Source organism: Nocardia sp. NPDC050697 (assembly GCF_040654395.1).
GTDB lineage: Bacteria > Actinomycetota > Actinomycetes > Mycobacteriales > Mycobacteriaceae > Nocardia.
This window is the reverse complement of record NZ_JBFAHY010000002.1, coordinates 169,680-285,022: the sequence shown is the minus strand read 5'-3', so window position 1 is coordinate 285,022 and position 115,343 is coordinate 169,680. Positions and strand designations below refer to the sequence as shown.

At 71.8% G+C, this 115,343-nt stretch carries 100 protein-coding genes and 3 tRNA genes (2 of these 103 cut by a window edge); 46 read left to right on the top strand and 57 right to left on the bottom strand.

Annotated features, from left to right (window positions below; translation table 11 throughout):
* From AB0H71_RS08865 to AB0H71_RS08850, 4 genes are all read left to right on the top strand, one after another.
* Positions 1-612, top strand: partial view of a hypothetical protein gene (locus AB0H71_RS08865; protein ID WP_357016875.1) — the 3' portion only. The gene continues 39 nt to the left of window position 1, outside the view; the window shows 612 of its 651 coding nt (coding positions 40-651); the start codon falls outside the window, past its left edge; its stop codon occupies positions 610-612.
* Positions 613-656: 44 nt separating this feature from the next.
* Positions 657-1,892: an L-2-hydroxyglutarate oxidase gene (lhgO, locus tag AB0H71_RS08860; protein ID WP_357016872.1), complete on the top strand. Its 1,236-nt coding sequence runs from the start codon at positions 657-659 to the stop codon at positions 1,890-1,892.
* A gap of 86 nt (positions 1,893-1,978) precedes the next feature.
* Positions 1,979-2,479: an SRPBCC family protein gene (locus AB0H71_RS08855; RefSeq protein ID WP_357016870.1), complete on the top strand. Its 501-nt coding sequence runs from the start codon at positions 1,979-1,981 to the stop codon at positions 2,477-2,479.
* Positions 2,480-2,489: 10 nt separating this feature from the next.
* Positions 2,490-3,026: a ribonuclease H gene (locus AB0H71_RS08850; protein ID WP_357016867.1), complete on the top strand. Its 537-nt coding sequence runs from the start codon at positions 2,490-2,492 to the stop codon at positions 3,024-3,026.
* 76 nt (positions 3,027-3,102) lie between these two features.
* On the opposite strand, the gene AB0H71_RS08845 is transcribed toward AB0H71_RS08850, so the two are convergent.
* The 9 genes from AB0H71_RS08845 to AB0H71_RS08805 form a co-directional block, all read right to left on the bottom strand.
* Positions 3,103-3,810 carry a hypothetical protein gene (locus tag AB0H71_RS08845; protein WP_357016864.1) on the bottom strand — a complete coding sequence of 236 codons (708 nt, stop codon included), beginning with the start codon at positions 3,808-3,810 and terminating at the stop codon, positions 3,103-3,105.
* A gap of 70 nt (positions 3,811-3,880) precedes the next feature.
* Positions 3,881-5,047 (bottom strand): MlaD family protein, encoded by a 1,167-nt coding sequence (locus AB0H71_RS08840; protein ID WP_357016860.1) that lies wholly within the window; start codon positions 5,045-5,047, stop codon positions 3,881-3,883.
* The gene (locus AB0H71_RS08835; protein ID WP_357016857.1) at positions 5,044-6,132 is read right to left on the bottom strand and encodes an MCE family protein; all 1,089 of its coding nucleotides are present in this window, start codon (positions 6,130-6,132) and stop codon (positions 5,044-5,046) included. Before AB0H71_RS08835 ends, AB0H71_RS08840 begins: the two co-directional genes overlap by 4 nt.
* Before the next feature lie 8 nt (positions 6,133-6,140).
* Positions 6,141-7,247, bottom strand: coding sequence for an MCE family protein (locus AB0H71_RS08830; RefSeq protein ID WP_357016855.1), 1,107 nt, complete (start codon positions 7,245-7,247; stop codon positions 6,141-6,143).
* The gene (locus tag AB0H71_RS08825) at positions 7,244-8,239 is read right to left on the bottom strand and encodes an MCE family protein (protein WP_357018428.1); all 996 of its coding nucleotides are present in this window, start codon (positions 8,237-8,239) and stop codon (positions 7,244-7,246) included. Before AB0H71_RS08825 ends, AB0H71_RS08830 begins: the two co-directional genes overlap by 4 nt.
* Entirely contained in the window at positions 8,239-9,267 is a 1,029-nt protein-coding gene (locus AB0H71_RS08820; protein WP_357016852.1) for an MCE family protein, read from the bottom strand. The genes AB0H71_RS08825 and AB0H71_RS08820 overlap by 1 nt, the downstream gene beginning before the upstream one ends.
* A complete protein-coding gene (locus AB0H71_RS08815; protein WP_357016849.1) occupies positions 9,264-10,736 on the bottom strand; it encodes an MCE family protein in 1,473 nt (490 codons plus the stop codon). The genes AB0H71_RS08820 and AB0H71_RS08815 overlap by 4 nt, the downstream gene beginning before the upstream one ends.
* Positions 10,737-10,739: 3 nt before the next feature.
* Complete coding sequence (locus AB0H71_RS08810) at positions 10,740-11,603, bottom strand: ABC transporter permease (protein WP_357016847.1); 864 nt, start codon at positions 11,601-11,603, stop codon at positions 10,740-10,742.
* 4 nt (positions 11,604-11,607) lie between these two features.
* Positions 11,608-12,426, bottom strand: coding sequence for an ABC transporter permease (locus tag AB0H71_RS08805; protein ID WP_357018425.1), 819 nt, complete (start codon positions 12,424-12,426; stop codon positions 11,608-11,610).
* 529 nt (positions 12,427-12,955) lie between these two features.
* Here AB0H71_RS08805 and AB0H71_RS08800 point away from each other — a divergent pair.
* Positions 12,956-13,630, top strand: coding sequence for a S1 family peptidase (locus AB0H71_RS08800; protein ID WP_357016845.1), 675 nt, complete (start codon positions 12,956-12,958; stop codon positions 13,628-13,630).
* Between the two features lie 68 nt (positions 13,631-13,698).
* On the opposite strand, the gene AB0H71_RS08795 is transcribed toward AB0H71_RS08800, so the two are convergent.
* Positions 13,699-14,316 (bottom strand): hypothetical protein, encoded by a 618-nt coding sequence (locus AB0H71_RS08795; protein ID WP_357016842.1) that lies wholly within the window; start codon positions 14,314-14,316, stop codon positions 13,699-13,701.
* Positions 14,317-14,493: 177 nt separating this feature from the next.
* Here AB0H71_RS08795 and AB0H71_RS08790 point away from each other — a divergent pair, with 177 nt between their 5' ends.
* Positions 14,494-15,033 carry a DUF6764 family protein gene (locus tag AB0H71_RS08790; RefSeq protein WP_357016839.1) on the top strand — a complete coding sequence of 180 codons (540 nt, stop codon included), beginning with the start codon at positions 14,494-14,496 and terminating at the stop codon, positions 15,031-15,033.
* 344 nt (positions 15,034-15,377) lie between these two features.
* Positions 15,378-16,259, top strand: coding sequence for a L,D-transpeptidase (locus tag AB0H71_RS08785; RefSeq protein ID WP_357016836.1), 882 nt, complete (start codon positions 15,378-15,380; stop codon positions 16,257-16,259).
* Between the two features lie 61 nt (positions 16,260-16,320).
* Here AB0H71_RS08785 and AB0H71_RS08780 read toward each other — a convergent pair whose 3' ends face one another.
* From AB0H71_RS08780 to AB0H71_RS08770, 3 genes are all read right to left on the bottom strand, one after another.
* Complete coding sequence (locus tag AB0H71_RS08780; RefSeq protein ID WP_357016833.1) at positions 16,321-18,342, bottom strand: M13-type metalloendopeptidase; 2,022 nt, start codon at positions 18,340-18,342, stop codon at positions 16,321-16,323.
* A 40-nt stretch (positions 18,343-18,382) separates the two neighbouring features.
* Positions 18,383-18,865, bottom strand: a complete 483-nt coding sequence (locus tag AB0H71_RS08775; protein ID WP_357016831.1) for a DUF4190 domain-containing protein — start codon at positions 18,863-18,865, stop codon at positions 18,383-18,385.
* Between the two features lie 126 nt (positions 18,866-18,991).
* Complete coding sequence (locus AB0H71_RS08770) at positions 18,992-19,765, bottom strand: pirin family protein (RefSeq protein WP_357016828.1); 774 nt, start codon at positions 19,763-19,765, stop codon at positions 18,992-18,994.
* A gap of 244 nt (positions 19,766-20,009) precedes the next feature.
* On the opposite strand from AB0H71_RS08770, the gene AB0H71_RS08765 reads away from it, so the two are divergent.
* A complete protein-coding gene (locus tag AB0H71_RS08765) occupies positions 20,010-20,480 on the top strand; it encodes an NUDIX domain-containing protein (RefSeq protein ID WP_357016825.1) in 471 nt (156 codons plus the stop codon).
* A gap of 25 nt (positions 20,481-20,505) precedes the next feature.
* Positions 20,506-21,870 (top strand): hypothetical protein, encoded by a 1,365-nt coding sequence (locus tag AB0H71_RS08760; RefSeq protein ID WP_357018423.1) that lies wholly within the window; start codon positions 20,506-20,508, stop codon positions 21,868-21,870.
* A 7-nt stretch (positions 21,871-21,877) separates the two neighbouring features.
* On the opposite strand, the gene AB0H71_RS08755 is transcribed toward AB0H71_RS08760, so the two are convergent.
* Complete coding sequence (locus AB0H71_RS08755; protein WP_357016823.1) at positions 21,878-22,372, bottom strand: hypothetical protein; 495 nt, start codon at positions 22,370-22,372, stop codon at positions 21,878-21,880.
* A 135-nt stretch (positions 22,373-22,507) separates the two neighbouring features.
* On the opposite strand from AB0H71_RS08755, the gene AB0H71_RS08750 reads away from it, so the two are divergent.
* A complete protein-coding gene (locus AB0H71_RS08750; RefSeq protein ID WP_357016821.1) occupies positions 22,508-24,079 on the top strand; it encodes a DUF4185 domain-containing protein in 1,572 nt (523 codons plus the stop codon).
* Here AB0H71_RS08750 and AB0H71_RS08745 read toward each other — a convergent pair.
* Positions 24,048-25,628, bottom strand: a complete 1,581-nt coding sequence (locus AB0H71_RS08745; protein WP_357016819.1) for an urea amidolyase family protein — start codon at positions 25,626-25,628, stop codon at positions 24,048-24,050. The genes AB0H71_RS08750 and AB0H71_RS08745 overlap by 32 nt on opposite strands.
* Before the next feature lie 136 nt (positions 25,629-25,764).
* Between AB0H71_RS08745 and AB0H71_RS08740 the strand changes: the two genes are divergently transcribed.
* Positions 25,765-26,595: a hypothetical protein gene (locus tag AB0H71_RS08740; RefSeq protein ID WP_357016816.1), complete on the top strand. Its 831-nt coding sequence runs from the start codon at positions 25,765-25,767 to the stop codon at positions 26,593-26,595.
* Here the strand turns inward: AB0H71_RS08740 and AB0H71_RS08735 are convergent, their stop codons facing one another.
* Positions 26,596-28,068 (bottom strand): CCA tRNA nucleotidyltransferase, encoded by a 1,473-nt coding sequence (locus AB0H71_RS08735; protein WP_357016813.1) that lies wholly within the window; start codon positions 28,066-28,068, stop codon positions 26,596-26,598.
* Positions 28,069-28,163: 95 nt separating this feature from the next.
* Here AB0H71_RS08735 and AB0H71_RS08730 point away from each other — a divergent pair, with 95 nt between their 5' ends.
* The 8 genes from AB0H71_RS08730 (at position 28,164) to AB0H71_RS08695 (ending at position 40,770) form a co-directional block, all read left to right on the top strand.
* On the top strand, positions 28,164-28,700 hold the full coding sequence (locus AB0H71_RS08730) for an NUDIX hydrolase (protein ID WP_357016811.1): 537 nt from the start codon (positions 28,164-28,166) through the stop codon (positions 28,698-28,700).
* Positions 28,697-31,231, top strand: coding sequence for a DUF6049 family protein (locus AB0H71_RS08725; RefSeq protein ID WP_357016808.1), 2,535 nt, complete (start codon positions 28,697-28,699; stop codon positions 31,229-31,231). Before AB0H71_RS08730 ends, AB0H71_RS08725 begins: the two co-directional genes overlap by 4 nt.
* A gap of 682 nt (positions 31,232-31,913) precedes the next feature.
* Positions 31,914-36,116, top strand: a complete 4,203-nt coding sequence (locus tag AB0H71_RS08720) for a lipid II flippase MurJ (RefSeq protein WP_357016805.1) — start codon at positions 31,914-31,916, stop codon at positions 36,114-36,116.
* Between the two features lie 150 nt (positions 36,117-36,266).
* Entirely contained in the window at positions 36,267-36,869 is a 603-nt protein-coding gene (gene sigM, locus AB0H71_RS08715) for an RNA polymerase sigma factor SigM (protein ID WP_357016803.1), read from the top strand.
* A gap of 108 nt (positions 36,870-36,977) precedes the next feature.
* Entirely contained in the window at positions 36,978-37,958 is a 981-nt protein-coding gene (locus AB0H71_RS08710) for a hypothetical protein (RefSeq protein ID WP_357016800.1), read from the top strand.
* Between the two features lie 115 nt (positions 37,959-38,073).
* A complete protein-coding gene (gene trxB, locus AB0H71_RS08705) occupies positions 38,074-39,057 on the top strand; it encodes a thioredoxin-disulfide reductase (RefSeq protein WP_357016797.1) in 984 nt (327 codons plus the stop codon).
* A gap of 31 nt (positions 39,058-39,088) precedes the next feature.
* A complete protein-coding gene (trxA, locus tag AB0H71_RS08700) occupies positions 39,089-39,418 on the top strand; it encodes a thioredoxin (protein ID WP_357016794.1) in 330 nt (109 codons plus the stop codon).
* Positions 39,419-39,576: 158 nt separating this feature from the next.
* Complete coding sequence (locus AB0H71_RS08695) at positions 39,577-40,770, top strand: N-acetylmuramoyl-L-alanine amidase (RefSeq protein WP_357016792.1); 1,194 nt, start codon at positions 39,577-39,579, stop codon at positions 40,768-40,770.
* Positions 40,771-40,828: 58 nt separating this feature from the next.
* Here the strand turns inward: AB0H71_RS08695 and AB0H71_RS08690 are convergent, their stop codons facing one another.
* The 9 genes from AB0H71_RS08690 to rpmH all read right to left on the bottom strand — a co-directional run bounded on the left by AB0H71_RS08690 (position 40,829) and on the right by rpmH (position 49,072).
* On the bottom strand, positions 40,829-41,569 hold the full coding sequence (locus tag AB0H71_RS08690) for a GNAT family N-acetyltransferase (protein ID WP_357016790.1): 741 nt from the start codon (positions 41,567-41,569) through the stop codon (positions 40,829-40,831).
* Between the two features lie 196 nt (positions 41,570-41,765).
* Positions 41,766-42,770, bottom strand: coding sequence for a ParB/RepB/Spo0J family partition protein (locus AB0H71_RS08685; protein WP_357016787.1), 1,005 nt, complete (start codon positions 42,768-42,770; stop codon positions 41,766-41,768).
* A gap of 59 nt (positions 42,771-42,829) precedes the next feature.
* Positions 42,830-43,834 (bottom strand): AAA family ATPase, encoded by a 1,005-nt coding sequence (locus tag AB0H71_RS08680; protein WP_357016785.1) that lies wholly within the window; start codon positions 43,832-43,834, stop codon positions 42,830-42,832.
* Between the two features lie 1,765 nt (positions 43,835-45,599).
* Complete coding sequence (gene rsmG, locus AB0H71_RS08675; protein WP_357016782.1) at positions 45,600-46,334, bottom strand: 16S rRNA (guanine(527)-N(7))-methyltransferase RsmG; 735 nt, start codon at positions 46,332-46,334, stop codon at positions 45,600-45,602.
* 90 nt (positions 46,335-46,424) lie between these two features.
* Positions 46,425-46,976, bottom strand: a complete 552-nt coding sequence (locus tag AB0H71_RS08670) for a protein jag (RefSeq protein ID WP_357016779.1) — start codon at positions 46,974-46,976, stop codon at positions 46,425-46,427.
* Positions 46,977-47,048: 72 nt separating this feature from the next.
* On the bottom strand, positions 47,049-48,134 hold the full coding sequence (gene yidC / locus AB0H71_RS08665) for a membrane protein insertase YidC (RefSeq protein ID WP_357016776.1): 1,086 nt from the start codon (positions 48,132-48,134) through the stop codon (positions 47,049-47,051).
* Between the two features lie 54 nt (positions 48,135-48,188).
* The gene (gene yidD, locus AB0H71_RS08660; RefSeq protein WP_067648758.1) at positions 48,189-48,473 is read right to left on the bottom strand and encodes a membrane protein insertion efficiency factor YidD; all 285 of its coding nucleotides are present in this window, start codon (positions 48,471-48,473) and stop codon (positions 48,189-48,191) included.
* Positions 48,470-48,904 (bottom strand): ribonuclease P protein component, encoded by a 435-nt coding sequence (gene rnpA, locus AB0H71_RS08655; RefSeq protein ID WP_357016773.1) that lies wholly within the window; start codon positions 48,902-48,904, stop codon positions 48,470-48,472. Before rnpA ends, yidD begins: the two co-directional genes overlap by 4 nt.
* Before the next feature lie 24 nt (positions 48,905-48,928).
* A complete protein-coding gene (gene rpmH / locus AB0H71_RS08650; protein ID WP_005516618.1) occupies positions 48,929-49,072 on the bottom strand; it encodes a 50S ribosomal protein L34 in 144 nt (47 codons plus the stop codon).
* Positions 49,073-49,658: 586 nt separating this feature from the next.
* Between rpmH and dnaA the strand changes: the two genes are divergently transcribed.
* The 15 genes from dnaA to AB0H71_RS08575 all read left to right on the top strand — a co-directional run bounded on the left by dnaA (position 49,659) and on the right by AB0H71_RS08575 (position 67,576).
* On the top strand, positions 49,659-51,740 hold the full coding sequence (gene dnaA, locus AB0H71_RS08645) for a chromosomal replication initiator protein DnaA (protein ID WP_357016768.1): 2,082 nt from the start codon (positions 49,659-49,661) through the stop codon (positions 51,738-51,740).
* 760 nt (positions 51,741-52,500) lie between these two features.
* Positions 52,501-53,676 carry a DNA polymerase III subunit beta gene (dnaN, locus tag AB0H71_RS08640; protein WP_357016765.1) on the top strand — a complete coding sequence of 392 codons (1,176 nt, stop codon included), beginning with the start codon at positions 52,501-52,503 and terminating at the stop codon, positions 53,674-53,676.
* A gap of 47 nt (positions 53,677-53,723) precedes the next feature.
* On the top strand, positions 53,724-54,908 hold the full coding sequence (recF, locus tag AB0H71_RS08635) for a DNA replication/repair protein RecF (RefSeq protein ID WP_357016762.1): 1,185 nt from the start codon (positions 53,724-53,726) through the stop codon (positions 54,906-54,908).
* A gap of 288 nt (positions 54,909-55,196) precedes the next feature.
* Positions 55,197-55,790 carry a DUF721 family protein gene (locus tag AB0H71_RS08630; protein WP_357016759.1) on the top strand — a complete coding sequence of 198 codons (594 nt, stop codon included), beginning with the start codon at positions 55,197-55,199 and terminating at the stop codon, positions 55,788-55,790.
* Positions 55,791-55,887: 97 nt separating this feature from the next.
* Positions 55,888-56,784 carry an alpha/beta fold hydrolase gene (locus AB0H71_RS08625; RefSeq protein ID WP_357016756.1) on the top strand — a complete coding sequence of 299 codons (897 nt, stop codon included), beginning with the start codon at positions 55,888-55,890 and terminating at the stop codon, positions 56,782-56,784.
* Between the two features lie 300 nt (positions 56,785-57,084).
* Positions 57,085-59,127, top strand: a complete 2,043-nt coding sequence (gene gyrB / locus AB0H71_RS08620; RefSeq protein WP_357016753.1) for a DNA topoisomerase (ATP-hydrolyzing) subunit B — start codon at positions 57,085-57,087, stop codon at positions 59,125-59,127.
* 74 nt (positions 59,128-59,201) lie between these two features.
* A complete protein-coding gene (gene gyrA / locus AB0H71_RS08615; RefSeq protein ID WP_357016750.1) occupies positions 59,202-61,703 on the top strand; it encodes a DNA gyrase subunit A in 2,502 nt (833 codons plus the stop codon).
* Positions 61,704-61,743: 40 nt separating this feature from the next.
* Complete coding sequence (locus AB0H71_RS08610) at positions 61,744-62,919, top strand: DUF3566 domain-containing protein (protein WP_357016747.1); 1,176 nt, start codon at positions 61,744-61,746, stop codon at positions 62,917-62,919.
* A 98-nt stretch (positions 62,920-63,017) separates the two neighbouring features.
* A tRNA-Ile gene (locus AB0H71_RS08605) sits at positions 63,018-63,091 on the top strand.
* Positions 63,092-63,122: 31 nt separating this feature from the next.
* On the top strand, positions 63,123-63,230 hold the full coding sequence (locus tag AB0H71_RS08600) for a DLW-39 family protein (protein WP_357016744.1): 108 nt from the start codon (positions 63,123-63,125) through the stop codon (positions 63,228-63,230).
* 15 nt (positions 63,231-63,245) lie between these two features.
* Positions 63,246-63,318 (top strand) — tRNA-Ala (locus tag AB0H71_RS08595).
* 116 nt (positions 63,319-63,434) lie between these two features.
* Positions 63,435-64,022, top strand: coding sequence for a restriction endonuclease (locus AB0H71_RS08590; protein WP_357016741.1), 588 nt, complete (start codon positions 63,435-63,437; stop codon positions 64,020-64,022).
* A gap of 20 nt (positions 64,023-64,042) precedes the next feature.
* Positions 64,043-65,005 carry an acyl-CoA dehydrogenase family protein gene (locus AB0H71_RS08585; RefSeq protein ID WP_357016738.1) on the top strand — a complete coding sequence of 321 codons (963 nt, stop codon included), beginning with the start codon at positions 64,043-64,045 and terminating at the stop codon, positions 65,003-65,005.
* A 676-nt stretch (positions 65,006-65,681) separates the two neighbouring features.
* Positions 65,682-66,722, top strand: a complete 1,041-nt coding sequence (locus AB0H71_RS08580; protein WP_357016735.1) for an ATP-binding cassette domain-containing protein — start codon at positions 65,682-65,684, stop codon at positions 66,720-66,722.
* Entirely contained in the window at positions 66,719-67,576 is an 858-nt protein-coding gene (locus AB0H71_RS08575) for an ABC transporter permease (protein ID WP_357016732.1), read from the top strand. Before AB0H71_RS08580 ends, AB0H71_RS08575 begins: the two co-directional genes overlap by 4 nt.
* A gap of 31 nt (positions 67,577-67,607) precedes the next feature.
* On the opposite strand, the gene AB0H71_RS08570 is transcribed toward AB0H71_RS08575, so the two are convergent.
* On the bottom strand, positions 67,608-67,808 hold the full coding sequence (locus AB0H71_RS08570; protein ID WP_357016730.1) for a hypothetical protein: 201 nt from the start codon (positions 67,806-67,808) through the stop codon (positions 67,608-67,610).
* Positions 67,809-67,930: 122 nt separating this feature from the next.
* Between AB0H71_RS08570 and AB0H71_RS08565 the strand changes: the two genes are divergently transcribed.
* Positions 67,931-68,800 carry a rhomboid family intramembrane serine protease gene (locus AB0H71_RS08565; RefSeq protein ID WP_357016727.1) on the top strand — a complete coding sequence of 290 codons (870 nt, stop codon included), beginning with the start codon at positions 67,931-67,933 and terminating at the stop codon, positions 68,798-68,800.
* On the opposite strand, the gene AB0H71_RS08560 is transcribed toward AB0H71_RS08565, so the two are convergent.
* The gene (locus tag AB0H71_RS08560; RefSeq protein ID WP_357016724.1) at positions 68,801-69,259 is read right to left on the bottom strand and encodes a PH domain-containing protein; all 459 of its coding nucleotides are present in this window, start codon (positions 69,257-69,259) and stop codon (positions 68,801-68,803) included. It abuts the gene before it with no gap.
* Positions 69,260-69,350: 91 nt separating this feature from the next.
* Complete coding sequence (gene crgA / locus AB0H71_RS08555; protein WP_357016721.1) at positions 69,351-69,617, bottom strand: cell division protein CrgA; 267 nt, start codon at positions 69,615-69,617, stop codon at positions 69,351-69,353.
* Positions 69,618-69,737: 120 nt separating this feature from the next.
* Here crgA and AB0H71_RS08550 point away from each other — a divergent pair, with 120 nt between their 5' ends.
* Genes AB0H71_RS08550 through AB0H71_RS08540 form a run of 3 tightly spaced genes read left to right on the top strand, consistent with a single transcriptional unit; the run spans position 69,738 to position 71,550 of the window.
* Positions 69,738-70,382: an aminodeoxychorismate/anthranilate synthase component II gene (locus tag AB0H71_RS08550; protein ID WP_357016718.1), complete on the top strand. Its 645-nt coding sequence runs from the start codon at positions 69,738-69,740 to the stop codon at positions 70,380-70,382.
* Positions 70,379-71,098, top strand: a complete 720-nt coding sequence (locus tag AB0H71_RS08545) for a dihydrofolate reductase family protein (RefSeq protein WP_357016715.1) — start codon at positions 70,379-70,381, stop codon at positions 71,096-71,098. The genes AB0H71_RS08550 and AB0H71_RS08545 overlap by 4 nt, the downstream gene beginning before the upstream one ends.
* Positions 71,098-71,550 (top strand): deaminase, encoded by a 453-nt coding sequence (locus AB0H71_RS08540; RefSeq protein ID WP_357016712.1) that lies wholly within the window; start codon positions 71,098-71,100, stop codon positions 71,548-71,550. Before AB0H71_RS08545 ends, AB0H71_RS08540 begins: the two co-directional genes overlap by 1 nt.
* A 4-nt stretch (positions 71,551-71,554) precedes the next feature.
* Here AB0H71_RS08540 and pknB read toward each other — a convergent pair whose 3' ends face one another.
* The 7 genes from pknB to AB0H71_RS08505 all read right to left on the bottom strand — a co-directional run bounded on the left by pknB (position 71,555) and on the right by AB0H71_RS08505 (position 81,718).
* A complete protein-coding gene (pknB, locus tag AB0H71_RS08535; protein WP_357016709.1) occupies positions 71,555-73,462 on the bottom strand; it encodes a Stk1 family PASTA domain-containing Ser/Thr kinase in 1,908 nt (635 codons plus the stop codon).
* Positions 73,459-74,955: a protein kinase gene (locus tag AB0H71_RS08530; RefSeq protein WP_357016707.1), complete on the bottom strand. Its 1,497-nt coding sequence runs from the start codon at positions 74,953-74,955 to the stop codon at positions 73,459-73,461. Before AB0H71_RS08530 ends, pknB begins: the two co-directional genes overlap by 4 nt.
* Before the next feature lie 54 nt (positions 74,956-75,009).
* A complete protein-coding gene (locus tag AB0H71_RS08525; RefSeq protein WP_357016705.1) occupies positions 75,010-76,476 on the bottom strand; it encodes a penicillin-binding protein 2 in 1,467 nt (488 codons plus the stop codon).
* Positions 76,473-77,951, bottom strand: coding sequence for an FtsW/RodA/SpoVE family cell cycle protein (locus tag AB0H71_RS08520; RefSeq protein ID WP_357016702.1), 1,479 nt, complete (start codon positions 77,949-77,951; stop codon positions 76,473-76,475). Before AB0H71_RS08520 ends, AB0H71_RS08525 begins: the two co-directional genes overlap by 4 nt.
* Positions 77,951-79,426 carry a protein phosphatase 2C domain-containing protein gene (locus AB0H71_RS08515; RefSeq protein ID WP_357016700.1) on the bottom strand — a complete coding sequence of 492 codons (1,476 nt, stop codon included), beginning with the start codon at positions 79,424-79,426 and terminating at the stop codon, positions 77,951-77,953. Before AB0H71_RS08515 ends, AB0H71_RS08520 begins: the two co-directional genes overlap by 1 nt.
* Positions 79,423-79,890, bottom strand: coding sequence for an FHA domain-containing protein (locus tag AB0H71_RS08510; protein WP_067649353.1), 468 nt, complete (start codon positions 79,888-79,890; stop codon positions 79,423-79,425). The genes AB0H71_RS08515 and AB0H71_RS08510 overlap by 4 nt, the downstream gene beginning before the upstream one ends.
* A gap of 208 nt (positions 79,891-80,098) precedes the next feature.
* A complete protein-coding gene (locus AB0H71_RS08505; protein ID WP_357016698.1) occupies positions 80,099-81,718 on the bottom strand; it encodes a DUF3662 and FHA domain-containing protein in 1,620 nt (539 codons plus the stop codon).
* Positions 81,719-81,943: 225 nt separating this feature from the next.
* On the opposite strand from AB0H71_RS08505, the gene AB0H71_RS08500 reads away from it, so the two are divergent.
* A tRNA-Leu gene (locus AB0H71_RS08500) sits at positions 81,944-82,026 on the top strand.
* 52 nt (positions 82,027-82,078) lie between these two features.
* On the opposite strand, the gene AB0H71_RS08495 is transcribed toward AB0H71_RS08500, so the two are convergent.
* Together AB0H71_RS08495 and AB0H71_RS08490 are read right to left on the bottom strand one after the other, a co-directional pair.
* Positions 82,079-82,723, bottom strand: a complete 645-nt coding sequence (locus AB0H71_RS08495; RefSeq protein ID WP_357016695.1) for a methyltransferase domain-containing protein — start codon at positions 82,721-82,723, stop codon at positions 82,079-82,081.
* Positions 82,724-82,788: 65 nt separating this feature from the next.
* Positions 82,789-83,391: a WHG domain-containing protein gene (locus AB0H71_RS08490; protein WP_357016692.1), complete on the bottom strand. Its 603-nt coding sequence runs from the start codon at positions 83,389-83,391 to the stop codon at positions 82,789-82,791.
* An 83-nt stretch (positions 83,392-83,474) separates the two neighbouring features.
* Between AB0H71_RS08490 and AB0H71_RS08485 the strand changes: the two genes are divergently transcribed.
* Positions 83,475-85,637 (top strand): MMPL family transporter, encoded by a 2,163-nt coding sequence (locus tag AB0H71_RS08485; protein ID WP_357016689.1) that lies wholly within the window; start codon positions 83,475-83,477, stop codon positions 85,635-85,637.
* A 1,007-nt stretch (positions 85,638-86,644) separates the two neighbouring features.
* Here AB0H71_RS08485 and AB0H71_RS08480 read toward each other — a convergent pair.
* On the bottom strand, positions 86,645-87,613 hold the full coding sequence (locus AB0H71_RS08480; RefSeq protein WP_357016687.1) for a stage II sporulation protein M: 969 nt from the start codon (positions 87,611-87,613) through the stop codon (positions 86,645-86,647).
* Between the two features lie 44 nt (positions 87,614-87,657).
* Between AB0H71_RS08480 and AB0H71_RS08475 the strand changes: the two genes are divergently transcribed.
* On the top strand, positions 87,658-88,602 hold the full coding sequence (locus AB0H71_RS08475; RefSeq protein ID WP_357016684.1) for an RDD family protein: 945 nt from the start codon (positions 87,658-87,660) through the stop codon (positions 88,600-88,602).
* A 4-nt stretch (positions 88,603-88,606) separates the two neighbouring features.
* Here the strand turns inward: AB0H71_RS08475 and AB0H71_RS08470 are convergent, their stop codons facing one another.
* The 6 genes from AB0H71_RS08470 to AB0H71_RS08445 all read right to left on the bottom strand — a co-directional run bounded on the left by AB0H71_RS08470 (position 88,607) and on the right by AB0H71_RS08445 (position 96,175).
* Entirely contained in the window at positions 88,607-89,896 is a 1,290-nt protein-coding gene (locus AB0H71_RS08470) for a DUF58 domain-containing protein (RefSeq protein ID WP_357016682.1), read from the bottom strand.
* 3 nt (positions 89,897-89,899) lie between these two features.
* Positions 89,900-90,883, bottom strand: coding sequence for an AAA family ATPase (locus AB0H71_RS08465; protein WP_357016679.1), 984 nt, complete (start codon positions 90,881-90,883; stop codon positions 89,900-89,902).
* The gene (locus AB0H71_RS08460; protein WP_357016676.1) at positions 90,880-91,944 is read right to left on the bottom strand and encodes a DUF4129 domain-containing protein; all 1,065 of its coding nucleotides are present in this window, start codon (positions 91,942-91,944) and stop codon (positions 90,880-90,882) included. Before AB0H71_RS08460 ends, AB0H71_RS08465 begins: the two co-directional genes overlap by 4 nt.
* Positions 91,941-92,804 (bottom strand): hypothetical protein, encoded by an 864-nt coding sequence (locus tag AB0H71_RS08455; protein ID WP_357016673.1) that lies wholly within the window; start codon positions 92,802-92,804, stop codon positions 91,941-91,943. The genes AB0H71_RS08460 and AB0H71_RS08455 overlap by 4 nt, the downstream gene beginning before the upstream one ends.
* Positions 92,805-92,813: 9 nt before the next feature.
* A complete protein-coding gene (locus tag AB0H71_RS08450; protein ID WP_357016671.1) occupies positions 92,814-94,391 on the bottom strand; it encodes an adenylate/guanylate cyclase domain-containing protein in 1,578 nt (525 codons plus the stop codon).
* Positions 94,392-94,606: 215 nt separating this feature from the next.
* A complete protein-coding gene (locus tag AB0H71_RS08445; protein WP_357016668.1) occupies positions 94,607-96,175 on the bottom strand; it encodes a DUF4407 domain-containing protein in 1,569 nt (522 codons plus the stop codon).
* 866 nt (positions 96,176-97,041) lie between these two features.
* Between AB0H71_RS08445 and gltB the strand changes: the two genes are divergently transcribed.
* From gltB to AB0H71_RS08430, 3 genes are all read left to right on the top strand, one after another.
* Positions 97,042-101,694 carry a glutamate synthase large subunit gene (gene gltB, locus AB0H71_RS08440; protein ID WP_357016665.1) on the top strand — a complete coding sequence of 1,551 codons (4,653 nt, stop codon included), beginning with the start codon at positions 97,042-97,044 and terminating at the stop codon, positions 101,692-101,694.
* Entirely contained in the window at positions 101,687-103,156 is a 1,470-nt protein-coding gene (locus AB0H71_RS08435) for a glutamate synthase subunit beta (protein ID WP_357016663.1), read from the top strand. Before gltB ends, AB0H71_RS08435 begins: the two co-directional genes overlap by 8 nt.
* Before the next feature lie 340 nt (positions 103,157-103,496).
* Complete coding sequence (locus tag AB0H71_RS08430; protein WP_357016660.1) at positions 103,497-104,399, top strand: cutinase family protein; 903 nt, start codon at positions 103,497-103,499, stop codon at positions 104,397-104,399.
* Positions 104,400-104,462: 63 nt separating this feature from the next.
* Here AB0H71_RS08430 and AB0H71_RS08425 read toward each other — a convergent pair whose 3' ends face one another.
* The 5 genes from AB0H71_RS08425 to lysX form a co-directional block, all read right to left on the bottom strand.
* Positions 104,463-104,744 carry a hypothetical protein gene (locus tag AB0H71_RS08425; RefSeq protein WP_357016657.1) on the bottom strand — a complete coding sequence of 94 codons (282 nt, stop codon included), beginning with the start codon at positions 104,742-104,744 and terminating at the stop codon, positions 104,463-104,465.
* 110 nt (positions 104,745-104,854) lie between these two features.
* Positions 104,855-105,469 carry a histidine phosphatase family protein gene (locus AB0H71_RS08420; RefSeq protein ID WP_357016654.1) on the bottom strand — a complete coding sequence of 205 codons (615 nt, stop codon included), beginning with the start codon at positions 105,467-105,469 and terminating at the stop codon, positions 104,855-104,857.
* Positions 105,470-105,488: 19 nt separating this feature from the next.
* Positions 105,489-105,704, bottom strand: coding sequence for a hypothetical protein (locus AB0H71_RS08415; protein ID WP_357016652.1), 216 nt, complete (start codon positions 105,702-105,704; stop codon positions 105,489-105,491).
* Between the two features lie 155 nt (positions 105,705-105,859).
* Positions 105,860-106,675, bottom strand: coding sequence for a hypothetical protein (locus tag AB0H71_RS08410; protein WP_357016649.1), 816 nt, complete (start codon positions 106,673-106,675; stop codon positions 105,860-105,862).
* A 108-nt stretch (positions 106,676-106,783) separates the two neighbouring features.
* Positions 106,784-110,017 carry a bifunctional lysylphosphatidylglycerol synthetase/lysine--tRNA ligase LysX gene (lysX, locus tag AB0H71_RS08405; RefSeq protein WP_357018421.1) on the bottom strand — a complete coding sequence of 1,078 codons (3,234 nt, stop codon included), beginning with the start codon at positions 110,015-110,017 and terminating at the stop codon, positions 106,784-106,786.
* Positions 110,018-110,258: 241 nt separating this feature from the next.
* Between lysX and AB0H71_RS08400 the strand changes: the two genes are divergently transcribed.
* On the top strand, positions 110,259-110,480 hold the full coding sequence (locus AB0H71_RS08400; RefSeq protein ID WP_357016646.1) for an RNA-binding S4 domain-containing protein: 222 nt from the start codon (positions 110,259-110,261) through the stop codon (positions 110,478-110,480).
* Here the strand turns inward: AB0H71_RS08400 and rraA are convergent.
* Genes rraA through AB0H71_RS08360 form a run of 8 tightly spaced genes read right to left on the bottom strand, consistent with a single transcriptional unit; the run spans position 110,477 to position 115,150 of the window.
* A complete protein-coding gene (gene rraA / locus AB0H71_RS08395) occupies positions 110,477-110,971 on the bottom strand; it encodes a ribonuclease E activity regulator RraA (RefSeq protein WP_357016643.1) in 495 nt (164 codons plus the stop codon). The two genes, AB0H71_RS08400 and rraA, sit on opposite strands and share 4 nt — an antisense overlap.
* 18 nt (positions 110,972-110,989) lie before the next feature.
* Entirely contained in the window at positions 110,990-111,376 is a 387-nt protein-coding gene (locus AB0H71_RS08390; RefSeq protein WP_357016640.1) for a DUF5313 family protein, read from the bottom strand.
* Positions 111,373-111,831, bottom strand: coding sequence for an SRPBCC family protein (locus tag AB0H71_RS08385; protein WP_357016637.1), 459 nt, complete (start codon positions 111,829-111,831; stop codon positions 111,373-111,375). Before AB0H71_RS08385 ends, AB0H71_RS08390 begins: the two co-directional genes overlap by 4 nt.
* 17 nt (positions 111,832-111,848) lie before the next feature.
* The gene (locus AB0H71_RS08380) at positions 111,849-112,766 is read right to left on the bottom strand and encodes a CopD family protein (RefSeq protein WP_357016634.1); all 918 of its coding nucleotides are present in this window, start codon (positions 112,764-112,766) and stop codon (positions 111,849-111,851) included.
* Positions 112,763-113,284: a copper resistance CopC family protein gene (locus AB0H71_RS08375; RefSeq protein ID WP_357018418.1), complete on the bottom strand. Its 522-nt coding sequence runs from the start codon at positions 113,282-113,284 to the stop codon at positions 112,763-112,765. Before AB0H71_RS08375 ends, AB0H71_RS08380 begins: the two co-directional genes overlap by 4 nt.
* 5 nt (positions 113,285-113,289) lie before the next feature.
* The gene (locus AB0H71_RS08370; protein WP_357016631.1) at positions 113,290-113,946 is read right to left on the bottom strand and encodes a YcnI family protein; all 657 of its coding nucleotides are present in this window, start codon (positions 113,944-113,946) and stop codon (positions 113,290-113,292) included.
* A gap of 41 nt (positions 113,947-113,987) precedes the next feature.
* Complete coding sequence (locus tag AB0H71_RS08365) at positions 113,988-114,500, bottom strand: hypothetical protein (protein WP_357016629.1); 513 nt, start codon at positions 114,498-114,500, stop codon at positions 113,988-113,990.
* Positions 114,501-114,511: 11 nt separating this feature from the next.
* Positions 114,512-115,150 (bottom strand): DUF6474 family protein, encoded by a 639-nt coding sequence (locus tag AB0H71_RS08360; RefSeq protein WP_357016626.1) that lies wholly within the window; start codon positions 115,148-115,150, stop codon positions 114,512-114,514.
* 180 nt (positions 115,151-115,330) lie between these two features.
* On the opposite strand from AB0H71_RS08360, the gene AB0H71_RS08355 reads away from it, so the two are divergent.
* Positions 115,331-115,343: the 5' portion of a TM0106 family RecB-like putative nuclease gene (locus AB0H71_RS08355; protein ID WP_357018416.1), read on the top strand. It continues 1,601 nt past the right edge of the window; the window shows 13 of its 1,614 coding nt (coding positions 1-13); it begins with the start codon at positions 115,331-115,333; its stop codon lies off the right edge, out of view.

The window sequence follows — 115,343 nt, the reverse complement described above, 5'->3', positions numbered from 1 at the left end:
ATCCTGACCGTGACCCCGCGCCGCGGCATAGCCCGCAATACCGCCATCGTCCTCGCGGGCACCGCGAGCATCGCGCTCACCGCCGCGGCGGGCGCCTACGTCGTGAACAACCTGCCGGATCGGATCCCGGGCACCATCGCGGCCGTCCCGGCCGAGCCCGCGCCCGCCGCGGTGCAGCCGCACCGCCCCGCCGGCCCGAACCGGCCGTCCATCAGCTCCGCGCTCTTCGAGCGCAGGGAGGTCGCCGCGATCACCGGCACGGTGCAGGCCCGGCCGGAGAGCGTGGAGCCCGCCGCGGCGGTGCAGCCCGCGCCACGGCCGGAGCCGGCCGCGGCGCCGGAGCCCACCGTCGACCGCACCGTGCGGGTCGGCAATGCCTACCTGGACGCGCACGTGGGCGAGTCGGCGAGCGGCGGCGTCACGGTCACGGTGGACACCAATGCCACCTTCGCCGCGCTCACCGGCGGCTCGATCGATCCGCGCGCGGTGGCGACGCTCCGGACGGAGATCGGTACCGGCGGTTCGGTCACTGTGACGTTCAGCGATCCGACCCTCGGCGACCACGATCTGCGGCTGGAGCGCACCGAGGTCCCCGCCCGCGTCACCACCTGACCCCGGTGCGCCCGCGGCGCCCGGCATCTGCTGAGCTGGGAGCTATGACCGCCGCCCCCCGCCCCACCGCGTACGACTTCTGCGTGATCGGCGCGGGCATCGTCGGCGTGGCGACGGCGCACCGGATTCTGCGGCGGCATCCGGGCGCGACGCTGCTGCTGCTGGAGAAGGAGCGGGCGGCGGCCACCCACCAGACCGGGCACAACAGCGGCGTCGTGCACTCCGGCATCTACTACGAGCCGGGCAGCCTCAAGGCCGAGCTGTGCCGGCGCGGCGCGCGCTGGACCGTCGATTTCGCCCGCGCCAGGGGCATTTCGGTCGAGGTGTGCGGAAAGCTTCTGGTGGCAACGGATTCGGTGGAGCACGAGCGCATGCTGGCGCTGCACCGGCGATCGGCCGACAACGGGGTCGAGGTGGAGCGGATCGACGCCGCCGAGCTGGCCCGCCGGGAGCCCCGGATCCGCGGCGTCGGCGCGCTTTTCGTGCCGGGCACGGCCATCGTCGACTACCCGGCCATCGCCCGCGCGCTGCTCGCCGACGCCGTCGCGGCGGGCGCGGAGGTGGTGTACGACGCGGCGGTGACCGATATCGCCGAGACCGCGGAGCGGGTGACCGTCGCCGGGCCGGCCGGCGCCTGGACCGCGGCCCGGCTCGTGGTCTGCGGCGGGCTGCAGGCCGACCGGCTGGCGCGGATCGCGGGGCTGCCCGCGGACTTTCGCATCGTTCCGTTCCGCGGCGAGTACTACCGGCTGCCCGCCGAGCGCGCGAAGCTCGTGCGCACGCTGATCTACCCCGTCCCGGACCCGGCGCTGCCCTTCCTCGGCGTACACCTGAGCCCGACCATCCACGGCGAGCTCACCGTCGGCCCGAACGCGGTGCTCGGGCTGGCCAGGGAGAAGTACCGCAAGTGGTCGGTCGAGCCGCGCGACCTGCGCGCGGTGCTCGGCTACCGCGGCTTCCACCGGCTGGCCCGCGCGCACCTCCGCACCGGCGCGCGCGAGCTGCGCAATTCGATGTTCCGGCGCGGGTACCTCGCCGAGTGCAGGCGCTACTGCCCCGAGCTCGAACTCACCGATCTGCGGCCGCACCCGGCCGGGATCCGGGCGCAGGCGGTGCTGCCGGACGGCACCCTGGTGCACGACTTCCTGCTCGGCCGGACCGCCCGCTCGGTGCACGTCTTCAACGCGCCCTCACCGGCCGCGACCTCGGCCATGCCGATCGCCGAGCACATCGTGGACCAGCTCGACTCGCTCGGCTCGACCCCGGCCCGAGGGCGCTGACCAGCGAGAAAAGAGCCGACCGCCCAGTTCGTGATCTCTGGATTCCCCCGCGAATTCCTCGAATAAAGAGGACTGCTGTAGTACTTTTGACCGCAGCCGTGGATCAGGGAGGGCCTATGGGCCACATCAGGTATGCCAGTGACGTGGGAGCTCCGGTCGAGGTGGCGTTCACCTACGCCGACAACCATCGCTTCGTCCCGGACTGGATGTTCGGTGTGGCCGGGTTCGAACCGGCCGGGGAGCTCGATCGCGGCCGCGGGGCCGTGTTCAGCACGAGCGCCCGCTTCGGCCCCTGGCGCTCCAGGCTGGAGTGCGAGATCACCGACTACCGGCGCAACGTCGTTATCGGTTATACCCTGCGCGGCCGGCTCGCGGGCCGGCTCACGCTGCGTTTCGATCCGCTCGGCTACGGCCGGTCGGTGCTCACCTCGGAGGCGGATTACGCCACCCCCACCGGGCTGCTCGCCAGGCTGCTGGCCCGGCCCGTCGAATCCGCGGTCCGAGCGGCGCTCCGCCGCACCGAGGCCCAGCTGCGAAGGGAGATCGAGGAATTTCACGGAACAGATCTTGTCGGCCGGATTGCGTAGGGTGCCTGCCATGATCATCGTGAGCACCGACGGATCCTGCCTCCGCAATCCGGGCGGCGCGGTCGGCTGGGCCTGGGTGAACCACGCCGGTGGCTCGGCGAGCGGCGGCGCGCCGGCGGGCACGAATCAGCTGGCCGAGCTGCGCGCCATCCTGGAGGCGATCGTCGCGCACCCCGGCCCGGAGCCGCTGCTGCTGGAGAGCGATTCGCTCTACGCCATCAAGTGCGCCTCGGAGTGGATCTCCGCCTGGCGGGTGAACGGCTGGCGCACCGCCACCGGGGGCGCGGTGAAGAACGCGGAGCTGGTCAAGCAGATCGACCGGGCCATCTCCGGGCGGCCGGGGCCGGTGCGCTTCCGCTGGGTGCGCGGGCACGTCGGGAACTACTACAACGAGCAGGCCGACGCGCTGGCCGGGGAAGCGGCGCGGAAGGCGGCCGCCACGGCGGCCGTGGCGGACGCCGTGACCGCGGAGCTTCCCGCGGTCACGGCGGAGCCGGTCGCGGTGGTCCGGCCGGAGCGGCCCGTGCCGTCGCTGACCCTGTTCTGACGGCTCCCGGCCGAGAGTCAGCGGCCGGGGTGCAGATCGGCCGGGCCGATCACGCGTCGGCCCGGCCGATCCGGACTCAGCCGCCCGGGGTGGGCGCGGGGGCCGGGGCGGGCGTCGCGCCGCCGGGGGCGGGGGTGCCGGTGCCGCCGGGGAGACCACTGCCCGCACCGCGGAGCATGGGCGAGTCCAGCTTGCCGACCAGCCACTTGTCGCCGGACTTCTCCAGGTCGGCGATGACCACCACGTACTGCCGGTCCGGGGCGGGCTGGGTGAAGTTGGTGCGGTACTGGGTGAGCGTCACCAGCACCCGGGCGGTGGTGTCGTCGCCGGACTGCCAGCCGCACTGCACGTCGTCGGTCCAGGACTTGACCTGCGCCTGGGTCATGGCGTCGGTGAGCGCCTGCTGCGCGTCGGAGAACTCCTTCAGGAAGTCGCCGGTGGCGCCGGACTTCACGGTCTGGAAGTACTGGTCCAGGTTCTTCGAGTAGTCGTACTCGGAGACCGCGCGGCCGAACTCGCAGGCGGCGCTCTTCGACTCGGTGACGGCGTCCAGCTCGGCGCCGCGCTGATCGGCCTGGCGCCAGAACACCACGACAGCGGTCACCGCGGCGACCGCGAAGATGCCCGCGGTGAAGGCGGCGACCAGCGGCAGCTTGGACGGGCTCGCGTCCGCCGCCGGTTTCGCCGCGGCGGACTTGCCCGCGGCGTCACCCGTGCCCGCGGCATCGGGCTCCGCGCCGGTTCCGGCCTCGTCGGTGGTCTTGCCGGCGTCGTCGGTGCTCATCGATACAGTCCTGCGCTTTCCCGGCGCGGGCGCGCCGATATTCGGGTCGTACTGCCGCGAGTATGCCCGCTCAGCGCACGGGGGGGAGCGTGCGCTCGTTCGGATCGACTCCCGGCGGGATGTAGGCGCCGTTGTTCGGCACATCCGGCCGCGGCGCGTTGGCGGCGCCGCGGATCTGCTGGCCGGGCGGCGGGTTCACGCAGTAGTTCCAGCGCGGCAGGGTCTCGTCGACGACGATCTCCGGCTTCAGGTAATCCGACTGGTAGTAGCAGGTCGGCCGGGGCCAGATGTCGACGATGGTGTGGAATTCGCCGTCGTGCGCGGGCACGCCGAGCGCGTCCAGCCCGAGCGCGAGCGAGGGGAAGAGCGCGCTGAGCGCGGGGGTGCGCAGCTGCGCGCCGCGGGTGATCGCGACGAAGTTGGTCGCCAGCCCGGTGATCGGGTCGGTGGTGTCGCTGAGCACCGCGCCGAGGTCGCTGAAGTACTGCGGCGCCTGGTCGAGCAGCGCCTTGAGCTCGGCATCGGCATTGTTGAACTGGGTGAAGAGCTCGCCCGAGTTCGCGGTGAGCGTGGCCAGGTCCGGCTGCGCGTTCGCGGTGGTGGCCGCGATGGTCTGCAGGTTGGCGATCAGGTTGGTGGTCTGCGGCAGCAGCGAGTCCAGCCCGGCCGAGGCCAGGCTGAGCCCGTTGATCATGCCGCGCAGCTGGTCCGGGCCGCCGCTCAGCGCGATATCGAGCTCGCGCAGGATGACGCCGAACTTCTGCGGGTCCACCTGCGCGATGAGCGCGCTGGAGTTGTCCAGCACCTGCCACACCGGGGTGGGGGTCTTGATCTTCTCCGGGTCGAAGCGGATCTCCGCGCCGTCGGCCAGGTACGGGCCGGAGTCGGTGGCCGGGCGGAAGTCGATGTACTGCTCGCCCGCGCCGGAGAGCGCCTGCACCGAGATGCCGGTGTCCACCGGGATCCGGTACTCGCTGTCGATGGTCGCCGTCGCCGCGATCAGCTGGCCGCGGTCGGTGAGCGTGATGTCGTCGACCTTGCCGATCCGGAAGCCGCGCAGCGTGACGTCGTTGCCCGGCTGCAGCCCGCCGGAGCGGTCCAGGTAGACGGTCACGGTGTACTCGTCGCGCAGCGGGTTCACCCGCATGACGCCGACCGCGAGGTAGGTGGCGCCCGCGATCAGCACGAGCACCAGCCCGATCCCGGAGAGCACCAGTTTGTTCCGCAGCAGGTTCATCGCGGCGCTCCGTTCACCCGGCTCTGGACCACCTGCAGCACCTGGATGAAGCTGCCGACGAAGTCGTTCAGGTCGGTCTGGTCCGGCAGCTTGCTGTTCGGCGGGTCGGTGAGCAGCCCGATGTCCAGGTTGGAGACGGTGGCGAAGACGGCGAGGCTCTTGCCGCGGAAGCTGGCGTCCACCTTCGGCGCGATGAGGTGCAGCTGCTCCATCGCGGCGCCGAAATCGTCGCCGGTGGCGGCGAGCGCGTCCATCAGGTCGCGCAGGTTGTCCAGCAGCGAGGCCAGGTCGGCGCCGGAGGTGGTGGCGTAGTCGCCGAGCGCGGCGCTGGTCACCGCGATGCGCTGCAGCAGGTCGCCGAGCGCCCTGTTGTTCTCGGCGATGGCGCCGATCATCTGCGGCAGCGTATCCGCCACCTGGCCGAGCTCGGCCCGGCGCGATTCCAGCGTGGTGGAGAGCGTGCCGAACTCGCCGAGCACGCTGTCGATCCGCGCGCTGTTGTCGTTCAGGCTGCCGACCACGCCGGTCATCTCGGTGATCAGGTGGGCCAGCTGATCACCCCGGCCGCCGAAGATGGAGTCCAGCTCGGTGCCGAGCCGGGTCAGGCTGGCGATGCCGCCGCCGTTGAAGAGCATGGAGACCGAGACCAGCAGCTCCTCCACGGTGGCGCCGGCCGAGGTGGACTCCAGCGGCAGCGTGTCGCCGTCCTGCAGCGTCGGCGTTCCCGGCGGCGCGGACGGCTTGGAGACCGCCACGAAGACGTCGCCGAGCGGGGTGGCCTGGCGCAGCTCGGCGGTGGTGCCCTCGGGCAGCTCGATATCGGAGCGGATCTGCATGTCGACGAAGGCCTGGAAGTTCTTGGTCGAGATGTCGGAGACCACCCCGACGTCCGAGCCGCCGATCTTCACCTTGGCCTGGTCCGGCAGGTTCAGCGCGTTCTCGAAGACCGCGCGGATGGTGTAGGTGTCGCCGGAGGCGCCCGGCTTGGGCAGCGGCACGTTCTCCACCGAGATGCCGCAGCCGGTGAGCAGCGCCACCGTCGCGGCGGCGGTGATGGCCAGCGCCGTCCGGCGCACTCCGATCATGCGGCGCGTCATTTCGTCAGTCCGAGCAGTGCGGCGGTGAGCCCGTAGTCCGGGCCGAAGTCCTGCATGTTCCCGGTCCGGCAGCCGTCCGCGCGCATCTGGATGCGCTGGCAGAAGACGCTGATCACCTCGCCGGAGAGCGCGGTGCCGATCAGGCCGTGCAGCCGGATGAAGCCCTGCTCGCGGTTCATCGTCATGTCGATGTTCTGCAGCAGCATGGGCGCGACGTCGACCACCTCGACCAGCCCGGCGGCGTTGTCGCGCAGCTGCTGGGTCACGTTGGTGAGCCCGACCAGGCTGCCGTTCAGCTGGTCCTGGTACTGGGTGAAGACCCCGCTGGTATTGGCCAGGAAGTCCTGCAGCTGCTGCAGCGTGGCCTGCAGGCCGGGGGCCTGCTCGGCGAGCAGCCCGGTCATCTGGGTGACCTGGTTGCTGAAGTCCCGCACCGACTGGTCGTTCTGGGCCAGCATCGTGGTCAGCTCGTTGAGCTTGATGATGATGGTGGAGACGGCGTCCTTGTTGTTCACGCCGACGGCGAGCGCGCCGGAGAGCGCGTTCAGGGTGTCGCGCAGCTTCTCGCCCTGGCCGTCCAGCATGGGGTAGAGCACCCGGCCGGAGAGCGGGCCGAGCCCGTCCTGCCCCGGCTGCGGCTTCAGCGCGGCGGCGAACTGGTCGATGGTCTTGATCATCGTGTCCAGCTCGACCGGGGTCCTGGTGCGGGAGAGCGGCAGGTGGTCGCCGTCGGCCAGCTCGTCACCGCCGGTGTAGGGCGGGGTCAGCTCGATGTGCCGATCGGTGACGATGGACGGCGAGACCACCGCGGCGATCGCCTCGGCCGGGTACGTCGTGCCGGACTCCAGCGACATGTGCACCTCGACGAAGGTGCCGCGCGGAATGATCTTGTCCACCTTGCCGACATCGATGCCGAGCACCCGGATCGGGTTGCCCTCGTACATGCCGGCGATGTTCTCGAAGTCGGCGGTGATCTCGATGGTGTTGCCGATGGCGTTGTTCACCGAGCTCGGCAGCAGCGAGCAGCCGGCCAGCGCCAGCGCCGCGGCGCCGAGCACGGCGCCCCTGATCACCCGCCGGTCGACGCGGAACGGATTCCTCATCCCTCGCACCCCTCGATCGCCTGCGCGAAGCAGAGCCAGTTGTCCGGGAACAGCCACGGCAGCCCGACCTCCGCGTAGTTGCCGTTGCCCCACGCGTTGGTGAGGTAGCGGATCGACGGCGGCATGATGCTGAGCAGCCGGTCCAGGTTGTCCTTGTTCTTCTGCAGGCCGTCAGCCATCACGTTGAGCTGCTCGATGGTGGGGCCGAGCTGGTTATCGTTCTGCGCGCCGATCTCCTGCAGCTGCCTGGTCAGCGTGGCGACATTGTCCAGCAGCTGGCGCAGCAGCCCCTGCCGCTCCATCACCCGTGCGGCGATGGCCTCGCCCTGGGTGATCACCAGCAGCACGCTGTTGCGGTTGTCCGCCAGCAGCTGGGTGACCCGGTCCATGTCCTTGAGCAGCTGGTCGACGTCGGTCTTGCGGGAGTCGAGCACCTTGGCCAGCGCGCCGACGCTGTCCAGCGCCTGCACCACCAGCTGCGGCGAGTCGCCGAGCTGCTGGTTCACCAGGTTCAGCGATTCGGCCAGCTTGCCGGCGTCCAGCTCCTCGAACTTGGGCGTGCCGATCTGCACCACGTCGGCCAGGTTGTACGGGACCGCGGTGTTGGAGAGCGGGATCCGGTCGTCCGGCAGCCCGCTGCCGTCGCCCGGCTCGACATCCACGTAGCGGGCGCCGAGCAGGGTGGCCATCTTGATGGCGGCCCGCGCGTCCGGGCCGAACTCGACATCGCGGTTCACATTGGCGGTGATCACCACGTGGTCGCCGTCGAGCTCGGCCCCGGTGACGGTGCCGACCGCGACGCCCGCGACGTTCACCCTGTCGCCCACCCGGATGCCCGCGGCCTGCGCGAACTCCATCTCGAGCGAGCGCTCGCCGACGCCGAGCATCCGGAACGAGCTGGAGATGATCAGCATGAGCACGATGAACAGCGCGCCGAGGACGCCGAGCCAGAAGTAGCGGTTGCTCTGAAAGCGGGAGCGGAGTTTCGCGATCACGGCCTGCACACCGCCGAATGCCCGTTGCCGCCGATCTGCGAGAACAGCCCGCGCGGGAAGAGCACCCCGTACAGCGAGACGTCGAGGCCGCAGAGGTAGGCGTTGGCGTAGCTGCCCTCGGAGACGAAGCTGCCCGCGTTGGCGAGCACGCCGGGCAGGTCGACCGCGGCCTGGTCGAGGACCGGGCCGTTGGCGATCAGCAGGGTCAGCGCGGCGCTGGTGGAGTTCTGCGCCGCCGCCAGCTTGGGCTGGATGGTGCCGACCATGCCGACCAGCGCGTCGGCGGCGTCGGCGATCTGCACGGTGGACTGCTGCAGGCTCTGGCCCTGGTCGTACAGCCCGCCGATCAGTGCCCTGGTCTGGGTCACCAGCGTCTCCAATTCGTCACCTCGCTTGGCGAGCCCCGACATCACGCCGGAGAGGTTGGTGATCACGTCGGTCAGGATGACGTCCCGGCGCTGGAAGTCGGTGGCCAGCGCGGCCGCCTGGGTCACGAAGGCGCTCAGCGAGACCCCGTCGCCCTGCAGCGCCTGGATGAAGGTCTCCGAGAGCCGGTTCACCTGCTCCGGCTGCAACACCTGGAAGAGCGGCTGGAAGCCGTTGAGCAGCGCCGAGATGTCGAACGAGGGCTCGGTCAGCTCCAGCGGGATGGTGCCGTTGCTCTTCAGCGGACGCGCGCTCGGCGAGTCACCGGGGGCGAGCGCGATGTAGCGCTGGCCGATCAGGTTCTGGTAGCGGACCAGCGCCTTGGTGTCGTCGAAGATGGTCTGGTCGCGCTGCAGCACGAAGGTGACCCTGGCGTCGTTGTTGGTGTCCAGGTCGATCTTCTCGACCTTGCCCACCCGGACGCCCGCCATCCGCACGTCGTCGCCCTTCTTCAGCCCGAGCACGTCGGAGAAGGTGGCGGTGAACGTGTTGGTCTCGCCCTCGACGACCCGTGCCAGCGTGTTCCAGACCAGCACGGTGACGAGGATCGAGACGATGGCGAAGAGACTGAACCCGATGAGCGGCTTGCGGATGCTCATCGGCTGTCACCGCTGGTGGTCAACGTCATCCCCTTCGTAATCGAACCGAGCAGCAGGTACTCCGCCGCGGTGGGTTGCCTGCCGAGGTACCTGGTGATCGCGGCATCGCCGGTGTAGGCGATGGGCGCGGCCGGAGTGGCCGGCTCGGCGGGTGCGGCGGGGGCCGCCGGGGCCGGAGCCGGGGCGGGGCCGCCGAGCAGCGGGGGCAGCATGGGGAAGAGGCCCTCCAGCGGGGTTCCGGCGAACGGCACCGGCGCCGCGCCCGCGGCGGGCGCGGGGGCGGCCGGGGTGGTGATCCCGGGCAGCACCGGCATGCCGGGCAGCTGCACCAGCGCGGGCAGCCCGGCCGCGGCGTCCAGCCTGCGCGGCGAGAGCGACTCCGGCAGCGGCGGGATCTCGGCGACCGCGGGTGCGGTGAAGCAGCTCGGCCCGGCCAGGTCGCCGTAGCGCGGGCAGTCCGCGACGGTGTTCGGCTGGTAGGGCGTGAAGGTGATGCCCATGTTCCAGACCATCTGCTGCTGCGGACCCCAGTGGAACACGGTGTTCAGCTTCTGCATCGAGCGGTTCAGGTTCACGATCGCCTGGGTGACCGAGGCCGGGTCGGAGGCGAGCGAGCCGAACATGCTGCTCGTCCCCGCGGTGACCTGCTTGCCGACATCCGGGTTCTGCGCGAAGAGGTTGTTGACGGTGTCGAAGGTGCCGCTGGCGCCGGTGATCAGCGCGACCAGCTCCGACCTGCGGTCGGAGATGGTGGTCGCGGTCTGCACCGAGCTGCCGAGCACGGTCACCAGCTCCGGCGCCGACTCGTTCAGCGCCTGGAAGGAGTTGGAGAAGTCGGTCAGCATGACGCCGAGGTTCGGGATGGACTGGTCGACGGCGGTCAGCCAGCGGTCGACGCGCTCGACGGTGGAGCCGGGCATCCGGCCGCTGCCGTCCAGCGCCTGCGAGAGCGTGCCCATCACCCGGCCGAACTGCACCGGGTCGATCTCGTCCAGGATATTGCGGACGGTGGTCAGGGTGTCCTGCAGCGCGATCGTGCCCTTGCTGCGGTCCTCCTCGATCTGGTCGCCCTCGGACAGGTAGTCGTCGGAGGGGCCGTTGAAGACCAGCTCCACCGAGGTGACGGCGAAGAGGTTGGAGGGCACCACCCGCGCGGTGACATTCGCCGGGATGCCGCCCGCGAAGTCCGGGTTCAGCTCGATCTGCACCTTCTGCAGCTCGCCGCGGGCCGCGACCTCGACATCGGCGACGGTGCCGACCAGCACGCCGCGGAACTTCACGTCCGCCTCGGCGGGCAGCCCGTCACCGGTGGTGGTCAGGTTCGCGACCACGTTCACCTTCGAGACGAAGTAGCCCTGGTAGCGCGCCATCAGGAAGACCAGGAGCAGCGCGAAGACGACAAGCCCGCAGACGCCCGCGATCAGCATCTGCCGGACGGTGGGCCCGCGCCCACTGGGATCGATGATCATCGCCTACCCCGAGATCCGGATGCCGGGGTTGACGCCCCAGATGGCCAAGGTCATGAACAGATCGGCGAACACGACCACGATGATGCACATCTTGATCGCGCGGCCGGCCGCCACGCCGACGCCCTCGGGGCCGCCCGAGGCGAAGAAGCCGTAGTAGCACTGGATGAAGGTGGTGATCGCGACGAAGATGATCGCCTTGAGCAGCGAGTACAGCACATCCGTCGGGATCAGGAATTGGTAGAAGTAGTGCTGGTAGGTGCCGCTGGCGGTGCCGCCGATGAGCTGCACGGTGAAGGCGCAGGAGACGTAGGCCATGGCCAGGCCGAGGCAGTAGAGCGGGACGATCGCCAGGATGGCGGCGAAGATCCTGGTGCTCACCAGGTAGGGCAGCGGCCGGATGGCCACCGACTCCAGCGCGTCGATCTCCTCGGAGATCCGCATGGCGCCGAGCTGGGCGGTGAACCGGCAGCCCGCCTGCGCGGCGAAGGCCAGCGAGGCGAGCAGCGGGCCGAGCTCGCGGGTGGTGGCGAAGGCCGAGATGGCGCCGGTGATCGGGCTCAGCCCGAGCAGGTTCAGCGAGGTGTGGCCCTGGATGCCGACGGTCATGCCGCCGAACGCGCTCAGGATCAGCACGACGCCGATGGTGCCGCCGCCGACGACCAGGTTGCCGTTGCCCCAGGTGACGTCGGAGAGCAGCCGCCAGACCTCCTTGGGGTACTGGCGCAGCGCGAGCGGGATCGAGCCGAGCGCGCGCAGGAAGAAGAACACCTGGTGCCCGAGGCGGCCGAGCAGGTCGACCGGGGCCTTGGCGGTGCGCTTCAGTTGGTTCAGCGGCCGCAGCAGCGGCGGCACATATGTCGACGACACCGGCTCAGACCACCTGTGGGGGGAAGATTGCGTTGTAGATCTGCGTGATGATCAGGTTGACGCCGAAGAGCATGATCGCCGAGCTGACCACCGCGGAGTTCACGGAGTTCGCGACGCCGCCGGGGCCGCCGCGGGTGTTCAGCCCGGTGTCGCAGGCGATGATCGCCGCGAGCAGGCCGAAGATCGTGGACTTGACCAGGGCCACCAGCAGGTCGCGGGTGACCGCGAACGAGGAGAAGGTGCCGACGTAGCTGCCCGGCGTGCCGTCCTGGGCGAAGATATTGAAGATGTAGCCGGTCAGGAAGCCGACGAAGACCACGAAGCCGCAGAGCAGCAGGCTGACCAGCATGGCCGCGCCGAGCCGCGGCGCGACCAGGCGGCGCATCGGGTCGACGCCCATGACCTTCATGGCGTCGATCTCCTCGCGGATGGTGCGCGAGCCGAGGTCGGCGCAGATGGCCGAGCCGACCGCGCCCGCGATCATGATCGAGGTGACCAGCGGGGCGCCCTGCTGGATGATGCCGAGGCCGTTGGCCGCGCCGATGAACGACGTGGCGCCGACCTGCCCGGCGACCGCGCCGACCTGAATCGAGACGATCACGCCGATCGGAATGGCGACCAGCAGCGTGGGGGCCGCGGCGACATTGGCCATGAACGCACATTGCCGCACGAATTCCCCGAACGGGAATCGCCGGCGAAATATGGCGACGAACAACTCGGACACCGCGGCAATCCCCATGAGGATCTGCCTGCCGAAGGTCTCGAGCGATCGCTTGGGGTGATCTTCCCAGTACCCCTTGGTCCAATCGACCGCGCCACTCAGCCGCGACCCCGTGGGTGGACTCTTGGTCGACTGCACTGTCTAACCCCTTCTCGACGCCGGTTACCTGCCCCGACGACTTGCATCGCTCGGAGCACCTTACTACGGGGTAGCCCAGAACACAGCACACCCCTGTGATTGGCGTCATAGATACCGGTCACTGCGCGCGGCGAGCTATGAATCCCGACAACGCCTCGGACATTTTCCGACTTCCGGTATCCAACCAATAAGAACCTGTTTCAGAAAGACCCGCATGAGCGGGGGTTCGCGAGTGTACGAGTGTTATTTCTCGAATCGCTTTCATCGAAATTCGAATCAGGTCGCCGACGGCTCCGCGGTCACGCTTCGGCCACGAGCGGACCGGCGGGTTCCAGACTGTAATGCTTGTGTGCTATCACCGGATGGAAGAAACACGGCGTGGCGTCTGTCGAAATCGCAGGTCGTCCCGCGGATGCCGCACCCGGCCGCGATTACTGACACGATGTGCGCGAGCGATTGATATCGTGCGGGCTTTCGGCAGATCTGGAGGGACATGTTCAGCAAACTCGCCACGGTGGTACGCGCCGCCTGCACCGTCGCGCTGGGAGTGGCGCTGCTCGGCCCCGTCGCGGGCGCCGCGCAGGCGCAGCCCGGCGCGCCGGTGCTCGGCGGTGGCTCCGGCATCGTCATCGACGACGCCTTCGAGTGCACCCTCACCACCGTTGGCTTCGACGGCGCGGGCAGGCTGGTGGGGATCACCGCCGGCCACTGCGGCGATCCCGGCGCACAGGTGTACGCCGAAGCGGACCGCGGCGCCGGGGTGGTCGGCCGCTTCGTGCACTCCGACCCGCGCCTCGACTACGCCGTCATCCAGTTCGACCCGGGCCGCGTCACCCCGGTGAACCGTGTCGGCAATGTCACCATCGCGGGCATCGGCGGGCCGGCCGCGTTCCCGATGATCGTCTGCAAGGAGGGCCGCACCACCGGCAATACCTGCGGCATCTCCTGGGGCGATGTCTTCGCCACCAATATCGAGACCTGGTCGCAGATGTGCGTGGTGGAGGGCGACTCCGGCGCGCCGGTGGTGGTCGGCAACCAGCTGGTCGGGATGGTCAACGCCTACCTGGCCTTCGCCTGCTACGGCCCCGAGGTCGGCACCAATATGACGACGATCATGGACGACCTGAACGGCCGCAACAGCATCGGCTCCGGCTTCCGTCCCATCTGATCCCGCCCGCGAAAAAAGGAGCGGGTGGGCCGCATCGGCCCACCCGCTCCTTTTTGTTGTGCGTACCGCTACAGGTCCTGGACGCAGACCACGAAGCGGCGGTCCGAGTACTTGAAGCCGGAGCCGCTGCTGCAGGCGCTCACGTCGTCGGTGCCCTGCACGATATTGGTGACCTTGATGCCCTCGATGGCGGATTCGGTGCAGTCGATCCGCTTGGGGTCGTCGCCGCCGACGTCCATGCAGCCGCCGACCACCCAGTCGATGTCGAGGCAGAGCGCGCCGGTCTGCACGTTGTTGATGGTCTCGGCGTAGTAGTTGTCCCGGTCGCCGATGCACTCGCCGCTGGTCGGCGCCTTGCCGATGACCTTGTAGTTGGAGGCGCGGCTGCCGCAGGACGCCTTGGCGATGGTGGCGTCGTTGATGGTGCCGCCGAGCGTCACGCAGTCGCCGATCGAGGCCTCGAAGTCGACATCGCCGCCATTGTTGGCCTTCGACGGGGTCGGCTTGCCGCTGGACGGCTTGCCGGAGGGCTTCGGGGTGCTCGTGGTGGAGACGGCGTCCACGGTGCCGTTGCCGATCTCGGGCTGCGCCGTGCCGGTGACGGTGGAGCTACACCCGATGAGGGTCAGCGCGGCGACCGCGCCGAAGGTGGCCGTGAGCACACGGCGAACGACGAGACGAGACACGAAACAGTCCTCCCGAGCCTGTAACGCTCCGAACTCGTACCCCCGTATGAATCCGAAGTGGCATAGCGATGCTGGAAATATCAAGCAATGCTTACACCATCCCGGGGTAGCGCGTCGAGTGGACGGCTCGGGACAGCGGCTGCGTATGGTGGACCCGGGGGCGAAAGGGGACTCGACATGAAGCTGATCAGCGCGATCGTCTGCTCGGCCGCCGCGGTCGGCACCTCGCTCCTGCTTCCGGGCACCGCCTCCGCCGCGCGGGTCGACTGCGCCTCGGCGAACGGCGTCGATGTGACTCTGATCGAGGGGAAGGCGGGCTGCCGCGCCGCCTCGGACGCCTCCGGGCAGGCGCACGCCACCGGGCTGGACGGCGTCGGCTACGCGAGCGCGGCGACCGGCGCGCGGGCGCTCGGCATCGGCGCCGCGGGCGGCATCGGGGTGAGCGAGGGCAGCGCGGGCATTCCGATCGCGCTCGGCTATGGCAGCGACGCGATCGCGCGGACCACCATCACCCCGGAGGTCCCGCCGCGCTCGCTCGCGGTCACCGTCGCGCTGGACGGCTCGCGCGCGCTGGTGCGCACCGAGGCGGGCGAGGTCGTCTGCCTCGGCACCGCCGCGTTCGCCTGGGACGCGGCCACTGGCCGCGGCTGCGTGGCGACGCCGTTCGGGCGGTGGCTCAGCTCGGACGTGCCGTCCGGGCAGCCTGCCTCGGAGTGATTTAGCTCACCGAAAAGTTTGGGTAGCGGGCGATTCCAGATCGTCCGGCCCCGCCCCCTGCCCCACCTCCGACCGCTATGAGCGGCACCTTTTCCGGACCTACCAGTGGTCGCTCCTAGTCAGTGACCTGGCTCACCGTTCGGCTATGGAGCTATGACCCCGCGATAGAACTGGCCCCGACCCGGGGTAGCCCGGTAGGAATGACGCCAGGGTCGGGTCGTCATCAAGTGCGGGGTCGCGTCATCGGGCTCCGCGTCACCGAAGAATCTCATCCGCCGGCAGGCGTTTCGCGCACGCGCGCGCCGCGCCGGTGGGCGTGCAGAGATGGAATGGACGAGAAACCTATGCATGTCGCTCTGAGCAGCGGGACCGTGAGCCGCGTCCGGCGGGGCATCCTGCTGTCGGCGGCGATCGCGGCGGCCTCTGCCCTGATCGCCGCGCCCGCACCGGCGGAGCCGCTGCTCCCCGGGATCGACACCGGCTCCGCGAACGGCGCCGTGCTCCCGCCCGCGGAGCCGCAGGCGACCTTCGCGCCGCCGTCGATCAATATCGCGGACGGCGAGACCGTCGGCGTCGCGCAGCCGATCGTCATCACCTTCAAGGAGCCGATCGCCGATCGCGGCGCCGCCGAGCGGGCCATCAAGGTCACCGCGTCGACCGAGACGCCGGGGCACTTCTACTGGCGCTCGGACCAGCAGGTGCGCTGGCGGCCGAACGACTACTGGCCGGCCAATACCGACGTGACGGTGAAGGCGGGCGACACCACCAGCGCCTTCCGCATCGGCGACGCGGTGATCGCGACCGCCGACGACAACACCCACACCCTGACCGTCACCCGCAACGGCGAGGTGATCAGGGAGATGCCGACCTCCATGGGCAAGCCCAAGCACGAGACGCCGAACGGCATCTACTACGTGGGCGAGAAGCAGCGCAAGATGACCATGGATTCCTCCACCTACGGTGTGCCGGTCACCGACCCCGAGGGCTACAAGCTCGAGGTCGAGTACGCGACCCGGATCTCCAACAGCGGCATCTTCGTGCACGCGGCGCCGTGGTCGGTGGGGCAGCAGGGCCGGGCCAATGTGAGCCACGGCTGCCTGAACCTCAGCACCGAGGATGCCCAGTGGTTCTTCGACAACGCCACCAAGGGCGATCCCGTGGTGGTGGAGAACACCGACGGCGGCACCCTCTCCAGCGCCGACGGCCTCGGCGACTGGAACCCCTGATCCGCCCGTCCCCCTGCAGGCGAACGCCCCCGGTCTCCGCGACCGGGGGCGTTCGTCGTTCTCACCAGATCTGCACGCGCTCCGCGGGCTCCAGGTAGAGCCCGTCGCCGGGCCGCACCTCGAACGCCTCGTGGAAGCTGTCGATATTGCGGACCACCGCATTGCAGCGGAACTCCGGCGGGGAGTGCGGGTCGACCGCGAGCCTGCGGATCGCCTCCTCCGGCCGCGCCTTGGTGCGCCACACCTGGGCCCAGCCGTAGAAGACCCGCTGCAGCCCGGTGAGGCCGTCGAGCACCGGCGGCTCGGCGCCGTCCAGCGAGATCCGGTAGGCGGCCAGCGCGATCGAGAGCCCGCCGAGGTCGCCGATGTTCTCGCCGATGGTGAACTCGCCGTTCACCGTGTTCTCGTCCGGCAGCGCCTGCGGGGAGAGCACGTCGTACTGCGCGATCAGCGCCTTCGTCCTGGTGCCGAACTCGGCGCGGTCGGCATCGGTCCACCAGTCGACCAGGTTGCCGTCGCCGTCGTACTCCGCGCCCTGGTCGTCGAAGCCGTGCCCGATCTCGTGGCCGATCACCGCGCCGATGCCGCCGTAGTTGGCGGCGTCGTCGGCGTGCATGTCGAAGAACGGCGGCTGCAGGATGGCGGCCGGGAAGACGATCTCGTTCATGCCGGGGTTGTAGTAGGCATTCACCGTCTGCGGGGTCATGAACCACTCGCCGCGGTCCACCGGGCCGCCCAGCTTGCCGAGGTCGCGGTCGAACTCGGCGGCGTAGCCGCGGCGGTAGTTGCCGACCGGGTCGGCGGGGTCGATCACGATCGAGGAGTAGTCCCGCCAGCTGTCCGGGTAGCCGATCTTGGGGGTGAACTTCTCCAGCTTGGCCAGCGCGGCGGTCCTGGTCTCCGGGCTCATCCAGGGCAGCTCGGCGATATTGCGCCGGTACGCCTCCTGCAGGTTGCCGACCAGCCCCAGCATCCGGTCCTTGGCCTCCGGCGGGAAGTGCCTGGCCACGTAGAGCTTGCCGACCGCCTCGCCGAGCAGCTCCTGCACCAGCGCCACCCCGCGCTTCCAGCGCTCCCGGTTCTCGGTGGCGCCGGTCAGGGTGCGGCCGTAGAAGGCGAAGTTCTCGGCGACCAGCTCGTCGGTGAGGTAGGCGGCGCGGGCGCGCAGCACCTGCCAGGCGGCCCAGGCCTGCCAGTCCGCGAGCGGACGCTCGGCCCAGGCGGCGGCGAAGGCGCCGAGGTAGCCGGGCTGGCGCACCACGAGTTCGGCGAAGATCTCCGAGCCGGCGCGGCCGAGCCCGGCGGTGAGCGCATCGGTCCAGGCGGCCCAGTCGAAGCCGGGGTGCTCGGCGGCGAGCGCGGCGAGGGTGGTGGGGTTGTAGCTCGCCTTGGCGTCGCGGCGGCGCACCACATCCCAGTGGCCGGCGGCGAGGGTGCGCTCCAGCTCCAGGATGCGGGTGCCGATGCCGTCCAGCTCGGCGGGGAGCAGCGGGCGCACCCGCTCGTCGGCGGCGGCGACCGCGAAGATCCGGCCGATGTGCGCGACGTACTCCTCGCGAATGCTCGCGTACTCGTCGCCGCGGTAGTACGACTCGTCCGGGAGACCGATCCCGGACTGGGTCAGGTACACCAGGTAGCGGGAGGAGTCCTTGTCGTCGGTGTCGACGTAGACGCCGACCGCGCCGCGCACCCCGGTGCGCTGGAGCCGGCCGAGCAGCGCCGCGAAGCCGGAGCGATCGGCGACCGCGGCCACCGCGGCGAGTTCGTCGGCGATGGGCTGTGCCCCCGCCGCGGCGATCGCGGCCTCGTCCATGAAGCTGCGGTAGAGGTCGCCGATCCGGCGGGCGTCGCTGCCGGCGGGCGCCGCGGAGTCGGCGGCCTCCAGGATGATCGCCCTGACGTCCCGCTCGGCCTGGTCGTACAGGGTGCGGAAGGCGCCGTCGACGGCGCGGTCAGCGGGGATCTCGTACTCGGCCAGCCACTTGCCGTTGACGTGCGTGAACAGGTCGTCCTGCGCTCGCACGCCCTCGTCGAGGTAGCTGAGATCGATACCGGAAGGACGGGTGAGTTCATCGGAGGTCACGAATCCAGTATGCCGACGCACCCGCCCTTCCGGGGTGGGGTCAGTTGGTGGGGCCGGGGGTGACGGTGATGCTGAACCGGTCCTGGACGTTCTGGTTGAACTCGTCCTCGCACTGCTGCACCTTGGCCTGGTCGTTGCCGGCGCTGCTGACGCAGTCGACGAAGTCGGTGAAGCCGGCGTCCTCGAAGATGTTCCAGAAGAACAGCCCGATCACCACGCTGATCACGATGCCGGCCAGGCCGAGCAGCGCGCCGGCGACGGCCATGCCGCCGCCACCGGCGGTGCCGTTGCGCGCCTTGATCCCGGCGATCAGCCCGAAGATGATGGCGAAGACGCCGAAGAGGATGCCGCCGACCAGCGTCCAGCAGCTGAGCAGCGCGATGATGCCGAGGACCAGGGCGGTGATTGCGAGCCCCTTGCCCTTGGGCGACTCCTGCCAGTAGCCGGGCTGGCCGGGCTGGCCGGGCGGCGGGGGGTACTGCCCGGACGGCGGGTACTGGCCCGGGGGCGGGTAGTGCGACATGGCTGTCCTCTCGGTTCGGGTGCCGTGCGCCGGACCGGTGCGGTGCGGTAGGCGCTCGCCGAATGGATCGCACCGGTAGGGATGGGATGTTAATGATCCCAGGGAAAGATGTCCGATCAGCGACGTTCAGCCCGCGCCGAGTCGCGCGTGCATCTCCCAGATCAGCACCTCGGACGGGCGCAGCGCGGTGATCCGCTGGCCGCCGGTGCGGCTCGCGCGCACCGCGTCGCCCTCGTCCAGCGGGCCGGCGCCCTCCATCGTGACCTCGCCCCGCGCCACGAAGACGTGCAGGTAGAGCGGGTCCGGCAGCTGCACCGTTTGCTCCGGCGCCAGCCGCGCCACGTGCAGCGCGGCGTGCGAGCTGTTCAGCGCGATGGCGGCGTGCTCGCGGTGCCGCGGCATGCCGGAGGCCACCGTGATCAGCCCGCCCCGCGCGAGTTCGTCGTCGATCTCGCGCTGCTCGTAGCCGGGGGTCAGCCCCGGCTCGTCCGGCACCACCCACATCTGGACGAAGTGCACCGGCTCGTCGTGCGCGGTGAAGCGCGGGTCGGCGCGCCAGGAGTCGTTCTTCTCCGAGTGCAGGATGCCGGTGCCCGCGCTCATGCGCTGGGCCAGCCCCGGGTAGACGACGCCGCTGTGGCCGAGCGAGTCCTGATGCACCAGGCTGCCCTCCAGCACCCAGGTGACGATCTCCATGTCCCGGTGCGGGTGCGTCTCGAAACCCTGGCCGGGCGCCACCACGTCGTCGTTGTTCACCAGCAGCAGCCCGTGGTGGGTGTTCTCCGGGTCGTAGTGCGGGCCGAAGGAGAAGGAATGCTTGGAATCCAGCCAGGCGATCCGGGTCTTCATCCGATCGCCGGCCCGATGGATCTCGATGTGCGGTGTGGTGAGCGTGGACACCCGCCCTCCTCTCGGTCTTTCTTCAGGCTAGGAGCACCCGTGGTCGCGGTTCCCCGAATTCCTCGTGAAAAGTCCGGCGCCTCGGACTTTACGCGGACGACCACCACATGAACGGACCGTGACGAAGCGGGCGCGATTCGCCCGATGCCATCGGTATACGGCAAAGTGGACGAACCGGTGCGGGGGAACGGCTGGGCGGAGGGCGGGATGCCCAGCGGCACAACGTGAGCGGAGGTGGCGGGTAATGCGACCCGAAGTGCTCGAACGGCTGGAGCGCGAACTCCGGGATACCGCCGCGCGTGACGGAATTTCGGATTTCGTGGTCGGCGTGGCGGTGTTCCGCGAACACAAACTGCTGGTGGTCCGGCGGGTGCCCGGCGACTACCGGGGCGGTTTGTACGAGCTGCCCGGCGGCGGGGTGGAATCCGGCGAGACATTCGCGGAATCGGTAGCCAGGGAACTGCTGGAGGAATCCGGGCTGCGGCTGCGGCGGATCACCGAATACCTCGGCGCCACCGACTACGCGACCCGGCGCCGGGCCCGCGTGCGGAAATTCGGATTCCTGGTGGAGACCGAGCCGGGCGAGGTCGCGCTGGCGCCGGGCGAACACGACGACCATGCCTGGATCGACGCGGAATCGCTCTCCGGGCTGCCGATGGCGGCGGACGTGCGGGAGGCGGTGCGGGCCCTCGTCGAGGAGCCGCGGGCCTCGTGACCGGTAGCCTCGCCCCGTGACCGGTGTGCGGGGGCGATGGGATTCGGGTGCGGGCGCGGTCCGCGCGTACCCCGCCGCGCTGCGGCTGGCCCTGGTGCGGTTCGCCGCGCAGTTCGGCGACGGGGTGTTCCAGGCCGCGCTCTCCGGCGCCATTCTCTTCAACCCCGAGCGGGAGACCGATCCGGCGGCCATCGCGGCCGGGTTCGCGGTGCTGCTGCTGCCGTACTCGCTGATCGGGCCGTACGCGGGGGCGTTGCTCGACCGCTGGGATCGGCGCCGGGTGCTGCTCGGCGCGAGCCTGCTGCGGCTGCTGCTCATCGTCGCGGTGAGCCTGAGCCTGCTCGGCGGGGCCTCCTCCGAGCTGCTGCTGGTCGGTGCGCTCGCGGTGGTCGGGATCAGCCGGTTCGTCTCCGCCGGGGTCTCCGCGGCGCTGCCGCTGGTGCTGCCCGTGCGGCTGCTCGTGCCGACGAACTCGGTGCTGGCCACGGTGGCGTCCGGGTGCGCGGCGGGTGGGGCCGCGGTGGCGGTCACGGTCATCGGCATGGTCGGGGCGGGTGATACCGCGTCGGCCCTCGCGGTCGCGGTGGCCGGGAGTGGGCCGCTGCTCGGCGCGCTGCTGGTCGCGGGGTTCCCCCCGGGGCGGTTGGGGCCGGGCGTAGATCTCGATGCCGAAGTCGCGGGCGATTCCGGCCCGGCCGATTTCACGGCGACGGCGCGCGCGGTGGCGGCGGGGCTGCGCACCGGCGCGGTCGCGGTATGGCGCTCGGCGGAGGTCACCACCGCCATGTTCGGCATCGGCGCGCACCGCGTCGTCTTCGGGATCAATACCCTGGTCATGGTGCTGGTACTGCGCCGCCCGGACTCGGCGGAGGCGGGCGTCGGCTCCGGGCTGCTCGGTTTCGGGGTGGCGATCGGCGTGACCGCCGCCGGCATGCTGCTGGCCGCCGTGCTGACCCCGCTCCTGATTCCCCGGCTCGGCCGCCCGCGCACGGTACTGGCCGGGCTGGTGCTGGCGACCGTGGTGCAGCTGACCCTGGTGACGCCGATCGCGGTCGCCGAAGCGGGCCCCGCCGCGCAGCGCGCCCAGTACCTGCTGCTGGCCGGCGCCTTCCTGCTCGGGCTGGCCGGGCAGACCATCAAGCTCACCGGCGACGCCACCATGCAGCTGGATATCGACGACACGCACCGCGGCCAGGTCTTCGCCCTGCAGGACACCGTCTTCAACATCACCTTCGTACTGGCGCTGGCCGCGACCGCCGCCGTGGTGCCCGCCGACGGGCGCTCGCTCCCGGTGGTGCTGGCGGGCGCCGGCTGCTACCTGGCCGGGATCACCGCCGTCCTGCTCACCGGCCGCCGGGCCCGCGCCGAGGTGCGGGTGCCCTGCGGGTAGGCGCGTCTCAGCGCAGCGCCGGAAGCGAGCTCCTGACCCCGGGAAGCGGCGGTGGCACCGGCCACGCGGTACCCGGCTGCGGCGTGATGACATCGGTCGGCGCAGGCCACGCGATATCCGGCGGTGGCGCGGGAACGCCCGGCTTCGCGGGCCACGCGACATCCGGCCGCGCTGCCCCCGCACCGGGCTCGACTCGGACCGTCCACCCGAGCGGCTCCACCGCCGCATCCTCCGGCACCCCGGTGACCTGGTGATTCCAGGTGCCGAGGGCGGTGGGGTCGGTGTAGAAGTGGTCGAGCACGCCGTCGTCGGTGAGATCGAGCGCGGCCAGCTCGGCGACCCCGTCCCGATCGGCATCCCACAGCGCGTCGTCGAGCAGCCCGTCCCCGTCGAAATCCAGCCGCACCGCGTCGAGCGTACCGCCGAGCGACAGGTCGGCGGGGCTCGACCAGCCGTGCGGCACACCGTCGCCGGTTCCGAAGAGGTACTCGATCTCGCTCATAACGGCTTGGACGCGGCACGCCGGACGCCGGTTCCGGGTAGGTTGTGGCCTGCTCGGCCGTTCCCCGTGCTCGACTTCCCCCTCGACGACAGGAGAGCTACCCAGATGGGTCGTGCCGGAAAGCGCGTACCGCTGATGTCCGCGCTGGTGCTGGCCGGGACCTTCGGCATGCCGAACGCGCAGGCCGCGCCGCACCCGTGGGCGCCGCCGCCGGTGAACAGCTGCGGTGAGACCGGCTTCGACCCGCTGCTCCGCGCCCCCGACCCGAACGCGCCGCCCGCGCCGCCGATCCAGATCCCGGAGACCATCGAGATCCCGGTTGTCTGGCCGGAGCTCACCCCGGTCCCGCTGCCCGACCCGCCGCAGAACGACACCCGCGTCGACCAGCCACCGCTGCCCGCCGACCCGTGCCACAACCCGTGCCCCGACGTCCGCGATTCGGTGCACCCGGAGGAGCCGTCCACCGGCACCGACCCCGACCCGCACCCCGGCGCCGCGCCGCAGCAGAAGCCGGACTCCGGCTCCGGCAGCGCCGGTTCCAGCGGCAGTGGCTCGAGCGAGCCGATCAAGCTGCCCCGGGTGGTGATCAAGCCGGAGATCGAGCCCATCCCGATCCCGGTGCCGGGCGGCCGAGGCCCCGAGCCGCAGCCCGCCCCGCCGCCGGTGGTGAACCCGGTCGAGCCGGGCCCGGTCGCCGCCCCGGTGGCCGCGCGCTCGGTGGCGGAGGTCGGGGTGGTGCGGCAGGTGACCGGCCCCGGCTCCGAGAACCGCACCGATATGCGCTGGTCGGTGGATGGCACCGACCTCGGCTTCGTCTACGAGAGCAGGCCCGGCGAGGTGGCCGTGGTCTTCGGCGACACCTTCGGCGAGGGTTGGGGGCCGGGCGGCGTCGGCACGGTGGACGAGGACTGGCGCAGCAATGTGCTCGGCTTCAGCACCGACCGCGACCTGGCCGACGGCATGACCATCGACACCATGGTGCAGGACAGCCCGTGCCACGCCGCCGAGGTGCTCGGCAGCCGCAAGATCAAGAACTGGGAGACCACCACCATCCCGACCTCCGGCTTCGCGCTCGGCGACCGGCAGTACCTGAGCTACATGTCGGTGAACCGGTGGAGCCGGATCCCCGGGCTCTGGTGGACCAACCACGGCGGGCTCGCCTGGTCCGACGACGGCGGCCGCACCTGGACCAAGGATCAGCACGCGAAGTGGGAGAACCTCTTCGGGCTCGGCCGATTCCAGGTGGCGGCGATGGTGCCGCACGACGACTACGTCTACCTGTTCGGCACGCCCAACGGCCGGATCGGCGTGGCCGGGCTGGCCCGGGTGGCGAAGGCGGACGTGCGGAACAAGTCCGCATACCAGTACTGGGTGAACGGCAGCTGGGCCTCGGCCGCGGAGAACGCGGCGACGCCGCTCTTCCTCGGCGTGGCCAGCGAGCTCTCGGTGCGCTACGACGCGGCCTCCGGCCAGTGGCAGATGACCTACCTGGACAGCATGCGCGGCGCCATCGTGCTGCGCACCGCCAAGGAGCCGCAGGGCGTCTGGAGCGATCCGGTGCCGCTGGTCTTCACCGCCGATTACCCGAAGGCCTACGGCGGCTTCATCCACCCGTGGTCCACCGGAACCGACCTCTACTTCCTGCTCTCGGCCTGGGACAGCTACAACGTCTACCTCATGCACGCCCGGCTGAACGAGCCGCGCTGAGCGGGCGGAAGCGGAGGGCCGTGCCGGGGCGCAGTTGCGCGACGGTACCGAGGTCGGCGGCGGCCACCACGCCGATCACCGGGTAGCCGCCGGTCACCGGGTGGTCGGCGAGCATGATCACCGGCTCGCCGCCGGGCGGCACCTGGATGGCGCCGAGCGGGAGCCCCTCGGTGGGCAGCTCGGCGGTGATCGCGCGCTCCAGCGCCGGGCCGCGGCTGCGCTCCAGCCGCACCCCGACCCGGTCGACATCGCTGGTCACCCGCCACTCGCCGGCGAAGAGCGCGGCCGGGTCGGCGAACCAGGTGTCCCGCGGCCCGGGCCGCACCCGCACCGGAACCGGCGCCGCCGGCAGCGGCGGCACCGGGGCCTGATCCACGATCGGCCAGGCCGCAGGCGGCGGCCCGATCGGGAGCTCGTCGCCCGCCGCCACCGGTCGCGGCCCGAGCCCGGCGAGCGTGTCCCGGCTGCGCGAGCCGAGCACCGCGGGCACCTCGATCCCGCCGCGCACCGCGACGTACCCGCGCAACCCCACCGCGGTGGCGCCGAGCGCGAGCACCGACCCGGCCGCCAGCGCGAGCACGCTCGCGTGCCCGACCGGCACCCCGTCCACGGTCGCGGGCAGCGGCGCCCCGGTCACCGCGACGGTGATCCGGCGGCGGGCGCGGAGGACCAGCCCGCCGACGAGCACCTCCAGCGCGGCCGCGGTCTCCGGATTCCCGACCAGCCGATTGGCCAGCGCGAGCGCCGCCGGGTCGGCCGCGCCGGAGCGCCCGACCCCGGAATCGGTCCACCCCGGACGGCCGAGATCCTGCACCGTGACCGCCGGGCCGACCCGTTCGACCAGGACAGCGGGGTCGCTCACCGCGGCGGTCGCGGGTCGCTCCGCACCCGCAACGCGCGTTGCGCCCCGGGTTGAGACAAAGCGAACCGTGGTGCCGGGGTGGATGAGCGCGGGCGGCTCGCGGCGCAGATCCCACAACGCCAGGTCGGTACTTCCGATGAGCTGCCAGCCGCCGGGCGTGGCGCGGGGGTAGACGGCGCTGTACCCGCCCGCCAGCGCCACCGACCCGGCCGGGATGGCGGTGCGCGGGCGGTCCCGGCGCGGAACGGCGAGCCGGCCGTCCGGCGCGCGCAGGTACCCGAACCCCGGCGCGAACCCGACGAAGGCGCACTGCCAGAGCACCCCGGTGTGCGCGGCGATCACCTCGGCGGTGGTCAGCTCGAGCTGCGCGGCGACGGCGTCCAGATCGGCGCCGTCGTAGCGCACCGGCACCTCGAGCGGCTCGGCGGAGCCGGCGGTTTCACGGGAAACATGGGCGCCCGGTTCGGCGGCGATCCGGGTGAGCGCGTCGGCGACCCGCTCCAGCGCCGCGGCGGAGCGCACCAGTACCAGCACGGTCTCGGCGGCGGGCACGAGCTCGAGTACCCCCGGCACCGCGCGGGCGGTCAGGTGCTCGGCAAGGGCGATGGGGTCGGCGCCGGGCGCGAGCGTGAGCAGCAGCGCGGTCTCGCCCGCCGGGCGGATGTCGAAGGCCGGATCCCGGTTCATGGCGCTCCTCCTCGATGGCAGGCAGGGAGTGTCCAGGATCGCAGCCGCGCCGCCGCCGCCGCGCGGAATCGGACATGTGCCCGAAGCCACTGCGGTATACCCCCGTTCACGCTCCCCGGCTACGCTCGGATCGGTCATGGCCACTTTCGATCCGAGATCCTGGTCGGCGCTTCCGCTCTGGTCGCCGCTGCGCGCCATGGACGTGGGCAAGAAGCTCCTCGACCAGTCCTGGGCCACCCAGTGGGTCGCGGCGACCACGGCCTGGGTGGACCCGGTCGCCGACTTCGGCGCGGGCACCGTCACCGCGCTCATGCCCGACGTGCTGATGACGCTCCTCAGCGAGGGCATCCTGAGCCGCTTCGGCGGCCGCGCCATCGACGCCACCGTGCTCGGCCACGAGCTGCACGCCACCCTCGAGGTGCTCAAGGTGCGCCGGATGGGTGCGCACTTCCAGACCAAGACCGTGCTCGCCGGGTTGCGCTGGGACGGCCACCCGATCGAGACCGTCACCGTGATCGCGCACGGCGTCCGGCTGGTCCCCGGCGTGCCGACCCGGCTGCGCGCCGCCCGGGTGGACGTGGACGGCACCGTGCGCACCGCCGCGCTGCTGGAATGGCTCGGCACCAGGCAGCTGGAGTGGACGCTGGCGGCCGAGCCGGACGGCCGGATCCGGGCCACGCACCGGCGCCGCCGGATCACCGCCTGGGTGGACGCCGAGATCCGCGAGGGCGCGCTCACCATCGACGTGCACAAAGCCCGCTGGTCCGGGATCCCGGTACCGCGCCGGATGCTCGGCACCACCACGGTGCCGCTGGCCGAGCTGCCCTTCGACGCCCGCGTGGTCTACGGCACCCGCGAGGGCGAGCTGGTGCGCTTCCGGGCCGAGGTGCCCGCGGTGAGCGCCTCGTTCGACCTGGCGGAGATGCGCTCGGCCATCGTCACCGGAACGGCGCTGATCCTCTTCTGATCAGCCGTTCCGCCCCTTCCACCAGGCGACCAGCGCGGCCTCGGCCTCGTCCCGGTCCAGCGGCCCGCGGTCGAGCCGCAGCTCCTTGAGGAAGCGCCATGCCTTGCCGACGTCGGGGCCGGGGGCGAGGCCGAGCAGCTCCATGATGGCGTTGCCGTCCAGGTCCGGCCGGACCTTGGCCAGGTCCTCCTGCTGCTGCAGCGCGGCGATCCGCGACTCCAGCTCGTCGTAGGTGGCCTGCAGCGCGGCCGCCCTGCGTTTGTTCCTGGTGGTGCAGTCGGCGCGGACCAGCTTGTGCAGCCGGGGCAGCAGGTCGTCGGCGTCGGTGACGTAGCGCCGCACCGCGGAGTCGGTCCACTGCCCCTTGCCGTACCCGTGGAAGCGCAGGTGCAGGTAGACCAGGCGCGCGACCTCCTCGGTGAACTGCTTGGGGTACTTGAGCGCCTTCATCCGCCTGCGCACCAGCTTGGCGCCGACCACCTCGTGGTGGTGGAAGCTGACGCCGCCGCCCGGCTCGTTGCGTTTGGTCTCCGGCTTGCCGATGTCGTGCAGCAGCGCGGCCCAGCGCAGCACCGGGTCCGGGTCGCCCTCCTCCAGGTCGACGGCCTGGCGCAGCACGGTGAGCGAGTGCCAGTAGACGTCCTTGTGCTGGTGGTGCTCGTCGATCTCCAGCTTCATGGCAGGCACCTCGGGCAGCACGTGGTCGGCCAGCCCGGTCTCGCACAGGATGTCGATGCCGTCGATCGGGTGCGCGCCGCAGATCAGCTTGTCCAGCTCGGTGCGGACCCGCTCGGCGGTGATCCGGTCGATCTCGCCCGCCATGGCGATCATGGCGGCGCGCACCCGCGGCGCCACCGCGAAGCCGAGCTGGGAGACGAAGCGCGCGGCGCGCAGCATGCGCAGCGGATCGTCGTCGAAGGAGTCCTCCGGGGCGGCCGGGGTATCGAGCACGCCGGCGAGCAGCGCGGCCATGCCGTCCAGCGGGTCCTCGAACTCCATCGAGCCGTCGCCCGCGATCCGCACCGCCATGGCGTTCACCGTGAAGTCGCGGCGCACCAGGTCGCCCTCCAGCGTGGTACCGAAGGTGACCTCGGGGTTGCGCGAGACCCGGTCGTAGCTGTCGCTGCGGAAGGTGGTGATCTCCAGCTGCTGGTCGCCCTTGGCGGCGCTCACGGTGCCGAAGGCGAGCCCGCCGGTGTCCCACAGGTGGTCGGCCCAGCCGCGCAGCAGCTCCTGCACCCGCTCCGGGCGGGCGTCGGTGGTGAAGTCCAGATCGGTGCCGAGCCTGCCGAGCACCGCGTCCCGCACACTGCCGCCGACCAGGTAGAGCCGGTGCCCGCCGGCGGCGAAGAGCTCGCCGAGCGGGGTCAGCACCGGGCTGAGCCCGCCGAGCGTCACGGCGGCGGCGGCGAGCAGCCTGGTTCGGCGTTCCGGGTCGGCTGCGGCCGGGCTGTCGGACTTCGGAGAAACCACGAGTCAGCAGCTTACCGAGCAGGGTCGAGGGGATTTTTCCGCGCGCACCCCCGCCGTCACGCGGCGACCGGCGCGGCGCACAGTAGGATTACCGGGTGTCTCAGGCCGATCGCGCGAACAGCAGACGCCGCCAACCGCGGCGCCGCGGTTCGGCCGCCGACGGGTCGCGGCCCCGGCTGCGTACCGTCCGGGAGACCTCGGCGGGTGGCCTCGTCGTTGCCGGGCTGGACGGCCCCGCCGAGCAGCGCAGCGCCGCCCTCATCGGCCGCACCGACCGGCGCGGGCGGCTGCTCTGGTCGCTGCCGAAGGGACACATCGAAGAGGGGGAGACCGCCGAACAGACCGCGATCCGCGAGGTCGCCGAGGAAACCGGCATCAACGGACTCGTGGTGGCCGAACTCGGGAACATCGACTACTGGTTCGTGACCGAGGGCAGGCGGGTACACAAGACCGTGCATCATTTCCTGTTGCGTTCGGTCGGCGGCGAGCTGTCCGACGCCGACGTCGAGGTCACCCAGGTCGCCTGGGTGCCGCTGACCGAACTGAACTCCCGGCTCGCCTACGCCGACGAACGGCGGCTCGCCGAGGTGGCCAACCGGCTGATCGACCGGATGGAGACCGGTAAGCGATGACACGCGGGCTGTTCCGGATCGCCGCGGCGATCCTGACCATCCTCGGTTCGATTCTGGTGGTGGCCCCGCTGACGGGTCAGGCAGCGGCCCAGCCCAGCGTCGCGGGCGATGCCGACCAGCAGATCGGGGTGCCGAAGTTCCTCAAGCTCTCGCTGGATTCGGTGACCCCGACCGCGGTCACCACCGCCAGCGACCCGGTGGTCACCGTGACCGGGACCGTCACCAATATCGGCGACCGGGTGGTCGACGACGTCAGCGTCCGGATCCAGCGCGCGCCCGCCGTCACCGAGCCGGGCGGGGTGCGCAGCAGCCTGCGCCTGGACCAGGTGAACTACGAGTTCGCCGGGCCGTTCCAGGACGTCGCCGAGCGGCTCAGCCCCGGGCAGCGCAAGCAGTTCATCCTGACCGTCGCGGTCCGCGGCGGCACCGACAGCTCCGAGGGCGCGCTGGAGATCACCGAGCCCGGTGTCTACCCGCTGCTGCTCAACGTGAACGGCGAGCCCGCCTACGGCACCCAGGCCCGGCTGGACGACGCCCGCTTCCTGCTCCCGGTGCTCGGCGTCCCGCCCGCGGGCGGGAGCGAGCCCGCGGTGCCTGCCGCCCCGGCACCGCCGGTCGCCACCACCGTGCTCTGGCCGCTCGCCGACCGCCCGCGCTGGGTGCCGACCGAGCCCGCCGAGGACCGCGGCCAGGTGCTGCTCACCGACGACGAGCTCGCCGCCTCGCTCGGCAAGGGCGGCCGGCTGGACCAGCTGCTCGGCGCGCTGGAGAACGAGATCGGCGTCGACGGCGCCAGGAACCGGCCGCTGGCCAGGAGCATCTGCCTCGCCATCGACCCCGACCTGCTGCTCACCGCCGCCGCCATGACCGACGGCTACCGGGTGCTGGCCAGCCCCTCCGACCCGGACGGCCAGACCAGGGACGGCAGCGGCGCCGCGCAGGCGCGGGCCTGGCTGGACCGGCTGCGCGTGGTCGCCGCCGCGAACTGCACCGTCGCGCTGCCCTTCGCGCAGGCCGACCTCACCGCGCTGGCCGCCGTGCACGACCCGGCGCTCACCGCGCGGGCGGTGAGCGAGCCCGCCGACATCGTCGACCGGATCCTCGGCGTGCGCTCGCTGCGCGGGGTCGGCATCCCCGACTCCGGCAGCATCGACCCGAGCGCGGGCGGGCTGCTCCGGGACCAGAACATCCGCACCGCCGTGCTCGCCGAGACCGCCGTCGCCGAGCAGGGCTCGGCGGGCGCGGGCGGCGCCGACGACCTCACCCAGGGCCCCGCGGGCGCCGAGCCGACGCCCGCCGAGCCCGCGCGCCCCGAGGTGGTCCGGATGCCGGACATCGTGCCCGCCGCCCCGGTCGCCGCGCTGGCCGAGACCCCGGCGGGGGAGGGCCCCGGCGCCAGGCCGGACCCGTCGCTGCACGCCGTCACCTACGACATCTGGTCCGCCACCGCGCTCGCCGCCGTCGGCTCCAACCCGCCGACCCCGTCCTTCACCCCGGCCCGGGTGCGCTACGACGTCACCAACGACTCCAGGACCGCCCGGCTGCAGGACGCGCTCGGCGCGCTCACCTGGACCGCGCTCAACCCGCGGCCGGACCGGCCGCGCGCGCAGCTGCTCGTCCCGCCGCAGCAGTGGGGCGCCAACCGGGAGGAGGCCATCACCCTGCTCCGCCAGGTGGACGCGCTGCTCACCGGCGGCATGGCCACCGCGCGCCCGCTGCCCGAGCTGCTCGCCCAGCCCGCCGACCCGCGGCCGTACGAGCCGGACCACCTGGCGCGCGCCGTCGCCGACGGGGTCCCGGAGCGCTTCGTCGCGCCGATCCGCGACCAGGGCGCCCGGATCACCGCGCTCTCCCGCGCGCTGGTCGAGGTGCCGGAGCTGGAGCTCACCCCCACCGAGTACGTGACCCCGCTGCGCGACGACCTGATCCGCGCGCTCACCCTCTCCGACCGGCGCGCGGGCGGCACCGCCCAGCCCGACGTCTACGCCCAGCGCAGGCTGGACCGCACCGGAAGCACCATGGACCGGATCTACGGCTCGGTCACCGTGCTCCCCCCCGGCGGCGTCTACACCCTCGCCTCCGAGCAGAGCCCGCTGCTGCTGGTGGCGCGGAACGAGCTGCCGGTGGCGATCCGGGTCAAGTTCCGGATCGAGGCGCCGCCGGACGCCTCCATCGACGACACCGGTGAGCAGATTCTGCCGCCGAACGGCACCCGCTCCTTCCAGATCCCGACCGAGGTGAACGACAGCCGCAATCTCGTCATCCCGATCTCGCTCACCACTCCCGACGGTGTCGCACTGGGTAACGCGACCTCGGTGTCGGTGCGGTCGAACGCCTACGGCCAGGCGCTGGCGATCATCACCGCGTGCGCGGCGACGCTGCTCCTGCTGCTGGCCGGACGCCGCCTCTGGCACCGGTTCCGGGGCAGGCCGGACCCGGCCGACGAAGCCTTCGATCCGGAGGTGCAGCGCCAGGTGAGCCGGTACCGGAGGTTCCTCGCCCGGGCTGTCCGCCGCCGGGAGCCGCGGTGAGGGACAATCACGGTGCGCGAGTAGTACAGCAGGAGGCAGGATGAGCGACGAACATCCGACCGCTCATCGGCCCCACCCGGAGGACGAGCCGGACGGCGCGCGCATCCGCCGCGCCCCGAGCGCGCCCTGGGAACGTCAGCTGCACCGCCCTCGGGTGGATCCGGAAGGGGGAGCGGGGATGCCCGAGGGTGCCACCGAGCGGTTCGGTGACGATCCGCCGCCGCAGGTTCCGCAGGTCAGCAGGGGTGAGCCCGGGTTGCGCGGGCCCGACGGGGCGCGTCGCGTTCCGCCTGCGGGGCGCAATGGCGGCGCGCCGCCGCCGCGCCCAGTCGGCCCCGCCCCCAGCGGTGCGATGGGGCGGCAGGCGCCGCCGTCCGGGGGGATGCCGCAGGCGCGGCCGTCCGGGGCGCCGCCGGTACCGCCCGGCGCGCGCTCGCGGCCCGATGCGCCGCCGTCCGGGGGGATGCCGAGGCAGGCGCCGCCGCCCGGACCCTCTCCCCAGGGAGCCCGGCCCGGCGCAGGTCGGCAGGCACCGCCCTCCGGGGCTGTACCGCGGCAGCGTCCGCCCGGCCCAGGGCCCGCAGACCGGCACGTTCCGCCGCCGAACTACGGCGAGCGACCAGCGGCGCCGCCGCGCGGCGAGCGCCCCCCTCGGCCCGCACCGCCGCTCGACGAGCGCGGCATGCCGCAGGGCCGCCCGCCCGCGCCGCGCGGTGAGCCGATGGCCCCCGCCCCTGGTGACCGCCACGTACCGCACGGCCGGCCGGTCGCTCCGCCGCGTGCGGAGCCGCAGCCTCCGCGCGGCATCCAGCCTCCGCGCGACGCCCGCCCCCTCTCGCACGGCGAGCCGATCCCCGGCGAACAACGCCGCGCGGCCCCCCCGCGCCGCCCCGGCGCCCAGCCTCCCTCCGGCGGCCTTCCCCGCCAGCCCGCGCACCCCGGCCAGCAGCGCTACCCCGCCGAACCGGGCCAGGACCGCAGGCACGCGCACGAGGCGCCCGCGCACCGCCCGGCCCCGCAGCGCATCCCGGCGGCCGAGCCCAAGCACGCCCGCCCGGCCGAGCCAGCGACCTCGCACTACGCGCAGTCCGCCAGGGCGGGCACCGCGCTCGCCGCCGAGCCGGAGCGCCCGGAGTCCAAGGAGAGCGCGAACGCCCGCCTGCTCCGCGACTCCGGCTCCATCGCCATCGCAACCCTGATCAGCCGGATCACCGGCTTCGGCAAGCAGCTGCTGCTGCTCGCGGTGCTCGGCCCCGCCGTGGCCAGCTCGTTCGTCTCCGCGAACCTGATCCCGAACATGATCGCCGAGCTGGTGCTCGGCGCCGTGCTCACCGCCATCGTGGTCCCCACCCTGATCCGCGCGGAGCAGGAGGACGACGACTACGGCGCCGCCTTCGTCCGCCGCCTGGTCACCGCGGCGTTCACGGTGCTCGCCGTCGCCGCGCTGCTCGCCACCGCCTCCGCCCCGATCCTGGCGACGCACGTCTTCGTCTCCTCCGACGGCAAGGTGAACACCGAGCTCACCACCGCGCTCACCTTCCTGCTGGTCCCGGCGATCCTCTTCTACGGCATGTCGGCCCTGCTCACCGCGATCCTGAACACCAGGCAGGCCTTCCGCCCCGGCGCCTGGGCGCCGGTGCTGAACAACGTGGTCGTGCTGGTCATGCTCGGCGCCTACGCGCTCACCCCCGGCGAGATCAGCCTGAACCCGGTCAGCATGGGCGATTCCAAGCTGCTCGTCCTCGGCCTCGGCGTGACCACCGGCGTCTTCGTGCAGGCCGCCAGCCTGCTGCCCGCCATTCGCAGGCACGGCATCGACCTGCGCCCGCTGTGGGGGATCGACGCCCGGCTCAAGCAGTTCGGCCGGATGGGCATCGCGATCATCCTGTACGTGCTGATCAGCCAGATCGGGCTGATCGTCGCGAACAACATCTCCTCGCACGCCGACGAGGCGGGGCCGGCGATCTACTCCAATGCCTGGCTGCTGCTGCAGCTCCCGTACGGCGTCCTCGGCGTCACCCTGCTCACCGCGATCATGCCGCGGCTGAGCCGCAATGCCGCCGCCGACGACACCCCCGCCGTGGTCGACGACCTCTCGGTCGCCACCCGGCTCACCATGATCGCGCTGGTCCCGGTGGTGGTCTTCCTGACCCTGGCCGGCCCGCAGGTCGGCCAGGCGCTCTTCGGCTACGCGCGCTTCGCCGAGGACGCCGAGCGGCTCGGCCAGGCGGTCAGCTGGTCGGCGTTCGCGCTGATCCCGTACTCCATGGTGCTGATCCACCTGCGCGTCTTCTACGCCCGCGAGCAGGCCTGGACGCCGACCTGGATCGTCCTCGGCATCACCGCGGTGAAGATCCTCTTCTCCGCGCTCGCCCCGGTGCTCTCCAGCGACAGCTCGCACGTGGTGATCATGCTCGGCGCGGCCAACGGCCTCGGCTACACCGCGGGCGCGATCATCGGCGGCTACCTGCTGCACCGCAGCCTCGGCGATCTGCGGATGGCGAATGTCGGGCGCACGGTCTCCCGGGTGGTGCTGGCCGCCATCGCGGGCGGCGCGGTGATGCTGATCGTGGACCGGGTGCTCGGGCTCGGCAAGCTCTCCGAGTCGTTCGGCGGCCCCGGCTCGCTGATCCGGGTGGCGATCCTGGCGGTCGTCATGTTCGGCGTCGCCTTCGGGCTGATGCGGCTGGCGGGCATCCCGGAGATCGTGGCGATCACCGTCGCCGTCTCGCGCCGCCTCGGCATCACCCCGCCCGCCCCCGATCTGGACCTCGACGCGCCCGCCGCCGAGGAGGCGACCCGGGTGCTGCAACGCCGCGACCAGTACGAGTACCCGCGGTTCGACCCCTACGGGGACTCCACGCAGACCATGGTGCTTCCGGTCATCCGGCCGGACGCCGTTGGCCGTACCGGTTCGGGGCACTTCCCGTACCCTGTTCGGCAGAGAAGCACAAGTGGCGACGACGAGACTTCGACGTATCCGGCCGAAGGAGGACCGAGGGTGAGCGACGACGCGGTGGGCGGCGTCCCGGCCGACGATTCCCCAGGGAACCGGCCCGCCGGGCTCTCCACCGAGCATCGGCCCGCGGAGCAGCCGCCCCAGCCGGAGCCGGGCGGGCGGGTGCCGCCGCAGGCCCCGGCGCCGCAGGGCGCTCCGGTCACGCCGGACGCCCAGGCGACGGTCCGGATCGGCCCCGGCGACCTCCCGCCGGAGGCGGCCGTTCCGCCCGGCGCGCAGCCCGACACCGGCTCCGCGCACGCCCACCCGCCGCGCGACCCCATGTACGACACCGGCATGCTGCCGATCCCGCCGGTCGGCGGCGAGCAGGGCCCCGGCCGCCGGATCCCGCGCGGCCCCAAGCTGATTCCCGGCGCCTCGGTCGCCGGCGGCCGGTACCGGCTGCTCGCCGACTGCGGCGGCTCGCGCGGGCTCAAGTTCTGGCAGGCGCTCGACATCAAGCTGGACCGCGAGGTCGCGCTGACCTTCGTCGACGCCGATCAGAAGTCCGGCGACAACGCCGGGCAGGACGGCCCGCAGGCCATCCTCTCCCGCACGCTGCGGCTCGGCCGGATCAACTCGCCCGGCCTGGCCAGGGTGCTCGACGTGGTGCGCGGCTCCTCCGGCGGCATCGTGGTCGCCGAGTGGACCCCGGGCCGCTCGCTGCGCGAGATGGCCGAGACCGTGCCGTCGCCGATCGGCGCCGCGCGCGCCATCCGGGTGCTCGCCTCGGCCGCCGAGCTGGCGCACCGCGGCGGCGGCGCGCTCTCCATCGACCACCCGGACCGAGTGCGGATCAGCGCCTCCGGCGACGCGGTGCTCGCCTTCCCCGGCACGCTCAGCGATGCCGACGCCCAGGGTGACGTGCGCGGCCTCGGCGCCATGCTCTACGCCCTGATCCTGGCCCGCTGGCCGATCCGCTCCGGCGGGCTGAGCGGACAGGCCGCCACCGTCGGCGGGCTCCGGCTCGCCGACTTCGGCCAGGACGGCACCCCCGTCGAGCCGCGCCAGGTGCGGCCCGAGGTGCCCTTCGAGATCTCCGCGGTCGCGGTGCGCTCGCTGGAGTCGAACAAGGGCGTGCGCACCGCCGCCACCGTCCAGCACGTGCTGGAGCAGGCCTCGGTCGTCGACCAGAAGACCGATTTCATCCCGGTGCTGCGGCTCGGCCAGCGGCAGCAGCCGCCGGTCGAGGAGTCGCTCGCCGATCCCGAGCTGCTCGCCGCCGAGCGGGAGCGCTCGCAGCGCATGCTCTGGATCATGGTCGGGCTGGGCATCCTGGCCGCGCTGGTGGTCGGCATCGTGATCTGGTGGATGGTCAGCTTTTTCGCCGGCGGCGAGCCATCCGAGCCGCTCGACCAGTCCAACAATATCGGCCTGACCAGCGAGACCTCCGCCCCGCCTGCCGCGCCGATCGGCCCGGCCGAGCCCGCCGCGAACACCGGCGGCGGGGCGCCGGTGCCGGCCACCGCGGTCGGCGTCTTCTCCCCGGAGGGCACCCCGGACGGCACCGGCAACGCCGACGCCGTGATCGACCGCGACCCGGCCAGCACCTGGCGCACCGACCAGTACTTCCAGCAGTTCCCCGCGCTCAAGAAGGGCGTCGGGCTGCTGGCCACGCTGCCCACCCCGGCGCGGCTCAGCTCGGTCGCCATCGAGTCGCCGAGCGCGGGCACCACGGTGGAGATCCGCACCTCGCCCACCGATTCGCCGACGCTGGACCAGACCCAGCTGATCGGCTCGGCCCGGCTGGAGAACGGCGTCACCGACATTCCGGTGCGCACCGACCAGGCCGCCCGCTACGTCCTGGTCTGGATCACCGGCCTCGGCAATGACGGCGGCCGCTTCCAGACCGCCATCGGCGAGCTCCGCTTCGACGCCACACCCTGAAAATCCCTGCGTAACAGGGGTTGCCCGGCCCATACGGTCCGGTTGCTCCCGAATCGTCACCGACGCTATGATCGCTGCGCGCTCTCGGCAGGGGAGCTGGTGCCGGCGACCGCGCCCGCACCGCAGGGAGCGCTGTCCAAGGGGTTGGCATTGTCGTCCGAAGTGAACCGCGGGGGGAAGTCGCGGCCGTTCGAGCCCGGTGCGCCGAGCGATATCGAGCTGCTGCGCGCACACGTCGCCGGTCAGCAGCACGCCTTCGCCGAGCTGCTGCGCAGGCACCGCGATCATCTCTGGCAGACCGCCATGCGCATCGCCTACACCAGGGAGGACGCGGCCGATTCGCTGCAAGATGCGCTGCTGAACGCGCACCGCACCGCCGGCTCCTTCCGCGGCGATTCCGAGGTGCGCAGCTGGATGCACACCATCGTGGTGAACGCCTGCCTCGACCGCATCCGGCGGAACAAGACCAGGCGGGCGATCTCGCTCTCGCCGGAGACCATGCCGGACCCGGCGGATCCCCGGAATGGAATCGCCGAATTGGAAGTTTCGTTGATGCTCGGGCGGGCACTGTTCACCTTGCCGCCGGATCAGCGCGCGGCCGTGGTCGCGGTGGACCTGGAGGGGCTCAGCGTCGCCGAGACGGCGGTGCTGCTCGGGGTCGCCGAGGGCACCGTCAAGAGCCGGTGTGCCCGTGCCCGGCTCCGGCTGCGGGAGCAGCTGGAGGATCTCCGTGACCCGGGGAACCGGACGTAGTGGCGGTGCGTCATTAATAGTGACGGACCACAGCGCGATGAACACGACGACCGCCCCCGTCGCGAAGGGGACCTGAGTGCCATGTCGGATGAGAACAGCGGAGGTGCGATGGTGACCCGTTCGGTCCCGCAGCCTCCGTTCTCGGCGGACATCCTGGCCGATCTGCACGCGGGGAACCTCGAGCCGGAGGTCAGGGAGCAGCTGCTGAGCGCCGTCGATCGCGATCCCGACGCGCTGCGCGTGCTCCGCTCGCTGGACGAGGTGCGCACCCGGATTCGCGCCCTCGGCGCGGAGGAGCGGGTGCTGCACGCCATGCCCGCCGATATCGCCGCCCGGCTGGAGCGGTTCGTCACCGATCTCGACGGGGTCGAGCCGACCGAGCAGGTCGAGCATCGTGCCGTTCCCGGCGTGACCGGCATCCGTGCCCCGGGCGGAGCGCTGCCGCCGCCGGTCGGCTCCGGCGTTGTCGGGGCGCAGCTCGACCCCGATCCGGGCGACGTCCAGGCGACGACCAGGTTCGGTCCCGCCACCAGCGGCGTCGAGGCGACAACCGGACCCGGCACCGGCGATGTCGAGGCGACAACCAGGCTCGGCCCCGCTACCGGCGATGTCGGGGCGACAGCCGAGCCCGGCATTCCCCCCGCGGCAGGCGCCGTGGTTCCGCTGGCGCCCCGGCGCAGGCGCCCCACCTATCTGCTTCCCGCCGCCGCGGCGGCGCTCGTTGTCCTCGCTATCGCAGCGGGACTCGCGGCATTCCTGCGCACCGGAACCGAGCCCGGCACCCCGACCGCGCAACCGCCGACCGCGCTGAACGTCGGCGACCAGCTCACCTCGGCGGCGGCGCTCGGCGTCATGGGCCGCAACGACGTCACCGGCGCGCTCGGCAGCGCCGCCGCCCTGCAGCGCTGCGTCGCCGCCAACGGCCTGGAACGGCCGGTGCTCGGCTCCACCGACGTGGTCTTCCGCGGCGGCCCGGCGGTGCTGGTCCTGCTCGCGGGCCCGCGCTCGCCCGGCGTCACCGCGCTGGTGGTCGGCACCGGCTGCACCACCGGCGATCCGCAGCAGCTCACCCGCACCGATATCGGGTGATCGCCCGCACAGCCCGCGATTTCGCCCCCGAGCGGCCCGCACCACACCGGGAATTCCACCCGATACCCTGGTGTTGACCGAGACGTCCGACGTCCCACTCCTTCGGAAGGGCACCATGAGCACGCCTGTTCGCGACCTGATCATCGTCGGCTCCGGCCCCGCCGGGTACACCGCCGCCGTGTACGCCGCGCGCGCCGAGCTCGAGCCGCTGCTGTTCGAGGGCACCCAGTTCGGCGGTGCGCTCATGACCACCACCGAGGTGGAGAACTTCCCCGGCTTCCGCGCGGGCATCATGGGCCCCGACCTCATGGACGAGATGCGCGAGCAGGCCAAGCGCTTCGGCACCGAGATCCGCACCGAGGACGTCGACGCCATCGACCTCTCCGGTCCGATCAAGACTGTCACCGTCGGCGACGAGACCTACCGCGCCTACGCGATCATTCTCGCCATGGGCTCGGCCGCCCGCTACCTCGGCGTCCCCGGCGAGGAGAAGCTGCTCGGCCGCGGCGTCAGCGCCTGCGCCACCTGTGACGGCTTCTTCTTCAAGGGCCAGGAGATCGTGGTGGTCGGCGGCGGCGACTCGGCGATGGAGGAGGCGATCTTCCTGACCAAGTTCGCCACCACGGTCACCATCGTGCACCGGCGCGAGGAGTTCCGCGCCTCCCGCATCATGCTGGAGCGCGCCAAGGCCAACGAGAAGATCAAGTTCGTGCTGAACACCGAGGTCGTGCAGGTCAACGGCGATTCCGCGGTGACCGGGCTGACCCTGCGGGACACCAGGACCGGCGAGACCTCCGAGCTCGCCGCCACCGGGCTGTTCGTCGCCATCGGCCACGACCCGCGCAGCGAGCTGGTGCGCGACCAGGTCGAGCTCGACGCCGACGGCTACGTCCAGGTGCAGCACCCGACCACCGCCACGAACATCCCCGGGGTCTTCGCCGTCGGCGACCTCGTGGACCACATCTACCGCCAGGCGATCACCGCCGCGGGCACCGGGTGCCGCGCCGCGATCGACGCCGAGCGGTGGCTGGGCGAGCAGGGCGACATCACGTCGAACACGCTCGACCACGCCGGTTCCCCGGTGACCCCGGTGTCCTGACGGACCCCGTTCCAGCACAAGGAGATACCCCGTGTCCGACAAGAAGACGGTGACCGTCACCGACGCCTCGTTCGCCGACGATGTCCTGCTCAGCGAGAAGCCCGTACTCGTCGACTTCTGGGCCGACTGGTGCGGCCCGTGCAAGATGGTCGCCCCCGTCCTGGAGGAGATCGCGGGCTCGCACGCCGACAAGCTCACCATCGCCAAGCTGGACGCGGACGCCAACCCCGAGACCATGCGCGAATACGGGGTGCTCTCGCTGCCGACCATGATGCTGTTCTCCGGCGGCAAGCCGGTGAAGAGCATCGTCGGGGCCAAGGGCAAGGCCGCGCTGCTGCGCGAACTCGACGGCGTCATCTGACGCCGGGAAGCGCCGACTCGCCGTAGGATGCCTGGGACCCGCGATTGCGGGGTTATGGCCGAGGTCTGAGACAATCGACCGACGTTCGCCTCGGGCGCGGGTTCATCCCGTCGCACGAGTGGGTACCCGGGTTCAACGGAAGGAAAGGGCCCTCACGCATGCACCGACTTCGTCACGGCGACGGCGGTCCGGCGGTCGCGGAAGTCCGGAGCACCCTGGCGAGTCTGGGTTTCCTGAACTCTCATGCGGGCGCGGATCAGAACGACCCGCCGGAGTACTGGAAAGACGTCGAGGCCGCCTTCGACCACCCGCTCGACTCCGCGGTGCGCGCCTTCCAGCAGCACCGCGGGCTACTGGTGGACGGCATCGTCGGCCCGGCGACCTACCGGGCGCTCAAGGAAGCCTCCTACCGGCTCGGCGCCCGCACCCTCATCTACCAGCTCTCCGCCCCGCTGTACGGCGACGATGTGGCCACGCTGCAGCGCCGGCTGCAGGATCTCGGCTTCTACGTGCACCGGGTGGACGGCTACTTCGGCCCGCACACGCACGAGGGGCTCACCGCCTTCCAGCGCGAGATCGGGCTCGCCGCCGACGGCATCTGCGGCCCCGACACCCTCCGCTCGCTGGAGCTGCTCGGCGCCCGCGTGACCGGCGGCAATCCGCACCGGATCGCCGAGGAGGAGGTCGTGCACCGGGCCGGGCCGCAGCTCACCGGCAAGCGCATCGTGATCGACCCGGGCCTCGGTGGCCCCGATCGCGGGCATCCGGTGCCGACCGAGTACGGCGACGTCTACGAGTCCGAGGTGCTCTGGGATCTGGCCAGCAGGCTGGAGGGCCGGATGGCCGCCACCGGCATGGAGACCTTCCTCTCCCGCCCCTGGAACGCCAACCCCAGCGATGCCGAGCGCGCCGAGACCTCCAATGCCTTCGACGCCGACCTCATGATCTCGCTGCGCTGTGCCACCAACCCGAGCCCGTCGGCGAACGGCGTGGCCGGCTTCTACTTCGGCAATTCGCACGGCTCGGTCTCGATGATCGGCCAGGTGCTGGCCGGCTACATCCAGCGCGAGGTGGTGGCGCGGACCTCGCTGCAGGACTGCCGCACGCACCCGCGCACCTGGGACCTGCTCCGGCTCACCAAGATGCCGACGGTCCAGGTGGATATCGGCTACCTGACCAACGAATACGACGCCTCCGTGCTCACCACGCCCCGCATGCGCGACGTGATCGCCGAGGCCATCCTGGTCTCGGTCAAGCGGCTGTACCTGCTCGGCCAGGACGATCAGCCCACCGGCACCTACACCTTCGCCGAGCTGCTCGCCGAGGAGCTGGCCGCGGCCGACCGGATGTAGCCTCAGGGCAGCAGTGGCCCCGTCCGATTCCGGGCGGGGCCACTGTCGTCTCCGGGGTTCAGCAGGGGGCGCCGACGCGGGCGGGCGGGGTCATCGAGGCGGCCGCGAGCAGCTGGTCCAGCGCGCGCTCGACATCCTCCTTCCAGCCGTGGTCGGAGTCGATCTCCAGCCGCAGCCGGGGGAAGCGGTGGTGCGGCGCCACCACCTCGAAGCCGGCGTCCTCCAGGATGCCTGCCTCGATCATGCAGGTCTCCGGCGAGCACGGGCCGATGGCGGCGCTGGCGCTCGGCGCGGCGCCGAGGGAGGGGCTGTCGATGCGCTCCAGCAGCCGCATGGACCCCGCGGTGCGATCGCCGAGCAGGGTGGCCGGGGGAGCGGAGCGGATGCCGAAGGCCTCCAGGGCGCGGACGCCGCGGCGCACCAGATCGGCCACCACGGCCTGGATCAGCTGGTGGGTGATGTCCCGGTCCGCGTAGAGGGCTTCGGCCCGCAGGGTGGTCAGCAGGACGGCGTCCGGGCTCACCGGCGAGGTGGGGAAGAGTCCGGCGCGCGGAACCGCGTTCGGCGGCGAGTAGAGCGCGCACCCGGCACCCTGCCCGTCCACCTCGGCGATCTGGCCGCAGGAGCCCCACTCCAGCATGACCGTGGAGAGCCAGGCCTCCTTCTCGAAGACCGGGTCGCTGAATTCCCGGGAGTCCTCGGCCACCGCGGGATCGATCTCCCAGAAGACGCACCGCCGTGCGTGGGTGGGCAACTTGTCGAGCTCCCCGAGGGTGAGTGCTGTGACGCTGGTCGACACCGCTCTGCTCAGCCTCCAGCTGTCCGATTCGTCTACGCTCACTGGTCTCGCTCGCAAGAATAGGCGATCCGTCGAAATCCGAAACCCTTCGGGGGCGAAGCCGCTTTCGCAGTCGGATTTCCGGCACTGTCACAGTGACGTTTCAAGCCTGGCCTCTCGGTCATCGGCTGACAGCGCCGAAAATCCACATATGGGGTCACCCGCCGAGCTGCTGCTGCTCCATCATTCCGACGATGCGTTCCAGGTCCTCGACCGAGCCGAACTCGACCACGATCTTGCCCTTGCGCTTACCCATGCTCACGACCACCCGGGTGTCGAACGACTCGGAGAGCCGCTCGGCCACGGTCTGCAGGCCGGGCATGTGGATCGGCTTGCGCCGCACCGGCGCGGGCTTGATCACCGAGTCGTCGCGGTTGGCGAGGGTGACGGCCTCCTCGGTGGCCCGCACCGAGAGCCCCTCGGCGACGATCCGGGCGGCCAGCACCTCCTGCGCGTCGGCGCCGGCATCCAGCCCGAGCAGGGCACGGGCGTGCCCCGCGGAGAGCACCCCCGCCGCGACCCGGCGCTGCACCGCGATCGGCAGCTTCAGCAGCCGGATCATATTGGTGATCACCGGACGGGAGCGGCCGAGCTTGCTCGCCAGCTCCTCGTGCGTGACCCCGAACTCCTCCAGCAGCTGCTGGTAGGCAGCCGCCTCTTCGAGCGGGTTGAGCTGCACCCGATGAATGTTCTCCAGCAGCGCGTCGCGCAGCATGGAGTCGTCGGCGGTCTCCCGGACGATGGCCGGGATGGCGGTGAGCCCGGCCTCCTGGCTGGCCCGCCACCGCCGCTCGCCCATGACGAGCTGGTAGCGGTCGACGCCCGGCTGCACCCGGCGGACCACGATCGGCTGCATGAGCCCGAACTCGCGAATGGAGTGCACCAGCTCCGCGAGCGCGTCCTCTTCGAAGTACGTGCGCGGCTGCTTGGGGTTCGGCTCGATCTGCTCCGGCGGGATCTCGCGGTAGACCGCGCCGCCGGTATCGACCAGGCCGGTGAGATTGGGGAGTTCGGTGGCGCCGATCGGCACCGCACGGGGGAGGGGAGTGGGCGCCGGAGCGGGGTCGCTCAGCGCGGTGCCGTTACCGGGTGGGCCGACCGGGCCCGTCGGAATCAACGCGGCCAGTCCGCGTCCCAATCCGCCCTTCTTCGCCTGCGTCATCGGCCTACCGATCCCTTCCTTGTTCGCCACCGGCCCGTGTTCTCAATCGTCGCAGGCGGTCAGGCACTGGCGGCGTCGTCGCGCTGCGCCACGCCGCGAGCGGCGATTTCCCGGCCCGCGTCGAGGTAACTCATGGCGCCCCGGGAACCGGGATCGTAATCGAGCACCGTCATGCCGTAGCCGGGCGCCTCGGAGACCTTCACGCTGCGCGGAATCACCGAGCGCAGCACCACGTCGCCGAAGTGCGCGCGCACCTCCTCGGCCACCTGGTCGGCCAGCTTGGTCCGGCCGTCGTACATGGTGAGGATGACGGTGGAGACGTGCAGCTCGGGGTTGAGGTGCGACTGCACCAGCCCGATATTGCGAATGAGCTGCCCGACGCCCTCCAGCGCGTAGTACTCGCACTGGATCGGGATCAGCACCTCCTTCGCCGCCACCATCGCATTGACGGTGAGCAGCCCGAGCGAGGGCGGGCAGTCGATCATGACGTAATCGATGTTGTAGCCCGCGAGATTGGCCTCCTGAATGGCGGCCTTCAGCCGGCCCTCCCTGGCGACCATGGAGACGAGCTCGATCTCCGCACCGGCCAGATCGATGGTGGCCGGGATGCAGAGCAGCCGCTCACTGTGCGGGCTGACCTTGATCGCCTCCTGCACCGTGGTCTCCCCGATGAGGAGCTCGTAGCTGGAGGGCACGCCGGAGTAATGATCGATCCCGAGGGCGGTGCTGGCATTGCCCTGCGGATCGAGGTCGATCACCAGCACGGTCATTCCCTGGTGCGCCAGCGCGGCCGCCAGGTTCACCGCCGTGGTGGTCTTGCCAACGCCGCCCTTCTGGTTGGCGATCGTCATGATGCGCTGCTCACGCGGCTTCGGCACGGTCACACCTCCTGGATGAAGCACTTGACTGGCCCGATGCGCTTCCACGGCGATCGGGGTCTCGCTCGCGGAGATGTGCCCGAAGGGCGTGTTCCCGAACGACTCCGCATCGAAGCTGCTGGAGTCCAGCATCCCCGGAACTCTCGACGTGGTTTCCCGTGAAACATTCGCCGGCCCGCTCGACATAACTGCTCCTAACCCGAGAACTCACGACCCCGCACACCGGCACGCACGCGCACGGAGTCGGATCGTTCACAGCCGTGTCGGGGGATCGAGATGCGTTGATCGGATACGCGAGATCCGAAGGTCCGAGCGGAGCTCTGTGCCTCCGCTGTGACACCCACATCCCTTCGTGGCAACTACGCTCACGCCGACGGTGACTACTTTGCCAGCAGTGCGGGCGGAACGAAAGCTGAATCGCGGCGGGGCGTGGACGACACGCGGAATGTGCGTTGTTTCCCGTGAAACAGCGGGCGTTTTTCGTAGTTCCGGTTGGTTCGGGGTGGTTGTTGGGGGAGTGGGGTCGGGTCGTGTTTCCCGTGAAACAGTGCGCGGTCGCGGCTCGCCGCTGGCGAGTCGGGGAGAACGTGGATCTGTGAAGCCGGTTCTGCCGCTCGCGGATCAGCTTCCAGCGCGACAGCAGCCGGGTGTGGCGGTGGTAGAGCCGCGCCGCGGCGCCGCCGATGTCGGCGCGCGATCCGGGAGAGCGGGACAGGTTCGGGATTCATCGAGTCCGGGTCTGTCGGCCGTTGCCCGCCTGGACAAGGCGCAGGCCTAGCGCGAGCGCGGCGACGGTCCACTCGCTGCTGCCCGTCCACTGCACCGGCGGTCGTTGACGGGCTGGGTCGAGGCGGCGGGCTGACGCTCGAGTCGGGAGCAGTTGCGGCGTCGTCGCACGGGGCGGCGTGGACAGACGCCGCGGGGGCGCGCCCACATCACCCTCTCCTGCGCGACGCGCACCCGGCTGCTCGATGTTGCCGACGCAGAATGTTCGCGCTACCAAAGCGACGTCGGTCCCATCCCGAGCGACCACACTCAAACCTCCGCTGACCCGGCGTGCTCGCCATGGTCTGATCGCGATCCGTGCGCCCTGCGCCTCGGCGGCCGCGAGTTTCAGTTACGGCGTTCATCACGCGTGACACGTGCTTCACTGCTCCATCGCTGGCGAGGTCACTGCGGAGCGCGAACCGCGCGCTGGCGGCCGCGATGCTGACCGGGGTGACCGACCTTCCCACCGCATCGCCTGCGGGAGGCCGCACGTCCCGACGCCGGCCAGCGCGGCGTGGGTCCGCCTGATACCGGAGCGAGGCGGTGAGTCCTGGCTGGCCATGGCGGCACTCGAATGGCGGCGCTGGGCATCCCCTGCCTTCTGTGCGCGGTCGCGGTGATTCACGTGAAACATCGCCGCCGGATGAGCGCGGCCACGGAACTAGCCACACGGCGGCATGCTGCCTACCGGCGATCAGTCCTCACCATTGGTGATCGCCTCGCCCGATACCAAGATCCCTACGCATCGAGGGCGGCTGCACTGAAGTCTCGGCCCGGCGGCGCGAACGTCGGTCTCGTGCGCCTCGTCGCGGGAGGCACCCCTCCTTGCCTCTACGACAGGCACACTCGCGCGACCACAGTCACCGCTGCTCGACGAGGGGAGTCGATGTCGGGCTTCGCCGCTACGTGCCGCAGCCAACTCACCACTGAAGCGTCTGGAGCTTTTCCTCGAAGTCACCGTGTTTCACGGGAAACATGTCTGGCGCGGAAGAAGCAGCGCGTCCTGCCTCACGCCTACGCAGATCGAACGTTCGAGTCGAGGCGACTTCTCAGCCGCACAATCCTTGACCTCACCAACTCGTCGCGCTCAGCAGCGGGAGTCCCCAGCGGCCCGAGACGAACCAGACCGACGCGCTGCGGTCGACAACCCACGACCGCTCCGTTCCACGTGAAACCCCAACCCCTACTTCCCCCGCACCCCACCCTTCCGCCCCTTCACCGCACGCCGCAACGCAGCCCGCTCGGAGCGGGGGAGCAGCTCCGCCGACACCACCAACGTCGGAACCTCCAGCACTTCACCCCCGCACTCCAGCACCGCAACACCCCCGGCCCCGGCACGGGCGAGATCGTGCGCATCCCGCTCGACCTCTTCCCGCGCACTGCTCCCCTTGAGCGCGAGCATCCGCCCGTGATCCCGAAGCAGCGGCATCGACCACTGCGCGAGCTTGCCGAGCGGGGCGACGGCGCGGGAGGTGACGACGTCCGCCCCGCCGACCTCCTTCAGCACCCCGTCCTGCTCGGCCCGTCCCCGGACGACGGTCACCGGCAACTCCGCCTCCTCGAGGAACTCGCTGAGGAAAACGGTCCGCCGAAGCAGCGGCTCGACGAGCGAGATACGGAGGTCCGGCCGCGCGATGGCGAGCGGGATCCCGGGCAGCCCGGCGCCGCTCCCGACATCGACGACGGTCGACCCCGCCTCGATCAGCTCGCCGAGCACGGCGCAGTTGAGAATGTGCCGATCCCACAGCCGGGGCACCTCCCGCGGCCCGATGAGCCCGCGCTCGACACCGGACGAGGCGAGCGCGGCGTGGTACCGCACCGCGAGCGGCAGCCGGTCGCCGAAGATCACCGCGGCGGCCGGCGGCGGCTCGACGAGGCTCGGCTCGACGGCACCGAGGTCAGGTTCCACGTGAAACATCCTTCCGAGACAGGAGGGGTCCGGAGACGGCGAGGGCCTCCAGTCCGGAGACCAGAGGCCCTATCCAATCATCCGCCGCGGCGGAGTGCGTCACGCAGGGACGACCACCACGTGCCGGTTCGGCTCGACGCCCTCGCTCTCGCTCGCGACGCCATCCACCGACGCCACCGCGTCGTGCACGATCTTGCGCTCGAACGGGGTCATCGGGACGAGCGGCTCGGGGGCGCCGCTGGCGAGCACCCGCTGCGCCGCGGCCTCGCCGAGCGCACTCAGCTCGGTGCGACGCTTGGCCCGCCAGCCCGCGACGTCGAGCATGAGCCGGCTGCGCTCGCCGGTCGCCTGCTGGACCGCGAGCCGGGTCAGCTCCTGCAGCGCGTCGAGCACCTCGCCATTACGGCCGACGAGCTTGGCGAGATCGTTGCCGCCGTCGATGCTCACCACGGCGCGGTCGCCCTCGACATCGAGATCGATGTCACCGTCGAAATCGAGTACGTCGAGCAGCTGCTCGAGGTAATCGCCGGCGATCTCGCCCTCTTCGATGAGCGCCTCTTCGGCGTCGGTCTCGACCTCGTCGGTCTCCGGATCGGCGTTCACAGTCGTCGTCGCCACGGTGGCGTCCCCTCCGTCGATCTCAGCAGTCATGTGATTTTCCTTCATCTGTTCTCCGCGGGAAACGGTTCGCCTCGCCCCGTCACCCGCGACAACGGACAGCGGTCAGCGCCTGCGCTTCTGATTGGCGCGGCCGCGGTTGGCCGGGCGCTTCTGCCCGCCGGGACGCTTCTGGCCGGAGCTCTTCCCGGCCGCCTTCGCGGCCGGCTTGGCACTGGGCTCCGAGCCGTTGGTGCTCGCGGGCTCCTCGGTGTCGGCCGCGGCCTGCTGCGGCTTCTTCCTGGTGTCCACCGGCTTGGCGCCGGGCTTCGGCGCGTTCTGCGACCGCTGGTCCAGCTTCGCCTGCTTCTTGGCCAGCTCCTCCTGCTCCATGCGGCCGAAGACGAGGTGCTGCTGCCCGTAGGTCCAGATGTTGTTGGAGACCCAGTAGAGCAGGATGGCGATCGGCAGGAACGGGCCGCCGACGAGCACGCCGAGCGGGAAGACCCAGAGCGCGAGCTTGTTCATGATCGCGGCCTGCGGGTTGGCCGCGGCCTCCGGCGTCTGCCTGGCGACCGAGGCCCGCGCGTTGAAGTGGGTCGCGATGCTGGCGATGATCATGAGCGGGATGGCGACCAGCGCGATGCTCAGCTTGCTCGGCACCCCGCCCCAGTCGGCGAAGGCCTGCAGCTCGGAGGCGGGCGCGGTGATGAACGCGGAGATCGGCGCGCCGAAGATGCGAGCGCTCAGGAAGGACTGCACGTCGGTGGCGCTGAAGACGTAGTTCGGGGTGTGCGCGTTGTCGTAGGCGCTCATGCCGAGCTGGCCGATGCCGTGGCCGGTGCGGTTGAAGGAGCGGAGCACATGGAACAGCCCGAGGAAGACCGGCACCTGGGCCAGGATCGGCAGGCAACCCATGAGCGGGTTGAAGCCGTTCTCCTTCTGCAGCTTCTGCATCTCGGTCGCCATCTTCTGGCGGTCGTTCTTGTACTTCTTCTGCAGCTCCTTGATCTGGGGCTGCAGCTCCTGCATCTGCTTGGTGGTCCGCACCTGGCGCACGAAGGGCTTGTACAGCACCAGCCGCAGCGTGAAGACGAGGAACACCACCGCCAGCGCCCAGCTGGCACCGTTGTCCGCGCCGAACACGAACCCGAATACTCGGTGCCAGAACCACAGAATCCAGGACACCGGATAGTAGATGAAATCGAGCACGGTTCTGTGTACTCCCGTCGTTACGTCTCGCCGATCACCGCGGGCGGCGATCCTTTACCAAGCCTTCGGCCCCGCCGCGTCCGCGGTGCGGCGCGCGCCTCGTTTCCGTTCCGGAACGGGGTCCCACCCACCAGGGTGCCAGGGCGCACATTTCACCAAGCGCACGACCGTCAGCAACAGCCCGATCACCAGCCCCCGCGTGCGCAGCGCGGTGACCGCGTACTCGCTGCAGGTGGGGGTGAATCGGCAGATCGGCATGCGGGTGGGGGACACGTAGGTCCGATACAGCTCGATCAGGAAGATGAGCGCGTTCGCGGGCAGCCGCGCGATGCGCGTCACGACGGGCTGCCCGCCCGCTCGGTGAGCCCGAGCTTGCGCAGCGCCGTGCGGAGTTGCCGGAGCAGGTCGTCCGAGCCGGCCGCCGCCGAGCCGGGGAGCGCCCGGATCACGATGTCGATCTCCGCGGGCAGCTCGGCCTGCACCTGGGCGCACAGATGACGCAGGCGGCGGGCCACGCGGTGACGAATCACCGCGGAGCCCACCGCCTTGCTGACGATCAGGCCGAAGCGCGGCCCGCCGATGCGGACCGCCGGTTCGGCCGGTAGAGCCGGTACCTGCTCGCTCCCGGTGGCTGCGGACGTGCCGGAGCCCTGGTCGTACCCGTGCGTGAACGCGTGCACGACCAGATCTCGTCTCCCGATTCGCTGGCCGCGGCGCACCGCCCGGGAGAAATCGGCACGATGATGCAACCGATACGGCTCAGGCAACACCCGAGCGTCCGAGAGCGATCGGGATCAGGCAGTCAGTTCGGCGCGGCCCTTGCGGCGACGCGCCGAGACGATGGCGCGACCCGCACGGGTGCGCATCCGGAGGCGGAAGCCGTGCACCCGCGCCCGACGACGGTTGTTCGGCTGGAACGTCCGCTTGCCCTTGGCCACGGTTGAACACTCCTCGAGTCGGTGGGCACCCCGCGGCGCCCGAAGCTTGTCGGTGGAACATCCGTCCGGCCTCGCGGCGCGGATCGGTCCCGGCGCACAGTCGGTCGATCACGACCGATTCCGGTCAGCACAGGACCACCCATCACACCGGGGGATGACTGTATGAGGGTACTGAGACCGTTCGACCAGGTCAAACTCGCCCCCCGGGTTGCGCGCACCCCCTCCCTTCCGCGGGTCCGGCCCACCGGCTATCGTGAGTTCGTCCACATCCCCTGACGCTCGTGCCCCGCCCGCCGGACCGCAGTTGCTCATCGGTAGCCACAGAAGTGCAGGTCCAGGCCCCGCAGCGGCGCTCACCGGGGCTTTTGCCTTCATCCCCAGGGTTCTCCACATCTGTGGATAGATTGTGTGGAAAGTCCAGCCGAGTGGCATATTCGTAGAGCCGACGGTGCCACGCCGTGGCCCGAATGGGGGATTCGGGCAGCTTCGAGCCGGCTGCGGATGTATGCGGGATCACGGGTGCGCACCCGCTCGCCGCGCCTTCCGGCCGTCCGCTCCACTCGACCGATTCCGGGGAGGCAATTGCATGGACGACGAGCAGAATGTGCTGGCCACCGTCTGGCCCGAGGTGGTCGCCGAGCTCACCGCCGGTTCGCCGGACGGTGCCATCGCGGCGGTCTCCCGAGCTCAGCAGGCCTGGCTCAAGCTCGTCAAGCCGCTGACGGTGGCGCAGGGTTTCGCGCTGCTCTCGGTGCCCTCCTCGCTCGCCCAGGAGGCGATCGAGCGCGACCTGCGCGAGCCCATCCTGCGGTCGCTCGGCCGCAGGCTCGGGCCGCAGGTGGAGGGGCTCGGGGTGCGGATCGCGGCGCCCGCGCCCGGTGCCGCGGAACGCTCGGGCACCGGGGCGCGGCACGCCAGGATGACTTCGCGCCCCGAGGGTGAGCACGCCCGCACCGGTTACGGCAGGTACGAGCCGGCCGAGCCCGCCGAGCCGGCGCCGCGCGAGGAGTACCGCGGCGAGCCCGGCTACCAGGGCGGCGCCCGCTTCGCCGAGCCCGGCTACCCGGAGGAGAACGAGTACGCCGGCGACACCGCCTACCGCACCCGCCCCGGCGGCGGCTACGGCTACGCCGGCGAGCCGGAGGCGCCCGCCCGCTACCCCGGCTACGGCGACCGCGGCGGCTTCGGCAGGCAGCCCGAGGACGAGCCCGCCGAGCGCAGGCCGTTCCCCGGCGCCGACGACGCCGGGTACGAGGACGGCGGGTACGAGGACACCCCCCGCTACGCCGAACCCCGCTACCCCGAGCCGCCCCGGTTCGCCGAGAGCGACGCGCCGCGCGGGTACGACGGCGAGCGGCCGCGGCCCTACCCCGACGGCGAGCGCCGCGGCCGCGACGGCGCCGAGACCCCCTTCCGGGAGCCGGGAGCCGAGCGCAGGGACGGCGCGCGGGCGGGTCAGGACACGCTGTTCGGCGCCGACCTCCCCGGCCGCGGCTGGAGCCGGGACGACGACGAGGACGGCCCGGCCGCACCGCAGCCGGAGCCGGCCGCCGCGCCGGACGACGAGCCGGTGGTCCCGGTGCGCAATGCCTGGCCGACGTATTTCGCCAAGAGCCAGGAGAACGCGGCGCCGCCCTCCTCGGCCAGCCTGAACGCCAAGTACACCTTCGAGACCTTCGTCATCGGCGCGTCGAACCGCTTCGCGCACGCCGCGGCGGTGGCGATCGCCGAGGCGCCCGCCCGCGCCTACAACCCGCTCTTCGTCTGGGGCGCCTCCGGCCTCGGCAAGACCCACCTGCTGCACGCGGCCGGGCACTACGCGCAGCGGCTCTTCCCCGGCATGCGGGTGAAGTACGTCTCCACCGAGGAGTTCACCAACGACTTCATCAACAGCCTGCGTGACGACCGCAAGGTCGCCTTCAAGCGGCGCTACCGGGAGACCGACATCCTGCTCGTCGACGACATCCAGTTCATCGAGGGCAAGGAGGGCATCCAGGAGGAGTTCTTCCACACCTTCAATACGCTGCACAACGCGAACAAGCAGATCGTGGTCTCCTCGGACCGGCCGCCCAAGCAGCTGGCCACCCTGGAGGAGCGGCTGCGCACCCGCTTCGAGTGGGGGCTGATCACCGATGTGCAGCCGCCGGAGCTGGAGACCCGGATCGCCATCCTGCGCAAGAAGGCGCGGATGGACCGGCTCGATGTCCCGCACGACGTGCTGGAGCTGATCGCGAGCCGGGTCGAGCGCAATATCCGGGAGCTGGAGGGCGCGCTGATCCGGGTCACCGCCTTCGCTTCGCTGAACGGCCAGCCGCTGGAGATCTCGCTGGCCGAGGTGGTGCTGCGCGACCTCATGCCGGACACCACCGCGCTGGAGATCAACGCGGCGACGATCATGGCGGTCACCGCGGAGTACTTCAACACCACCATGGAGGAGCTCACCGGGCCGGGGAAGGCGCGGCCGCTCGCGCAGGCCAGGCAGATCGCCATGTACCTCTGCCGGGAGCTCACCGACCTCTCGCTGCCGAAGATCGGCCAGGCCTTCGGCCGCGACCACACCACGGTGATGTACGCGGAGAAGAAGGTGCGCAAGGAGATGACCGAGCGGCGCCGGGTGTACGACCAGGTGCAAGAACTCACAGCCCGAATCAAGCAGCGCTCGCGCTGATCCTTTACTAACACCTGTGCACTGCCCCTGACCAGGGGCAGTGCATTTTTTGTGCCTGTGGATTCCTCGAGGAATCCACAGGGATTCCTCGAGGAAACTCGGGGTTGTCCACCGATTGCTCCACAGGCTCGGCGCGGGGCCTCGGGAGCACTGTGCACAGGTGGGGAATCCACAGTTTCCACAGGCGATTTCACCCCCAGGCACTGAGCTGGGCAGATGCCGGTCAAGGCCCTGTGGATTCCTCGAGGAGTTCATGTGGACTCCTCGAGGAATCCCGAGGTAGTCCACGGATTCCTGCACAGGTGTGCACAACTGGGGTTTCATGGTGGAACAACCGGTGGATGACTCGAGGATGGATGGTGGACAACTTTCGGCCATCCACAGCCGACCCCCGTTCATCCTCGAGACACTCACCGTCCATCCCCATGGCACCACGCCGTCCCACCTGCGGAATCGCCTCGAGTCCACAGATTCCACAGGACCTACTACTGCTTCAGTTCTCTTCTAAGAGAGATCTCTTTTGAAACAGGCTGTGTGGAAAACGGTGCGACGACCTCGCGGCCGGAGCGCGACGGGGAGCAGGGAGCCGGAGGCGGGGTTCGGGCGATAGGCGTTCGACCGCGCGAGTACGGTTTGATGTCGGTCGCGTGTGCCAGACTGCGTGGGCAGCGATCGGGTCGCCCCGCCGAGCGCGCAGCCGCGGGTTCGCCGCACGCAGATCGACGGAACTGGACGCCAACGGGAGAGGACGGGTCGGGCGATGGAGCTTTCCGGCATGAAGTTTCGGGTCGCCCGCGAGGACTTCGCCGACTCCGTGGCCTGGGTGGCGCGCAGCCTGCCCTCCCGGCCGCCGGTGCCGGTGCTCGGCGGTGTGCTGCTCGTCGCCGACGAGGACGGGCTCACCGTCTCCGGCTTCGACTACGAGGTCTCCGCGCAGATGCGGGTGGCCGCCGAGGTCGCGGGGCCGGGCCGGGTACTGGTCTCGGGGCGGCTGCTCGCGGATATCACCAAGTCGCTGTCGAACAAGCCGGTCGACGTCTCGCTGGACGGCACCCGGGTGCTGATCGCCTGCGGCAGCGCCAAGTTCTCGCTGCCGACCATGCCGGTGGAGGATTATCCCCAGCTGCCCGAGGTGCCGCAGCAGACCGGTTCGGTGGGGGTGGACGTGTTCGGCGCCGCCGTCGGCCAGGTGGCCGTCGCCGCGGGCCGGGACGACACCCTGCCCATGCTCACCGGCATCCGGGTGGAGATCGAGGGCGAGAAGGTGGTCCTGGCCGCCACCGACCGCTTCCGGCTCGCCGTGCGGCACCTGGAGTGGCAGCCGGCCCGCCCGGACGTGCAGACGGCGGTGCTGATCCCCGCGCGCACGCTCTCCGAGGCCGCCAAGACGCTCGGCTCCTCCGACGTGCCGGTGCAGCTCTCGCTCGGCTCCGGTGCGGGCGCGGACGGGCTGCTCGGCATCGTGAACGGCGGCCGCCGGACCACCACCCGGCTGCTCGACGCCGAATTCCCCAAGTTCCGCCAGTTGCTCCCCAAGGAGCACACCTCGATCGCCACGCTCGGGGTCGCGCCGCTCACCGAGGCGATCAAGCGCGTCGCGCTGGTCGCCGAGCGCGGTGCCCAGGTGCGGCTGGAGTTCTCCGCGGACGGGCTGCAGCTCTCCGCCGGCGGCGACGACGCCGGGCGCGCCGAGGAGTGGCTGGACGCCGAGTTCCGCGGCGAGCCGCTGACCATCGCGTTCAACCCCGGCTACCTGGTGGACGGCCTCTCCGCGCTGCACGCCGAGCGGGTGACCTTCGGCTTCACCACGCCGAGCCGCCCCGCCGTGCTGCTGCCCGCGGCCGAGGAGGAGCCGCAGCCCGCCGAATCGGGGGCGTTCGCGGCCATCGAGAGCCCGTACACCTACCTGCTGATGCCGGTCCGGCTGCCGGGCTGAGCCGGGTGAGCGGAGCACTGCCCGCCCGGTCCCGGCGGGGGTAGCCGATGTTCGTGCGCGCGCTCTCGCTGCGCGACTTCCGCTCCTGGGAACAGCTCGATGTCGAGTTGTCCCCAGGCCGCACGGTGCTGCTGGGAGCGAACGGCAACGGCAAGACCAATGTGCTGGAGGCGGTCGGCTACCTCTCCACGCTCGCCTCGCACCGGGTCGCCGCCGACGCCCCGCTGATCCGCACCGGCGCCGAGCGCGCCCGGATCGGGGCCGCGGTGGTGAACGCGGGCCGGGAGCTGCGGATCGATCTGGAGCTGAACCAGGGCGCAGCGAACCGCGCGCAGATCAACCGCTCGCCCGCGCGCAGGCCGCGGGAGATCCTCGGCATCCTGCACACCGTGCTCTTCGCCCCGGAGGATCTCGCGCTGGTGCGCGGCGACCCGGGGGAGCGCCGCCGCTTCCTGGACGAGCTGGCCACCGCCCGGCTGCCCCGGCTCGCCGCCGTCCGCGCGGACTACGACCGGGTGCTGCGGCAGCGCTCGGCGCTGCTCAAGACGGCGGGCAGGCAGGTGCGGTCGCGCGCCGACCTGAGCACGCTCGACGTCTGGGACGGCCACCTCGCCGCGCACGCCTCGGTACTGCTCGAGCACCGGCTGCGGCTGGTGCACGACCTGGCGCCGCACCTGGCCGCCTCGTACCGGGTGCTGGCGCCGGAATCGCGCCCGGCCGCGATCGGCTACCGCAGCGGCTACCTGCCCCCCGAGCTGCTCGATCCGGCGCGCCCACCGGCGGGCACCGACCGGGAGGAGCTGGAGGCGGTGCTGCTGCGCGAGCTCGCGGCGGCCAGGACCAGGGAGCTGGAGCGCGGGGTCTGCCTGGTCGGCCCGCACCGCGACGATCTGGAGCTGCTGCTCGGCGGCGGCCCGGCCAAGGGCTTCGCCAGCCACGGCGAGTCCTGGTCGTTCGCGCTCGCGCTCCGGCTCGCCGCCTTCGAGCTGCTGCGCGGCTCCGGCGCCGAGCCGGTGCTGCTGCTCGACGACGTCTTCGCCGAACTGGACCGGCGCAGGCGCACCGCGCTCGCCGCGGTGGCGGCCGGCGCGGAGCAGGTGCTGATCACCGCCGCGGTGCCGGAGGACGTCCCCGCCGAGCTGGATGCCACGCCTTTGCGGGTGCACACCACCGGCGACCCGGACAGCCGCGTCTCCCTGCTCACCGCGGACGCCGGTGCTGCCGTAGAGTGACCGGCGCGCCGCCCCCCGGACCCCGTTCCCCGTTCTTCCCGCCCGGTACCGGGTACCTGTGGAGAAATGTGGGACAACCGTCGCGGCGGCGACCGGGAAACCGCAGCTCGAGGCGCTCCGCAAGCCTTTCGAGCAGTGGAAAAACCTATCGCGAACAGGCGTTCGACGGACAAGGTCAAGACTCGGTCACAGCGCGGTGCGCACCGGGGCCGGGCACCGCGGCACCTGTGGATAACGTGACAGAACTGGGGATAACTCCCCGGAGCGGCGGCGAAGGGAGGGCCCGCGATGACCGATCCCGATGACCCGAGCCGCCCGCCCGCACCGCCGTCACCAGCACCGACGACCGGCCCGGACGGTCAGCCGGAGCTCCGCGGAATCGACCTCGCGCGGCGTGCGCTGGAGGAGGCGCGGGCCGCCGCGCGGGCCGCGGGGAAATCGGTCGGGCAGGGGCGCGCCTCGCCGCGCCGGGCCGCCCGGCGCGGTGGCCGCAGGCGCAGCGGCTGGTCCGGCGCCAGGCCCGACGATCGCGACCCGCAGCTCTTCTCCGCCCTCACCGGCTCGCTGGTGCGCAGCCGCGGCTGGTCGGCCAAGGTCGCCGAGGGCGTGGTCTTCGGCCGCTGGGCCGGGGTGGTCGGCGAGGACGTCGCCGCGCACGCCACCCCGCTCTCGCTGCGCGAGGGGGTGCTGCACATCCAGGCCGAATCCACCGCCTGGGCCACCCAGCTGCGCATGCTGCAGAGCCAGATCCTGGCCAAGATCACCGCGGCGGTCGGCCCGGGCGTGGTGACCTCGCTGCGCATCGCCGGACCCGCCGCGCCGAGCTGGCGCAAGGGCGATCGGCACGTCAAGGGCCGCGGGCCGCGGGACACCTACGGCTGACCCGTGGCATTTACCTGATACTCAGTGTTACATTCAATCCCCGACGAGGCGGCCCGGTTTCACGTGGAACCGACCGCGCCCCGCGAAAGGATTGCCGATGGTCTTCCCCGCCGAACCCGCTCGGACCGTGCGCCGCGGCGACGTCGACCTGGCCGTCTTCGAGACCGGCAACCCCGCCGGTCCGCCCGTGCTGCTGGTGCACGGCTGGCCCGACACCCACGCGCTCTGGGAGCCGGTCGCCGCCGAGCTGGCCGCGGAGCACCGCGTCATCGCCTTCGACAACCGCGGCGCGGGCGCGAGCACGGCCCCCACCGCAGTCCCGGAGTACCGGATCGAGGAGCTCGCCGCCGACGTGCGCGCGGTGCTCGCCGCCGTCGCGCCGGGCGAGCGGGTGCACCTGGTCGGCCACGACTGGGGCGGCGTGCTCGGCTGGGAGGTGGCGGCCGCGCCGGACGCGGAGTCCGCCATCGCCTCCTTCACCTGCGTCTCCGGCCCGAACCTCGACTATCTCGGCGCCTACCTGCGCGGCCCGCGCACCGCGAGCCGGGTGGCGGGCGCGCTGCAGCAGTCGGTGGCCTCGGCCTACACCGTCGCCTTCCAGATCCCGAAGCTGCCCGATCCGGTGCTGCGGCTGCTCGCCCCGCGCTGGCCCGCCTTCCTGACCTTCTTCGACGGAATCGACGCCGCCCTGGTGACCCCGGCCCCGACCCTGGCGCGGGATATGGTGAACGGAATGCGGTTGTACCGGGCCAATATCCGGCGCAGGCTGCGCGCGCCCCGGCCGCGCCCGGTCGAGGTTCCGGTGCAGCTGGTGATCTCGACCGGCGACCGCGCGGTGCGGCCGGTGGTGCACGCCGAGGCGCCGAACTGGGTGCGCGACCTGCACACCGTCCGGCTGGCGGGCGGGCACTGGACCCCGCTCTCGCACCCCGCCGAGCTGGCCGCCGCGGCCGCGGGCTTCATCGCCGGGGCGGGCGCCGCGCGGGTGAGCTGAGCCGAGCGCTCCGCACTGGCCTCTGATCGCCCGAGGATGCCTTTCGAACCCTCCGGAGGCGGACCGGTCCCGCCGAAATCCGTTTTCTCCGCTCCTGGAAGCTCTCAGGGGTGTCGCAGGTACCGCGTATGTCGGCCCTACCAGTAGGATGGTGGAGTAACCAGCGGCGAGGCGCTCGGCTCGATCGGCACCGCCACCCGTGGATCGGCGTGATCTCTCCCCAACCGCACCGGTCGGGGGCCACGTGTGCGCGAGCCGGGCGAGAGGCCGGGATCAGCAAGTAAGGAGAGCTACCGACCAGTGGCTGCCAAGGACTCCAACGCATCGGGCTCGACAACGGGCAAGCAGGACTACGGTGCCTCCTCCATCACGGTGCTCGAAGGGCTGGAGGCGGTCCGCAAGCGCCCTGGCATGTACATCGGCTCCACCGGTGAGCGCGGTCTGCACCACCTCATCTGGGAGGTCGTCGACAACTCGGTCGACGAGGCGATGGCCGGCCATGCCACCAGGGTCGATGTCACGCTGCTCGCCGACGGCGGCGTCGAGGTGGTCGACGACGGCCGCGGTATCCCCACCGACATGCACGCGCAGGGCATCCCCACCATCGAGGTGGTCATGACCCAGCTGCACGCCGGCGGCAAGTTCGACGGCGAGTCCTACGCCGTCTCCGGCGGCCTGCACGGCGTCGGCATCTCGGTGGTGAACGCGCTCTCCACCCGGCTGCAGGCCGAGATCGACTACCGTGGCTACCACTGGGTCCAGGAGTACAAGGACGCCAAGCCGGGCAAGCTGGTCCAGGGCGACCCGACCGACCGCACCGGCACCGTCATCCGCTTCTGGGCGGACCCGAACATCTTCGAGACCACCGTCTACAACTTCGAGACGGTGGCGCGCAGGCTGCAGGAGATGGCGTTCCTGAACAAGGGGCTCACCATCACCCTCACCGACCAGCGGGTGACCGCGGAGCAGGTGACCGCGGACGAGGCGGGCGATACCGCCGAGGCGCCGAAGCAGGCCGAGGAGGCGGCGGCCGAGGAGACCGAGCACAAGGTCAAGACCAGGACCTACCACTACCCCGGTGGCCTGGAGGACTTCGTCCGGCACATCAACCGCACCAAGCAGCCGATCCACAACTCCGTCGTCGGCTTCACCGGCAAGGGCACCGGGCACGAGCTCGAGGTCGCCATGCAGTGGAACTCCGGCTACTCGGAGTCGGTGCACACCTTCGCGAACACCATCAACACGCACGAGGGCGGCACCCACGAGGAGGGCTTCCGCGCGGCGCTGACCACGGTGGTGAACCGGTACGCCAAGGACAAGAAGCTGCTCAAGGAGAAGGACGGCAACCTCACCGGCGACGACATCCGCGAGGGGCTCGCCGCCATCGTGAGCGTCAAGGTCGGCGAGCCGCAGTTCGAGGGGCAGACCAAGACCAAGCTGGGCAACACCGAGGTCAAGTCGTTCGTGCAGAAGACCTGCAACGAGCACCTGCAGCACTGGTTCGAGGCCAACCCCGCGGACGCCAAGACCATCGTGCAGAAGGCGGTCTCCTCGGCGCAGGCGCGGGTCGCCGCGCGCAAGGCGCGCGAGCTGGTGCGCCGCAAGTCCGCCACCGACCTGGGCGGGCTGCCGGGCAAGCTGGCCGACTGCCGCTCCAAGGACCCGCACAAGTCCGAGATCTACATCGTGGAGGGCGACTCCGCGGGCGGCTCGGCCAAGTCCGGCCGGGACTCGATGTACCAGGCGATCCTGCCCATCCGCGGCAAGATCATCAATGTCGAGAAGGCGCGCATCGACCGGGTCCTCAAGAACAACGAGGTGCAGTCGATCATCACCGCGTTCGGCACCGGCATCCACGACGAGTTCGATATCGCCAAGCTGCGGTACCACAAGATCGTGCTGATGGCCGACGCCGACGTGGACGGCCAGCACATCTCCACCCTGCTGCTCACGCTGCTCTTCCGCTTCATGCGGCCGCTGGTCGAGCACGGCCACGTCTACCTGGCCCAGCCGCCGCTGTACAAGCTCAAGTGGCAGCGCGGCGAGCCGGAGTTCGCCTACTCCGACCGGGAGCGCGACGGGCTGATGGAGGCCGGGCTCGCGGCGGGCAAGAAGATCAACAAGGACGATGGCATCCAGCGCTACAAGGGTCTCGGCGAGATGAACCCGAAGGAGCTGTGGGAGACCACCATGGATCCCAGCGTCCGGGTGCTGCGCCAGGTGACCCTGGACGACGCGGCCGCCGCCGACGAGCTGTTCAGCGTGCTGATGGGCGAGGACGTCGAGGCCCGCCGCAGCTTCATCACCCGCAACGCCAAGGACGTCCGCTTCCTCGACGTGTGAGCCGGTGACGCGCCGCCGCCCAGCGGCGGCGCTCCCGCGTTCCCGCACGTCAGCCCACCAAGGAGACTTCCCGCATGACCGACACCACGCTGCCACCGAACGGCGCGGGCGACCGGATCGAACCGGTCGACATCCAGCAGGAGATGCAGAACAGCTACATCGATTACGCCATGAGCGTGATCGTCGGCCGCGCGCTGCCCGAGGTGCGCGACGGCCTCAAGCCGGTGCACCGCCGGATCCTCTACGCGATGTACGACAACGGCCACCGCCCGGACCGCGGCTACGTGAAGTCCGCCCGCCCGGTCTCCGAGACCATGGGCAACTACCACCCGCACGGCGACTCGGCCATCTACGACACCCTGGTCCGGATGGCCCAGCCCTGGTCCATGCGGTACCCGCTCGTGGACGGCCAGGGCAACTTCGGCTCGCGCGGCAACGACGGCGCCGCCGCCATGCGGTACACCGAGTGCAGGCTGACGCCGCTGGCCATGGAGATGCTGCGCGAGATCGACCACGAGACGGTCGATTTCGTGCCGAACTACGACGGCAAGACCCAGGAGCCGGTGGTCCTGCCGAGCCGCGTGCCGAACATGCTGATGAACGGCAGCAACGGCATCGCGGTCGGCATGGCGACGAACATCCCGCCGCACAACCTGACCGAGCTGGCCGCCGCCATCTACTGGGCGCTGGAGAACCACGACGCCGACGAGGAAGCCACCCTCGCCGCCTGCATGGAGCGGATCAAGGGCCCCGACTTCCCGACCGCCGGGCTGATCGTCGGCACCCAGGGCATCCACGACGCCTACACCACGGGCCGCGGCTCGATCCGGATGCGCGGCGTGGTGGAGATCGAGGAGGACAACCGCGGCCGCACCACGATCGTCATCACCGAGCTGCCGTACCAGGTCAACACCGACAACTTCATCAACGCGATCGCCGAGCAGGTCAAGGACGGCAAGATCGCGGGCATCTCGGATATCCACGACGAGTCGTCGGACCGGGTCGGGCTGCGGATCGTGGTCACCGTCAAGCGCGACGCCGTCGCCAAGGTGGTGCTGAACAACCTCTACAAGCACACCCAGCTGCAGACCAGCTTCGGCGCCAACATGCTCTCGATCGTCGGGGGCGTGCCGCGCACGCTGCGCCTGGACCAGATGATCCGGTTCTACGTGAACCACCAGCTCGAGGTCATCATCCGGCGCACCAAGTACCTGCTGCGCAAGGCCGAGGAGCGGGCGCACATCCTGCGCGGCCTGGTCAAGGCGCTGGACGCGCTGGACGAGGTGATCGCGCTGATCCGCCGGTCGGCCAATACCGACACCGCGCGCACCGGGCTGATGCAGCTGCTCGACATCGACGAGATCCAGTCCACCGCCATCCTGGACATGCAGCTGCGCCGGCTCTCGGCGCTGGAGCGGCAGAAGATCGTCGACGACCTGGCCAAGATCGAGCTGGAGATCGCCGACTACAAGGACATCCTCGCCAAGCCGGAGCGGCAGCGCGCGATCGTCCGGGACGAGCTCACCGAGATCGTCGAGCGGTACGGCGACGACCGGCGCACCCAGATCGTCTCGGCCGACGGCGACGTGGCCGACGAGGACCTGATCGCCCGCGAGGACGTGGTCGTCACCATCACCGAGACCGGCTACGCCAAGCGGACCAGGACCGACCTCTACCGCAGCCAGAAGCGCGGGGGCAAGGGCGTGCAGGGCGCCGGGCTCAAGCAGGACGACATCGTCAAGCACTTCTTCGTGACCTCGACGCACGACTGGCTGCTCTTCTTCACCAACAAGGGCCGGGTGTACCGGGCCAAGGCGTACGAGCTGCCGGAGGCCAACCGCACCGCCCGCGGCCAGCACGTGGCCAACCTGCTCGCCTTCCAGCCGGACGAGAAGATCGCCCAGATCATCCAGATCACGACCTACGGCGACGCGCCGTACCTGGTGCTCGCCACGAAGAACGGCCTGGTCAAGAAGTCGCGGCTGGCCGATTTCGACTCCAACCGGAGCGGCGGCATCGTCGCGGTGAACCTGCGCGATACCGACGAGCTGGTCGGCGCGGTGCTCTGCTCCGCCGAGGAGGACCTGCTGCTGGTCTCGGCGCAGGGGCAGTCGATCCGCTTCTCCGCCACCGACGAGGCGCTGCGCCCGATGGGCCGGGCCACCTCCGGCGTGCAGGGCATGCGATTCAACGCCTCCGACGAGCTGCTCTCGCTGAACGTGGTGCGCGCGGGCACCTACCTTCTGGTGGCGACCTCGGGCGGCTACGCCAAGCGCACCGCCATCGAGGAGTACACCGCACAGGGCCGCGGCGGTAAGGGGGTACTGACCATCCAGTTCGACGCCAGGCGTGGGACGCTTGTCGGGGCACTCATCGTCGACGACGACGACGAGCTCTACGCGATCACCTCCGGCGGGGGCGTCATCCGGACGGCGGCTCGGCAGGTCCGCAGGGCGGGCAGGCAGACCAAGGGCGTGCGATTGATGAACCTCGGCGAGGGCGATACCTTGCTTGCAATCGCACGCAATGCCGACGAGCCCGATCAGGTCGAAGACCCCGGTTCCTCCCAGCAGTAGTCCTCACAGCGGCGGCACAGAACGGACCCAAGGAATCCCATTGACCACTCCGAATCAGCCGAACGACGAGCGCCATCAGACGAACGGCGTGACCGAGCGGATCGCACCGTCACCCATTCCGCCGCGCCCGATCCCGCGTCCGGGAGGCGAGAACGGAACGGATGCACCGGGCAATGGTCAGGGACAGGCGCCGTCCGCGCCGGCTCCGGGGCAGGGTCCGCAGGGCAAGGGGCCGCAGGGCGCGCCCGGCCAGCTGCCGCAGCGGCAGCCGGGCAGCTCGAATCCGGCTGCCGCACAGGGGCAGCCGGGCCGGCCGCAGGGCAACGGGGAGCGCGCGCCCGAGGCTCCGAAGACCGGTGACCAGGAGACCGTCCGGCTCGGCGGGAACGCGCAGGGCCAGGACAGCGGCCCCGGCACCGGCGGGCAGCAGGCGTTCAAGGACGGCGGCTGGGGGCAGCTGCCGCAGCGCGAAGCGCAGTCCAACCTGCCGCAGCGCGAGCCGCAGTCCAACCTGTACCGCCCCGGGCAGGCGCCGGTCACCGGCCGCCCGTCCGGGTCGGGCGGGCTCGGCGGCGGCGTCACCAACGCCCGCACCACCGCCGACCTCGCCGCCAAGGCCGCCCGCAAGGAAGCGGCCATGACCAAATCGGTCGGTATCGACGGCCCCACCCGCAGCATCTCGCGGCCGGAGCTGGTCAAGGACATGCCGGATCTCTCCGACATCCGGCACCCGCTGCCCCCGCAGCAGCACCAGCAGCAGCCCGACCAGGCGCTGCCGTACTACACCCCCGGCCAGCAGCAGCCGCCGGTCTCGCCCTCCGCGCCGGTCGCCGTCGCGGCGGCGGTGCAGGCGGGCGAGCCGCTGCGCGCCACCGTGCAGATCCGCCGGATCGACCCCTGGTCGACCCTGAAGATCACGCTGGTCATCAGCGTCGCCATGTTCTTCGTGTGGATGCTGGCCGTCGGCCTGCTCTACATCGTGCTGGAGGGCATGGGCGTCTGGGAGCGGCTGGACACCACGCTGGGCGACATGGTCTCCCAGGAGGGCGGCTCGGCCAGCCTGATCGACGCGGGCACGGTCTTCGGCTACGCCGGCGTCATCGGGCTGGTGAACGTGGTGCTCTTCACCGCGCTCGGCACCGTCGGGGTCTTCATCTACAACCAGTGCTGCGATCTCGTCGGCGGCATCCAGGTGACGCTCGCCGACCCGGACTAGACCACTCCGGCTGGTAGCGCCGACACCGGCGCTACCAGCCGTTTTGGTTCCGGGTCGGGGTGTTGTGTACTCTCGACACGTTCGATCCGGTCGAACACGGGCCTATAGCTCAGGCGGTTAGAGCGCTTCGCTGATAACGAAGAGGTCGGAGGTTCAAGTCCTCCTAGGCCCACCCATCGGATGCACACAGTAGGGTGGGAACCATGAAGCTTCTCCTCACGGCCGGTGCCGTGGCAGCGGTTCTCCTCGCGATCACCAAGCTCCGCAAGCGGGACGAAGCCGATCTTTGGCACGAGGTCACCTCCCGCTGACGCGGTCCTCGGCTCGGGGCCTTAGCTCAATTGGCAGAGCACTGCCTTTGCAAGGCAGGGGTTAGGGGTTCGATTCCCCTAGGCTCCACTTCTTTTCCTTCCTCCTCCGTAGCTGTCGGCGCCTGCCCGTAGGGTGGGCGCATTGTCGGTGGACGTGTAGGGGTGCGCGTGGCGAACAGGGGCAGGCGGGCGCGGAGCCGGGGTGTGAACGGCGCCGTCTCGGCCGTGGTGGCGCTGGTGCTGCTCGCGGTGCTGGCGGCGCCGGTCTGGCGCTGGATCTCCGCCAATGCGGCGCTGGTGGCCCTGGTGGCGGTGCTGCTGGTCGGCGCGGTGATCGCGGTGAGCATGTGGTGGAGCGGGCTGGCGGCGCGCAGGCGGCTGCGGCGGGAGCGACGGATCCGGGCGGCGCTCACCTTCGCGGAGATGAGCGCGGGGCAGTTCGAGCACGCGCTGGCTGATCTGTGCAGGCGGGACGGGTGCACCAGGGTCGCGGTGGTCGGCGGGGCCGGGGACCTGGGGGCCGACGTGCTGGCGCGGGCGCCGGACGGGCGCCGGATCGTGCTGCAGGCCAAGCGGTATCGGGTGGACAACTGGGTGTCGGGGCCGGATCTGCAGAAGTTCGGCGGCACCTGCTTCGCGGTGCACGGCGCCGACGTCGCGGCGGTGGTCACCACCGCGGGCGGGTTCCGCAAGCAGGCGCGCGAGTACGCGGCGCACATGGGAATCGTGCTGGTCGACAACCACGAGCTCACCGCATGGCAGACCGGGGAGGGGCCGCCGCCGTGGGAGTGAGCGACCGGTTACCGTTGGGCGTGCTGCTCGATCACCTGCTCACCGGCGCGCCCGGCACCGATCCGCTCGATTCGGTCGCCGCGGCCTGGGCCGCGCACCGGCGGGTCACCGCGCGCTGCGCCGACTCGATCGACGCCGCGGTGCTCGGCGGCTGGGCCGCCGACCGGCTCGGCTACGCCTTCGTGGCCGGCTACCAGGAGGCGCTGCGGGCGCTGCTGCCTGGACTGCCCTCGGCGGCGCTGGTCTCGCTCGCCGCCACCGAGGCGGGCGGGGCGCACCCGGCCGTCATCGAGACGGCGCTGCGCCGGCGCGGGCCGGACTGGACGGTGAGCGGTACCAAGACCTTCGCCACGCTCGGCTCCGAGGCAGACGCTTTCGTGGTGGTCGCGAGCGCCGGACCGGGCACGGACGGTCGCAATACCGTGCGCACCGCCATGGTCGACCCGCGCGGGCCGGGCGTGCGCGCCGAGCCGCTGCCCGCGACGCCGTTCGCCCCCGAGATCCCGCACGCCGTGCTGACCTTCACCGACGCTCCCGCGGTCCCGCTGCTCGGCGACGGCTACGCCGATCACCTCAAGCCGTTCCGCACCTTCGAGGACGCGCACGTGCTCGCCGCCACGCTCGGGCTGCTGATCCGGGTGGCACGGGACTCCGGCTGGCCACCGGCGACGGTGCAGCGGCTGCTCGGCGCGGTGGCCGCGGTGCGCGGGCTCGGGCTCGGCAGGCCCTCCGGTTCGCCCGCGGTCCCCGCCGGGCCGCCGGATCCGGTACTCGCGCTGGCGAAATCGCCCGCGGTGCACATCGCGCTCGCGGGCACCCTCGATCTGGTGGACCAGCTGCTCGCCGAGATCGGCTCGCTGTGGAACTCCGCCGACCCGGTGGCGCGGGAGCGCTGGGAGCGCGATCGGCGGCTGCTGAACACCGCCGAGCGGGTGCGCGCGCTGCGCACCAGCGCCGCCTGGCAGGCCCTCGCGCGGAGGTGACCGGCGGGTAGCCCGCCGCTCGCTCCGGCACCGGTAGCCACCTGCCGAGATGGAGGAAGAACCTCCTGCAAAAAGGGGAGCGGGCCTCGGCGAAGGGGGGGAGTTAGCCGAGGCCCGCGTGTGGTCGGCCCGGGGGGGAGGGGCCGACGAGAACGATCCTACGCGAAGATTCGCGTTCGCGGGTGCGTGGCAAGCACCACTTTCGGAGAATTTTTCGCGGTGCCGCGGCGGGCCCCTGACCGGGGCTGTGCGGGGTGTCCGCCGCGCCGCCGCGGCGGGTGCCCGAAGTTAGCCAAAAGGGCTGGCCCGCATTGGTATACCCGTCAACAACCGGACATTCCCGACTGTGGATCAGCGGTGTTCCGGACGCCGCGCCCGCCCGGCGCGGCGCCGCGGAAATCCCGCCTTTCCGCGTGTCGCGGCGGTGCGCGGGGGAGTGGTCGAGTAGTCGACTACGCGTGTCCGGCGATGCCGGGCGATCGAGGATGGGATCCGGCCGCGCCCCGCGGTAACCCCGAGCGTCGCGGGGTGCGGCCCTCCCGGTCGGCTTCGATCGGCATCAGCGCAGGTAGCGCCTTAATTCTTCCGGAAAACCCGGACAATTCGATGGAATCTGTCGGACCCCGGGGTAATACTGGCGCCCGAATCGGTCTTCCATCACGAACTCAGGAGAATCATGCCCGACGCAATCGTCGCCGAGGGGCTGGTCAAGCGATACGGCAAGGTGGTGGCGCTGGACGGACTCGACCTGTCGGTGCCGGAGGGCACGGTGACCGCGCTGCTCGGCCCCAACGGCGCCGGGAAGACCACCACGGTCCGGGTCCTCACCACCCTGCTCATCCCGGACGCCGGGAAGGCGACCGTCGCCGGGATCGATGTCCTCGGCAATCCGCGCAAGCTGCGCTCGCGGATCGGCACCTCGGGCCAGTACGCGGCGGTCGACGAATACCTCACCGGCTTCGAGAATCTGGAGATGGTGGGCAGGCTCTACCACCTCGGGGTGAAGCGCGCCAAGGAGCGGGCGCGGGAGCTGCTCGACCGGTTCCGGCTCAGCGACGCCGGCGACCGCCCGGTGCGCACCTACTCCGGCGGCATGCGCCGCCGCCTCGACCTGGCCGGCGCGCTGGTGGCGAACCCGCCGGTGCTCTTCCTGGACGAGCCGACCACCGGGCTCGACCCGAGGGCCAGGTTCGACCTGTGGGACGTCATCGAGGAGCTCGTGGCGGGCGGCACCACGCTGCTGCTCACCACCCAGTACCTGGAGGAGGCGGACCGGCTGGCCGACTCCATCGCGGTGATCGACCACGGCACCGTGATCGCCCAGGGCACCGCCGACGAGCTCAAGTCCATGGTCGGCGGCGACCGGATCGAGCTCACCGTCGACGACCAGGCGAAGGTCGCTGTGGCGCAACAGCTCCTGAAGGGGCTGGCGGACGGCGACATCCAGGTCGAGCAGGGGCTGCGGCGGCTCACCGTTCCGGTCGCCGACGGCTCGTCGGCGCTGGTCGCCACGATCGGCACGCTCGCCGAGAACGACATCCGGCTGCGCGACATCGCGCTGCGCAGGCCCTCGCTCGACGACGTCTTCCTCACCCTCACCGGCCACGAGGCCGAGGAGCGGCAGCCCGCCGACGGCGACGATGCCCGCTTCACCCCGGACGCGGCGCCGGAGCACCCCGCGAAGCAGCTCGAATCGACGGAAGGACATTCCCGATGACCGCCACCAGCACGCCGGTGGAGCTGCCCGGCGACCCCGGGCCGCTGGAGCGGCTGCGCATCGTGGTGATCGACAGCGTCACCGTGACCAAGCGCAATGTCATCAAGATCAAGCGGGTGCCGGACGTGCTGGTCTTCGCGACGCTGTCGCCGATCATGTTCGTGCTGCTCTTCGCCTACGTCTTCGGTACCGCGATCCAGGTGCCGGGGCTGGAGGGCGGGTACCGCGAGTTCCTGATCGCGGGCATCTTCGTGCAGACCGTGGTCTTCGGCTCCACCTTCACCGGCGCCGGGCTGGCCGAGGACATGCAGAAGGGCATCATCGACCGCTTCCGCTCGCTGCCGATGGCGCCGGTCGCGGTGCTCGTCGGGCGGACCGTGAGCGATGTGGTGATCAATGTGGTGAGCCTGGTGGTGATGTCGCTGACCGGGCTCGTGGTCGGCTGGCGGATCCGCGGGTCGGTGCTGGACGCGGTGCTCGCCTACGTGCTGCTGCTGCTCTTCGCCTACGCGCTGTCCTGGTTGATGGCGACGGTCGGGCTGCTGGTCCGCACCCCCGAGGTGTTCAACAACGCCAGCTTCATGGTGATCTTCCCGCTCACCTTCCTGGCCAACACCTTCGTGCCGCTCGATGATCTGCCCGGCGTGCTCAAGGTGTTCGCGGAGTGGAACCCGGTCTCGGCGCTGACCCAGGCCACCCGGGAGCTGTTCGGCAACACCAGCCCGCTGGCGCCGCCGTCCGACGCCTGGTCGATGCAGCACCCGGTGGCGACCACGCTGATCTGGATCGTCGTCATCCTGGTGATCTTCATCCCGCTGTCGCTGCGGCGGTACCAGCGGACGGTGAGCCGCTAGGACGCGCTTCGCGCGCGGGCGCGCTCTCGCGTCAGGCGGGGGTGTCGGTCTCCGGCTCGCCCGCGCTGCGGGTGGAGCCGATGCGCGGCGGCGCGGGCGCGGGGGCGGGGGGCTGCGGGCGGCGGCTGCGCGCCACCGCGGCGGCGGCGCCCGCGGCCGTGACGGCGGCCGCGGCGATCAGGCGATTGCGCGTGCGGGAGCGGGCGGATGGCCGCCGGGAAGCCGAGCTCATGGCACCACTGTGGCACACCGGCCGGAACCGTGCCGAATCCCCTCTCGACCTGCGTCATCGCGGCGAGATGGCAGGATGGCCGGGGGAGGACCGCCGCGCGGCGGGAACGGAGCGAGGAGACGATGCAACCACAACCGCCCGCCCCCGTCTGCGTCCGGCACGTGGATCGGGTGACCGGCCTGGCCTGCACCCGCTGCGGCCGCCCTGCCTGCGCCGACTGCCTGCGCCCGGCCGCCGTCGGGCAGCACTGCGTGGACTGCCTGCAGCAGGATCGGCGCTCCACCCCGCAGGTGCGCACGGTGGCGGGCGCGCCGGCGGGCACCGCGCCGCGCCCGCTGGTCACCTACGCGCTGATCGCGATCAACCTGGTGATCTTCGGCATCACCGCGGCCCAGGCGAACAGCGTGCTGGACAACCAGCGCTCCCGGCTCTTCCTGCAGTGGGTGCTCTACCCGCCCGCGGTGGCCGACGGCGAGTGGTGGCGGGTGCTCGGCTCCGGCTTCCTGCACTACGGCCCGCTGCACCTGCTGGTCAATATGTTCGCGCTGTACGTGGTCGGCCGGGACTGCGAGCTGGTGCTCGGGCGGGTGCGGTACCTGCTGGTGTACCTGGTGGCGCTGCTCGGCGGCTCGGCCGGCGTCATGCTGCTCTCCCAGGACAGCCTGACCGCGGGCGCCTCCGGGGCCGTGTACGGCCTCTTCGGCGCGGTCACCGTGGTCCTGATCCGGCTGCGGCAGAGCCCGAATCAGATGCTCATCGTGATCGGCATCAATGTGATCATCAGCCTCTCGCTGCCCGGCATCTCGCTCTGGGGGCACCTGGGCGGGCTGGCCGCGGGCACCCTCGCCACGCTCGGGGTGCTCTTCCTGCCGCAGTGGGCGGGCGCGAAGTCGCCGGCGGCGGCGCGCACCATGGGCTGGGTGAGCCTGGCCGCGGTCGGGCTCGGGGCGCTGGCGGTGATCGGCGCGGCCGGGCTGAGCCTGGCCGCCTGATCAGCTCCGGTGCACCAGGTTGTGCCGGAGCATGGCGTCGAACAGGTCCTCCGGGTTCGCGCCGAGATCCCAGCGGCCGAAGATGAGCAGCCGGTCGTCGTCGCGCTCCGCGCGCTCGACGTCGAGCTCCAGCATCGGCGTCTTCCGGCCCAGCCTGCGGTAGTGCGTGATCCGCGCGCGCAGGATCTGCGAGCGGGTGTAGGTCACCGGCCCGGTGAGGCCGCGCACCACCAGCCGCGGCTCGGCGCCGGGCACGATCGTCACCCGCGGGCGCTGGCGCAGCCCGAGCGCGGCCAGCCCGAGCAGCCCGAGCGCGGCCACGCCGACCAGCACCGTGCTCGGCGCGTCGGCGGCGAAGAACGCGGCGATGCCGAGCGCGACCCCGCCGACGGCGACGGCGGCGAGCGCGGGCGCGGGGGTGGTCCAGGTGGTGCGATCGTCGGTGTCACCGGCGTTCACGGGCGTTCTCCCCAGGTTGTCCTCGAGTTGTCCACAGAATCATCCACAGGTGTGCATGAAACACACCGGTGTGATTCGGGTGAGGACCAGGTCAGCGCCACCGCATGGTCATGATCAGCCCGACCACCATGAGCCCGAAACCGATGAGGAAGTTCCAGGCATTGAGATCGGCCATCCACTGGATCTGCTCGGCGGCCAGGTAGTAGACGAGCAGCCAGACCAGCCCCGCCAGCATGAAACCGAGCATGACGGCGACGTACCAGACCGGCGACGGGCCTAGCGCCTTCACCTTGACGGGGGTGCGGCTGGCCGGGTTGACGGTGTAGTCGGTCTTCTTGCGGACCTTCGACTTCGGCATGGTGTCCTCGCGTTCGGCGTACGGGCGGGGTACCGGCCGCCCGCGTGGTCTCGGGTTCCAGGCTAGCCCACCAGGTCACGGCCTCGGATACCGGTTTGCGCGGGCCAGTACGCTCGTCTCATGCGCGTTCTGGTCGTCGACAACTACGACAGCTTCGTCTTCAACCTGGTCCAGTACCTGGGCCAGCTCGGGGTCGAGGCCGTGGTGTGGCGCAACGACGACCCGGAGTTGGCCGATCCGGCCGGGATCGCCACCGAGTACGACGGCGTGCTGATCAGCCCCGGCCCCGGCACCCCGGACCGCGCGGGGGTCAGCATGGAGCTGGTGCGCGCCTGCGCCGACGCCGCGACCCCGCTGCTCGGCGTCTGCCTCGGGCACCAGGCCATCGGCGCGGTCTTCGGCGGCACCGTCACCCGCGCCCCCGAGCTGCTGCACGGCAAGACCAGCGAGGTGTTCCACGTCGGGGCCGGGGTGCTCGCCGGGCTGCCCGACCCCTTCACCGCCACCCGCTACCACTCGCTCACCGTGCTGGAGGAGACGCTGCCGCCGGAGATCGAGGTGCTCGGCCGCACCGAGAGCGGGATCGTGATGGCGATGCGGCACCGCACGCTGCCGATCCACGGCGTGCAGTTCCACCCGGAGTCGGTGCTCACCCAGGGGGGCCACCGGATGCTCGCGAACTGGCTGGAGGTGTGCGGGCAGCGCCCCGCCGAGGGGCTGGTCGCGGCGCTGGAAGCGGAGGTCGCCGCGCTGGTGCCGCAGTGAGCGCGCGGCCCCATGTGCTGCTGTCGGTCGCGGTGAGCGTCGATGGCTACATCGATGACGCGAGCCCGCAGCGGCTGCTGCTCTCCAACGCCGCGGATTTCGACCGGGTGGACCGGGTGCGGGCCGAGTCCGACGCCATTCTGATCGGCGCCGAGACGCTGCGCCGGGACAATCCGCGGCTGCTGGTGAACAGCGCCGAGCGCCGCGCCGCCAGGCAGGCGGCGGGCAAGCCCGAGTACCCGCTCAAGATCACCGTGACCGCGCTCGGCGACCTCGACGCCGGGCTGCGGTTCTGGCACCACGGCGGCGCCAAACTCGTCTACACCACCGACGCGGGCCGCACCCGGCTCGGCGACCGGCTGACCGGGCTGGCCGAGATCCACAGCCTCGGCCCCGAGCTCGACCCGGCCGCGCTGCTCGACGATCTCGGCGCGCGCGGGATCGGGCGGCTCATGGTGGAGGGCGGCACCCGGATGCACACCGCCTTCCTGGCCGCGGGGCTCGCCGACGAACTGCACGTCGCGGTGGCGCCGATCCTGGTCGGCGAGGCGGCGGCCCCGCGCTTCGTCGGCCAGGCAGCGTTCCCCGGCGGCCCGTCGCACCGCATGCGGCTGGCGGGGGTGGAGGCCGTCGGCGACGTGGCCGTCCTGCGCTATCTACCGCGCGGCGAGCCGCATCGGCGGCCGGGCCGCGCGGCCACCGAGGAGGAGAGCTGATGCCCGGCGACGACCACCGATTCCTGGAACGCGCCATCGCCCTGGCCCGGCTCAGCCCGCCAAGCGCGACGGCCTTCTCGGTCGGCGCGATCCTGGTGGCGGACGGCGTGGAGCTGGCGACCGGCTACTCGCGCGAGGGCGACGCGAAGAACCACGCCGAGGAGGCGGCGCTGGCGAAGCTGGCCGCCGACGACCCGCGGCTGCGCCGCGCCACGCTCTACAGCACGCTGGAGCCCTGCTCGCAGCGCGCCACGGCAAGCCGAAAACCGTGCACCCAGCGCGTGCTGGACGCCGGAATTCCGCGCGTGGTGATCGCCTGGCGCGAGCCGGCCACCTTCGTCGCCGACTGCGTCGGCGTGGAGCTGCTGCGCCGGCACGGCGTCGAGGTGCTGGAGCTGCCCGAGCTGGCCGAGGCGGCGCGCGCAGTGAACCGCCACCTCGACCTCTCCTGAGCGATCAGGGCGGTCCGAGCACCCCGACCGTGAGCGAGACGGTGCCGTTCTTCGCCACCGACGAGCCCGCGCTCGGCTGCTGGCCGATCACCTTGCCGACCGCGAGCGTGTCGAAGGTGCCCTGGGTGGACTGGTCGATCTGCCCGGCGCCGCCGGACCAGCCCTCGGCGCGCAGCCGGTCGACAGCCTGCGCGACGGTGAGCCCGACCAGCGACGGCATCCGGACCTGCTCACCGCTGGACACCTGCACGGTGACGGTGGAGCCCTTCTCCGCGGTGGTGCCGCCGGACGGCGTGGTCGCGACCACCTCGCCCTTCGGCTTGCTGGACTGGACTTCCTGGATCACGATCTCGAACCCGGCGCTGTCCACCAGGTTCGGCTGCGCGACATTGATGTCCTGACCCACCACATTGGGCACCCGCACCTGCTCCGGCCCGGTGCCGATGGTGACGAGCACGGCGCCGTCGACATCGATCCGCGACCCCGCCGACGGCTCCTGCGCGATCACCTTGTCGCGCTCCTGGTCACCGGAGGGCTGCTTGCGGAGGTTCGGGTCCAGCCGCAGCCCCTTGGAGTTCAGCTCCTGCTCGGCCTGCTGCTGGGTGAGGCCGTCCAGCCGGGGCACCTGCACCTGCTGCGGGCCGGTGGAGACCTGCACGGTGATGGTGCTGCCCTCGTCCGCCCGCGAGCCGCCGAGCGGCTGGGTGGCGATCACATTGCCCGCCGCCACCCTGGCGTCCGGCTTCTCCTGGATGGCGACGCTGAAGCCGAGCTGCTGCAGCGAGGTCTGCGCCTGCGCGGCGGGCTTGCCGGAGAGGTCGGGAACGGCCTTCTGGTCCGGCTTGCTCCCCGGGCCGAGGAACGCCCAGAACAGCCCGAACGCCACCAGCACCGCGGCCGCGACGCCGAGCGCTAGGTAGGCCGAGCGGCGGCGCTCGTTCTGCTCCGGCGGCTCCGCGTCGTCCGGATCCTCGCGCCGCTCCACCGTGCGGTAGCTGCGCGGGGCGGGCTCCTCGGAGTCGATGATGGTGGTGCGATCCTCGTCGGTCATCACCATCGGCGCGCTCGGCTTCTGCCCGCCGAGCACCCGGATCAGGTCGGCGCGCATCTCGGCGGCGCTCTGGTACCGGTTGGCGGGGTTCTTGCTCATCGCCTTGAGCACGACGGAGTCCAGCTCGCGCGGGACGCCGGAGTGCACGTGCGACGGCAGCCGGGGATCCTCCCGCACGTGCTGGTAGGCGACGGCGATCGGCGAGTCGCCGGTGAAGGGCGGCTCGGCGGTGAGGATCTCGAAGAGGACGCAGCCGACCGAGTAGACGTCGGAGCGGGCGTCGACGGTCTCGCCGCGGGCCTGCTCGGGGGAGAGGTACTGGGCGGTGCCGATCACCGCGGCGGTCTGCGTCATGGGGTTGGCGCTGTCCGCGATGGCGCGGGCGATGCCGAAGTCCATGACCTTCACCGCGCCGGAGCGGTTGATCATGATGTTGGCCGGCTTCATGTCGCGGTGCACGATGCCGGCGTTGTGGCTGAAGTCGAGCGCGGCGCAGACGTCGGCGATGACCTCCATCGCGCGCCGCGGCGGCAGCGGGCCCTTGCCGCGCACCAGGTCGCGCAGGGTGTCGCCGTCGACGTACTCCATCACGATGTACGGCAGCGGGCCGCCGTCGATCTCGGCCTCGCCGGTGTCGTAGACGGCGACGATGGCCGGGTGGTTCAGCGCGGCCGCGTTCTGCGCCTCGCGCTTGAAGCGCAGGTAGAAGGTGGGGTCGCGGGCCAGGTCGGCGCGGAGCACCTTGATCGCCACGTCCCGGCTGAGCCGGACGTCGCGGGCCTTGTGCACCTCGGACATCCCGCCGAACCCGATGATCTCGCCCAGCTCGTACCGGGAGCCGAGATTCTTCGGGGTCGTCATTGTTGTCCTTGCCACGGGGTGAAGGGCGCGCGGGAAGTGGAGTCCGCCCCCTGGGCACCGGGGGCGTCGGGGAACGGCAGGTCGAGCGTGGGGAAGCGGGAGCGCGACGTCGTGCTACCCGCGGTGGTGGTTGGCTTGGTCGTGCTCGGCGCGCTGCTCGGCGGCACCGTCGTCGTGGTCGGCGCCTGCGTGCTGGTCGGGGCCTCCGTCGTGGTCGGCGGCGGCTCGTAGCTGGGCTCCGGCTCCGGCTGGGGCGCCTGCCTGGTGGTGGTGATCGGCGCGGGCGGCGGCGGGGCGATCGGGGCCTGCGTCGTGGTCGGCGCCGGGGTGTTCTCCGGGTTGGTGTCGCCGCCGAAGAGCAGGTAGATCACTGCGCCGCCGAGCAGCACCGCGCCGATGCCGAGCGCGATCAGCCAGTTCCGGGTGGACTTGTTCTCGTCCCTGCGGTCCGGGGTGCCGCCCGCGGGCGGGATCCGCTGCGCGTGCGCGGTGGCCGGGGCGTGGCCGTGCGTGGGCGGGCCCGCGTGCGCGACGGCGTTCGCGGCGGGCGCCGAGTAGCGCACGGTGGCGCCCTCGTAGGTCTGCTGGCCGGACGGGATCATCGCGGTCGGGCCGGGGGGGAGCACCCGGGTCGCGCCGGTCATCGAGCCGGTGGCGCCGGCGCGCGGCGGCGGCGGGCGGCGCCCGGCCTTGACCGCGGCGACGGCGTCGGCGAACTCGCCGCCGCTGCCGTAGCGCTGGTTCGGGTCCTTGGCCATGACGATCTCGATCAGCTCGCGCACATTGGCGGGCAGATCGGCCGGCATCGGCGGCGGCGCCTCGCGCACGTGCTTCATGGCGACGGTGATGGCGCCGTCGCCGGTGAAGGGCCGCTGCCCGGCCAGCGCCTCGTAGCCGACCACGCCGAGCGAGTAGACGTCGGAGGAGGCGGTGGCGTCCTCGCCGACCGCCTGCTCCGGCGCGATGTACTGGGCGGTGCCCATCACCATGCCGGTCTTGGTGACCGGCGAGGCGTCGACCGCCTTGGCGATGCCGAAGTCGGTGATCTTGACCTGCCCGGTCGGCGTCACCAGGATGTTGCCCGGCTTGACGTCGCGGTGCACAACGCCGGCGACGTGCGCCGCCTCCAGCGCCCGGCCGGTCTGCTCCAGCATGTCGAGGCCCTGCACGACGGAGAGCCGGCCGAGCCGGTTCAGCACCGCGTTCAGCGGCTCACCCTGCACCAGCTCCATGACCAGGTAGGCCATCTCGCCGCCGGAGGGGTCGAGCGTCTCGCCGTAGTCGTAGATGCCCGCGATGCCGGAGTGGTTCAGCTGCGCGGTGGTCTTCGCCTCGGTGCGGAAGCGCTGCCGGAAGGTCGGGTCGGTGGAGAACTCGGACTTGAGCACCTTGACGGCCACCCGGCGGTCCAGCCGGGTGTCGAGGGCTTCCCACACCTGCCCCATGCCACCGGTGGCGATGAGCCGGTGCAGGCGGTATCGGTCGGCGATCATGGCGCCGTTGTTCAGCACTGGGGCCCCCGTACATTCACTCGCACGTCCATTTGTTCAGCCCCCTCGCAGCCCGGCGTCGAGCACCGCGCGCGCCACCGGAGCCGCCACCGAGCCACCGGTCGCGGCCAGCGCGCGATCCCCGCCGTTCTCGACGATCACCGCGATGGCGATCTTCGGGTTCTGGGCGGGCGCGAAGGCGATGTACCACGCGTGCGGGGGGGTGTTCCGTGGGTCGCTGCCGTGCTCGGCGGTGCCGGTCTTGGAGGCGATCTGGTATCCGGACCGCCCGCTGCCGGCGGTGTTGTTCTCCGAGGCGATCATCAGGTTGGTCAGCTGTGACGCTACCTGGGCGCTGACCGCCTGTCCCACCGAGACCGGCTCGGTGCGGGAGAGCTCGCTGAGGTCGGAGCCCTGGGTCTGGTCGACCAGGTACGGCTCCATCCGGACGCCGCCGTTGGCGACGGTCGCGGCGACGACGGCGTTGTCCAGCGGGGTCAGCGCGACATCGCGCTGGCCGATGCTGGACTGGCCGAGCGCGGCCGCGTCCGGGATGCTGCCGACGGTGCTCTCCGCCACCGGGATCGGGATGCCGCGGTGCGGGCCGATGCCGAAGGCGGCGGCCTCGTCCTTGAGCGCGGCCGCCCCGACCCGCTGGCTCAGCTCGACGAAGGCGGTGTTGCAGGAGAAGCGGAAGGCGTCGTACAGCGAGGCGGTGCCGCCCCCGCCGCAGGTATTGCCGTTGTAGTTCTCCAGCGTGGTGCTGGTGCCGGGCAGCGTGATCGTCGGCGCGGCGGTGAGCTGGTCCTCCGGCCTGACGACATTGGCGGAGAGCGCGGCCGCGGTGGTGATCACCTTGAAGGTGGAGCCGGGCGGGTAGGTCTGCGAGACGGCCCGGTTCAGCATGGGCTGGTCCGGGTCGTCGCTGAGTTCGTCGTAGGCCTGGGAGACCGCGGCGCCGTCGTGCCCGGAGAGCCGGTTCGGGTCGTAGCTCGGGGTGGAGACCATGGTCAGGATCTTGCCCGAGGACGGCTCGATCGCGACCACCGAGCCGGTGTAGCCCTTGCTGGTGAGCTGGTCGTAGGCGACCTGCTGCATGGCCGGGTTCAGCGTGGTCACCACGTTCGCGCCGCGCGGGTCGCGCCCGGCGATCATGTCGATCAGCCTGCGGCCGAAGAGCTGGCTGTCCGAGCCGTTGAGCAGCGAGTCCTCCGCGCGCTCCAGCCCGGTGCTGCCGTAGTTCATCGAGTAGAAGCCGGTGACCGGGGCGTAGGCGGCGGGCTCGGTGGGGTAGGTGCGCAGGTACTTGTACCGGTCGTCGGTCGCCACCGAGCTGGCGAGCACGGTGCCGCCCGCGGCGATCTGGCCGCGCTGGCGGGAGTACTCGTCCAGCAGGACGCGCGAGTTGCGCGGGTCGAGGCGGTAGTCGTCGGCCTTGATGACCTGCACGTAGGTCGCGTTCATCAGCAGCGCCACGATCATGACCATCACCGCGACCGCGACCCGGCGTAGGGGGGTGTTCATTCCTGGGGCCTCGCTTCCCGTCGGCGCCCGATCATCTCGGTCTGTGCCTCGGCGAGCGGGGCGGCGGGCTCCCTGCGCGCCACCGGCGCCGGCGCGCGGGCGGCGTCCGAGATCCGGATCAGCAGCGCGAGCAGCGCGTAGTTGGCCAGCAGCGACGAGCCGCCGTACGAGACGAACGGGGTGGTGAGGCCGGTCAGCGGGATCAGCTTGGTGACGCCGCCGACCACGACGAAGACCTGCACCGCGATGGTGAAGGCGAGCCCGGCGGCGAGCAGCTTGCCGAAGCTGTCGCGCACCGCGAGCGCGGTGCGCAGCCCGCGCACCACCAGCATCAGGAACAGGATCAGCACGGCGGCCAGCCCGATCAGCCCGAGTTCCTCGCCGATGGTGGTGACGATGAAGTCGGTCTTGGCGAACGGCACCTGCGAGGGCCTGCCGCTGCCGAGCCCGGTGCCGGCGAGCCCGCCGGTGGCAAGGCCGAAGAGCGACTGCGAGATCTGGTAGCCGGTATTGCTGTAGTCCTCGAACGGGTGCAGCCAGGTGTCCACCCGCACCCGGACGTGGCCGAAGAGCTGGTAGGCGAAGACGAAGCCGACCCCGAGCAGCGAGAAGCCGATGAGCAGCCACCCCACCCGCTCGGTGGCGATGTAGAGCATCACCAGCACGGTGCTGAAGATCAGCAGCGAGGTGCCGAGATCCTTCTCGAAGACCAGCACGCCGATGCAGACGATCCAGACCACCAGGATCGGCCCGAGGTCGCGGGCGCGCGGGAACTCCATGCCGAGGAAGCGCTTACCCGCGACGGTGAAGAGATCGCGCCTGGCGACCAGCACCGAGGCGAAGAAGATGATCAGCAGGATCTTGGCGAACTCGCCCGGCTGCAGGCTGATGCCGGGCAGCCGGATCCAGATCTTGGCGCCGTTGGCCTCGGAGAAGCGTCCGGGCAGCAGCGCCGGAATGGCCAGCGCGACCAGCCCGACCAGGCCGAGGGTGTAGCTGTAGCGGGCGAGCGTGCGGTAGTCGCGCAGCACGACGAGCACGCCGATGAAGACGATCATGCCGATCGCGGTCCAGAGCACCTGCGAGTTGGCGTCCGGCGACGGCGCCTCGGAGCCGTTGTAGGCGGCGCTCTGCGCGGCGGCCAGGTCGAGCCGGTGGATCAGGACCAGCCCGAGGCCGTTGAGCAGCGCGGCGATCGGCAGCAGCAGCGGGTCGGCGTACGGCGCGAAGCGCCGCACCGCCAGGTGCGCGATGCCGAAGAGCGCCAGGTAGGCCAGCCCGTACTTGGCGATCTCCCAGGTGATCGACTGCTCCTGGCTCGCCTCGACCAGGAAGAGCGAGGCGGTGGTGATCACCGCGGCGAAGCCGAGCAGCAGCAGCTCCGCGTTCCGCCGCGTGGTCGGCGGTGGCGCGGGCGCGAAGCCGCCGGGCGGGCTGGGGTACCCCCCGGCCTGCGGCGGTGCCGGAGCGGACATCAGTCCGTCACCCGGCAGTTCTCCCCCGCGATCTGGGGGGTGGACGGCTGCGTCGGCTCCGGCTTCGGCGTCGGAGGCTGGTTCTCCTGACCCGGCTGCGGCTCGGCGGGCGGGGCGGGCGCGGGCTCCGGCGCCGGGGCAGCCGGCTCGGGCGAGGCGGCGGGCTGCGGCGCGGGGGTGCTGGGCTGCGTCGTCGGCGTGGTCGCCTTGACGCAGGCGGGCAGCAGCTCGCGCTGCGCCAGCACCTCCATCTGGTCCTTCGCCTTCTCCAGCGAGCCCGGCGGCAGCCCGCGCTCGACCTGGTCGCGGCCGGTCTGCTCCAGGTCATCGACCTTCAGCGGCAGGCAGCCGGCCGGCTGGTCGGTGCCGGGGACGGCGAGCGTCAGCTGCCCGGTCTTGCTCACGCAGCCGACCAGGTCGACATCGTGCACCGACCAGCCGAGCACGGTGCCGGGCAGCCCGCGCAGGATCACCACCGAGCCGTTGTCGGCCCCGACGTAGTAATTGCTGCGGATCATCTTGTACCCGACGATGAGCCCGATCCCGACCGCGATCACCAGCGCGACGGCGAGCGCGATCCAGCGCAGCCTCTTGGACTTGGCGGGCGGCTCCGGCTCCGGACTCGCGGCGCTGCGCCGCGGCGTGCTCTGCCGGGGCGGGCGGATGGCGGCGGCCCGGCCGGCGGCGGTGTTCGGCGGCGGCGTGTCGTCGTCCACCCCGGAGGCGGCGCCTGCCACGATCGGGTGGCTCTGGCCGTAGTCGAGGTCGATGACGTCGGCGACGACCACGGTGACATTGTCCGGGCCACCGCTGCGCAGCGCGAGCTCGATGAGCCGGTCGGCGCACTCGTCGGTATTGCCCTCACGCATGGTGTTCGCGATGGTCTCGTCGCTGACCACGTCGGAGAGGCCGTCCGAGCAGAGCAGGTAGCGGTCGCCCGCCTTGGCCTCGCGCATGACCAGCGTCGGGTCGATCTCGTTGCCGGTGAGCGCCCGCATGATCAGCGAGCGCTGCGGGTGCGTGTGCGCCTGCTCGGGGGTGATGCGGCCCTCGTCGACCAGCGACTGCACGAAGGTGTCGTCCCTGGTGATCTGGGCCAGCTCGGCGTCGCGGAGCATGTACGCCCTGGAGTCGCCGATGTGCACCATGCCGAGCTTCTTGCCCGCGAAGAGGATCGCGGTCAGCGTGGTGCCCATGCCGTCGAGCTCGGGCTCCTCCTCGACCTGGTCGGCGATCGCGGCATTGCCCTCGCGGGTGGCGTGGTCCAGCTTGCCGAGCAGGTCGGGACCGGGTTCGTCGTCGTCGAGGTGGGCCAGCGCGGCGATCATCAGCTGTGAGGCGACCTCGCCCGCGGCGTGGCCGCCCATCCCGTCCGCCAGGGCGAGCAGGCGGGCGCCCGCGTAGACGGAGTCCTCGTTGTTGGCCCGGACGAGACCGCGGTCGCTGCGCGCTGCATAGCGGAGAACAAGTGTCACGATCGGAGCTCGATCACTGTTTTGCCGACTCGCACCGGGGTGCCGAGCGGAACACGAACGGGGGTGGTGACTTTCGCACGGTCGAGATACGTGCCGTTGGTGGAGCCGAGATCCTCGACGTACCAGTCGTCACCGCGCGGTGAGATCCGGGCATGCCGGGTGGAGGCGTAGTCGTCGGTGAGTACCAGCGTGGAATCGTCCGCACGCCCGATCAGCACCGGCTGGGTGCTGAGCGTGATGCGGGTGCCGGCGAGTGAACCATGAGTCACCACAAGGAATTTGGCGCCCTTCTGGCCTCGGCTGAAGGAAGGCAGCACCGTCGACCCGCGTGTGGCCCTGGGCTGTATCCGGATGCCGGATGCCGCGTAGATGTCGCTGCGCAAGGTCCGCAGGATAGCCCACACGAACAGCCACAGCAGCAGCAGGAACCCCGCACGGGTCACTTGCAGAATCAGTCCCTGCACGGCGTTCCACCTCCTGTTCACCGTGTGCGCGGACGACGACGGCGGCTCGAGAGCCCCCATCGGCTTGCTGACCTCACCCGGCTCGGATTCGTCCGACGAGCCGCGCGTGGATTGGCAGCATCATAGGGCCGAAGGCCGGGTGTGAACACGGTACGACGGCGCCTACGGCTGCCGTCGTACCTGTGATCTGGTTGGCGAGCTTACGGGATCAGACGATTCGGATCAGGATCTCGGAGTGTCCGGCCCGGATCACATCGCCGTCCGCGAGCTGCCAGTCCTGCACCGGAGACCCGTTGACCAGCGTCCCGTTGGTGGAACCGAGATCCGAGAGCATGGCGGTCTGGCCGTCCCAGCGAACCTCGATGTGCCGGCGCGAGACGCCGGTGTCCGGCAGCCGGAAGTGCGCGTCCTGGCCGCGGCCGATGATGTTGCTTCCCTCCCGGAGCTGGTAGGTGCGGCCACTGCCGTCGTCCAGCTGGAGGGTGGCCTGGAAGCCGGAGCCGGCCGCGGGGGCCGCGTAGCCGGGCTGGGCCGCCGGTGCCGCCGCGCCGCCGCCCGCGTAGCCGCCGCGCTCGCCGTAGCCGGCCTGCTGGCCCGCGTAGCCGCCGCGCTCCTCGGCGCCGTAGCCGCCGCCCTGGCCGTAGCCGGGCTGCTCGCCGTAGCCGGGATCGCGGTAGTCCTGCTCCGCGCCGTAGCCCGGTGCCGCACCCGGCGCCTGGCCGTAGCCCGCGGGCGCGGCCGCGCCACCGCCCGCGTAGCCGCCGCGCTCGCCGTAGCCCGCGCCCGCCTGGCCGTAGCCCTGCTCGCCGTACCCGGCCTGCCCGCCCGCGCCGTACCCGGGCTGGCCGTAGCCGGGCTGCTGCTCCGCGCCGTAGCCGCCCTGCTGCTCGGCGCCGTAGCCGGGCTCGCCGTAGCCGGGCTGGGCGCCGCCGCCGTAGCCGGGCTGCTCGGCGCCGTAGCCGCCGCCCTGCTGGCCGTAGCCGCGCTCCGCGCCGTATCCGGGGGGCTGCCCGCCGTACCCGCCCTGCTGCTGCTCGTAGCCGGGCTCGGAGTAGGCCTGCGGCGCGCCGCCCGCGCCGTACCCGCCCTGCTGGCCGTAGCCGCCGGGCTGCTCGCCGTAGGACCGGCCCGCGCCGTACCCGGGCTGCTCGCCGTAGCCCTGCTGGCCGTAGCTGTTCTGGTAGTCGCCACCGGCCTGGTAGTCGCTGTAGCCCTCCGGCGCGCCGCCGCGGCCGTAGTCGTCGCCGTAGGCGCCGTTCTGCGGCCGGCCCGCGGGCGGCGGTGCGTACCCGCGGTTGCGTGGATCGGACTCCGCGGGCTCACGGCTCGGGTCGTAGCCAGAGTTCTGCGTCATGGGGCCAGCTCCTGGTTGCGGGTTTGCGGGTCGTTGGTGCGCAGCTCCGGGCGGCGAAGCGGACGCCCCCGATCGGCCAGGAGCCGGAGCTCCGCGGCCGACGTCGGGATCCACCCGGCCGCTCGCCCTGAACTGTCCGGTGTGCAGCGTAGGGGATGCCTCGAATGCCACGTGTACTTCGCCGTACGTCTGCCACCCCTGATCGCGGATGTAGTCGTGCAGGTGCTTGGCGAACGCCTTGCTGGTGAGCTCGGAATCTGCGGCGAGTTGCTCGTGATCGGACGTGGCGACGGTGATCACATAACTGTTCGGCGCGAGCAGGTGCCCGCCGCCGACGTCCTGGACCCGATCGGACGCCTCACGCTGCAGCGCCGCCTCCACTTCCTGGGGGACGACGCTGCCACCGAAGACGCGAGCGGCCGCATCACCGACGGCGCCTTGCAGACGCCGCTCGAATCGATCGACGATGCCCATCTCAGCCTCCCTCCGGTGTGTGGACTCCTACCGATCCGTAACAACGACACAACTGGTTGGCGTGTCGTGGTTCGAGCACGTTCACTGCATGATATCCACGATCCTCCACCCCTGTAACTCCCGGAAAGCCCAGGAGGTTCCCGGGATGGTCAAGGACTGGTCACAGGGTGTCAACAGGCGATTTCGGTTTCGCCGAGGCTGCGTGATACGGTCTTCGAGTCGCTCGGGCGAGTGGCGGAATGGCAGACGCGCTGGCTTCAGGTGCCAGTGTCCGTAAGGACGTGGGGGTTCAAGTCCCCCTTCGCCCACAGCTCGGAAACCCGGTCCATCGGATCGGGTTTTTCGCGTTTCCGGGGCCGCTCACCCCACCCCGCGCCGCCCGGCGAGCACGTGGAACGGGAGCGCGGTGCCCTCCGGGCTGCTGCGCTGCACCCGGAAGCCGCTCTGCTCCAGCGCGCCTGCCACCTCGTCGACGGCGCGCAGCCGGAAACCGTGCGCGGTGAAGGGCAGCTTCGCCATCGCCTCCGGGTCGCCGATGCCGACCACCGCGACCCCGCCGGGGCGGATCGTCCTGGCGAGTTCGGTACAGGCGGCGGCCAGCTCCTCGACGAAGTACACCGTGTTGACGGTGATCGCGGCGTCGAGCACGCCGTCCCGCAGCGGCAGCGCGGTGAGCGAGCCCTCGGCCACCTGCAGGGTGCCGGAGCGCACCTGCGGCGCGAACCGCTTGCGCGCGCTCGCGATCATGTCGGGGGAGAGCTCGACGCCGTGCACGATGCCGCTGGAGCCGACCTTGTCCAGCAGCATGGCCAGCCCGGCCCCGCCGCCGAAGCCGAGGTCGGCCACGGTCGCCCCCGGCGTGATGCCCGCCGCCGCGACGGCGGCCGCCACCGCGGGGCGATTGCTCCGATTCAGCATCCCGGCCACCACCGTGCCGAGAATTCCGTGCGGATTGCCGAGCTGCCCGGCCAGGGTGCCGAGGGCGCGAGCGCGCAGACCTGCCATACCGCCATGCTAGCGAGCCGGGGCCCGCCATGAATTGCGCTCTGCGCGGCTCGAACTCGCCGGCCTCAGCGGGCGGCGGGGCCGGTGGCCAGGCCGCGCGCGACCACCCCGACCACGGCATCGATCGCCGCGTCCCGTTCCAGCCGGGAGAAGACGCCGTCCAGCAGCAGCGCGGCGACGCCGTGCACCGCCGCCCAGGCGGCGACCTCGGCGTCGGGGCGGTCCTCGGGTGCGGTGTACCCGGTCTCGACCAGCTCGTCCAGGAGCGTGGACAGCAGCGCGAAGGCGGGCTCGTCACCGGCCAGCGCGCCGGTATTGGCCGGGGCGCAGAAGGCGGTGCGGAAGAGCCCCGGCTCGCGCAGCGCGAAGGTGATGTAGCCGCGGCCCGCCGCGCGCAGCCGCTCGATGGCGGGCGCGCCGGGGTCCACATCGGCCGACATGGCGGTGAAGAGCGTGCGCTGGGCCTGCTGCTGGGCCGCCTGCAGCAGCGCCTCCTGATTGGTGAAGTGCCGGTACGCCGCCGTCGGCGTCACCCCGACCTCGCGCGCCGCGGCCCGCACCGTCACCGCGCCGGGCCCGCCGCGCACCGCCAGCGCGCCCGCCGCCTGGACCAGGGCATTGCGCAGGTCGCCGTGGTGGTAGACGCCCGCCGGCTTCTTCTTCGTCACCCGCTCGATGTTGACGCCCGTACACATCATGTGGCAAGTTAACGCCCATAAAGTTTATGGATGTACACATTGAGGGAGCGGGGATGTTCGAAAAACTCGGCGGGTTCGTCGTCCGCCACGCGCGGCTGGTGCTGATCGCCGGCGTACTAGCGCTGCTCGGCGGTGGGCTGCTCGGCGCCACCGCCTTCGGCAAGATGCAGTCCGGCGGCCAGACCGATCCCGGCGCCGAGTCCAGCCTGGCCGCGAGCAGGCTCGCCGCGGAGTTCGGGACCGACAGCGACTACGTCTTCCTGGTCACCGCGGAGCGCGGCATCGACGACCCGGAGGCCGCGGCGGCGGGGCGGGCGCTGGCCGCGCGGCTCGCCGCCGACGACCGGCTGGTGAACGTGGTCTCGTACTGGGACACCGGCTCGCCCGCCATGCGCGCCGCCGACGGCGGCGCGGCGGTGGTGCTGGCCGGGAACGCGGCCACCGACCCGGCCGAGCAGGACCGCGCCGCCGCGGAGATCGTGGCCGCGTACCAGGCGGACGGCGCACCGGTGCGGGTGCTCGTCGGTGGCGGCTCGGCCGTCTTCCACGCGGTCTCGGAGCAGATCGGCTCGGATCTGGCGCTGGCCGAGGCGATCGCGGTGCCGCTCATCCTGATCCTGCTCGTGCTCGCCTACGGCAATGTGGTGGCCGCGCTGCTCACCCTGGTGGTCGGCGGCATCGCCATCCTCGGCACCTTCGCCGAGCTCTCGGTGCTCGGCTCGATCACCGACGTCTCGATCTACGCGGTCAACCTCACCACCGGGCTCGGCCTCGGCCTCGCCGTGGACTACGGCCTGCTCATGGTCGCGCGGTTCCGGGAGCACCGGTCGGCGGGGCGGAGCCCGGACGAGGCGGTGGCCGGCGCCGTCGCCACCGCGGGCCGCACCATCGCCTTCAGCGCCGCGACGGTGGTGGCCGCGCTGGCCGCGCTGGTGATCTTCCCGCAGTACTTCCTGCGCTCCTTCGCCTACGGCGGCATCGGCGTGGTGGCGATCGCCGCGGTGGCGGGCGTGGTGGTGCTGCCCGCGCTGCTCGCGGTGCTCGGCGCGCGGGCGGATGCCTGGAAGGTGCCCGGCGTGCGCGGCATCCGCGGCGATGCGGCGCCGTTCTGGCGGCGGGTGGCCGATTTCGCGCTGCGCCGCCCGGTGCTGGCCGGGCTGCCGGTGCTCGCGCTGCTGCTGCTGGCCGCCGCGCCGCTGCTCGACGTGCGGTTCGGTACCCCGGACGACCGGGTGCTCCCGGCCACCACCGAGGTGCGGCAGGTCGGCGACGCCATGCGCGCGGACTTCGGCGGCGGCGATCTCAACTCGCTGACCGTGGTGACCACCGGCGCGGTCGCCCCCGCCGCGCTGGCCGGGTACGCCGCCGCGCTCTCCGGGGTGGCCGGGGTGACCCAGGTGGACTCCGCCGCGGGCACCTTCGCCGATGGCGCGCTGCGGGCGAGCTCGCCCGCGGACACCCGCTTCGCCCGGCCCGAGGCCCAGCGGCTGACCGTGCTCACCGAGCTGGACCGGGAATCGCCGCAGGCCCGCGAGCTGGTGGACCTCGTGCGGGCGGTGCCCGGACCGCCGGGCAGCACCGCGCTGGTCGGCGGCCAGGTGGCCGAGCTGCGGGACAGCCTGGCCTCGATCGGGTCACGGCTGCCCTACGCCGTCGGCTGGATCGTGATCTCGACCTTCGTGCTGCTCTTCCTCTTCACCGGGAGCGTGGTGCAGCCGCTGCGCGCGCTGCTCTCCAACGCGCTCAGCCTGGCCGCGACGCTCGGCCTCATGGTGTGGGTGTTCCAGCAGGGGCACTTCGCGGGGCTGCTCGGCTTCACCCCGGCGCCGCTGGACGTCTCGATGCTGCTGCTGCTCTTCTGCATCACCTTCGGGCTGTCCATGGACTACGAGGTCTTCGTGATCAGCCGGATCAAGGAGCTGCGCGATTCCGGCCTCGGTGACGAGGAGGCCGTGGTGCAGGGGCTGGCGCGGACCGGGCGGCTGGTGACCACGGCCGCGGCGCTGATCTCGATCAGCTTCCTCGCCTTCGTGGTGAGCGATGTGCGCTTCATCCAGTTCTTCGGCCTCGGCGCCGGGCTCGCCATCCTGATCGACGCCACCCTGGTGCGCGGCGTGCTGGTGCCGGTGAGCATGCGGCTGCTCGGCCCGGCGGCCTGGTATGCGCCGCGCCCGCTCCGGCAGGTGCACCGCCGCTTCGGGCTGGCGGAGGCGTGACGAGGGGTTACAGAAGCTGATCTTGATTTCTGCCCGCGTAACCGGACTTCGGGTCGGTTATGCGGGCAGAATCGCGTGGTTACCGGCTCAAATGTGCCTCTGAGCTGCCGGATAGACGTCCGATCCGGTCTCGCGGCCCGGTATCCGCTACCTCGCGGCGATCGTGAGGTCGCCCAGCGGGGCCCGAGTTTCACAGAGTGTCCAGCTCGGTGTCCGTCAATCGTTCGCGTTAACGCCGGTTCATATCGTTTCCGCAGGTCGCGGTCGGAGTGAGGTGAAGATCACACTGCGGATTCGGGTTGCGGTGGCGGTGCTCGGAGGGCCCCACCGCGGAGGTTTTCGGGGGTGTTTCACAGGCGGTGAAAACCGTGGTCGTACAAATGCAAGTACATCTGTGTGAACCGTCGCGGACGCGGCATGCAGTGAATTGCATCTGGAACCAACTCTAGGTTTTTTTCTGCGTGATCAATCGGTGGCTATCTCCGTGAACATCCGGAAAACCCCTGGTGAAGATGGGTGTCATGGAAACATTCCGATTCCCGCGATCGGCGTCCGCAAACCATTCCGGAGCGCCCCCGGAAGTCGGGGCGCGCGCGTCGGGAGGCTCGGGGGCGAAGGTCCGAAAGGGGGTTTCCGGGGCTGCTCCGGCTTCGCCTCCGATGCGAAGAATCGGCCCCGCCGCCGGGGTTGCCGGCGGGCTGCCGCACCCCTGCTGACCTCGGCCGGGAGGGTTGCGTCCAGATAACGACTGTGTAGAGTTGTCGGTAACGCTGGCCGCAGTTGAGCGGCGACTCGCTGCGGCCAGCGCAACTCAATGGGGGAGTAGGGAATTCGTCCCGACAGGAACCTCGGTGCAGGCCCGTTCGCGGCCCCGTGGTAGCGCTCCCGGAACCCTCGCTTTCCCCCTCGTTCACCGCTGCGGCTGCTCGGAGTTGGCTGGGGTGCGGGATTCGGTTCGCGGGATGGTGTCGTGAGGTGTGCCGGATGCTAGTTCAGGAACGAGTTATTCAGCGCGCGAGCGCTTTCCGGTCGGCGGCCGCCGCCGCGCGGCGGCCGGGGCCGAAGACGTAGGCGAGGAAGGCGATCTCGGCGGCCAGCCCCACCCCGATCCGGACCGGGGCGGGCCAGCCGCTGGGCGTCACGAAGCCCTCCAGCAGGCCCGAGACGAACAGCACCAGCACCAGCCCGAGCGCGATGGTCGCGGTGGCCCTGCCCTGCCTGGCGGCGGCCTCGATCCGGCTCAGCCTGCCCGGGTCGATAATGGTCCAGCCCAGCTTCAGCCCGGCGCCGCCGGCCACGAAGACCGCGGTCAGCTCCAGCATGCCGTGCGGCAGGATGAAGCCGAAGAAGGCGTCAAGCCGGCCCGCGTCGGCCATCAGCCCGGCGCTCACCCCCACGTTCACCGCGTTCATCACCAGCACGTAGACCGCGGGGAGGATGAGCGCGCCGGTGAAGAGCGCGACGGCGGCGACCAGGGCGTTGTTGGTCCACACCTGGGCGGCGAAGGCGTCGTTCGGGTGCTCCGAGTAGTAGGACTCGAAGGCGCCGCCCGCGTCGGTGAGGTGCGAGGTGTCCGACGGCAGGCCGAGCGCCCGGCGCGCCGAGCCCGACCCGGCCACCCAGGCCGCGACGCCGGTGGCGACCGCGAGGAAGAGCAGCGTCACCGAGACCCACCACGGCCACGCGCGGTAGACCGCGGCCGGGAAGCGGTGCGTGAAGAACCGGCCGACCTGCGCCCAGTTGTCCGAGTGGGTGCGCAGCACGCGGCCGCGGGCCCTGGTGAGCACCGCGCTCAGCCCGGCGACCAATTCGGGGTCGGGGCTGTGCTGCTGCAGCCGGGCCAGCTGCTGCGAGGTGAGGCGGTAGCGGGCCAGCAGCTCGTCCACCTCCTGCCCGGTGAGCCTGCGCTTGGTGGCGAGTTCGTCGAGCCGGGCCCAGGACCGGCGATGGGTGTAGCCGTACGCGTCGACGTCCATTCGGTTGCCTCCCACTCCCGCCGGTAGCAAGAATGCTAGGCGACATGGCTGCCTTCACCACGGGCGAAGCGGTCGCGCTCGAACTGCCGATCGCCCGCATCCCGACCCGCGCCACCGCGTTCCTCGTCGACGTGGTGCTCCAAGTCGTGCTCGCGCTGCTCGCCGCAGGCGGGTTGCTGGTGCTCGGCACCAGGTTCGACCTCGACTCCGCCTGGTTCGACGCGCTCGTCGTCGTGCTGATCGTCGGCGTGCTGATCGGCTACCCGGTGCTCTGGGAGACGCTGACCACCGGGCGCACGCCGGGCAAGTTCGTGCTCGGGCTGCGGGTGGTGCGGGCCGACGGCGGGCCGGTGGACCTGCGGCACACGCTGACCCGCGGGCTGGCCGGGGCCATCGTGGACTTCTGGCTGCTCGGGGTGTTCGGCGCGGTCGCCGTGCTCACCTCGCTCTGCTCGCCGAACGCGCGGCGGGTGGGGGATGTGCTGGCGGGCACCGTCGTGGTGCACGCGCAGCGGCGGTTGCCGCTGCCCGCGCTCGCGGTGCCGCCGCCGTGGCTGGCCGAGTGGGTCGCGCGCACCGACCCGACCGCGCTCCCCGACGATCTGGCGCTCGCGGTGCGCCGCTACCTCACCCGGCTCCCGGATCTCACCCCCGCCGCCGCGCACGACCTCGGGGTCGCGCTGGTGCGCGCGGTCTGCGCCGCGCTCGGCGTCCCCGCGCCCGGCACGCTGCCGCCGGTGCAGATTCTCGGCGCGATCGTGGCGGAGCGGCAGCGTCGGGCGCTGCCGGGGTTGCGCGGTCCGGTGCTGGTTCCGGGGGCCGGAAACGGCCTCGGCCCGGCGCTGCCCCAGCTCGTGCCCGTCGGGGGCGCGGCGCCCGGTCCGTCGCCGTGGAGCCCGCGGGCGGCGCTGCCGGGCAGCGCTCCCGGCCTGCCGCCGAGCGGGACTCCCGGCGGCGGGAACGGCTTCGTGCCACCACCGGTGGGCTGAACCCCTACAGCGTCCCGGACTGCTTGAGCTCCAGGTACTCGTCCGCGAGCGCCTCGGGAAGCCGCTCCGGCCCGGCCGCCACAACGGCATACCCACCGCGCCGCAGCGCCTCGGTGACCACGGCGCGCTCCGCGAGCACCTGTTCGGCGGCGGCCGCCGTGTACGGATCACCGCCGCGCCCGGCCACCGCCGCCGCGATCTCCGGATCGGTCACCGAGACCAGCAGCACCCGGTGCCTGCGGGCGAGGACCGGAAGCACCGGAAGCAGGTTCTCCCGGACGGCGGCGCCGTCCAGCGCGGTGAAGAGCACCATGAGGCTGCGCCTGCGGCTGCGCCGGATGGCGGCGCGCACCAGCCCGGCGCAGTCGGTGTCGACCAGCGCGGGGGTGATCCCGGCGGTGGCGTGCAGCAGCCGCTGCTGCAGCTTGTTCCCGGTGACCCCGCGCACCTCGGCGCGCACCTCGCGGTCGAAGGCGAGCAGGTCGACGGTGTCGCCCGCCGCCGCGGCCAGCCCGCCGAGCAGCAGCGCCGCCTCGATGGCGGCATCCAGCCTGGTCCCTTCGCCGACCCGCCCCGCGGCCTGCCGCCCGGTGTCCACGAGCAGCACCACGTGCCGGTTCCGCTCCGGCCGCCAGGTGCGGACCAGCACGTCGGTGGCGCGGGCGGTGGCGCGCCAGTCGATGGCGCGCACATCGTCCCCGGCCACGTACTCGCGGAAGGAGTCGAACTCGGTGCCCTGGCCGCGCCTGTTCGCGACATTGCGGCCGTCCAGGTGCTGTAGCCGCTTGACCGCCGAGCGCAGCAGCTTCTCCGCGCGGAAGGCGGGCAGCGCCCGCACCCGCGCCGCGGCCTCGTAGCGGAACTGCCTGCCCGCCAGGCCGAGCGGTCCGCGCAGCCGCACCGTGACCGGCCCGGCGGCGCGGTCGCCGCGGTAGGTGGGGGTGAGCGTGGTGTGCAGCCGGGTCGTGGTCCCGGCCGGCAGGTCGAGCGGGTGCTCGCGGCCCGCGGCGCGGGCGCTGTCCGGCCAGTCGTCCCAGAGCGTGCCGCGCGCGGGGCGGCCGCCGGTATTGGTGACCACCAGCTCGACGCGTGCCTCCCGGCCGAGCCGGACCGTGGTGACGGGGTCGCGGCGCAGCGTCAGCTCGTCCCGCCGGGGCAGCGCGAGCACATCGACGAGCACCGCGAAGGCCAGCGCCGCGGTGGCCGCGACCACGCCGATCCAGGAGGGCAGCACCAGCGCGACGAGCAGCCCGAGCAGCCCCGCCGCGGCCGCCGTCCGGCCGGTGACGACCACGGCTTAGACCGGGACCGGGACGGCGTGCAGCAGCGCCGCCAGCACCGCCTCGGCGCTGGCGCCGTCCAGCTCCGCCTCCGGCCGGAGCTGCAGCCGGTGCCGCAGCACCGCGACCGCGACCACCTTGACGTCGTCCGGGGTGACGAAGCCGCGGCCGTTCAGCCAGGCGAAGGCGCGGGCCGCGGCCATCAGCGCGGTGGCGCCGCGGGTGGAGGCGCCGTGCTGCACGGCGGGCGCGGTGCGGGTGGCCCGGCACAGGTCGACGATGTAGGCGAGCACCTCGGGGGCGAGCGTCACCTGGGCGATGGCGGCGCGGCCCGCCGCGACGTGCGCGGCGCCCGCCACCGGGCGCAGCCCCGCGGCGTTCAGGTCGCGCGGGTCGAAGCCGCTGGCGTGCCGGTGCAGGATGCGGAACTCGTCGTCCCGGCCGGGCAGGTGGATGTCGACCTTGAACAGGAAGCGGTCCAGCTGCGCCTCGGGCAGCGGGTAGGTGCCCTCCTGCTCGATCGGGTTCTGCGTGGCGACCACGACGAACGGGTCGGGCAGCGGGCGCGGCGTGCCGTCCACCGACACCTGCCGCTCCTCCATCGACTCCAGCAGCGAGGACTGGGTCTTCGGCGGGGTGCGGTTGATCTCGTCGGCGAGCAGCAGGTTGGTGAAGACCGGGCCCTGCCGGAAGGTGAACTCGGCCGAGTGCGGGTCGTAGATCTGCGACCCGGTGACATCGCCCGGCATCAGGTCGGGGGTGAACTGCACCCGGGTGTGCGTGAGGTCGAGCGCGGTGGCCAGTGCCCGGACCAGCAGCGTCTTCGCGACGCCGGGCACGCCCTCCAGCAGCACGTGCCCCCGGCAGAGCAGGGCCAGCACCAGGTACATGACGGCGTCGTCATTGCCGACGACCGCCTTGCCGATCTCGGCGCGCAGCGCGGTGAACGCGGCGTGCGCGTCCGCCGCGGTGGGCGTGTGCGTGGTGTCCGTGCTGGTCATCCGAGCTCCGCTTCGATCAGATCAAGGTGGGTGGCGACGTGGTCGAGGGCGGCCGCGTCGGGGACCGGGCCGTACAGCGCGGCGTACAGCGGCGCGGGCTCCGCGCGCAGCCGGGCGGCGAGCACCGCGACCACCCGTTCCGGCCCGTCCTCCGGGTGCAGCCCGAGCCGCGGCCGGATCCGGCGCAGGGTGGCGCGGCGCAGCGTGGCCGCGATGTGCTCGTGGTCGCCGGAGCGGCGGTACAGCGCGGCCTGCCCGGCCAGCAGCTCGTTGGCCCGCACCTCGATCGGGCGCGGCTCGCCGACCAGCGCGCCGCGCCGCCGGGCCCGCCACCAGACCAGCACCGCCGCCGCGACCAGCAGCTGCAGCCCGCCGAAGGCGAGCGGGGCCGGGAGGCGGCTGAAGATGGAGTCCGAGCCGGGGCCGAAGCCGGGGAAGTCGATGTCGTCCGGGTAGTCGGTGGGCGGCGGGGGCAGCTCGGGCGGGGGTGGCTGCGGCGGGGACGTCGGCGCGCCGCAGCCCTGGAGCAGGGCGTAGAGCAGGAAGCCGAGGGCGATCGCGGCGGCGAGCGTGCCCCAGAAGCGCGGGTTGCGCAGGAGCCGGGGAAGTTCCGGCCGGTCGCGGCGGCGCTTGCGGGCCCGGCTCTCGACCTCGGGGCGCTCCTGCGGCTCCGGGGCCGGTGGGGGTGCGCCCGCGGAGTAGCGGTCGGCGTACTCGAGGCGGCGGTACTCGTCCTCGGTGGCGTGTCTGCCGCCGTAGACGACCTCGTCGAAGGAGCCGGCCGCCGGGTGCAGCGGGGTCGCGGATTCGAGCGGGAGCGTGGTCGAGGCGTCGTCCGCCGTCTCCTGCGCGGTGCGCGAGCGGCGGACCTCGAGCGTGCCGTTCTGCTCTAGCCCGCGCAGTACCGCGCGGAACCGCTCGCGCAGCGCGGTGTCGTAGTCGCGGCGGGCCGCCGCTGCCTCGGACGCGGCCCGATGCTCGGCCGCGGGGCCCAGCCGCGGTACGCCGGGCGCCCCGGAGCCGGTGCCCGGCCCGGGGCGCTTGCCCAGGTCGGGGCTCATCGGGGGCCGCCCGCGACCACGATGTCCCACCCCTCGCGGCGGCAGCGGCGGTCGACGTAGCAGACCACCCGGCCCGCGGCGTCGATCAGCTCGCCGATCGCGGCGATCAGCAGGGCACCGCCGGTGATCAGCAGGATCACCGCCCAGCGGTGCGTTCCGGTGTAGTCGGAGAGGTAGAGCGGGATGGCGAGCAGCGGCACCGCGAGCACGGTGAGCAGCAGCATCCGGCAGATCCAGAGCCAGGCGAGCGACCAGCTCGCACGGTCGGCGAGCAGCCGGGAGCGGGCCACCGCCGCCGCGTACGGCAGCTGCTCACCCAGCAGCAGCGGAATCACCAGGTAGTACCGCGCCCGCAGGTAGGCGAGCCACAGCACGCCCGCACCGCCGGTCAGCGGCAGCACGATCCCGCCGACGAGCACGCCGACGGGGGTGAACCAGAGCTGGTAGCGCAGCAGCCCGCCGAGCCGGGGGCGCAGCGCGACCAGCGCGGCCGTCGGACCGGCCTTACTGCCGTGCAGCGTGGCGAGGCCGAGCGCGACCGTGCAGCCTCGGATCAGGAAGCGCAGCAGCAGAATCGCGACCGCGGCGCCGAGCGCGGCGCCCCACCCGACCCCCGCGTCCGAGCCCTCGGTGAGCGCGGAGACCAGCGCCGTCACCCCGAAGACCAGCCCCTCGGCCAGCGCGACCCCGGCGGCGGTGAGCACCGCGAGCGCGACGACGTTCGCCTGGATCAGCGCGAACGGCTCGTCCAGCTGTTCGCGGAAGCTGAGCGGGCGCACCGGGACCGTCGTGCCAGGGGAGCCTGGTACCGGATCACCTCCCACCCCGACGGCACCGGCCGGGGCAGCGGCAGGTGACACGCGGCGAGTCTAACCGCAGGGACGGGCCAGCCGCGTCGGCTCCGGACGCCCGCGCAACGTCACCGATTCGCCGAGTTCCCAGCGCTCGGCCTCGGCCGGGCCGGCGGCGCGCACCGTGCTCTCCGAGCTGAGGACCAGCAGCGGCTCGCGCTTGGCGAGCTCGCAGAGCCGGGCCGCCTGGTTCACCGCGTCACCGATCACGGTGAACTCGTAGCGCTGCCGCGCGCCCACATTGCCCGCGACCACCCGCCCGGCAGCGACCCCGATGGCCGCGGTGAAATCGGTGTGCCCGACCAGCCTTTCGCGGATCGCGCGGGCGCAGGCCAGCGCCGACCCGGCCGCGTCGGCGAGCGGCGCCGGGGTGCCGAAGACCGCGAGCGCGGCATCGCCCTCGAACTTGTTGAGCAGCCCGCCGTGCCGCTCCACCTCGGCGACCACCACGTCGAAGAAGCGGTTCAGGATGGCGACGATCTCCGGCGCGGGCCTGCTCGCGGCCATGGCGGTGGAGCCGACGATATCGATGAAGAGCGTGGCGGCGTCGGTCTCCATGCCGCCGAGCACCGGGTCGCGCTCCAGCGCCGCGGCGGCGACATCGCGGCCGACGTGCCTGCCGAACAGGTCACGGAGCTGCTCGCGCTCGCGCAGCCCGGCGACCATGCGGTTGAAGCCGCTCTGCAGCTCGCCGAGCTCGGTGCCGTCGTAGACCACGACGGCGGCGTCCAGGCTGCCGTCCTCGACCAGCCGCAGCGCCCGGCGCACGCCGTTGATCGGCGCGACCGTGGCGGAGAGCGTCTGCGCGAGCAGCACCAGGCCGAAGACCAGGGTGGCGCCGCCGAACGAGAGCACGCAGACCGCGAGCCGCGCCGCGCTGACATCGTCCCTGGCCAGCGCCAGGATGGCGACCACCATGGTGCCCGCGACCGGAACGCCGGAGCCGAGCATCCAGACCAGCAGGGTGCGGCCGAAGACGCCGATCCCGCGGCGCCGCCTGGTCGGCGCCGCGTCCAGCACCCGCGCGGTCACCGGCCGCAGCGCGAACTCGATGAGCAGGTAGCTGTTGGCGCACACCACGATGGCGCTGAACGCGATGCCGAGCGCGACCTTGGGGATGAAGCGCGGATCGGCCAGCCCGGCCAGCACGGTGAGCAGCGTGACCCCGCCGAGCCAGAGCGCCGCCTGGTAGAGCACCAGCGTGCGCGGCACCCGCCCGGCCGCGATCTGCTCGGCCTCGGTCGGCACGTGGTCCGGGTCGATGGCCCAGCGCAGCGCGCGCAGCCCGCCGGTGGTGCCCCACCAGACCCCGATCAGAATCGCGACCAGGGCGTAGACCGGCGCCGCGATCACGGTCGGCAGCAGCTCCCCGGTGAACACCGACGGGCCGGGCAGCACGAAGCCGATCAGCGCGATCGAGACCACGATGCCGACGAAGTTGGCCAGCACGATGGAGACGGTGAGCAGCCCCTGGATCCGGAGCCGGCGCAGCCCGGCCGGCTCCTCGACGGTGCCGAGCAGCGGCGAGCCCCACGGCGCGCCGACCACCGTCGGCTCGGCGGGGGTCTGCCGCACCGCGGCGTCAGTGTCGGGCATATCGGTCACCGAAGGTCATGCACGCAGCCTAGAGACCGGGGTGCGCCCCCGGCCCGGCGTCGTCGCGCGGCGGCGGGAGGGGTCGGTCGGGTGCACCGAACCGGCGGCTCCGCGGCGGCGCCGGTCTCGGGCCGATCCGGCGGTCGGTACCCGGGCCGGGGATCGTGCGGAGCGCCGGCGTCCGGGGCGAGCCGGTCCGGCGGGAGTCGGTCGATTCACGGGGCGGGGAGGGCGGGGCGCTGCGCGGGGCCGACGGCGTCCCGGTCGCGCGAGGCGAGGTGCTTCGCCCCGGCAGCGGGGTTCTGCTCCGGCACGGCGGGGTGCGGCGCCAACGCGGCGTCCGGCTCGACCACGGCGACCACCGGGTGCTCCGGATCTACCTCGAGAACGGCCCGCACGGTGCGGGTGCGCCGCACGGTGAAGGTGATTTCCTCCCGCTCCTCCAGTGCCCGCACCGCGATCCGCAGCGGTTGCGCGGCGGTGCCGATGGCATCCGCGACCACCCCGGGCACGAAGGGCCGGAAGAGCCGCACCGCGGTGCCGGAGAACGGCACGGTGCCGAGCACCGGCAGCCGCACGACATCGGGGTCGATGCGCGCTGGCAGGTCGGTCACCCGCACCGGCTCGACCGGCACGGCGGCGGGCAGCGCGGGCGGGGCACCGGGCAGCGCGAGTTCGGCTTCGGCCTCCCGCGGCGACGGCTCGGTGATCCCGATCTCCAGCCCGCCGATGGCCGCGATCACCCGGGTGCGCTGCCGCTCCCGGTCGATCGCGGTGTCCGCGTCGGCGACCAGCTTGGCGGCGGTGAGCTCCTGCTCGGCCCGCACCCGCTCGGTCTCGGTGCGGGTCAGCGCCCGCTGCACCGCGATGGCGGCGTCGGCCTCCCGCTCGGCCCGGTCGCGCACCAGCTCGGCGGCGATCCTGCGGTCGAAGGTGGTGTCGCCGCGCCAGCGCCGCAGCAGCAGCGGGAGCAGCGCCAGCGCCACGAAGAGCAGCAGGCAGAGCAGCCGGGGCAGCGGCGCCGCGCTCTCGTTCATGGCCGACCAGCGGGCGCCGAGCCCGCGATCGGTGCCGGTCGCCGCCGCGGTCGCGCTCAGCTCCCGCTCGGCGGAGCTGATCCGCTGGTCCAGCGCGGGTGCCCGCTGCTCGGCGGTGGCGAGCCTGGTGCGCGCGTCGGCGAGCAGCTCGTTGGCGGTGCGCGCCTCGGGGCCGTCGCCGGGCACGCCGGTGATCCTGGTGTCCGGGCAGCCGGGGCCGGGGTTGAACTCGCAGCGCGCGGTGACCAGCGCGGTGTCGATGTCGGCGCGCGCGGCGGCGACGGCGCCGTCCAGCGCGGTGCGCTCGGCGCGGGCCAGCTCCAGCTCGGCGCGGGCGGCGGTGACCGCGGGCCCGGACTCCGCCGCGGCGTGCGCGCGGTCGTCGAGCGTGCGGTCGACGGCACCGGCGAAGAGCACGGTCGCGGCCAGCTCGGCGACGACCACGCCGGCCAGCACCGCGAGCAGCGCGCGCCCGGTGGTGCCGAGCGGGTCCGGCATCCGGCCGGGTTTGGCGGTGGCGCCCGCGCGCCCGACCAGGGCGGCGAAGACGGCGGCACCGACGCTCGCCGCGACCGCTCCGGCGAGCGGGAGCGCGGGAACCGTGGCCGCGGCGGTGACACCGCCCGCCACCAGGGCGAAGCCGAGCACGGCGGCACCGGCGGTGACGTAGCCGGAGCGCTCGTGCGGCAGCGCGGGGGCGTCGGCCGGTGCTCCGCCGAGCCGGGTGAACAGTCCGGTCACGGTCATGGACTCCACATCCTCCGTGTCGGTGGCGGACCGAGGCGTTCACAGAGTGACAGCATCCGGGCCACGCTTCGAGGGTGTGCGCGGCGATGTGGTCAGGTTCACACGGAACCGCTTGCCCCGCAGCGAGACAGGGTGCCGCCGCGGGACCGGCCGCCCGGTCTGTGGTGAACCCCACTCGACGGGTTAGCCGAAAGTGTGCCGAACTCCGCGCCGAGACAAAGATGCCGGACGGTCGTCTCGCGTCACCCGCTTGTCACATCCCTGTCATATCCGTCTCAGCCAGCGCCTTCCGGAGTTAGCCGCGGTGCGGCTGGTTTGTTCTCCCCTTCGCGGGGGAAATCTGTGTCGACGCAGGTGGGCGCTGCTTCTTCGGTTCCGCACCCGGGTTTCGACGGCGAAACCCGGGTGCGTCGCGCCGCTGGCACCCAGTGCCAGGGGATCGATCGACGCGCGAGCCCTGCTTTACACTGGACAACGCGCACAAAGTGGAGGACCGCATGAAGAAGCCCAGCTAGACCTGATTTCCATTGAATCTGAGTTGGTTGGGCTTCGGACCTGACTTATCGTTTGCTCTTACGCCGGACCCAGTCCGGCCTGCCGCCCCGCGCGCCGCAGCCCCGAGTCGGTGCTCAGGTAGCGGGCGGCCACCCGCACGGAGGTAGCGATCGCCCCAGCGCTTCGTTACCACCGAGCAGCCCACACGTAACACCCTGCGGGTGGACAACTGGAGACGTGACTGCACGCCGAGACCATCAGCGCGGCTGGATTCGGACCGTACGGACGCAGTCTTGACCAGGCGTTCGAACGAGATGGCCGCTACTGCGATGGCCCCGCTCCTCGATCGCCTACTTCCTGAAGGCAGAGGCATGACGCAACTTCCCGGCCACCGGTCACCCGGACCCATCGGTCTCTATGATCCGGCGAACGAGCACGACGCCTGCGGTGTCGCGTTCGTCGTCGACATGCACGGCCGCCGCAGCCGCGACATCGTCGACAAGGCTATTACGGCTCTGTTGAACCTGGAGCACCGCGGTGCCGCGGGCGCCGAGCCGAACTCCGGCGACGGCGCTGGCATCCTGATCCAGCTTCCGGACCGCTTCTTCCGTGCCGTCGCCGGCTTCGAGTTGCCCGCCGCAGGCTCCTACGCCTCCGGTATCGCCTTCCTGCCGCAGGCCCGCCGCGAGGCGGCACGGGCCGCGTACGGCGTGGAGAAGATCGTCAAGGAGGAGGGGCTCGAGGTACTCGGCTGGCGCGAGGTGCCGATCGACGAGACCTCGCTCGGCGCGCTCGCCCGCGACGCCATGCCGACCTTCCGGCAGATCTTCATCGCCTCGCCGAAGAACTCCGCCGAGCAGCTCTCCGGCATGGACCTGGAGCGCCGCGCCTACGTCATCCGCAAGCGGGTCGAGCACGAGCTCGGCAAGCAGGGCGCGGGCGAGGGCGCCACCGGCCGGGAGACGGTCTACTTCCCGAGCCTGTCCGGGCAGACCTTCGTCTACAAGGGCATGTTCACCACCCCGCAGCTCCGCGCCTTCTACCTGGACCTGCAGGACGACCGGGTGGAGAGCGCGCTCGGCATCGTGCACTCCCGGTTCTCCACCAACACCTTCCCCTCGTGGCCGCTGGCGCACCCGTTCCGCCGGGTCGCGCACAACGGGGAGATCAACACCGTCACCGGCAACGAGAACTGGATGCGCGCGCGCGAGGCGCTGCTGCGCAGCGAGGTCTTCGGCATCGACCAGGCGGGCAAGAACCGGCTGGAGAAGATCTTCCCGGTCTGTACGCCGGGGGCCAGCGACACCGCCCGCTTCGACGAGGTGCTCGAGCTCCTGCACCTCGGCGGCCGCAGCCTCCCGCACGCCGTGCTCATGATGATTCCCGAGGCGTGGGAACGCAACGAGACCATGGACCCGGCCAACCGGGCCTTCTACCAGTACCACTCCATGCTGATGGAGCCGTGGGACGGCCCGGCCTCGGTCTGCTTCACCGACGGCGAGGTCGTCGGCGCCGTGCTCGACCGCAACGGCCTGCGCCCGAGCCGGATCTGGGTCACCGACGACGGCCTCGTCGTGATGGCCTCCGAGGTCGGCGTGCTCGACATCGACCCGGCCAAGGTGGTCAAGAAGGTCCGGCTGCAGCCGGGCCGGATGTTCCTGGTCGACACCGCCCAGGGCCGGATCGTCGGCGACGAGGAGCTCAAGGCCACGCTGGCCGCCGAGCACCCCTACCAGGAGTGGCTCGACGAGGGCGTGAAGAAGCTCTCCGACCTGCCGGACCGCCCGCACGTGCACATGTCGCACGACCGGGTGCTGATCCGCCAGCAGATCTTCGGCTACACCACCGAGGAGCTGAACCTGCTGCTCTCGCCGATGGCGAAGACCGGCGGCGAGGCGCTCGGCTCGATGGGCACCGACACCCCGATCGCGGTGCTCTCCGCGCGGCCGCGGCTGCTCTTCGACTACTTCTCGCAGATCTTCGCGCAGGTCACCAACCCGCCGCTGGACGCGATCCGGGAAGAGGTCGTCACCAGCCTGAAGCGCAACCTCGGCCCCGAGGGCGACCTGCTGCACCCCAGCCCGGAGTCCTGCAGGCAGATCGCCATCGAGGGCCCGATCCTGGACAACGACGAGCTCGCCAAGCTGGTGCACATCAACGACGACGGCTCGCAGCCCGGGCTGCGCTCGGTGGTCGTGCGCGGGCTGTACCCGGTCGCCAAGGGCGGTAGGGGGCTGCGCGAGGCGATGAAGGCGATCAACACCCAGGTCTCGGCGGCGATCGAGGGCGGGGCGCGGATCATCGTGCTCTCCGACCGCGAGTCCAACGAGAAGCTGGCGCCGATCCCGTCGTTGCTGCTCACCGCCTCGGTGCACCACCACCTGGTGCGCGAGCGCACCCGCACCATGGTCGGGCTGATCGTGGAGGCCGGTGACGCCCGCGAGGTGCACCACATGGCGACCCTGGTCGGCTTCGGCGCGGGCGCGGTGAACCCGTACATGGCCTTCGAGTCGCTGGAGGACATGCTGGAGCGCGGCGCGCTGACCATGCCCGGCAGCACCGGCGACTTCCAGGCCGATTACCGCACCGCCGTCGCCAACTACATCAAGGGCGCGGGCAAGGGTGTGCTCAAGGTGATGTCCAAGATGGGCATCTCCACCCTGGCCTCGTACAACGGCGCGCAGCTCTTCCAGGTCATCGGGTTGTCGCAGGAGCTGGTGGACGAGTTCTTCACCGGGCTGCGCTCGCACCTGGACGGCATCGGGCTGGACGAGATCGCCGCCGACGTCGCGGCGCGGCACGGCGTCGCCTTCCTGGAGAACCGCAACGAGCGCGCGCACCGCGAGCTCGAGGTGGGCGGCGAGTACCAGTGGCGCCGCGAGGGCGAGTACCACCTGTTCAACCCGGACACCGTCTTCAAGCTGCAGCACGCCACCCGCAGCGGGCAGTACTCGGTCTTCAAGGAGTACACCAAGCTGGTGGACGACCAGTCCGAGCGGCTGGCCTCGCTGCGCGGGCTCTTCAAGTTCCGCAACGGCGCGCGCTCGCCCATCCCGATCGAGGAGGTCGAGCCGGCCACCGCGATCGTCAAGCGCTTCTCCACCGGTGCGATGAGCTACGGCTCCATCTCCGCGGAGGCGCACGAGACGCTGGCCATCGCCATGAACCGGCTCGGCGGCCGCTCCAACTCCGGCGAGGGCGGCGAGCACCCGGCCCGCTTCGAGGTCGAGGAGAACGGCGACTGGCGGCGCAGCGCGATCAAGCAGGTGGCCTCCGGCCGCTTCGGCGTGACCGCGCACTACCTGACCAACTGCAGCGACATCCAGATCAAGATGGCCCAGGGCGCCAAGCCGGGCGAGGGCGGCCAGCTGCCCGCGCACAAGGTGTACCCGTGGGTCGCCGAGGTGCGGCACTCCACGCCGGGCGTCGGGCTGATCTCGCCGCCGCCGCACCACGACATCTACTCGATCGAGGATCTGGCGCAGCTCATCCACGACCTGAAGAACGCGAACCCGCAGGCGCGGATTCACGTGAAACTTGTCGCGGAACCGGGCGTCGGCACCGTCGCCGCCGGCGTCTCCAAGGCGCACGCCGACGTGGTGCTGATCTCCGGGCACGACGGCGGCACCGGCGCCTCGCCGCTCACCTCGCTCAAGCACGCGGGCGGCCCCTGGGAGCTCGGCCTCGCCGAGACCCAGCAGACGCTGCTGCTCAACGGGTTGCGCGACCGGATCGTGGTGCAGGTCGACGGCCAGATGAAGACCGGCCGCGACGTCATGATCGCCGCGCTGCTCGGCGCCGAGGAGTACGGCTTCGCCACCGCGCCGCTGGTGGTCTCCGGCTGCATCATGATGCGCGTCTGCCACCTCGACACCTGCCCGGTCGGCGTGGCCACGCAGAATCCGGTGCTGCGCGAGCGCTTCACCGGCAAGCCGGAGTTCGTGGAGAACTTCTTCCTCTACATCGCCGAGGAGGTGCGCGAACTGCTGGCCTCGCTCGGCTTCCGCACCCTGGACGAGGCGATCGGCCGGGTCGACCTGCTCGACACCAGCAAGGCCAAGCAGCACTGGAAGGCGAGCAAGCTCGACCTCTCGCCGATCCTGGACGACATCGAGACGGCGTTCATGTACCAGGACCGCCGCTGCACCAAGACCCAGGACCACGGCTTGGACAAGGCGCTGGACCAGCAGCTCATCACGCAGAGCCGGGACGCGCTCGAGCGCGGCAAGTCGGTGAAGTTCGAGACCAAGATCTCCAACGTGAACCGCACCGTCGGCACCATGCTCGGCCACGAGGTGACCAAGCTCTACGGCGGCGCCGGGCTCCCCGACGACACCATCGACATCACCTTCACCGGCTCCGCGGGCAACAGCTTCGGCGCCTTCGTGCCGGCCGGCATCACGCTGCGGGTGCAGGGCGACGCGAACGACTACGTCGGCAAGGGGCTCTCCGGCGGCCACCTGGTGGTCCGGCCCTCGCCGAACGCACCCGCCGATTTCGTCGCGGCGGAGAACATCATCGCGGGCAACGTGATCCTGTTCGGCGCGACCAACGGCAAGGCGTTCATCAACGGCGTGGTCGGTGAGCGGTTCGCGGTGCGCAATTCGGGCGCCATCGCGGTGGTCGAGGGCGTGGGCGACCACGCCTGCGAGTACATGACCGGCGGCCGGGTGGTGATCCTCGGCGAGACCGGGCGCAACTTCGGTGCCGGCATGTCCGGCGGCGTCGCCTTCGTCTACGACCCGGAGGGCACCTTCGCCGCGAGGGTGAACCCGGAGCAGAGCGAGGCGCTGGAGCAGCTCTCGGGTGACGACTTCACCTGGCTGCGCGATGCCATCACCGAACACCGCGAGCAGACCGGTTCCGCGGTGGCCGATCGCATCCTCGGCGATTGGTCGCAGCAGGTGAACCACTTCGTGAAGGTCATGCCGCGCGAATACAAGAAGGTCCTGTTGGCGATCTCCGAGGCCGAGAAGGCCGGCCGGGACGTCGACGCTGCGATTATGGAGGCCGCTCGTGGCTGACCCCCAGGGTTTTCTGAAGCACACCGCACGGGAGCTGCCCAAGCGGCGTCCGGTCCCGCTCCGGCTGATGGACTGGAAGGAGGTGTACGAGGAGAAGTTCTCCCACGACACCCTCCGCACCCAGGCCAGCCGCTGCATGGACTGCGGTATCCCGTTCTGTCACAACGGCTGTCCGCTCGGGAACCTGATCCCGGACTGGAACGACCTCGTCTACCGGGACAACTGGCGCGACGCCATCGACCGGCTGCACGCCACCAACAACTTCCCGGAGTTCACCGGGCGGCTGTGCCCGGCGCCGTGCGAGGCCTCCTGCGTGCTCGGGATCAACCAGGACCCGGTGACGATCAAGCAGGTCGAGGTCGAGATCATCGAGAACGCCTTCGACGAGGGCTGGGTCGCCCCGGTCTACCCGACCCGGCTCACCGGCAAGAAGATCGCCGTCGTCGGCTCCGGCCCGGCCGGCATGGCCGCCGCGCAGCAGCTGACCAGGGCCGGCCACACCGTCACGGTGTTCGAGCGCGCCGACCGCATCGGCGGGCTGCTGCGCTACGGCATCCCGGAATTCAAGATGGAGAAGCGCTTCATCGACCGCCGGATGGCGCAGATGGAGGCCGAGGGCACCATCTTCCGGGCCGGCGTGAACGTCGGCGTCGACATCACCGCCGACGAGCTGCGCGAGCAGTACGACGCGGTGGTGCTGGCCGGCGGCGCCACCACCGCCCGCGACCTGCCGATCCCCGGCCGCGAGCTGAACGGCATCCACCAGGCCATGGAGTTCCTGCCCTGGGCCAACCGGGTGCAGCTCGGCGACGACGTCACCGACGCCGACGGCCTGCCGCCGATCCACGCCAAGGGCAAGAAGGTCGTCATCATCGGCGGCGGCGACACCGGCGCCGACTGCCTCGGCACCTCGCACCGGCAGGGCTGCGAGTCGGTGCACCAGTTCGAGATCATGCCGCGCCCGCCGGAGGAGCGCGCCGGCTCCACCCCGTGGCCGACCTACCCGCTCATGTACCGGGTCTCCTCGGCGCACGAGGAGGGCGGCGAGCGCGTCTTCTCGGTCAACACCGAGCGCTTCGTCGGCAGCGACGGCCAGGTCACCGGGTTGCAGGCGCACGAGGTGACGATGGTCAACGGCCGTTTCGAGAAGGTCGACGGCACCGAGTTCACGCTCGAGGCCGACCTGGTGCTGCTCGCCATGGGCTTCGTCGGCCCGGACAAGGGCGGGCTCCTCACCGACCTCGGCGTCGGCTACGACCAGCGCGGCAATGTCCAGCGCGACAAGGGCTGGGCCACCAACGTCCCCGGCGTCTTCGTCGCCGGCGACATGGGCCGCGGCCAGTCGCTCATCGTCTGGGCCATCGCCGAGGGCCGCGCGGCCGCCGCCGCCGTCGACCGCTACCTGGAGGGCGAGACCGCGCTGCCCGCGCCCATCACCCCCACCATGGTCGCCCAGCGCTGACCTGGATTTCCCCGGCAGGGGGAAGGCGGGCGCCTGTGGACAACGGAGTCCACAGGCGCCCTTCGCGTTCCGGGGGTGCTCATTCGGCCAGTTCGCCGGGGTTTTCGGCGGGTATCGAGGGAATCGGACAAGTCCGGGGTTCGGATGGCGTCGCCCCGGCGGTACCTCTATTGTGGTCGGCGGTGTGCCGGTGATCTTGGGATGGGGTCCGGCGGCTACGACCCCGAGGTGAAAATGTTCACCCGCCGTGCACAGGCGTGAAACGCGTCGAGGACAGCATCGAGGCGGCAACTTGTCGGGCTCGCTCCTGCGGGGGCAACGGTTTTGGGACTGGAGCGGAATGCAGTTGAAGAAGGTCGTCGCGGCTCTTGGCGCGTCCGCGGCACTCGTTTCCGGCATGGTGCTCGGCGGTACCGGCTCCGCGGTGGCGGATCCCGGCTGCCCGAGCCTGTACGTGGTCGCGATCCCGGGCACCTGGGAGACCGGGCGGGACAAGGAGCCGGGGCCGGGCATGCTGGCCGGGGTCACCAACAACCTGCCGCGCTCGGCGAAGGTCGACTACGTCACCTACTCCGCCACGGCGTTCCCGTGGGAGGGCGAGGTCTACGGCAACTCCAAGAAGGAGGCCGTGACCGCCGCCCGCGGGCTGATCGGCGATATGGCGCGGGCCTGCGGCGCCACCCAGATCGCGCTGGTCGGCTACAGCCAGGGCGCGGACGCCGCCGGTGACCTGGCCGCCGATATCGGCACCGGGCTCGGCGTCGTCCCGCCGGACCGCATCGCGGGCGTCGGGCTGATCTCCGACCCGCGCCGGTCGCCGACCGACGTGCAGGTGGGCCCGGTGGCCGGCGGTGCCGGTGCGGGCGGGCCCCGGGTCGGCGGCTTCGGCTGGATCAGCGACCGCACCCGCACCATCTGCGCGGTGGACGACCTCTACTGCGCCACCGCGACCGACGACTTCATCACCCGGTTCGCTGGCTTCCTCGCCATGAGCTCCGAGACCAACCCGGCCAACCTGGGCCGCTACCAGCAGGAAGCCGGCTCGATCATCAACGATCTGATGGCGCACGGCGGCGTGCCGACGCTGCAGGGCCAGCTCACCGAGTCGGCCAACGAGCAGCGGGTGAAGGACCTGGAGCGGTTCTACAGCTCGCAGGCGCACACCCTGTACGGCAGCTACCGGGTCGACGACGGCAAGAGCGCGGTCCGCTGGATGCACGACTGGATCGCCGGCATGGCCTGACGGCTCCCCGATCACGACGGAGGCCACCGCCCGACCCGGGCGGTGGCCTTCGTCGTTCTCAGCTCAGAGCGCCGAGCCGGTGGGCGGCAGGAACTGCTGGAACTGCTGGAACTGCGCCGGGCCGCGGTGGTCGTCGCGGTGGTCGTTCCGATCCCGGTCGCGGTCGTTGTCGTGGTGGTCGCGGTCGACATCGGTCAGCTGCGGAGCCGCGACGGACTCCAGCTGGACGGTGTCGGCCGGTGCGGCGGCGGAGGCGGTGCCGGCGAGCAGGCCGACGGGGGCGGCGAGCAGCGCGCCCGCCAGCGCGGTACCGGCGACGCGTCGGGCGATCGTGGAGGAGAGCAACACGGTTTCCTTTCGTTGGAACAGTGCGCCGCGGAGCGGGGCACTGCACCCATCGAAAGGCTTCTCCCTGGGACGGCGGTGCGACGCGGCTGGCAGTCCGCTGTGCGCGGTCAGGAGGCCAGGTTGCGCGGCAGCAGATCCCAGACGTGCGCGTTCTCGTTCACCGTCGCTACCCGGCGATCGCCGTTGCGCGAGTACAGGATTCGGGTGATCGAGCAGTAGTCGATCGGGAAGGTGAGCGGGCGGTCGAGGCCGAGCACGTCCTGTAGCGTCACGTTCACCACGCCGCCGTGCGCGAAGGCGAGCACGGTGTCGGCGGGGTCGGCGGCTTTCACCAGGTCGGTGACGACCGCCGCGACCCTGGCCGCGAAGGCGGGGCCGTCGATCTGCTCCGGCAGGTACCCGGCCTTGATCCGCTCGTAGGCCGCGCGGAACTCGGTCTTGGCATCCTCGATCGGGATGTAGGCGGGCAGGTCGCGGTCGTACTCGGCGAGGTCGTCGATGACCTCGACCTCGAGGCCGAGCGCGGCCGCCGCGGGCGCCGCCGTCGCCAGGGCGCGCCGCTGCGGGCTGCTCACGACCCGGGTGATCCGGTGGTGGTGCCGCAGCGCCTCCGGTACCCGCGCCGCCTGCTCGACCCCGAGCGGGGCCAGCTCCGGGTCGGCGGGGGCGTCGGCGCCCTCGATGCGGACCGGCTGGGCATGGCGGACGAAGATGAGCTGCACCCGTCCACCGTATCCGGCGCTACTGCTGCTTCTTGCGCTTGGTGAGCAGGTAGATGCCGACCACGATGAGCGCGACGATCAGCAGGCAGCAGATGCCGCCGAAGATCAGGCCGCCGCCGCCGCGGGACTTCTTCTTCTTGGCCGCCTCGTAGTCGATGACCGTGGTGAGGACGTCCGGGCTGGCCCAGACGTGCGGGTCGAGCAGCGGGGCCTGGGTGAGCAGGTCGAGATACATGGTGTTCCCCTCGTCGGCGGAGCGGCTTCCTCCCGGAGCCGGGATTTCTAGGCTAACCGCCGGGATCGGGCGCGCGGGGCGGTTCCGGGCCGGAGGTCTGCATCAAGATCGCGGATGGTGCGGGTGGTGTTTACACGCCGCGCGAAATTCTCCGCTCAGTGCGGGGGCCATTGGCCGCCCGGGCGGCCGCGGTCGGCCGGGTGCGCCGGGGCGCCGTAGTTCGGCTGCGAGCCGTAGTGGGGCTGGGCGCCCGGGTTGACGCCGTAGCCGGGTTGTCCGCCGGGGGCGGTGCCGTAGCCCGGTTGTCCGCCGGGGGCGGTGCCGTAGCCCGGTTGTCCGCCGGGGGCGGTCCCGAAGCCGGGTTGTCCGTCCGGGGCGGTCCCGTAGCCCGGTTGCGCGCCGGGGGCGGTGCCGTAGCCCGGTTGCGCGCCGGGGGCGGTGCCGTAGCCCGGTTGCGCGCCGGGGGCGGTGCCGTAGCCGGGCTGTGCACCCGGGGCGGTCCCGTAGTTCGGCTGGCTGCCGTACGCGGGCTGTGCGCCGGGGCCGGTGCCGTACGCGGGCTGTGCGCCGGGGCCGGTGCCGTAGGCAGGCTGGGCGCCCGGGCCGGTGCCGTAGCCTGGCTGGCCGCCGCCTTGCCCTCCGGCAAACCCGGACTGCGTGCCGCCGGGCGCCCCGGCGAATCCGGGCTGCGCGCCGTACCCTCCCTGCGCACCAAAACCGGGCTGCCCGCCCTGCCCCCCGGCAGACCCGGACCCCGACTTCCTGCTCCGCACCACCAACCCGATGACGAGCACCGCCACCAGCCCGAGGCAGACGATCCCGACGGCGAGCGCCCCGATCGAACTACCCCCGCTCCCGCGGCTCCCCCCGCGCCTGCGCGCCTGCAGCGCATCGGCGAGCAGCGCCGGGTCGGGTTGAGCGGAGAACACGGGATCGAGCAGCCCCGATGTGACGAGCAGGCCAACAGGCACGACGAATTTCCCTCCGAGAAGTGAGCGGCGTCCTCCCTGGCGCCGAATGTCGAACCCTAACAGGACCATTCGGTGCGCACCGCCCACAGTTCGGGGGGCAGGACGCGATCAGCGCGGCTTGACCAGCGGGAAGGGCAGCGTCTCCCGGATGCTGCGCCCGGTGATCAGCATGACGATCCGGTCCACGCCCATGCCGAGCCCGCCGGTGGGCGGCATGGCGTGCTCCAGCGCCTGCAGGAAGTCCTCGTCCAGCTCCATGGCCTCCGGGTCGCCGTTGGCGGCGAGCAGCGACTGCTCGGTGAGCCGCTGCCGCTGGTCGATCGGGTCGGTGAGCTCGCTGTAGGCGGTGCCGAGCTCGACGCCCCACGCCACCAGGTCCCAGCGCTCGGCGACCCCGGCGATGCTGCGGTGCGACCGGGTGAGCGGCGAGACCGAGGTGGGGAAGTCGCAGTAGAAGGTGGGGTGCTCGGTGCGCGCCTCGACCAGGTGCTCGTACATCTCCAGCACGATCTGCCCGGCGTCCCAGTTGTGCTGGAACGGGATGTCGGCGGCATCGCAGAGCTCGCGCAGCCTGGTCACCCCGGTGGCGGGGGTGACGTCGGTGTCGAGCGCCTCGGAGACGGCGCCGTGCACCGTCTTCACGGTCCACTCGCCGGAGATGTCGACCTCCTCGTAGCCGCCGCCGTCGGTGGGGCGCAGCGCCACCTCGGCGCCGTTGGCGGCGAGCGCGGCCTCCTGGATGAGGCGCCGGCACAGGTGCATCATGCGCTGGTAGTCGCTGTGCGCCTCGTACGCCTCCAGGATGGTGAACTCCGGGTTGTGGCTGAAGTCGACGCCCTCGTTGCGGAAGGTGCGGCCCAGCTCGAAGACCTTCTCCATGCCGCCGACGCAGAGCCGCTTGAGGTACAGCTCGGGCGCGATGCGCAGGTAGAGGTCGAGGTCGTAGGCGTTGATGTGGGTGCGGAACGGGGTGGCGTTGGCGCCGCCGTGCACCTGCTGCAGGATCGGCGTCTCCACCTCGAGGAAGCCGGCGCCGTGCAGCGAATCGCGGAGCGAGTGCAGCACCGCGCTGCGCTTGGCCATGACCTCGCGGGTGTCGGCGTTGATCGCCATGTCCACGTAGCGCTGCCGCACCTTGGCCTCGGGGTCGGCGAGCCCCTTCCACTTGTCCGGCAGCGGGTGCAGGCACTTGCCGAGCATCCGCCAGTCGGCGGCGAGCAGCGAGAGCTCCGCCCGGCGGCTGACCCCGATCTGCCCGCTCACCTCGATCAGATCACCGAGGTCGAAGTACTCGGTGAACTCGGCGCTGCGCTCGGCCCCGACCCGGTCGCGGTCGATGAGCAGCTGGATGTCGCCGGACCAGTCGCGCAGCAGCGCGAAGATCACGCCGCCGTAGTCGCGAATCCGCAGCAACCGCCCGCAGACCCGGACCGTGGTCCCGCGCGGGGTGCGCCGCGCGGCCGCGATGGTGTGCGTCGGCGGGTAGGCGACCGGGTACGCCTCGATGCCCTGATCGGTGAGTTTGCCGAGCTTCTCCAGCCGCACCCGGACCTGCTCCGGACGCCGGGAGCGGATCTCCTCGGTCTCGTCCTCCGGCCAGTCCGGCGCGCTGCCGTCGGCGTGCAGCCCGGGGACGCTCGCGGGCACGGCGCTGTGCAGCCCGGTGTGCACGGCGGTGTCGCTCTCCGCGCCGAAGCGCGGCAGGAAGCCCTCGGCGAGCGCGCTGGCCAGCGCCACCCGCGGCAGCTGCCTGCGCTCCTCGAAGAGGAAGAAGCGCGGCACCCAGGTGGGCTGGTACTTGACGTTCGAGCGGTACAGCGCCTCCAGCTGCCACCAGCGGGAGAAGAAGAGCAGCACCCCGCGCCACATCCGCAGCACCGGCCCCGCCCCGATCCGGCCGCCCTCCTCGAAGACCGAGCGGAAGACCGCGAAGTTCAGCGAGACCCGGGTGATGCCGTACTGCTCGGAGTTCAGCGCGAGCTGCGAGATCATCAGCTCCATCACGCCGTTCGGCGCGCCGGGGTCGCGGCGCATGAGCTCCAGCGAGGCGCCGGTGCGGCCCCACGGCACCAGGGAGAGCATGCCGAGCACCCGCTCCTGCGGGTTCACCGCCTCCACCAGCAGGCAGTCGGCGTCCTGCGGGTCGCCGAGCCGGCCGAGCGCCATGGAGAAGCCGCGCTCCTCGGCGGTGTCCCGCCAGGCGTCGGCGCGCGCGGTGATGCTCTGGAAATCCTGCGCCGGGATATCGCCGTGCCGCCGGATGCGCACCGTGACGCCCTGCTTGCGCAGCCGGTTGGCGGCCTGCCGCACCTGCTTGAGCTCCGGCCCGGCGAGCGAGAAGGAGCGGGTGTCCAGGATCGCCTCGTCGCCGAGGCGCAGCGCGGCCAGCCCGGCCCTGCGGTACGCGGTGGCCCCCGGTTCGCTGGCGCCCATCACCGCGGGCGCCCAGCCGAAGCGATCGGCCAGCCGCAGCCACTCGTCGATCGCCTGCGGCCAGGATTCCCGCCTGCCGATGGGGTCGCCGCTGGCCAGGCAGGTGCCGAGCTCGACGCGGTAGGTGATGGCGGCCTTGCCGTTCGGTGCGAAGACCACGGCCTTGTCCCGCCGGGTGGCGAAGTAGCCGAGCGAATCCTCCACGTCGGAGTGCGCGAGCAGGCCGCGGATGGCGGATTCGTCCACCCCGGTCATGGCATTGGCGGCGCGCTGCGAGCGCAGCAGCACCAGCACGGCGGCGAGCAGCGCGAGCGCGCCGAAGAGCCCGAGCAGGAAGTTCACGAAGGGGTGCGGGTGGCCGTCGAAGTGCTCGTTGTCGGCGAGCACCGCCGCGGTGACCCGGTACAGCGACCAGCCGGGGCGCTGCCAGCCACTCGGCAGCGAACCCGGGAAGAGCTCGAGCAGCCCCCAGCCGACGAGGAAGCCCAGCGTCAGCCCGCCCACGAGCACGCCGAGCGCCTTCCAGCCCGCGCCGCGCCGGACCCGGGTGTAGAACTCGCCCCACGCGGCAAGCAGCACGCCGATGACGGCCAGGTGCACCACCATGGCGACCAGCGCGTCGACATCGCCCCTGGTGGTGAAGGTGACGACATTGATGACCGTGTACAGCGCCAGATAGCCGACCAGCAACCACCAGGCTATGCGTTTGCGGCTGGCCAGCGCCCCGGCGAGCAGCGCGACGAGCAGCGCCCACATGAGGTTGGTGTCGGGTGCGTCGAAGTAGTAGTCGTCGATGTAGCGGCGCGGGGCCGCGGTGAGCCAGCGCAGGGTGGGCGAGAGACTCCACAGGAAGATCAGCACGGAGAAGACGCCGAGCACGGTGGCGGCGATGTGCGGAACCTCGCGCAGCCTGCCGTGGCCGCGGTGCGGGACCGGCGGTGTCGGCCGATCCGGTGGTAGCTCGGTGTCGGCGTGCGGAGCGGCCTGCGTGGAAGTCACCGGACCAGTGTGCGTGCCGATCGGGCGGAATGCCGAGCCTTTCGCGCGCCGCGTGTCCCGCCGTTCGCCGGATGGTAACTGAATCGGGACGCCCGGCTCCGCCGCCCGGCCCGGTGCCGGACCCGGCCCGACGGGGGAGTATGCATAGGGCATGGCGGATACAGTCGACGTCCCGATTCAGGACGAGGCCATCAAACTCGGCCAGTTCCTCAAGCTCGCCGATCTGATCGAGTCCGGCGCCGAGGCCAAGACGGTGATCGCGGCGGGGCTGGTCCGGGTGAACGACGAGGTCGAGACGCGGCGCGGCAGGCAGCTGCAGCCGGGCGACACCGTCGCCCTCGCCGGGCGGCAGGCCCGGGTGACCGGCCGCTAGTCCTCGGCGCGCACCACGACGCCGTCGTGGTCGCTGTAGAGCACCTCGCCGGGCACGAAGGTGACGCCGCCGAACTCCACCGGCACGTCCTTCTCGCCCGACCCGGTCTGGGTGCTCTTGCGCGGGTTGGTGCCGAGCGCCTTGACGCCGATGTCGAGGGTGCGCAGGATCGCGGAGTCGCGCACCGCGCCGTTCACGATCACCCCGGCCCAGCCGTTGTCCACGCCGCGCCCGGCGATGATGTCGCCGACCAGGGCGGTGTGCACGCTGGCGCCGCCGTCCACCACGAGCACCCGGCCCGCGCCCGGCTCGCTCAGCGTCTGCTTGACGAGCAGGTTGTCCTGGAAGCAGCGGATGGTGACGATCCGCCCGGAGAACGCGGCCCGGCCGCCGAACTGCGTGAACTGGGTGTCGCAGCTGCGGATCTCGGGGCCGATCTCGTCGGCCAGATCGGCGGTCGCCACGGAATCGACGTTCGAAGTATCGGTCACCCCCCCGATTGTGCCCGGTCACCCGGTGTGATCGGCGCCTCCCCGGCCATGTCTGCGCTCGTACTCGGCGCGCTCGGTGGCGGCCCGCGCGCGGGCGTCGGCATCGGCGAGCGCGGGGTCGAGGCCGTGCTGGACCAGCCGGTGCCGCCGGTAGACGTACATGAGCGCGACGGTGAAGTAGATCAGCGGGATGTAGAGCAGCGCCATCATGGCGGCGCCCATCCAGAGCGGACCGGGCAGCAGCAGGAACAGCAGCAGCGGCGGGATCACCGGGATCAGGGTGCGCAGCAGGTAGCGGCGGGTGGCGCCGGGGCCGGTGAGGTCGCGCAGCACCCACTCCGACATGGACGGCGGCAGCGTGCGGCCGAGCAGGTAGCCGAGCCGCTGGGGGAGCGAGGGCGTCACGGCTCGCGGGTCAGGTGGAAGGCCGCGATCTGCGCGACCAGGTTGTCGGTGGTGTGCTTCACCGCCAGCTTCACGAAGGGTTCGATGGTGCGGCCGAGCGCCTTTCCGGCGAGCCCGCCGGGCACCCGGTACTCCACGATGGCGTCGATGGTGCAGAGCGCGGGCGTCTTCGGGTGGAAGACGAAGGTGGAGGCGACCTCGAAGCCCTTGATCGAGGTGACCTCGATGAGCGCGTTCTCGGCCCAGCGGGTGACCTCGATCCGCGAGGTCAGGGCGGCGGGGCCGAGCTTGATCTTCCCGTCGAAGACCGCGCCGAGCCCCTCGTCCTTCGCCCCGACCGGCGTGAACGACTGCAGGCCGTGCAGGAACTTCGGCAGATTCCGGTAGTCGTTCACGTAGGCGAAGGCGGATTCGGCCGATGCCACGCAGTCCTCGACGATCGTCACCTGGGTCACGCCGCCACTGTAATCGGCTACGCCGTGACGGCGAGGGTGGCGGCGAGGCCGAAGGCGAGCGCCATGATCAGCGTCTCGGTGACGGCCCGGCGCAGCGAGTTCTCGGCGCGCACCCGGTGGCCGGCGGCGCGCGGCACCCAGCCGCGCCGCCACCACCAGCCGAGCCCGGCCAGCGCGAGCAGCACCGCCGTCTTGGCCAGCATGATCCGGCCGTACCCGGTGTCGAGCAACCCGCCCACCCCGCCCAGCCGGATCAGCCCGTTCAGCACCCCGGTCGCCGCGACCACCGCGATCAGCACCCCGGCCAGCGCGGAGTAGCGCGGCAGCGCGGCGGCCCACTCGCCGCGGCCGCGCAGCACCAGCGCGAGCGCGACGAGCAGCCCGAACCAGAGCCCGGCCGCGAGCGCGTGCGCGGCGGCCAGCACCGAGCCGAAGACCTGCTGCGACATGTGCCCGGTGATCGGCCGCAGCGCCAGCGCCACCGCGGCGAAGACCAGCACCAGGTCGGGCGAGCCGTCGCCGGTCCGGAAGGCGTACGCGCCGTAGACCGCGATCAGGGCGGTGACGGCCAGCACCGCCACCCCGACCTGGCCGCCGCTGGTGTCCCGGACGAAGGCGCCGAACGAGCCGAGCCCTAGCTCCCCGACCGGTGTATCGACGACCTCGGCCGCTTCGAACACCAGCAGCGCGAACTCGGCTGCGCACCAGCTGCCTGCGATCGTGGCAAGTAGCCGCCACGGCACTCGCAGCCGCTCGGCGAGCCGAGGCAGCGCGGCCAGCCCGAGCGCCGAGGCTCCGAGCCCATCGGCGAGCACTCGGATCGGCCCTTCGGCTGGGGTGGCGCCACTGAGCAGCCACGCCACCCCGACCCCGAGTAGCCCAGCCACCAGCAGCAGCCACAGCACGCGGCGACCGGCGGTGGCGGGCGGTTTCACGCGCGCTTTCCGCGGCCCCTGCCGCCCAGTAGCGCGATGGCGAGGCCGCCGCCGAAGATCACCACTGCACCGGCGACGAAAGCCAAGGCCGGGATAGCTGGGAACCCGCCCGACCCCTCCTCGTTGGCGGACACCTCCGCGCCGGGCGTGCCGCTGCCCGCCTTGGTCAGGGTGAACGTACGTTTGCCGTTCACCGCGTGCCCGTCGGCGGAGGTGACCCGGAAGGCGATCGTGTAGGTGCCCGCGGGGCCGAGCTCGCCGACCGGCACACTCACCGTCGCGCCGTCGACCACCGGCTCGCCCCGCTGCCAGAAGTGGTTGTCCGGGCCGACCACGGTGAGCGCGGGGAAGCTCGGCTGCAGCGGTTCGTTGAAGGTCACGCTGACCCGCTCCGGGCCGACCTCCACCGACGACCCATCCGCGGGCACGCTGCCGACCACGATCGAGTGCGCGGCCGCGGTGCCGGTGCCGATGGTGACAAGCAGCCCGGCCAGCGCGGTGAGGGCCAGCGCGCGCAGCGGCCTCACGACCGGCGCCCGCGCAGCACCGAGCCGAGCCCCAGCGCCACCGCGAAGAGCCCGAGCGCGAGGCCGATGCCGCCGAGCCAGCGGGCGGTCTGGTCGGTGGCGTCGTCGGCAGCGGCGGCCTCGGTGCTCTCGGTGCCGTGCGAGTGGCCGTCGGCGGATGCCGCGGCGAGGTGCAGGCTCGGCGCGGGGCGCTCCGGCTCCGAGCCGTCCGCCGCTTCTGGCTGGTCCCAGCGCACCACGCTGCCGTCGCTGTAACTCTGCGCCGCAGGGAAGGTCAGCTCGTGCTCCTTGGGCAGCGGGCCGATGGAGACGGCGAAGCGCTGGAACTGGCCGGGGCCGACGCCGGGGTTGCCCGGATCGGCGGTCCAGGTGACGGCGGTGACCTCGCCCGCCGGGTTCTTGTCCACCTTGGCCGTCCAGCCGGGCAGCGGCTCGGTGCGCACGCTGCGCACGTTCGGGATGGTGACGGTGAGCGCGGTGGTGCTCGCGGTCTCGGATTCGGTCGGCACCCGGAAGGTGGCGACGCTGTAGCCGCCCTGCGCCGCGCCCGGCGCGTCGACGGTGACGTGCGCGGCGGCGCTGCCGCAGGCGGCGAGGATCAGGGTGGCGGTGGTCGCGGCCGTGACGGAGGCACGGGTGAGCGTCGAGTGCATGGGGGAGTCGCTTTCGGTCGGTGCGAGTGTCGGAGGCGGGGTCAGCGCCCGACCGGCGGGGCCCGCGGGCCGATCGCACCGAGCGGTCCGGCCGCGCGGAGCAGGGGGGTGCCGGGGAACCCGGCGAGGGAGGTGAGCGGCATCGCCCGTACCGGGCCGAGCAGCGCCCGCAGCGTGCGGGCGGCCAGCGCGGCGAACCGCTCCGCCGCCGGAATCGCCAGCGCGACCAGCACGGTCGCCGCCGCGTGCGCGCCGGCCATCAGGGTGGTGCTCGTGGTCGAGGCGTTGTGCTCGTGAGCGGCCAGCAGCAGGTGCGTCGCGTACTGCCCACCGGCGAGCACCGCCAGCAACCCCACCGCATCGGCGAACCGCCCCCGCTGCCGCGCGAGTACCGCGACCGCACCGGTCAGTACCGAGACCGCTTGCAGCAGCGCGAAATCGGCACCACCGGGGAGACCCCCACCGGCCGCGCCGTGCGCCGCGACGCCGAGCGCCGCCACCAAACCCCCGACCACCGGGCCGCGGAGGCCGGCGGGATCGGGGGCGGCGCGCACGGGAACGCGGGTCAGCGCACGCCGAGGCGGGCGAGCACGTCGGCCTCCAGCCCCTCGAGCTCGCTGGAGACGGCGGTGTGCACCGCGCGCCTGCGCGCGGCCGGCATCTGGTCGGCGGTGCGGACAGCGGCGCTCAGGCTCTCCAGCCGCTCCTTCGTGCTGCCGACGAAGGCGCGGGTGTCGTCCGCCTTGCCCTCGCCGCTCACCTTCTCCAGCGCCGCTTCGGTATTCGCGATCCGCGCCTGCAACCGGCCGCCGTGGCCCGCGTAGTCACCGAGCTGATCGATCCCGATGCCGAGCTGCTGCGCGCGCCGCACGTCGAGCTGCCCGCGCACGAAGGTGGCGGCGCGGTAGGCCAGCGGCGCGAGCACCGGCACCAGGATGCGGGCGACGCCGAGGTACTTCTTCACCTGGCCGGGGCTGAACGGATCACGGTCCGCCTTGGCGGCCAGCTTGTCGGCGGCCTTCTCCTCGGCCTGGTAGGCGGCGATCTGCGCCTTGGCCACCTTGCGCTGGGTGCGCGCCTCGGCCCGCCGCGACTTCCGGTCGTTCTTGGCCACCAGCTTGGCTTCCAGCCCCGCCTTGTGCTTGAGGGCCTTGGCCTCGGCCCGCCGGCTCGGGCGCCGCTTGCGCTTGGTGAACAACCCCATCGAAGGCCCTCCGTCATGCCATGGTCACGAGCACGCAATTCGCGCCCAACCCTACTTGCTCGGGAGCGGGCCGCCACCGCCGGATTCGCGGAAGTGTCGGGGGTAGGGCCCATACTGCTCTACGTGATCACGGGTGACGACGGGGGCAGCGCCCCCGGGGCCGACGAACCGGGCGAGCGCGTGCCCGCGTTTC

What these genes read in the sequence shown, in the direction of transcription:
- AB0H71_RS08765 (WP_357016825.1), top strand. Translation starts at nt 20,010, where the DNA reads ATGCGACCCGAAGTGCTCGAACGGCTGGAGCGCGAACTCCGGGATACC.
- AB0H71_RS08485 (WP_357016689.1), top strand. Translation starts at nt 83,475, where the DNA reads ATGTTCGAAAAACTCGGCGGGTTCGTCGTCCGCCACGCGCGGCTGGTG.
- AB0H71_RS08415 (WP_357016652.1), bottom strand. Translation starts at nt 105,704, where the DNA reads ATGTATCTCGACCTGCTCACCCAGGCCCCGCTGCTCGACCCGCACGTC.
- AB0H71_RS08495 (WP_357016695.1), bottom strand. Translation starts at nt 82,723, where the DNA reads ATGGCAGGTCTGCGCGCTCGCGCCCTCGGCACCCTGGCCGGGCAGCTC.
- AB0H71_RS08745 (WP_357016819.1), bottom strand. Translation starts at nt 25,628, where the DNA reads ATGAACCGGGATCCGGCCTTCGACATCCGCCCGGCGGGCGAGACCGCG.
- AB0H71_RS08530 (WP_357016707.1), bottom strand. Translation starts at nt 74,955, where the DNA reads ATGATCGCCGACCGATACCGCCTGCACCGGCTCATCGCCACCGGTGGC.
- AB0H71_RS08790 (WP_357016839.1), top strand. Translation starts at nt 14,494, where the DNA reads ATGAAGCTGATCAGCGCGATCGTCTGCTCGGCCGCCGCGGTCGGCACC.
- AB0H71_RS08670 (WP_357016779.1), bottom strand. Translation starts at nt 46,976, where the DNA reads ATGACTGCTGAGATCGACGGAGGGGACGCCACCGTGGCGACGACGACT.
- AB0H71_RS08460 (WP_357016676.1), bottom strand. Translation starts at nt 91,944, where the DNA reads ATGAGCCCCGACCTGGGCAAGCGCCCCGGGCCGGGCACCGGCTCCGGG.
- AB0H71_RS08710 (WP_357016800.1), top strand. Translation starts at nt 36,978, where the DNA reads ATGGTGACCCGTTCGGTCCCGCAGCCTCCGTTCTCGGCGGACATCCTG.
- AB0H71_RS08565 (WP_357016727.1), top strand. Translation starts at nt 67,931, where the DNA reads ATGCAACCACAACCGCCCGCCCCCGTCTGCGTCCGGCACGTGGATCGG.
- AB0H71_RS08630 (WP_357016759.1), top strand. Translation starts at nt 55,197, where the DNA reads ATGACCGATCCCGATGACCCGAGCCGCCCGCCCGCACCGCCGTCACCA.
- AB0H71_RS08600 (WP_357016744.1), top strand. Translation starts at nt 63,123, where the DNA reads ATGAAGCTTCTCCTCACGGCCGGTGCCGTGGCAGCGGTTCTCCTCGCG.
- AB0H71_RS08360 (WP_357016626.1), bottom strand. Translation starts at nt 115,150, where the DNA reads ATGGGGTTGTTCACCAAGCGCAAGCGGCGCCCGAGCCGGCGGGCCGAG.
- trxB (WP_357016797.1), top strand. Translation starts at nt 38,074, where the DNA reads ATGAGCACGCCTGTTCGCGACCTGATCATCGTCGGCTCCGGCCCCGCC.
- AB0H71_RS08750 (WP_357016821.1), top strand. Translation starts at nt 22,508, where the DNA reads ATGTCCGCGCTGGTGCTGGCCGGGACCTTCGGCATGCCGAACGCGCAG.
- AB0H71_RS08505 (WP_357016698.1), bottom strand. Translation starts at nt 81,718, where the DNA reads ATGGGCATCGTCGATCGATTCGAGCGGCGTCTGCAAGGCGCCGTCGGT.
- AB0H71_RS08835 (WP_357016857.1), bottom strand. Translation starts at nt 6,132, where the DNA reads ATGATCGGAGTGCGCCGGACGGCGCTGGCCATCACCGCCGCCGCGACG.
- crgA (WP_357016721.1), bottom strand. Translation starts at nt 69,617, where the DNA reads ATGCCGAAGTCGAAGGTCCGCAAGAAGACCGACTACACCGTCAACCCG.
- AB0H71_RS08740 (WP_357016816.1), top strand. Translation starts at nt 25,765, where the DNA reads ATGGCCACTTTCGATCCGAGATCCTGGTCGGCGCTTCCGCTCTGGTCG.
- AB0H71_RS08815 (WP_357016849.1), bottom strand. Translation starts at nt 10,736, where the DNA reads ATGATCATCGATCCCAGTGGGCGCGGGCCCACCGTCCGGCAGATGCTG.
- rsmG (WP_357016782.1), bottom strand. Translation starts at nt 46,334, where the DNA reads ATGTTTCACGTGGAACCTGACCTCGGTGCCGTCGAGCCGAGCCTCGTC.
- AB0H71_RS08775 (WP_357016831.1), bottom strand. Translation starts at nt 18,865, where the DNA reads ATGTCGCACTACCCGCCCCCGGGCCAGTACCCGCCGTCCGGGCAGTAC.
- AB0H71_RS08695 (WP_357016792.1), top strand. Translation starts at nt 39,577, where the DNA reads ATGCACCGACTTCGTCACGGCGACGGCGGTCCGGCGGTCGCGGAAGTC.
- lhgO (WP_357016872.1), top strand. Translation starts at nt 657, where the DNA reads ATGACCGCCGCCCCCCGCCCCACCGCGTACGACTTCTGCGTGATCGGC.
- AB0H71_RS08570 (WP_357016730.1), bottom strand. Translation starts at nt 67,808, where the DNA reads ATGAGCTCGGCTTCCCGGCGGCCATCCGCCCGCTCCCGCACGCGCAAT.
- AB0H71_RS08475 (WP_357016684.1), top strand. Translation starts at nt 87,658, where the DNA reads ATGGCTGCCTTCACCACGGGCGAAGCGGTCGCGCTCGAACTGCCGATC.
- AB0H71_RS08550 (WP_357016718.1), top strand. Translation starts at nt 69,738, where the DNA reads ATGCGCGTTCTGGTCGTCGACAACTACGACAGCTTCGTCTTCAACCTG.
- AB0H71_RS08845 (WP_357016864.1), bottom strand. Translation starts at nt 3,810, where the DNA reads ATGAGCACCGACGACGCCGGCAAGACCACCGACGAGGCCGGAACCGGC.
- AB0H71_RS08445 (WP_357016668.1), bottom strand. Translation starts at nt 96,175, where the DNA reads ATGACCGTGACCGGACTGTTCACCCGGCTCGGCGGAGCACCGGCCGAC.
- recF (WP_357016762.1), top strand. Translation starts at nt 53,724, where the DNA reads ATGTTCGTGCGCGCGCTCTCGCTGCGCGACTTCCGCTCCTGGGAACAG.
- AB0H71_RS08370 (WP_357016631.1), bottom strand. Translation starts at nt 113,946, where the DNA reads ATGCACTCGACGCTCACCCGTGCCTCCGTCACGGCCGCGACCACCGCC.
- AB0H71_RS08725 (WP_357016808.1), top strand. Translation starts at nt 28,697, where the DNA reads ATGACACGCGGGCTGTTCCGGATCGCCGCGGCGATCCTGACCATCCTC.
- AB0H71_RS08680 (WP_357016785.1), bottom strand. Translation starts at nt 43,834, where the DNA reads ATGTCGAGCGGGCCGGCGAATGTTTCACGGGAAACCACGTCGAGAGTT.
- AB0H71_RS08575 (WP_357016732.1), top strand. Translation starts at nt 66,719, where the DNA reads ATGACCGCCACCAGCACGCCGGTGGAGCTGCCCGGCGACCCCGGGCCG.
- gyrA (WP_357016750.1), top strand. Translation starts at nt 59,202, where the DNA reads ATGACCGACACCACGCTGCCACCGAACGGCGCGGGCGACCGGATCGAA.
- AB0H71_RS08800 (WP_357016845.1), top strand. Translation starts at nt 12,956, where the DNA reads ATGTTCAGCAAACTCGCCACGGTGGTACGCGCCGCCTGCACCGTCGCG.
- AB0H71_RS08785 (WP_357016836.1), top strand. Translation starts at nt 15,378, where the DNA reads ATGCATGTCGCTCTGAGCAGCGGGACCGTGAGCCGCGTCCGGCGGGGC.
- gltB (WP_357016665.1), top strand. Translation starts at nt 97,042, where the DNA reads ATGACGCAACTTCCCGGCCACCGGTCACCCGGACCCATCGGTCTCTAT.
- AB0H71_RS08580 (WP_357016735.1), top strand. Translation starts at nt 65,682, where the DNA reads ATGCCCGACGCAATCGTCGCCGAGGGGCTGGTCAAGCGATACGGCAAG.
- dnaA (WP_357016768.1), top strand. Translation starts at nt 49,659, where the DNA reads ATGGACGACGAGCAGAATGTGCTGGCCACCGTCTGGCCCGAGGTGGTC.
- AB0H71_RS08525 (WP_357016705.1), bottom strand. Translation starts at nt 76,476, where the DNA reads ATGAACACCCCCCTACGCCGGGTCGCGGTCGCGGTGATGGTCATGATC.
- AB0H71_RS08625 (WP_357016756.1), top strand. Translation starts at nt 55,888, where the DNA reads ATGGTCTTCCCCGCCGAACCCGCTCGGACCGTGCGCCGCGGCGACGTC.
- AB0H71_RS08850 (WP_357016867.1), top strand. Translation starts at nt 2,490, where the DNA reads ATGATCATCGTGAGCACCGACGGATCCTGCCTCCGCAATCCGGGCGGC.
- AB0H71_RS08465 (WP_357016679.1), bottom strand. Translation starts at nt 90,883, where the DNA reads ATGACCAGCACGGACACCACGCACACGCCCACCGCGGCGGACGCGCAC.
- AB0H71_RS08685 (WP_357016787.1), bottom strand. Translation starts at nt 42,770, where the DNA reads ATGACGCAGGCGAAGAAGGGCGGATTGGGACGCGGACTGGCCGCGTTG.
- AB0H71_RS08830 (WP_357016855.1), bottom strand. Translation starts at nt 7,247, where the DNA reads ATGAGGAATCCGTTCCGCGTCGACCGGCGGGTGATCAGGGGCGCCGTG.
- AB0H71_RS08840 (WP_357016860.1), bottom strand. Translation starts at nt 5,047, where the DNA reads ATGAACCTGCTGCGGAACAAACTGGTGCTCTCCGGGATCGGGCTGGTG.
- AB0H71_RS08520 (WP_357016702.1), bottom strand. Translation starts at nt 77,951, where the DNA reads ATGTCCGCTCCGGCACCGCCGCAGGCCGGGGGGTACCCCAGCCCGCCC.
- AB0H71_RS08430 (WP_357016660.1), top strand. Translation starts at nt 103,497, where the DNA reads ATGCAGTTGAAGAAGGTCGTCGCGGCTCTTGGCGCGTCCGCGGCACTC.
- AB0H71_RS08755 (WP_357016823.1), bottom strand. Translation starts at nt 22,372, where the DNA reads ATGAGCGAGATCGAGTACCTCTTCGGAACCGGCGACGGTGTGCCGCAC.
- AB0H71_RS08400 (WP_357016646.1), top strand. Translation starts at nt 110,259, where the DNA reads ATGGCGGATACAGTCGACGTCCCGATTCAGGACGAGGCCATCAAACTC.
- AB0H71_RS08820 (WP_357016852.1), bottom strand. Translation starts at nt 9,267, where the DNA reads ATGAGCATCCGCAAGCCGCTCATCGGGTTCAGTCTCTTCGCCATCGTC.
- AB0H71_RS08480 (WP_357016687.1), bottom strand. Translation starts at nt 87,613, where the DNA reads ATGGACGTCGACGCGTACGGCTACACCCATCGCCGGTCCTGGGCCCGG.
- pknB (WP_357016709.1), bottom strand. Translation starts at nt 73,462, where the DNA reads ATGACGACCCCGAAGAATCTCGGCTCCCGGTACGAGCTGGGCGAGATC.
- dnaN (WP_357016765.1), top strand. Translation starts at nt 52,501, where the DNA reads ATGGAGCTTTCCGGCATGAAGTTTCGGGTCGCCCGCGAGGACTTCGCC.
- AB0H71_RS08450 (WP_357016671.1), bottom strand. Translation starts at nt 94,391, where the DNA reads ATGCCCGACACTGACGCCGCGGTGCGGCAGACCCCCGCCGAGCCGACG.
- AB0H71_RS08720 (WP_357016805.1), top strand. Translation starts at nt 31,914, where the DNA reads ATGCCGCAGGGCCGCCCGCCCGCGCCGCGCGGTGAGCCGATGGCCCCC.
- AB0H71_RS08540 (WP_357016712.1), top strand. Translation starts at nt 71,098, where the DNA reads ATGCCCGGCGACGACCACCGATTCCTGGAACGCGCCATCGCCCTGGCC.